We start from the raw sequence: 115,343 nt of genomic DNA on the forward strand, positions 1-115,343 counted from the left end.
AACGAGGTCTCGGTCAACACCGCGTTCGGCATCGAGCGCCTCGTGCGCTACGCGTTCGCCGCGGCATCCGCCCGCCCGCGCAAGAAGCTCACCCTCGTGCACAAGACCAACGTGCTCGTGTTCGCGGGCTCCCTCTGGAAGCGCACGGTCGATGCGGTCGCGGCCGAGTTCCCCGACGTGAGCGTCGACTACCTGCACGTCGACGCGGCGACCATCTTCCTCGTGACGGATCCTGCTAGATTCGATGTCATCGTCACGGACAACCTCTTCGGCGACATCCTCACCGATCTGGCCGGCGCGATCAGCGGCGGCATCGGTCTCGCAGCCTCGGGCAACATCAACCCCGACGGACGATTCCCCAGCATGTTCGAGCCGGTTCACGGTTCCGCACCCGACATCGCCGGGAAGGGCATCGCCGATCCGACCGCGGCGATCGGCTCGGTCGCGCTCCTGCTCCGCCACCTGGGCGAAGCGGATGCCGCGTCCGTGATCGAGCGGGCGATCGCCGCCGACATCGCCGACCGCGGCGACGTGGCCCGATCGACCTCCGACGTCGGCGACGCGATCGCCGCACGCATCGGCTCTCACGACTGATTCATCGCATCGAAGGACACATCATGACGATCAACCTCCCGCTCCAGGCACCCTCACCCGCCGGACTCATCTGGCAGACCGTCCGCAACGAGCAGGCGAAGTCCGACGAGGAGCGGGAGGCGGTCCTCGCCGACCCCGGCTTCGGCAACCACTTCACCGACCACATGGTCGACGTGTGCTGGTCGGAGAAGGGCGGCTGGCACCGCCCGCGCGTCACGCCCTACGGCCCGATCTCGCTCGATCCGGCCGCGGCCGTGCTGCACTACGCGCAGGAGATCTTCGAGGGCATGAAGGCCTATCGGCACGCCGACGGGTCGATCCACACGTTCCGCCCCTACGAGAACGCCGCCCGCATGCAGCGTTCCGCCCGGCGCCTGGCGCTGCCCGAGCTGCCGAGCGAGATCTTCATCGAGTCGCTGAAGAAGCTCATCGCGGTCGACGCGCAGTGGGTTCCCGGTGCGCCCGAGACGAGCCTGTACCTGCGTCCGTTCATGTTCGCGAAGGAGGCGTTCCTCGGCGTGCGCCCCGCGAAGAAGGTCGCGTACTACGTCATCGCGAGCCCGGCCGCCGCGTACTTCCCGGGCGGCGTCGCCCCCGTGAACATCTGGCTGTCGACGAACTACGCCCGCGCGGGCAAGGGCGGCACCGGCGCGGCCAAGACCGGCGGCAACTACGCGTCCAGCCTGCTGCCCCAGGCCGAGGCCTACGAGAAGGGCTGCCAGCAGGTCGCCTTCCTCGACGACGCGGGCAACCTCGAGGAGCTCGGCGGCATGAACGTCGTCATCGTCAAGCGCGACGGCACGCTCGTCACGCCCGAGTCCGACTCGATCCTCGAGGGCATCACACGCGACTCGATCCTGCAGCTCGCGGCCGACCGCGGCCATGCGGTCGAGCGCCGTCACGTGCCGATCAGCGAGTGGCGCGCCGGCGTCGAGTCCGGCGAGATCGTGGGTGCGTTCGCCTGCGGCACCGCGGCGGTGGTCGTGCCGATCGGGCGCCTGCTCGCCGACGACTTCGAGATCGTGCACGCGCACGCCGAGGCATCCGACCTCGCGCTCTCGCTGCGCGAGGAGCTCACCGACATCCAGTACGGTCGTCGCGAAGACCGCCACGGTTGGATGCTCCGCCTCGACGCATGAGCGAGGCCGACCTCCCGACGGCGGATGCCGCGGTCGCGGCCGCGCGCATCCGCTCGTTCGTGCGAGCCGACACCGAGGCCGTCGTGGCCCTGTGGCGCGAGTCCGGACTCGTCGTGCCGTGGAACGACCCGTACGTCGACATCGAGCGCAAGCTCACCGTGCAGCCCGAGCTCTTCCTCGTGGCCGATGTCGACGGCCGGCCGGCGGGCACCGCGATGGTCGGCTTCGACGGGCACCGCGGCTGGGTCAACTACCTCGCGGTGGAGGCGGGCCTTCGCGGCGGCGGCCTCGGGGCGCGCCTCATGTCCGAGGCCGAGCGGCTCCTCGCCGAGCGCGGGTGCCCGAAGCTGAACCTCCAGGTGCGCTCGTCGAACACGGCCGTGATCGAGTTCTACCGGCGGCTCGGCTACGGGGTCGACGAAGTGACGAGCCTCGGCAAGCGGTTGATCCCCGACACCCCACCGGCCGGGTAGGGCGCACAGCGCCCCTGTCGTGAGCCGGATACGCTGAAGCCATGAAGATCGCGCGCTTCTCACACGGTGAGTCCATCTCGTTCGGCGTCCTCGACGAGGAGGAGGGCGAGCTGGTCGTGCTGAAGGCCGACCCGATGTTCGCGGGCTACGAGCCCACCGGCCAGCGCGTGGCCCTGGCCGACGCGACCCTGCTCGCCCCGGTCATCCCGCGGTCCAAGGTGGTCGCCGTCGGCAAGAACTACCGCGAGCACGCCGCCGAGATGGGCGGCGAGGCGCCCGCCGAGCCGCTGCTCTTCCTCAAGCCGAACACCTCGGTCATCGGCACGGCCGACATCATCGTGCTGCCGCCGCAGAGCGAGCAGGTGGAGCACGAGGGAGAGGTCGCCGTCGTCATCGGCCGCGTCGCGAAGAACGTCTCCGAGGCCGATGCCGCGGGCGTCATCTTCGGCTACACCATCGCCAACGACGTGACGGCCCGCGACCTGCAGCGTCGCGACGGCCAGTGGTCGCGCGCGAAGGGCTTCGACACGTTCTGCCCGCTCGGGCCGGTCATCGACACCGACCTCGACCTCGAGCACGGCACGATCGAGACCCGGGTGAACGGCGAGGTGCGCCAGCAGGGCGCGCTCGCCGACATGGTGCACTCGATCCCGGCGATCATCGCCTACGCCTCGAGCGTGTTCACGCTCCTGCCCGGCGACGTGATCCTCACGGGCACGCCGGCGGGCGTCGGCCCGCTCGTCGACGGCGACGTCGTCGAGGTCGAGGTCTCGGGTCTCGGCACGCTGACGAACACCGCCCGGCGCATGTAGCGTCGGCGGGTGCGCCCGCCCCGCTCAGGACCGGATCGTCGTCGTCGCACCGGTACGTCGCAGCGCGTTCGCGGCGAGGTCGACGTCCTCGTCGTCGTTCCACACGTGGAACGCCACGCGCGCTCGACCGGCGCGCCCGGACGCCGTGACGCCGGCCGCGGTGAGCGCGGCGAGGTCGCACCCGTCGGCATCCGTCCAGGTCACGATCGCGCTGTCGGATGCCGCGAGCCCGAGCCGCGCCCGGAACGCGTTCGCGAGGCCGACGTCGTGCCCGCGCACGGCCTCCATGTCGAGCGAGGCCGCGAGGCCGAGGGCGGCCTCGGCACCCGCCCACGCGTGCCAGGCGGGGGAGACGTCGAAGCGCGTGGCATCCGGCGCGACGTGCAGGTCGGGCCCGTAGCACGAGGCCCAGGGGTCGGCGCCGGAGTACCAGCCGGCCGTGATCGGCGTCAGCTCGGCGACCGCGCGGTCGGAGAAGGCGGCGAAGGCGGCGCCCCGGGGGGACCCGAGCCACTTGTAGGCGTGGCAGACGACGAGGTCGGCATCCACGTCGGTGGTCGGCATCCAGCCGGTCGCCTGCGTGGTGTCGAGGAGGGTGAGCGCGCCGGCGTCGCGGGCGGCGACGGCGAGCGCCGCGGCATCCGCGATCTCACCGGTCGCGGACTGTACGAGCGAGGCGGAGACGAGCCAGGTCGCCGGGCCGACCTCGTCGGCGAGCGCGTCGAGCGGCACATGCCGCACGCGCAGGTCGCCGCGGGCCATGAACGGCGCGACGATCGAGGAGAAGTCGCCGTCGACGCAGAGCACCTCGGCGCCGACGGGGGCGGATGCCGCGGCGAGCGCCACGAAGACCGAGGCCTGCGACCCGGTCGCGACCTGGGACGGTCGGGCGCCGAGCAGCGTCGCCGCGTGGCCGCGCGCCCGTTCGAGCGAGGCCGAGTAGTCGGCGGCGGTGGCCCGGCCGGTGGCCCACGCGTCGAGGTCGCGACGCACCGCGACCCGCGTGACGTCGGCCGGGAGTCCGAGCGTGCAGGCGGCGAGGTAGCCTCGGCCGGTCGAGTAGCGGGATCGTTCGGGGTGCATGCCTCCAGCCTCGACCGCATTGGGCTATTGCACAACGGCAACTGTGCAATCGAATGCATGCGCAACAGTTATGATTCGGGAATGTCCGACGCCTCGATCGAAGCCCTCGCCGACGCCCTCGACCTTCAGACCGTGCGCGTCGTCGGGCGCATCCGCGAGCACGGCTCCCTGACCGCCGCCGCGGCCTCGCTCGGCTACAGCCAGCCGGCCGTGAGCCAGCAGTTGCGCCGCTTCGAGCAGCGCACGGGCATCGCGCTCGTCGAACGGGCCGGCCGCGGCATCCGCCTGACCGAATCGGGCCGCGTGCTCGCGCGCCACGCGAACGCCGTGGCGACCACGCTCGAGGCGGCGGCGGGGGAGCTCGCCGAGATCCGCGGGCTCCGTGCGGGGCGCGTCCGCCTCGCGGCGTTCCCGTCGGCATCGGCCACGCTCGTGCCCCGGCTCATCGCGGGCCTCGCGGCGCGGCATCCGGGCGTCACCGTCACCTACGTCGAGGCCGAGCCGCCCGAAGCGGTCGCGGCCGTGCGCGGCGACCGGGCCGACCTCGCGATCACGTTCAGCTACCCGGGCGATCGCGACGACCCGCACACCGAGAGCGCGCGGGGGCTCGACGTGCGCTCGATCGGCGCCGAGCGCATCCGTCTGGTGCTGCCGCAGGAGCACCCCGCCGCGGCATCCGACGTCGTCGACCTCGCGGACCTCGCCGACGAGGCGTGGATCGCCGGATGCCCCCGCTGCCGCGGACACCTGCTCGAACTGACGACGAAGGCCGGGTTCCGGCCCCGCATCGGCTTCGAGACCGACAACTTCGTCGCCGTCGAGTCGATGGTCGCGCAGGGACTCGGCGTCGCGCTGCTGCCCGACCTCGCCCTGGCGGCGTCGCCGCGGCATCCCGGCGTCGTCACGAGGCCGACGACGGGCGCCGACGTGCGATCGCTGCACCTGGTGACCGCGCGCGGCGGGACCCGGGTGCCGGCCGTCGCCGCGGCGGTCGCGGTGCTCGAGGAGCTCGCGCCGCGGTAGGTTCCGGCCCCTCGGTACGATTGAGGGGATGTCTGAGACAACCCACCCCACGACCACGGCCACCGGCAGCGACGTGCGCGTCCGCTTCTGCCCGTCGCCCACCGGCACGCCGCACGTCGGCCTCGTCCGCACGGCCCTCTTCAACTGGGCGTACGCCCGCCACACCGGCGGCACGTTCGTGTTCCGCATCGAGGACACCGACGCCGCCCGCGACAGTGAGGAGAGCTTCGAGCAGATCATCGACGCCCTCACCTGGCTCGGCCTCGACTGGGACGAGGGCGTCGGCAAGGGCGGCCCGAGCGAGCCCTACCGGCAATCGCAGCGCAGCGACATCTACCAGGACGTCATCGCCCGGCTCAAGGCCGCGGGCCACCTCTACGAGTCGTTCTCGACCGCGGAAGAGATCGATGCGCGCAACCTCGCGAACGGCCGCCCCAAGCAGCTCGGGTACGACAACTACGACCGCGACCTCACCGACGACCAGAAGGCCGCCTTCCGCGCCGAGGGCCGCGAGCCCGCCCTGCGCCTGCGCGTGCCCGAGGCCGACCTCGGCTTCGACGACCTCGTGCGCGGCCGCATCGACTTCCCGGTCGGATCGACCATCGACTTCGTGCTCGTGCGACCCAACGGTGCGCCGCTCTACACGCTCGTGAACCCGGTCGACGACGCCCTCATGGGCATCACGCACGTGCTCCGTGGAGAAGACATCCTGAGCTCGACGCCCCGCCAGATCGCGCTCTACCATGCGCTCATCGACATCGGCGTGACCACCTTCGTGCCCCGCTTCGGCCACCTGCCCTACGTCATGGGCGAGGGCAACAAGAAGCTCAGCAAGCGCGACCCCGAGTCGAACCTGTTCCACCACCGCGACCGGGGCTTCATCCCCGAGGGGCTCGTCAACTACCTCGCGCTCCTCGGCTGGGGCTTCTCCGCCGACCGCGACGTGTTCAGCCGCGAGGAGTTCATCGCCGCGTTCGATGTCGCGAACGTCAACCCGAACCCGGCCCGCTTCGACCAGAAGAAGGCCGAGTCGATCAACGGCGACCACATCCGGCTCCTCGAGCCCGCCGACTTCGCCGCGCGCACCGTTCCCTACCTCGAGGCCGCGGGCGTGCTCTCCGGGCCGCTCGAGCCCGCCCAAGAGGCGATCCTCGCCGAGGCCGCACCGCTCGTGCAGGAGCGCATCGGCCTGCTCGGCGAGGCGCCGGGCATGCTCGGCTTCCTCTTCACCGATGCCGCGGGGCTGACCTACGACGACGACGCGCTCAAGGGGCTGCCCGCCGACGCCGCCGCCGTGCTCGCCGCGTCCCGCGAGGCGCTCGACCGGCTGCCGGCCGGGGAGTGGACGCACGACCAGATCGAGCAGGCCCTGCGCGCCGCCCTCATCGACGGCCTCGGCCTGAAGCCGCGGGTCGCCTTCGGCCCCCTCCGCACGGCGATCTCGGGTCGACGGGTGTCGCCGCCGCTGTTCGAGTCCATGCAGATCCTCGGCAAGATCGACTCGCTCGAGCGCATCGACCAGCTCGCGGCCCGCGTCGGCTGAGTCGCGGCGAGCGGATGTCGCGGCTCCGCGCCGCGGCATCCGCCGCGATCGAGCGAGTCGATCGGGGCATCGGAGCGGTCTCGGTTTGGACGTGCTCGATCCATAGGCTAGAGTCGTATGTCGGCGCGGAACTCCGGTTTCAAGCCATTGGGGTATGGTGTAATTGGCAACACGGCGGTTTCTGGTTCCGTTGTTCTTGGTTCGAGTCCAGGTACCCCAGCAAGCGAAGTGAGATGAAGAGGCCCGGTTTTCCGGGCCTTTTCTCGTATCCGGGGCCGTCGTCCCGCCCGGTGCCCCGGGCGGACGATCATCGTCTCGGCGGTCGTGGCGGGCTCCGTCGAGCCGACCCTGAGAACTCCTCACGGCGCGCCGTGGCCGCGGTACTGGACATGATCGCCCGCCTGCGGTGAGATTGGGAGCGACCAGCATCGTCCGCCCTACAGGACGACCGGTACGGCCGTGGGGGTGGGCCTGGAATGGAACGCAACAAGCGCAACCGCGATTTCGCAGAGACGCGAACGCCCATCGGGGTGCTCGGCGGTTTCGCGGGACTCGTCATCGCGAGCGCGATGGCCGCCGCCCTCATCGTCGTCGGCGTCACGCCGGCTCTCGCGACCGTCGGCATGGCGGCATCCGGCACGATCGACATGTTCGAGCGGCTGCCGGGCTACCTCAAGATCGGCGAGCTCTCGCAGAAGAGCAACATCTACGCGACGCAGTCCGACGGCACGACCGTGCTCCTGGCCTCCTTCTACGACCAGAACCGGGTCGAGGTCGGGTGGGACGAGGTCAGCACGTTCGTGAAGGACGCGGCGGTCGCAGGAGAGGACCCGCGCTTCTACGACCACGGTGGCGTCGATCTCCAGGGCACCCTCCGCGCGGCCCTCACGACGGCCGCGGGCCGTGACACCCAGGGCGGCTCCTCGATCGCGCAGCAGTACGTGAAGAACGTCCGCGTGCAGCAGTGCGAACGCGATGCCGACAAGGTCGCGCTCGAGGACATGACCGATGACGAGATCGCCGCGCTGACCGGTGACGAGCGGTTCGCGCTCGTCGAGGACGCGCGCCTCGACTGCTACGACAGCGCGACCGAGACGAGCATCGACCGCAAGCTGAAGGAGATGCGCCTCGCGATCGGCGTCGAGAAGCGGTACTCGAAGAACGACATCCTGCTCGGCTACCTCAACATCGCCGGCTTCGGCGGCACCGTGTACGGCATCGAGGCGGCCGCGAACTACTACTTCAGCACCACCGCGGCGAAGCTGACGCTGCCGCAGGCCGCGTCGCTCGTGGCCATCGTGAACAATCCCGTGAAGTTCCAGCTCGACAAGCCGAGCAGCAAGACGAACGGCGTCGAGAACGGATACGCCGCGAACCGGGAGCGGCGCGACTACCTGCTTCGGCACATGCTGAAGGAGAAGAAGATCACGCCCGAGCAGTACCAGGCCGCGGTCGAGACGCCCGTCGAACCGGCCATCACCGAGCCGAGCACCGGATGCCAGACGGCCGGCGGTTCGGCGTACTTCTGCGACTACGTCAAGCACATCCTCCAGAACGACCCGACGTTCGGCGAGGACGACGACGAGCGCATGCTGAACTTCCGCCGCGGCGGATATCAGGTGTACACCACGCTCGACCTCGACCTCCAGTACTGGGCCGAGCGCGCACTCACCGAGAACGTGCCCTCGACGTACCCCGGATGGGATGTCGGCGGCGTGATCTCGACCGTGCAGGTCGGAACCGGTCGCGTACTGGCGATGGCACAGAACAAGGTCTACAGCCAGGATCCCGAAGTCGCCAGCAACCCGAACTACTCGGGCATCAACTACAACACCGACTACGACTACGGCGGGTCGAGCGGGTTCCAGCCCGGCTCCTCGTACAAGGTCTTCACGCTCGCCGAATGGCTCGCCGAGGGGCATGCCCTGACTGAACGGGTCAACTCGAGCCGGAAGAGCAACTGGGGCGCGTTCAACGACAGCTGCCTCGGCACCCAGTACGCGGATGCCGGGTGGAATCCGCGCAACGACGCGAACGAGCCCGGCGGCCGCTACAGCGCGCTCGAGTCGACCATCGGCTCGATCAACACCGGATTCCTCGGCATGGCCAAGCTGATCGACCAGTGCGGCATCGCGAACAAGGCGCGGGCGTTCGGGGTGCACCGGGCCGACGGGAATCCGCTCGTGCAGTACCCGTCGGCGGTGCTCGGCATCAACGAGGTCGCGCCCCTCAGCATGGCGGTGGCCTTCGCCGGCATCGCGAACGACGGCGTGGCCTGCACCCCGGTCGCGATCGATCGCATCGTCGGCCCCGACGGCGAGGAGATCCCCCCGCCGAAGTCCACGTGCGAGGCGGCCGTGACCCCCGAGGTCGCGGGTGCGATGCACTACGCGATGTCCCGCGTGATGACCTCCGGAACCGGCCAGGTCTCGAACGGGAACACGGTGCCCTCCGTCCCGCTCATCGGCAAGACCGGAACCACCGACGGCGCGAAGGACACCTGGATGGTCGGGGCCTCGACCGAGGTGGCCACCGCCGCCGCCGTCGTGAGCGTCAACGGCGACGCGAACCAGCGCGGCATCCAATTCGCGTCGGGCGAGGCGGCGACCGCGCGGCACCGCATGTGGCCCATGGTGATGTCCGCCGCGTCGCTGAAGTACGGCGGTGGCGAGTTCTCGATGGCCGGCCCGGGTCCGGTCGCGCCGTTCACCTCGCCGACGCCGTTCAACGACGTGCCGATCGAGCCGGTCGCTCCACCGCCACCGCCCGCCCCCGCGCCGGCCCCGGCTCCCGCACCGGCGCCCCAGGGCGATGGCGGCGACGACGGGCAGGGCGATCGCACCCTCGAGCCGCGCGACGACGACGACCGCGGCGGCGGGCCGAACCAGCCCGACTGAGCCCGGTCAGAAGTCGAGGGTGTCGCCCGGTTCGAGCGCGAGGTACTCGCCGCCGCCCTGCTCGACCGCCCAGCTCAGCCGCGCGTTCGAGAGGGCCTTGCCCGCCTGCGAGAGCAGCATCTCGTGGGTCGGGAACGCGCGTCGGGGTGCGACGGCGAGGACGTAGTCGATCGCCTCGGAGATCTTCATCCACGGTGCGCTCGCGGGAGCCGCGAGCACGTCGACGGCGACCCCGTCGGGCACCGTGAACGCGTCGCCGGCGTAGTAGAGCGCGTCGTTCACGAGGACGCCGAGGTTGTCGATGATCGGAATGGACTCGTGGATCTGCGCGTGCAGTCCGCCGAAGAACCGGAGCCGGTAGGGGCCGACCTCGATCTCGTCGCCGGCGTTCACCACCTCGACGTCGAAGCCGGTGGCCGCGGCCGCGACGCCGGCGGGCCCGAAGATGCGCACATCGGGGCTGGCCTCGACGATGCGGGTGAACTGCTCGGGCGTCCAGTGGTCGTCGTGCGCATGGGTGATGACGATCGCGACCGCACCCACGGCATCGGTGATGGGCGTCGTGAACTTGCCCGGATCGATGAAGAGCCGGTCTCCGGAGTGGTCGATGACGAGGGCGGCATGTTCGAGCTTCGTGAGACGCATGCTCCGAGCAAACACCGCGACCCGGTGCGAATGCAAGCCGTCGCGGATGCCAGAATCACTGCATGACCGCAGCCCCCAGGCGCCTCCTCGTCGCCGTGAATCCCTCGGCCTCGTTCGGACGCCACCGCGACGTCGGCGCGGGCGTCACGAGCCGCCTGATCGCCGAGGGGCACCAGGTGGCGATGCTGCAGGAGCCGAACTTCGAGCTCCTGCGTCGGGAGACCGAGCATGCGTTCGCCAGGGGGGTCGACGGGCTCGTCGTGGTCGGCGGCGACGGCATGGTGTCGCTCGCGGTCAACATCGTCGCCGGCACCGGGGTGCCGTTCGGCGTGGTGGCCGCTGGCACGGGCAACGACCTGGCCCGCGGCCTCGGGCTCCCGCACGACGATCCCGCTGCGGGGCTCGAGGCGCTCGTCGAGGCGGTCACCCGCGAGCCGCGCACGATCGACGCGGGCATCATCCGCAGGGAGGCTTCCGAGCCGGTCTGGTTCGCGGGCATCGTCTCCGCGGGGTTCGACGCACTCGTGAACGAGCGCGCGAATCGGATGACCCGCCCGAAGGGCCCGAGCCGGTACACGATCGCGCTCGTGCGCGAGCTCGCGACGTTCAGCCCGAGGCACTACACGATGACCATCGACGGCGTGCGGCGAGAGCAGGGCGCGATGCTCGTCTCGGTCGCGAACAACTCCTCGCTCGGGGGAGGGATGACCCTCGTCCCGCACGCCGACCTCTCGGACGGACTCCTCGACGTGTTCATCGTGCATCCGCTCTCGCGGGCGAGGCTCGTGGCGGTCTTCCCGAAGGTCTTCAAGGGGGAGCACACGACGCACCCCCGGGTCGAGTTCGTCCAGGCGAGGCGGGTGACGCTCGAGGCCGACGACGTCGTGGCCTATGCCGACGGCGAGCGGGTGGGCTCGCTGCCCATCGACGTCGAGGTGGTCCCGGGCGCGTTGAAGGTCTTCATCTGAGCCGTCGGGCGGATGCCGCGGAGCCCGCATCGCGGGCGTGTTCGGAGTCCGATCGCGGCTCGATTTGGAGAGCACGCCGAACGTGTGTCATACTCTTCAAGTTGTCAGTTCGGCCCCATCGTTTAGCGGCCTAGGACACCGCCCTCTCACGGCGGCAGCGCGGGTTCAAATCCCGCTGGGGTCACGTTTGTGACATCGCCTGACAACACACCGGAATGCCCCCGCCTCGGCGGGGGCATTCTGCGTTTCCGGACGTGTTCGGCGCGCGCGCCGGACTGCTCGGATCCGCGGCGAGCGGGTGGGCTCGCTGCCCATCGAGGACTGCACCGACCGGGCCATGCCGATTCCGGGGCGAGGCCCGCAGACGAGGAATGCCCCCGCCGAGGCGAGGGCATTCCGTCGTGCGGAGGGGCTAGACGCCGTGCGCCGCCGAGACCGGTTCCGGAGCCGAGGCCGCGGTCGCGGCATCCGGACGTCCCGAGGGGTTCGGGTAGGCGACCGGGAGTCCGTCGTGCACCTCGTGCGGGCCGACCTTGTGGTACGACATGCGGTCGATGGCCGCGAGCGCGAGCGCCGAGAGGATGAACACGCTGTGGATGATCACCTGCCACATGACGCCGTCGGTCGTCAGGTTGCCCGTGTAGCCGTCTCCGCCCACGTTGCCGATCTCGATGAACGACTTCAGCAGGTGGATCGACGAGATGCCGATGATCGCCATCGCGAGCTTGACCTTGAGCACGTTCGCGTTGACGTGGCTGAGCCATTCGGGCTGGTCGGGATGGCCGTTGAGGTTGATCTTCGACACGAAGGTCTCGTATCCGCCGATGATCACCATGATGAGCAGGTTCGCGATCATGACGACGTCGATGAGCCCGAGCACGATGAGCATGACGTCGGCCTCGTTCAGGTGGCCGAACTCGGCGATCAGGTGCCAGAGCTCCTTCATGAACAGGACGACGTACACGCCCTGGGCCACGATGAGGCCGAGGTAGAGCGGCGCCTGCAGCCACCGGCTCGTGAAGATCAGGCCGCCGACCGCGCGCGACCATGGCGCCGTGCGGTGGGGTGGGGTGGGTGATGCGGGCGTCGTCCTGGCGCTCACGGGTCTCCTTCTCGCGTAGGGGGGTTCGAGTCTATGGACGGCACCCGATAGACTCCCGAAAGCGAAGGGGAGTATCCCGCAGGGCGTTCATGCGTTCTGGGCCACGATCGTCAGTACGAGCGCCGAAGACGCCGCTCCGGGCGTGGCGGCGCACCGCAGGTGCGACCGGGAGAGACTTTCGGGTCCCGCTGTACCCAATTCTCCCGAAAGGCCGCACGTGCTGCAGCTCCCCGCCTGGTTCGAAATCGGATCCCTCGTGGTCCTCACCCTGATCCTCGTCGCCGACCTCCTCCTCGTCCTGAAGCGGCCGCACGTGCCGTCGTTCCGGGAGTCGACCCTCTGGGTCGTCTTCTACGTGGTGCTCGCCCTCATCTTCGCGCTGCTGATGTTCCTGCTCGGCGACGCCGAGCACGCGGGCCAGTTCATCGCGGGCTGGTTGACCGAGTACAGCCTCTCGATCGACAACCTGTTCGTCTTCGTGATCATCATGGCGAGGTTCGCCGTGCCGAAGAAGCTCCAGCAGGAGGTGCTCATGGTGGGCATCATCCTCGCGCTGATCTTCCGCGGCGTGTTCATCCTGCTCGGCGCGCAGCTCATTGAGAACTTCAGCTGGATCTTCTACATCTTCGGCGCCTGGCTCGTGTACACCGCCTACCAGCAGGCCTTCGTCGAGCACGACGACGACAAGGAGAACTTCATCGTGCGCATCCTGCGCAAGCGCGTGAAGATCTCCGACGACTACGACGGCATCAAGATCCGCACGACCATCGGCGAGCACCGCGTGTTCACGCCGATCCTGTTCGTCTTCATCGCGATCGGCACGACCGACCTGCTCTTCGCCCTCGACTCGATCCCCGCGATCTTCGGCATCACCCAGAGCGCGTTCATCGTGTTCACCGCGAACGTGTTCGCGCTCATGGGCCTGCGCCAGCTCTACTTCCTGCTCGGCGGCCTGCTCGAGCGCCTCGAGTACCTCAAGTACGGCATCGCGTTCATCCTCGCCTTCATCGGCGTGAAGCTCGTGCTGCACGCGATGCACGTGAACGAGCTCCCGTTCATCAACGGCGGCGAGCCCATCGAATGGGCTCCCGAGATCTCGACCTGGATGTCGCTCGGCGTCATCGTCGCGGCCATGGCGGTCGCCACGGTCGCCAGCGTGATCAAGGCGAACGTCGACGCCAAGCAGCGCGGTCACAAGCTCATGGAGGAAGTGCCCCACTTCACCGACGACGACGCCCGCTGACGACATCGTCCGACCCGGGCGCCGCGACTTGCTAGTTTGGGGTGGCGGCGCCGGGGTTGCGGCGCCCGGGAATCTCCCGGTGGTGAACGGCGACGAGGAGCACCGTGTCCCCTGATGGCGAAGACGTCGTCGCGCTCGAGCAGGCCTCGGCCGTGATCGCTCACAGCGCGCGAACGGATGTCGGGCGCGTGCGCAGCGTGAACGAGGACGCGTTCCTCGCGGAGGCTCCGGTATACCTCGTGGCCGACGGCATGGGCGGTCATGCGCGCGGCGACGCGGCGAGCCGCACGGTCGTCGAGACGTTCCGGCGGCACCTCGCCGTGGGCGAGCCCTCGACGCCCGAGCAGGTCCTCGACGCGATCCACTCGTCCAACGAGGCCGTCCGCGCATTGAGCGAGGAGGGCGACGAGGGCACCGCGGTGGCCGGCACGACGCTCACGGGCGTGGTACTCGTCGACGCGGGCGACGGTGCCGGATTCCACTGGCTCGCGTTCAACGTCGGCGACTCCCGCATCTACACCTGGGACGGCCGGACGCTCCGTCAGTTGAGTGTCGACCACTCCGCCGTGCAGGAGCTCGTCGACGCCGGACTCCTGAGCGCCGAGGAGGCCGAGCGGCACCCCGACCGCAATGTCATCACGCGGGCGATCGGAGCCGACGACGTGGCCGAACCCGACCTCTGGCTGATCCCCGCGACCGGCCGCCAGGTGTTCGTGCTCTGCTCCGACGGCCTCAGCAAGGAGGTCGCCGACGCGGACATCGCGCGCATCCTGACCGGTGACACCGGGCATGCCGCAGGGCTCGCCGGCGAGCTCGTCGACCTCGCGATCGAACACGGGGGTCGCGACAACGTGACCGTCGTCGTGGTCGAGTCGGCCCTCGCGGTCGCCGACGACGAGTCCACGAGGGACCGGGCCGGCGAGTCGTCGGTGAACGAGGACACCACGCCCCGACGAGAGGAGGCCGCCGATGGCGACCTACACGGCTGATACCGATGGCGTGGCGCTCGCGGCGGTGCGCGGCGCCGCCGTCCTGCTGGTGCCCGTCGAAGCTGCCGACGCCCTGCACGATCTCTGGGCGCAGTTGGCCGACCCCGATCCCACGCGGGCCGTGCTCGACCGGCTCACCGCGGGCGGACTCTCCGCGACGCCCTCGTTCGCCCTCGCCGTGCACGCCGAGAGCGGCGACGAGGTCAGGCTCGTCATCCGCGGTCCGTTCACCGCGAGGGTCGACTTCGAGGTCGTCGACGGAGCGGGCGTGTCCACCTGGGTCGAACGCGTCGTCACCGGTCGCACGATGGTCCTGAGGGCCACGGATGCCGTGACCGGCGACCTGCCGTCGCTCCCGATCGTCGAGGGCGTGGTCCCCGCGGCATCCGTCACCTCTATCGGGGCCGAGGTCCGTGCCGCGGTGCGGCCGACGCCGACGGAATCGGCGTCCGCTCGCGTGGCCCCGCTGCCGGCGGCGCCGAGCGAACCCGTGACGCCGACGACGTCGGTGCCCGTGTCGGTGCCCGTTCCCCTGGAGTCCCTCCCGCCGGCGATGGAGCTGCTGCCGCCGGCCGTTCCGGCGCCCACCGGCATCCCGACCGCGCAGGAACCGGTCGATGACGCCACGGTGGTCTCGTCCGGCTTCGGCGCCCGACCTGATTCCGAGCCCGGCTCGGAGGCCGGTCAGGAGGCCGCGTCGGCAGGGACCGAGCAGACCCTGATCCCGCCGGCCGAGAACACGGCCGGCGATCACGACGGCATGACGATCGTCGGCTCCGACCTGCAGCGCCTGCGAGCAGCGCGCGCCGCCACGCCGTCGGCGCCCGCGGCCGGGTCGACCGCGGAAGCGGAGGCCAAGGCGCTCGGCATCCGGATGCCCGACGGAACGCTCGAGCCCATCTCCCACGAGGTCCTGCTCGGGCGTGCGCCCAGCACGAGCCGGATCAGCGGCGGACGGCTCCCTCGGGTCGTCGCCATCGGTGCGGGCGACCAGGACATCTCGCGCAACCACGTTCGCATCGCGGTCGAGGGCGACACCGTCGTGGTCACGGACCTGCACTCCCGAAACGGCACCCACGTCGCCCAGCCCGGCAAGGCCCCGGTACGACTGCGGGCGGGGGAGCCGACGCCCGTGCTCACCGGCACCGTCGTCGACCTCGGCGGCGGCTGGACCCTCCAGGTGGTCGCGATCTGATGCGGCGCGCCACCTCCACGCCTCCGGAACTGCCCGGCTACACCCCCCTCAACCTGCTCGGCTCCGGCGGATTCGCCGACGTGTTCCTGTACGAGCAGCGCCTGCCCAGGCGCAAGGTCGCCGTGAAGGTGCTGCTCACCGAGCAGCTCGGCCGCGACACGCGGGCGCAGTTCGTCGCCGAGGCGAACCTGATGGCCCAGCTGTCGGCGCATCCGTTCATCGTGACGATCTTCCACGCGGATGTCTCGGCCGACGGCCGCCCCTACTTCGTCATGGAGTACTGCTCCGGGCCGAGCCTGTCCGAGCAGTACAAGCGCCAGCCGTTCGCGGTCGCCGATGCGCTCCGCACCGGCATCCGCATCTCGGGGGCCGTCGCCACCGCGCATGCCGCCGGCATCCTGCACCGCGACATCAAGCCGGCGAACGTGCTCACCAACGACTACGGGTGGCCGGCGCTCACCGACTTCGGCATCTCGTCCAACCTCGACGGCGAGCTGCCCGTGCACACGATGACGATCCGACCGGGCGAGGCCGCCACGGGCGGCACCGGGTCGGCCGCCGTCGGCATGAGCGTGCCGTGGTCGCCGGCGGAGATGTTCGGCGACGACCCGCGCCCCGACCCCCGGAGCGACGTGTTCTCGCTCGCCGCCACCGTGCACACGCTGCTCGCCGGCCGGTCGCCGTTCGAGGTCCCCGGGCGGTCCAACGGCACGCTCGACCTCATCGGCCGCATCGAACGCGGGTCGATCACGCCCATGCAGCGCGATGACGTGCCGCGCAGCCTGACGTCCGTGCTGGCGAAGGGCATGGCCGTGCGCCGGGAGGACCGGTATCCGAGCGCGGTCGAGTTCGCCCGCGCCCTGCAGCGCGTCGAGCTCGAGCTCGGCTATGCGGCCACCACGATCGAGGTCCCGAACCTCGTCGTGGCCGAGTCGGACCCATCCGAAGACGAGGCGGATGCCACGCGCGCACGCGGCGTACGCACGATCGACGCCCAGGGCGGTGCCGACGCGGCGCAGCAGGCCGACGCGACCGTCGCGCGGGCGCCGCAGCAGGTCGTCGCGCAGCCGGCCGCGCGTACGGAGGCCGAGGCGTCCCCCGTGAACGGCGTCGTCGAGGATCGCACGGTCGTGCGCGCGCCGGCATCGACCGCGTCGACCGCACCGACGGTGCCGGTCGCACCCTCCGAGATCGATGACGGCACGGTCGTCCGACCGGCCGGTACGGCGCCCGCCGTCCATCGCGATCGCTCGGGTGACGCGACCGGCCCGGGCGCGGCATCCGCTCCCGCGGGCAGCGCGCCTGCCCGTCGGTCGAAGACCGGCCTCGTCGTCGCCATCGTGGCGGCCGTGATCGTGGTCGGTTCCATCGCGACGGCGATCGCGATGTCCGGCTCGCTGCCGGGGCCGGTGGCGGATCCGCCCGCGACCACGAGCGGTGAGGACGCCGTCGCCGAGGTGACCGTTCCGATGCCGACCGTCGCACCCGGGGTGCCCTCGGCCGACGGCACGAGCGTCGCGTTCGACGTGTCCGTCGAAGGCCCCGAGGCGGGCGACCTCTTCCGCTGGGAGCGTTCCGACGGCAGCGGATCCGTGCAGGTCGCCGAGGCGTCGCCGATCATCGTCGAGGGGGTCGCACCCGGTTCGACGGTCTGCATCGACGTGCAGACGCAGCGCGGGAGCAAGACCTCCGAACCGGCGAAGGGTTGCACGCCGTGAGGGCGCTCAAGGTCGAGTACTGCGGTGAGTGGTACACGGTCGACACCGGTCGGTCGTTCACGATCGGCCGCGACGCCGACCTCACGATCGACGAGAACCCGTACCTGCACCGCGTGTTCCTCACGCTCTCGTTCGAGTACGGGCTCTGGTGGCTGCAGAACGTCGGCCAGCTGCTGGCCGCGACCGTCTCGGACGCCACGGGCAGCGTGCAGGCCTGGGTCGCACCGGGGGCCAAGCTGCCGCTCGTCTTCCAGCAGGTGCAGGTGATCTTCAGCGCGGGCGCCACGACGTACGAGTTCGCGATCCACGCCGAGGAGGACTTCTACAACACCTCGCTCACGGCCACCACGACCGACGGCGGGACGACCATCATGCCGGTCGCGCTCACGTCGACGCAGCGGCTGCTCGTGGTCTCGCTCGCCGAGCGCGTGCTCCTGCAGCCGTCGGCGGGTCGCGCGACCGTGCCGACGTCGGCGGAGGCCGCCGCCCGGCTCGGGTGGAGCATGACGACCTTCAACCGCAAGCTCGACAACGTGTGCGAGAAGCTCGACCGGCTGGGCGTCGACGGACTCCGGGGCGGGCGCGGCAAGCTCGCGACCAATCGGCGCATGCGGCTGGTGGAGTACGCGGTGGCCACCCGGCTCGTCAGCGTCGACGACCTGCCGCTCCTCGATCGACCCAGCGCGCCCGAAGACCCGGCGGCGTGAGGTCGTCGCTGCGGCGGAACCGACGTCGAGAGCTCGCATCGATCGCCGCGCTCGCGCTCCTCATCGGGGTCCCGACCGGCATCGCCGTCCTGCACCACGGCTTCCCCGTGACCGATGTCGACCTCGATGCGCGCAACGTGTGGGTCACGAACGGCGAGGAGCTCCTCGCCGGGCGGCTCAGCAAGCCCATCGCCGAGCTCGACGGTGCGGTGAGCACGGCGTCACGGCACGTCGACGTCCTCCAGCACGGCGACGACGTCTTCCTCCACGACGGCGACGCGGGCGCGATCGAGCGTATCGATCCGTCGTACACCACCCTCGTCGAGCGCACCGAGGTGCCGCCGGGATCGACGGTCGCGTACGGGGGAGACGTACTCGCCGTCATGTCGCCGGCCGGTGACGTGTGGGCCATCGATGCTGCCGCTCCGCTCGCCCTCGACGCGACCGACGCGACCGCGCTCGTCGAGGCGGGGAGCGGCGCGATGCTCGCGGTCACGCCTGCGGGCACCGTGTTCGTGAGCTCCCCTCGAGAGCGCACGCTCCTCCGGTTCGATCGATCGGGCGGCGAGCCGGACCGAACGGGCCTGCCCGAGCTCGGCGCCCATCAGTTGGCCGCCGTCGGCGAGCATCCGGTGATCCTCGATCTCGAAGGCGATCGGGTGATCACCGACCAGGCGACCATCGACCTGCCGGCGGGGGCCGTCGCTCTCCAGCAGACCGGACCCGACGACGACTCGGTGCTCGTGGCCACCGGTACGGAGCTCCTCGATGCCCCGCTCGACGGGGGCGACGTACGACGGATCGACGTCGGCATCACCGCCGACCTCACGGATTCCGCGGACGTGTCGGCCCCGGTCCGGCTCGACGGGTGCGCCCACGGCGCCTGGGCGGGAGCGGGCCGGTACGCCGTCGCCTGCGGGGAGGGCGGCACCGCACGCTCCATCGAGCTGGACCGGCCGACCCACGACACCGAACTCGTGTTCCGCGTGAATCGGAGCGTGATCGCGTTGAACGACGTCCTCGGCGGCAACGCATGGCTCGTCGACAGCGACCTGCGGCTGATCGAGGACTGGGCCGAGGTGACGCCGCCCGACGAGGAGCAGGCGGAGGACGGCGACGAGGTCTCCTCGACGCAGTCGTTCGAGGACACGATCGCCCAGCGGACCGACCGCAACCGACCACCGACCGCGCGCGACGATGTCTTCGGGATTCGACCGGGGACGACCACGATCATCCCGGTGCTCGACAACGACACCGACCCCGACGGCGACGTGCTCACCATCGCCACGATCGGCGAGGTGGCCGAGTCGCAGGGCGTCGTGGACGTGATCGACGGCGGGCGGGCCCTGCAGTTCACCCCGTCGGCGTCGATGTCGGGCTCCCTCAGCTTCCGGTACGCCGCCACCGACGGCCACCCGGGTGGGATCTCGGAGGCCCAGGTCGACCTCGCGATCGCTCCGTTCGAGGAGAACGCCGCGCCCGAGGCGCGGAGTGCCGTGGCGACCAGCGTCGAGCAGGGGCAACGCGTGTCGATCAACGTGCTGCGGGACTGGCGCGATCCCGACGGCGACGCGATCTTCCTCGTCTCCGCGACGCCGCGGAGCGGCGACGCCGTGAGCTTCGCGCCCGACGGCGAGGTGAGCTTCGAACACCGATCGAGCGAGCTCGGCACGAAGGAGGTCGCGTTCGTCGTCTCCGATGGCACCGACCAGGCGACCGGGACCCTCATCGTCGAGGTGGAGCCGGCGGGCTCGCTGCACCCGGTCGGAACACCCGACTTCGCCGAGACGACCGTGGGCACGGCGGTGGCCGTCGAGCCGCTCGCGAACGACACGAGCCCGTCGGGAGCGCCACTCGCCCTGCTCGGGCTGCAGGAGTTCCCGGACGGCGTCGAGGTCAAGCCGAACCTCGAGCGGGGAACGATCTCCGTCACCGCCGCCGAGCCCGGCAGTTACACGGTGCTCTACCAACTCGGCGCTGGAGCCTCCTCGAGCGTCGGGCTCCTCCGCGTCGACGTCCACGAGCGCTCTGAGGAGCCCCGGTCGCCGATCGCGGTCGCCGACATCGCCTACCTCCGCGCCGGGGTGCCGATCTCGGTCCCGGTGCTCGCCAACGACGTCTCCCCGAACGGCGACGTGCTCGGCGTGCAGGCTGTCGACGCGAACGGCGCGGATGCTTCGCTCGCGATCGAGGTGCTGACGAACGCGGTGGTGCGGATCACGCCCTCGTCGGCCCTGACCGAGCAGGTGCAGCTCCGTGTGACGATCGGCGACGGCCGGTCGACCGCCACCTCGGGCCTGACCGTGGTGCCGATCCCGCCACTGGTGAAGCATCAGCCGCCGGTCGCGGTCGACGACGACGTCCGCGTGCGCGCCGGCGACATCGTGTCGGTGCCGGTGCTCGACAACGACCACCATCCCGATCAGGCGCCGCTCGACGTGGCGCCCGAACTGGTCGACGATGACGCAGCGGCCGGTGGCCTCGCGTTCGTGAGCGGCGATCGGGTCCGCTTCCAGGCGCCCGACGAACCGGGTGTGTTCTCGGTCGACTACCGCGTCGTCGATGCCCATGGCGAGACCGCCGTCGCATCGGTGCGGTTCACCGTCGTCGGCCGAGGGGGCGAGAACTCGGCGCCGAGCGCCGCCCCGCTCACGACCCGGACGTTCGCCGGGTCGACGGTGAAGGTCGAGGTGCCGACGCACGGCCTCGATCCCGACGGCGACTCCGTCGCCGTGCGCGGCGTCACGTCGACGCCACGCCTCGGTCGGATCACGGCGACCGACACCGGGAGCATCGAGTACCAGGCGTATCCCGGGATGTCGGGCACCGATGCCTTCGAGTACGAGGTCGAGGACACCGGGGGCGAACGGGCGACCGGGACGATCCGCGTCGGCGTGATCCCGAGGCCGGCGACCGACGCGCCGCCGAACGCCGTCGACGACCTGATCGAGATCAGGCCGGGCAGCGTCGCCTCGGTTCCCGTCTGGCGCAACGACTCCGACCCGAACGGCTATCGGCTCGCGGTCGACGAGGAGCTCGTCGAGGTCGACGAGGGCATCGAGGCCTCGGTCGAGCAGAACCGGGTCATCGTGGAGGCACCTCGAACGGAGGGGACCTTCACGATCCGCTATCGCATCGGCAACGGGCACGGCGGAGTGGACACGGCCTTCGTGCAGGTGCTCGTCTCGGAGGATGCGCGGCCCGTCCACCCGAGTTCGGTCGACCAGTTCGTCGCAAACGAAGATCTCGAGGATGACACGGCTGTGGTCGACGTGCTCGAAGGGGCCGAGAATCCCGGCGGCCGGATCTCCGACCTCGTGGTGTCGCTCGAGGGGCCGGGATCCGCGCACGGCGAGATCCTTCCTGACGGAGAGGTCCGTGTCCGGGCCGGTGACGAACGGCGGACCCTCGCCTACCGGCTGACCAACTCGGTCGACGGGCTCGCGACGACCTCGTTCATCATCGTGCCGCCGCGGCCCGACGGCGGCGAGGCATCGGAGGCAACCGCTGCACCGCCCTACCTCGTCGACCTGCCGCCGCAGCGGACTCCGGTCGACACGCCGATCGAGTGGTCGGTCGCCGACCTCGTGGTGGTGCCGTCCGGCCGTCCGCCGCTCGTGCTGTCGGCGTCGGCGACCAACGGCGACGGCTCCGACGTGGAGCTCGACGGCGCGACCCTGCGGTTCGCACCAGCCAAGGGGTATCGCGGGCCGGCATCCGTCAGCTTCGCCGTCACCGACGGCACCTCGGAATCCGATCCCGACGGCGCCCTCGCGCTCCTGACCATCCCGGTGACCGTCGCCGACGCCGACCTCGCCGACGTGGCGCCCACCTTCACCGCGCAGTCCGTGACGGTCGAGGCCGGCGAGGACCCGCTCGTCATCGACCTGCGTGATTCGGCGGCCCACCCGAATCCGACGCTCGTCGAGGAGATCTCCTTCGGGGGCCTCACCGGGGCGACGACGGACGTGAACGCGGTCCTGACCGGTTCCCAGCTCATGCTCACGGTGCCGCGCGGCGTGCAACCGGGTGCGACGGCGACGATCGGGTTCGAGGTGCGGCTGCGCGACTTCGTCGTGCCAGGCGGGATCGAGGTCGTGGTCGTCTCCTCCACCCGGCCGTTGGCGCGGGCGGTCGCCGACCCCGACGAGACGGCCGGCGCGGTGCACCGCCCCGCGCAGACGATCGTGCTCGACGTGCTCGCCAACGACTTCGATCCGTTCGCGGCACAGGGGGAGCGGCTTCGTGTGGTCGGCGCCGTGCTCGACCAGTCGGAGGTCGCCGCCGTCGCGGCGATCTCCTTCACCGACGACACGGTGACGATCCGCACGGGCCCGGCGGCGACCGGCACGTTGAGCGCGGTCTACACGGTCCAGGATGCGACGGGCGACCGCACACGTCGCGTGCAGGGTCGCATCGCGCTCTCGATCGTCGACGTCCCCGATGCGCCGCGCGCCCCGACCGTGGTCGAGGGCGATGCGCAGGCGAGCGTCACCATCTCGTCGACGGCGTCGAACAACGCGCCGATCATCGACTACTCGGTGACGTGGTCCGGCGGACAGCTGACCGTGCCCCGGGAGGGGACGTACACGGTCTCGGGGCTGCGGAACGGGACCGACTATGCCTTCCGCGTGACCGCTCGCAACGCCGTCGGCTCGTCCGCCGCATCGCCGGAGAGCGTGTCGGTGCGGCCGTTCGGGGTGCCTGGAGCGCCGGCGAGTGCACGGCTCAGCGCGACCATGAACGGCACGGGCGACATGACCCTCAGTTGGTCCCCGCCCGCCAGCGACGGTGGCCGCGGCGTCGGCGAGTACCGGTGGCGACAGGTGGGCACCGCCGGCTCGCAGGCCACGAACGCCACCGCGGTGAACATCCGCGGCACGGTCGGCGCCCCGGTGGCGTTCGAGGTGCAGGCCTGCAACGCCCGCGGTTGCGGCGAGTGGGCGACGTCGAACTCGGCGACGCCGACGGCGCCACCGCCCTGGACGCCGACGCACCACTCGACGACGATCACCCAGTCGACTTGCCCGGAGCCGGCATCGGCGTACCCTTCGGGGCCGTGGAACGCCGACAGCGGATGCGCCTTCCAGCCGCAGGGCGCGCTGCCGGCCGGCACCGTGATCGACGCGCACTGCTACTCCCAGCGCAACGGCGAGCACTGGCTCTACTTCACCTCGGAGGTCGGCGTCTACGACGGCTGGTTCGTCTTCGCCGACCACACGAGCAGGCCGGGGCGCTCGCTCCCCGACTGCTGAGCCCGCCCATGGGAACCGCTCCCCATTCGGGGGACACGGTGGGCCGTGTTAGGTTATGCCGGAGCGCCGCCCATGGGTCGGCCGGGCGCTCATCCACCGCAGCATGAGGAGTCGAACCGTGAGCACGTTCACCTCATGGCTCCGTGCACGCAAGACGCTCGCCTCCGGCCTGGCCATCGCCGTGCTCGCGGGTGTTCCCGTCACGATCGCGGTGCTCCACGAGGGGTTCCCCGTGACCGATCCAGACCTGCGGGCGCGTGAGGTCTGGGTCACGAACGCCGAAGAGCTGCTCACGGGTCGCCTGAACCGGCAGATCGAGGAGCTCGACGCGGCGGTCTCCACCGCGTCCAACGAAGCCGACGTCTTCCAGAACGGCGACGACGCCTTCATCTATGACCGCTCCGTCGGATCGATCGAGCGCATCGACCCCTCGTTCACGACGCTGTCGCAGCGCATCGACGTGCCGCCCGCCTCCCGGGTCGCCTACGGTGGCGACGTCATCGCCGTGCTCTCGCCCGAGGGTGAACTGTGGAGCATCCCCGCCGGCGCCGAACTCTCCTTCGACTGGCGCGGCACCGAGCCGCTCGTGGATCTCGGCAAGGGCGCTCGCTTCGCCGTGACCGACGAGGGCACCATTCTGACCACCCAGCCCAATGGTCGGCTGCAGCGCTTCGTGCGGGGGGCCGCCGGCGAGCCAGCGACCGTCGACCTCCCCAAGCTCGGCACCCACCAACTGGCCGCCGTCGGCGAGCGGGCGGTCGTCTTCGACGAGGAGTCGAACGAACTGATCGTCGAAGGGCGTGCGACGAAGCTGCCCGCGCCCGGCATCCGCCTGCAGCAGTCGAGTGCCGAGCACGACGCCGCCTACGTGGCGACCGCCGCCGGCCTGGTGGAGGTCGGCCTCGATGACGGCGCAGTGCGCGAGCTCGATCTCGACGAGCCCGCCGCCGACTCAGGTGCTGCGGATGTCGCGGCGCCGGTCTGGCTCGACGGCTGCGTCCATGGCGCCTGGGCATCGAACGGCCGCTACCTCGTCTCGTGCGACGACGAGAAGCCGCGCACGATCGCGATCGATCAGCCGACCGCCGGGTCGCGGCTCGAGTTCCGCGTCAATCGCGACGTGATCGCCCTCAACAACCTCACCAACGGCAACGCCTGGCTCGTCGACTCCGACCTCCGGCTCGTCGACAACTGGGAGGAGGTCACGCCGCCCGAGGAGAGCGACGAGCTCGAGGGCGACGAGAAGAGCGCCCAGCAGACCTTCGAGGACACGATCGCCGAGCGGACCGACCAGAACCGGCCGCCCGTCGCGCGCGAGGACGACTACGGCGCACGCCCGTCCCGCACCACGATCCTCGACGTGCTCGAGAACGACACCGACCCCGACGGCGACGTGCTGACGGTCTCCTCGACGACGGGCATCCCCGAATCGATGGGACGCATCGAGGCGATCGACGGCGGCCGCGCGCTGCAGTTCTCGCCGGCAGAGTCGGCCGCGGGCACCGTCTCGTTCCGCTACTCGGTCGACGACGGCCGTGGCGGCGTCGCCGAGACATCCGTCAACGTGCGCATCGTGCCCGAGAGCGAGAACACGGCACCGACCTCGCTGCGGTCGGGCGCCATCAGCGTCGAGCAGGGCCAGCAGGTCTCCTACAACGTGCTCACCGACTGGCGCGACCCCGACGGCGACGACCTCTACCTGGTGAACGCCTCCCCGATCGGAGGCGACAACGTTCGCTTCAGCCCCGACGGCTACCTGACCTTCCAGCACAAGTCGGCGGAGCTCGGGCAAAAAGAGGTGCAGTTCACGATCTCCGATGGGCAGACCGCGGCGACGGGCACCCTCACCGTCGAGGTCAAGCCCACGGGCGACCTGAACCCGATCGGCACGCCAGACTTCGCGCGCGTCTTCGCCGGCGAGTCCACGCTCATCGAGCCGCTCACCAACGACATCTCGCCGTCCGGCGCCCCGCTGACGCTCCTCGGCATCGAGGAGGTGCCCGAAGACGCCACCGTGACCCCGAACCTCGAGCGGGGCTCGATCACGTTCGAGAGCGACGCGCCCGGCGACTACGTGTTCGTCTACAACCTCGGTGCAGAGGCCACGGTGAGCGTCGGCCTGATCCGCGTGCAGGTCGTGGAGCAGCCCGAGGACGCCCTCGCTCCCATCGCGGTGAAGGACACCGCCTACCTCCGACCCGGCGAACCGCTCTCGATCCCGGTGCTGGCGAACGACGTGTCGCCGTCGGGCCGGGTGCTCGCGGTGCAGTCGGTCGACGACACCGCCACCGAGGGGCTCGTCTCCGTCGAGATCCTGACCAACACGGTCACGCGCGTGACCGCGTCGGCGGCGCTCGACCGGCAGCTGCAGTTCAGCTACACCGTGTCCGACGGCATCAACACCGCGACCACGACCGTCACGGTCGTGCCGGTGCCACCGTTGGTGAAGAACCAGCCGCCGGTCGCGGTCGACGACCGCGCCATCGTGCGCGCCGGCGACATCGTCACGGTGCCGGTCACGAAGAACGACTTCCACCCCGATGCGGCGACGTTCCACGTGCTGCCGGAGCTCAAGTCGGTCGGCGACCTCAGGGGCCTGGCCTTCGTCGATGAGGACACCGTGCGATACCAGGCACCCGAGGAGCCCGGGGTGTACAGCGTGTCGTACACGATCGGCGACGAGGCCGCCCAGACCGCGAAGGCCAAGCTCTCCTTCACCGTGGTCGCCCGCGACGCCGAGACGAACCGACCGCCGCTGCCCACGCCGATCACCTCGCGTACCTTCGCCGGCTCGGCGGTCAAGATCGACATCCCGCTCGACGGCCTCGATCCCGAGGGCGACTCGGTCACGCTCACCGGCATCACCGTCGCGCCGTCGCTCGGGCGCCTCATCGACCGTACGAGCACCTCCCTCACCTACGAGGCGCTGCCGGGGTCGGCCGGCACCGACACGTTCGAGTACGAGGTCCGCGACACCTCCGGCGCAACGGCCACCGGCACCATCCGCATCGGCGTGATCCCGCGTCCGCCCGTGCAGCTGCCGCCCACGGCCGTCGACGACGCGATCGAGATGAAGCCCGGTCGCACGGCCTCGGTCGAGGTGCTCCTGAACGACTCCGACCCGAGCGGGTACAGCCTGCACGTGGCGAAGCTCGCCGATGTCGACGAGGGCATCACGGCCGAGATCCGCGACCGCCGGCGGGTCGTCGTCGAGGCGCCCGACGAGGAGGGCGCGTACACGATCCGGTACGAGATCTCCAACGGCCACGGGGGAGCGGATGCCGCCTTCCTCCAGATCGCCGTCACCGAAGACGCCGTCATCCTGCCGCCGACCGCCGAAGACCAGGTCATCGAGCCCGAACAGGTGCTCGACGGCGAGAAGGTCACCGTCACGCCGCTCGCCGATGCGACGAACCCGGGCGGGCTCGTCGAAGACCTGGTCGTGACCGTCGAGGGACCGAACGCGTCCAAGGCCGAGATCGACGGCGACGGTCGCATCACGGTCGAACCCGGTCGGCAGCGCTACGCGGTCGCCTACCGCTTGACCAACGAGCTCGACGACCTCTCCGCGATGGCGTTCGTCATCGTCCCGCCGGTGCCGGCCGGCGACGGCACGGTCGAGGAGACCCTCGAGACGCCGCCGCCCACCGAGAAGCAGAAGACCCCCGAGGAGCTCGCGGCCGAGGAGAAGGCGAAGTACCCTGCGCCGTACCTGAAGGACCTCGACCCGATCGTGGTGCCGATGAACGGCGAGATCGCGTGGAGCGTCGACGACCTCGTCGAGGTGCCGTCGGGCAACCCCGCGCTCATCCTCACGGCGAACGCGACGGCCACCGACGAGAACCCCTATGTCGACGGCACCAACCTGCAGTACGTCCCCAAGACCGACTACCGCGGCCAGGCCTCGCTCACCTTCGAGGTCACCGACGGCAAGAGCGCCGACGATCCCATCGGGCGCTCGGCGATCCTCACCCTGCCGATCACCGTCGGCGATCCCGAGTTCGACGATGCGCCGCCGACGTTCACCCCGCGCACCGAATCGATCGAGGCCGGCGAGAAGCCGATCGAGATCGACCTCCGGCAGTCCAGCGACCAGCCGAACCCCGACAACATCGAGCGCATCACCTACACGAACCTCGACGGCACGAGCGCCGACATCGAGGCCGAGATCGTCGACGGTGCGACGCTGCGCATGTTCGCACCGCTCGGCGTGCAGCCCGGAGCCTCGACCAGGCTCACCTTCGACGTTAACTTCAACGAGTTCACCGTGCCCGGCTACGTCGACGTCAAGGTCGTCTCCTCGACCAGGGCCTTGCCTGATGCGAACGACGACCTCGACACCGAGATGGACCGCAGCGACTCGAAGGCGATCGACGTGCTCGCCAACGACTTCAACCCATTCGAGCAGGACGGTGTGCCGCTCAGGATCGTCGCGGCCGACATCAACCAGGCGGATGTCGGATCGAACGCGTCGGTCTCGTTCACGGCGAAGGAGATCACGGTGAGCACCGGAGCCGCCTTCACCGGCACGCTCTCGGTCATCTACACGATCGAGGACGGCACGAAGGACGAGGCGCGTCGTACGACCGGCAACGCCACGGTCATCGTGCGCGCCGCACCGGATGCCCCGAACCAACCCGGCGCGTCCGCGAGCGACGCCGCTGCGACGGTCACGTGGACGGCACCGGCAACCAACAACTCGCCGATCACGCACTACGAGGTGAGCTGGTCGCCGGGCAGCGGTTCGCAGATCGTCGGCCCCGATGCCAACTCCGCGGCGATCGGCGGGCTCACGAACGGCACGACCTACACGTTCTCGGTGCGTGCCGAGAATCAGCACAAGGGCTGGGGCGCCTGGTCCACCCCGAGCGCCGGCGTCACGCCGTACGGCACGCCGTCCGCGCCGCGCGACGTGAGTGCCCGAGCAACGGGCGACGGCTACGCTCCAGCGACGGTCGACGTGAGTTGGAACCCGCCCGCCGACACCGGTGGCGGCGGGGTGACCTACACCGTGTCGCTCGGTGGCTCGACGAAGACCGTCACGGGCACGTCGACGTCGTTCGGCGGAGTCGGCGCGGGATCGCACCAGGTGCGCGTGACCGCGACGAACAACGGGAGCCAGAAGACCGGGCCGGCGGCGGGAACGAGCGTCGGCGTCGACACGAGGCCGCCGCCGCCCAGGACGGTCTCGCTCAGCAAGGGCACCCGCGTTGGCTACTACAGCGGCACGTACGGGTACTGCGGCGGCAACTGCTGGTTCTACAACGTGTCGGTATCCAACTTCCCGGCGGGGTCCACAGTGACGGTCACCCCGTACTGCAACGGTGGCGCACTGAGCGGCCGCTATCGGATCAACGTGAACGGCAGTGGCAGCGGCAGCTACACCGGCGGTTGGAGTGGCGGCAACCCGCAGAGCTTCTGCGGTCACGCCAATGCATACGTCACCGTCGATGGCGTTCAGAGCAACAATTGGTGACCCCGGTCCCGCGACAGAGCATTCAGCACACGTACAAGGAGCACCCATGGCAGTGACCCAAGAACAAGCGACCTGGTTCCAGGACGCCTTCTCGAAGCTCGTCGACAACATCGACCAGGCGATCCTCGGCAAGCGGCCGACGATCGAGCTCGTGGTGACCGCGTTGCTGTCCGACGGTCACGTGCTGCTCGAGGACTTCCCGGGCACGGGCAAGACGGTGCTCGCCAAGGCGCTCGCCAACACGCTCGACGGCACGCACTCGCGCATCCAGTTCACCCCCGACCTGCTGCCGTCTGATGTCACGGGCGTGACGATCTTCGACCAGGGCAAGGGCCACTTCGAATTCCACCGCGGGCCGATCTTCGCCTCGATCGTCCTCGCCGACGAGATCAACCGCGCGAGCCCGAAGACGCAGTCCTCGCTCCTCGAGGTCATGGAGGAGGGCCGGGTCACGGTCGACGGCGTCAGCTACGAGGTCGGCAGCCCGTTCATGGTCATCGCGACGCAGAACCCGGTCGAGCAGGCGGGCACCTATTCGCTCCCCGAGGCGCAACTCGATCGCTTCCTCATCAAGACCTCGCTCGGATACCCCGACCACCAGACCGCCGTCACGCTGTTGCTGGATTCGGCGAACCGTGCGCGCGCCTCGAAGGTCTCGCCGATCATCGCGTCGAGTTCGGTCACGACGATGGCGCAGCTCGCCTCCGAGGTGTACGTCGACGCGGCCGTGCTGAGCTACCTCAACGAGATCGTCACCGGCACGCGCGACCACAAGGACTCCGCGCTCGGCGTCAGCATGCGTGGCGCGCTCGCGCTCGCCCGCGCGACGAAGACGTGGGCGATCGGCCACGGCCGCACCTACGTCACGCCCGACGACGTGCGGGAGCTCGCGGTGCCCGTGCTCGCGCACCGCATCATCGTCGACCCCGAGGCCGAGTTCGCCGGCGCCACGGCCGGGGACATCGTCTCCTCGGTCCTGGTCGACGTCGCACCGCCCGCCTACCGCGCCGCATGAGCGTGGAGCCGCGCGCGCCCCGACCCCCGTCGCAGGCGCGCATCGCCGCGCGGGCCGTCGGGCGTTCGCTCGCGGCATCCGCTCGCTCGGCGTCGACCGCTGCGGCCTCGGCCGGCCGGAGATCCGCCGAGTGGGCCTCGCCCGTCACGGGCGTGGTCTCGCTCACCGGATGGTTCGTGCTGCTCGCCGCGCTCGTCGCGTTCATCGGGGCCGCGCTGCTCGGCTGGATCGAGCTCGTGTTCCTCGGCGCGACCCTGCTCGCCGCGCTCCTCGTGAGCGTCCCGTTCGCCTTCGGGCGCATGCACTACCGAGTGCAGGTCGCGCTGCAGCCGACCCGCGTCGTCGCGGGGGAGCGCGCGTTCGGGCGCCTCTCGGTGACGAATGTCGGACACACGTCCTCGATCCCGTCGCGCATGGAACTGCCGGTCGGTGCCGGGGTCGCGGAGTTCATCGTGCCCGCCCTGCCCGCCGCGGGCGAGCACGAGGAGCTCTTCGCCGTGCCCACGTCGCGCCGTGCCGTGATCGTCGCGGGCCCGGCGGTCTCCGTGCGCGGCGATCAGCTTGGGCTCCTGCGCCGCATCGTGCGGTGGAGCGATCCCGTCGAGTTGTTCGTGCACCCCGTGACGGCCAGGCTGAAGCCGTCCGCCGCCGGGCTCGTGCGCGACCTCGAGGGCGAGATCACGAAGACGATCACCGACAACGACATCTCCTTCCACGCGCTCAGGGCCTACCAGCCCGGCGACCCGCTGCGGAACGTGCACTGGCGCACGTCGGCGCGCACGGGCACGCTCATGGTCCGCCAGTTCGAGGAGACCCGCCGGTCCCAGCTCGCGCTGCTGCAGTGCACGGAGCGCGCACACTACGCCTCCGACCACGAGTTCGAGCTCGGCGTGTCCGTGCTCGCCTCGCTGGCGGTGCAGGTCATCCGCGACGCCACGCGTGCCGACATCCTGACCGAGCAGCTGACGCTGCGCACGGCCACCCCGATCGCGCTGCTCGACGACACCAGTCGCATCGAGGCGGCATCCGGTGCGTACGAGTCGATCAGGGCCTTCGTCCGCGACCGGACGAAGCGCCTGGGTGCTCCGAGCGTCGCGATCATCGTCGCCGGGTCGGCGGTGCCCCTGGCGGAGTTCCGGGCCGCCGAGACGGTCTTCGGGCCCGACACGCAGACCCTCGCCTTCCGCGTGGAGGCGGGCGCGTCCTCGCGCATCTCGAAGGTCGCCGGCACGACCGTCGTGACGGTCGGCGCCCTGTCCGACCTCGCAGGCCTCGTCAGGAGGGTCCGCCCGTGACGCGCATCCCACGCACCGCGGTGAGCGACCTCATCGTGCTGGCCGTGCTCTCGTTGCTCGCGATCGCCGGCTACGAGACGAGCTTCGGCGACCTGGACTTCCTGCTGGCCGCGGCCGCGGGCCTGGTCATCGGCACGCTCGTCGCCGTGGTCGGCACGATGCTGCGACTCGGGGTCCTGACGACCGTGCTGCTCGGCCTCGCCGCCTACTTCGTGCTCGGCACGCCGTTCACGATGCCGGGGTCCGCGCTGTTCGTGGTGCTGCCGAGCCTGACGTCGCTCGCCGGGCTCGCGCTCGGGGCGGTGTACGGATGGGCCGACATCGTCACGATCGGCACGCCCGTCGAGGCGCCGTACTACGTCGCCGTCGTCCCGTACTTCGCGGCCTGGGCCGTCTCCCTCGCCGGGTCGATGCTCGTCCTGCGCTGGCTTCCGCGTCGCCGCACGGTGCTGCGGAGCGCCGTGATCCTCATCGGACCGGTGCTGCTGTTCATCTCGGGCATCCTGCTCGGCACCGACGAGGCGTTCTTCGCGGGGGTCCGCGGCGTCGCGTTCGCCGTCATCGCGCTCGTCTGGCTCGCCTGGCGTCGAACTGCGGATGTCGAGACCGACGAGACCGGCGCGCGCCGGCTCCGGTCGCAGAAGCTGCGCGGCTCGGCGATCGTCGTCGCCGGCGCCGTCGCGATCGGCGCCGTCGCCGGCATCGCGGTCGCGCCGGTCGCACCCGACCGGTTCGTACTGCGCGACCAGATCGTGCCGCCGTTCGATCCGCTCGAGTTCCCGAGCCCGCTCGCCGGGTTCCGCAACTACACGAAGGACCTCGCCGAGGAGCCCCTCTTCACGGTGACAGGGCTGCAACCGGGCGACACGATCCGGCTCGCGTCGATGAACTCCTACACGGGCCGGCTCTGGAACGTCGCCGGACCCGGCGACTCCGACGATGACGGCGGCTACGCGATCACCGGGCCGACCCTGCCGCAGCCGCCGCTCGCGACCCTCGAAAGCGCCCGCTCCATCGAGATCGACATCGAGTCCTACGACGACGTCTGGCTCCCGACGATCGGCTACGGGTCCGACCTGCAGCTCGAGGACGCCGACTCGGCTGCGCGCACTGGCGACCTCCGGTACAACGCCGCGGCCGGCACGGCGGTGCTGACGAGCGGCGTGGGGGAGGGTGCGAGCTATCGGCTCGACGCCCGCGTGCAGGCCGAGCCCAGCGACGAGGCCCTCGCGGACGTCCCGATCGCCATGGTCGAGCTGCCGCCGGTCGAGAACGTGCCCGACGTCGTCACCGCGAAGGGCGAGGAGTACGCGGGCGATGCCGCGACGCCCATCGAGCAGCTCCGCAACATCGAGCGCGGACTCAAGACGAACGGGTTCCTGAGCCATGGGCTCGCCTCCGACGCGGTCGCCTCGCGCGCGGGTCATGGCGCCGACCGGCTGATCGAGCTGTTCACCCGCTCCTCGATGGTCGGCGACGAGGAGCAGTACGCCGCGGCGATGGCGCTGATGGCCCGCCAGATGGGTTATCCGGCGCGGGTCGTCATGGGGTTCGCTCCCGAGATCGGCGAGGACCAGGATTCCGTCGAGGTGCTCGGCGACGACGTGACCGCGTGGGTCGAGGTGCCGTTCGAGGGCGTCGGATGGGTCTCGTTCCGGCCCACCCCCGACGAGGTCGACGTGCCGCAGGAGCAGACGCCGAAGCCGAAGTCCGAGCCGCAGCCGCAGGTGCGCCAGCCGCCGCGGGCCGAGGCCGTCGAGGACGACCTCCTGTCCACCGTCGAGATCGACGACACCGACGACGAGGACAAGGACCGCGACTTCCGGATCCCGGGCTGGGTCTGGGTCGCGACGGCCTCGCTCGGCATCCCGCTCGCGATCGTGTTCCTGCCGATGCTCTTCGTCGGGCTGGCGAAGAGCCGTCGGCGGCGCAAGCGGCGCTCGAGGCCGAACGAGGTCGCCGCCGCGGCAGCATGGGACGAGCTCGTCGACCGGTACGCAGAGCTCGGCTTCGAGCCGCCGGACCGGTCCTCCAGATTGCAGACCGCGCGTGCGCTCGAACGCCAGGCATCCGAGCAGGGCGTCGCGCCGAACGACGGCGACGGCGGCCTGGCGCTGACCGCGCTCGCTGCGAGCGTCGACCGGGATGTGTTCGACGGGGAGCAGGTCGCCTCCGAGACGGTGCTCACGCGCTGGAACGAGGCGGATGCCGCGGCAGCCGCCGTCGCGGCCGCGGTCGGCCGGACACGGCGCTTCATCGCCAGGTACCGCCTGCGCCGTCATCGGTAGAATGCCGTCGTGGCCGCACCGGAGTTCATCGTGCCCCCGCCGGGGCTGATCCCGAACGCGCCCGACGAGACGCCGTCGCAGACCACCGACGGCGTCGCAGGTGCGACCGACCGCACGGTGCAGGCGGCTCCCGTGCGACCGTTCCCGTCGTTCACGCCGTTGCCGACCGCGCCGCCGGCCGCAGTCGCCGTGCCGCCGGCCTTCCAACCGCCGGCCCCGACGCCGACGGCGACGGTCTTCCACCTCGTCGGCGCCGACGGCGTCGAGGTCGAGCTCGCCGAACGCAGCGTCCTCGGACGACGCCCCGCCGCCGACGAGCAGCATGCCGGCGCCCGGCCGATCGCGCTCGACGACCCCACCCGGACGGTGTCCAAGACGCACGCGTTCGTCGAGGTCCGAGACGGGCGCGTCGTGGTCACCGACCTGCATTCGACGAACGGCGTCGCCGTCCAGGCCGGTGGCGGAGAGCTCACGGTCCTCGACGCCGGAGCGCCCGCCGAGGTCGAACCGGGGTCCGTCCTGCGGCTCGGCGACCTCGCCCTGACCCTGCGCAGGTCGACCGGATTGACGGTGTAGCCTGTCATGGTGCGCGCAGCCCGTCTTCTCCTTCGCTGCCGCGGCGGGGCCTCGTTCTAGGCCGATCCCGTCGCGGAGTCTGCTGTCGGCTGCCCCTATTTCCTGAGGAAGCGAACGCATGAACGCAGTACCCACGAGCGGCGTCACGACGCCGGAAGCACGACCGCGCACCTTGGCCGAGAAGGTCTGGGACGCCCACCTGGTGAAGAAGGGCGAGGACGGCACGCCCGACCTCATCTACATCGACCTGCACCTCGTGCACGAGGTCACGAGCCCGCAGGCCTTCGACGGCCTGCGCGTCGCCGGCCGACCCGTGCGGCGGCCCGACCTGACGATCGCCACCGAAGACCACAACACGCCGACGCTCGCGATCGACAAGCCGATCGCCGACCTGACGAGCCGCACGCAGATCGAGACGCTGCGTCGCAACGCGGCGGAGTTCGGCATCCGCCTGCACTCGCTCGGCGACAAGGAGCAGGGCATCGTGCACGTCGTTGGGCCGCAGCTCGGCCTCACGCAGCCCGGCATCACGGTCGTCTGCGGCGACTCGCACACGTCGACGCATGGCGCGTTCGGTGCGATGGCGTTCGGCATCGGCACGAGCGAGGTCGAGCACGTGCTCGCCACGCAGACCCTGCCGCTGAAGCCGTTCAAGACGATGGCCATCAACGTCGACGGCGCGCTCCGCCCCGGGGTCACGGCGAAGGACATCATCCTCGCCGTGATCGCGAAGATCGGCACCGGCGGCGGACAGGGCTACGTGCTCGAGTACCGCGGCAGCGCCATCCGCGCACTGTCGATGGACGGCCGCATGACGATCTGCAACATGTCGATCGAGGCGGGCGCCCGGGCCGGCATGGTCGCGCCCGACCAGACGACCTTCGACTACCTCGAGGGCCGCACGCACGCACCGCAGGGCGAGGACTGGACCACCGCCGTCGAGTACTGGAAGACGCTCGCCACCGATGAGGGAGCGACGTTCGACGCCGAGGTCTTCGTCGACGCCGACGAGCTGGAGCCGTTCGTCACGTGGGGCACGAACCCCGGACAGGGCGTCTCGCTCTCGCAGGCCGTCCCCGACCCGGCTGCGATCGAGGACCAGCACGAGCGCGCCGCGGCCGAGCGGGCGCTCGAGTACATGGACCTCGAGCCCGGCACGCCGTTGAAGGACATCCGCGTCGACGCGGTGTTCATGGGGTCGTGCACGAACAGCCGCATCGAGGACCTGCGCGCATTCGCGTCGATCATCCGCGGCAAGCAGAAGGCCGACGGCGTCCGCGTCATGGTCGTCCCGGGCTCGGCTCGTGTGCGACTCGAAGCCGAGGCCGAGGGGCTCGACAAGGTGTTCGAGGCCTTCGGCGCCGAGTGGCGCTTCGCGGGCTGCTCGATGTGCCTCGGCATGAACCCCGACCAGCTCGCCCCAGGCGAGCGCTGCGCGTCGACGTCGAACCGCAACTTCGAGGGCCGGCAGGGCAAGGGCGGTCGCACGCACCTCGTCTCCCCGCTCGTGGCCGCGGCGACCGCGATCCGCGGAACGCTGTCCAGCCCCTGGGACATCGGGGCCGACGGCGAGACGACGGATGCCGCGACCGACCGCACGAGCACCGAAGGCGAAGGGCGCTGACATGGAGAAGTTCACCACCGTGACGGGTGTCGCGGTTCCGATGCGACGCTCGAACGTCGACACGGACCAGATCATCCCGGCCGTGTTCCTGAAGCGGGTCACCAAGACCGGATTCGACGACGCGCTGTTCTACGCCTGGCGCCAGGACCCCGAGTTCATCCTGAACCAGGAGGCCTACCAGGGGGCGCGGGTGCTCATCGCCGGGCCCGACTTCGGCACCGGATCCAGCCGCGAGCATGCGGTATGGGCGCTCCGCGACTTCGGGTTCGACGTGGTCATCAGCTCGCGGTTCGGCGACATCTTCCGCGGCAACTCGGGCAAGCAGGGGCTGCTGGCGGCGCAGGTCGCGTACGAGGACATCGAGCGACTCTGGGAGGTCGTCGAGGGCGAACCGGGAATAGCCGTGACCGTCGATCTCGTTGAGCGTACGGTCAGCGTCGGTTCGCTGACCGTGCCCTTCGATGTCGACGACTACACTCGTTGGAGGCTTCTCGAAGGGCTCGACGACATCGGTCTCACCCTGCGCGACGAATCGGCCATCGCCGAATTCGAGACGCACCGAGAGGCCTGGCGGCCGAAGACGCTCCCGATCCGGGAGCCGGCGGAATCAGGAACTCTGTGAACACACTCGGGCAGGATGCCAAGAACCACGCCACTGCGGTCGGACTCAACGTCGACCGAATCACGATCAACGGCGGCAAGCCGCTCGTGGGGCGCATCGAACTGAAGGGCGCGAAGAACCTCGTCACCAAGGCGATGGTCGCCGCGATCCTCGGAGACACGCCCAGCGTGCTGAAGGACGTGCCGAACATCAGCGACGTCCGCATCGTGCGGGGCCTCCTCGAGGTCCACGGGGTCACCGTCACCGACGGCCCCGTCGAGGGCGAGCTCATCCTCGACCCGTCGGCCGTCGAGACGGCCCACATGGCCGACATCGACGCGCACGCCGGTTCGAGCCGCATCCCGATCCTGTTCTGCGGGCCGCTGCTGCACCGCCTGGGCGAGGCGTTCATCCCCGACCTCGGCGGATGCCGCATCGGCGACCGCCCGATCGACTACCACCTCGAGGTGCTCCGCAACTTCGGCGCGATCGTCGAGAAGCTCCCGAGCGGCATCCGCATGTCGGCGCCCGACGGACTCCACGGCGCGAAGGTGGCCCTGCCGTACCCGAGCGTCGGCGCGACCGAGCAGGTGCTGCTCACGGCTGTGCTCGCCGACGGCATCACCGAGCTCTCGGGCGCGGCGATCGAGCCCGAGATCATGGATCTCATCAACATCCTGCAGAAGATGGGCGCGATCATCACGGTCGACACCGACCGGGTCATCCGCATCGAGGGCGTCGACAAGCTCGACGGCTACACGCACCGTGCGCTGTTCGACCGCAACGAGGCCGCGAGCTGGGCTGCGGCCGCGCTCGCGACCGAGGGCGACATCTTCGTCGGCGGCGCCCGTCAGGCCGAGATGCTCACGTTCCTCAACGTGTTCCGCAAGGTCGGCGGCGACTTCGACATCGCCGAGGACGGCATCCGGTTCTTCCACCCCGGCGGCGACCTCAAGCCCGTGATCATCGAGACCGACGTGCACCCGGGCTTCATGACCGACTGGCAGCAGCCGCTCGTGGTGGCCCTCAGCAAGGCCAAGGGCGTCTCGATCGTGCACGAGACCGTGTACGAGCAGCGCTTCGGGTTCGTCGACGCGCTCGTCGAGATGGGCGCCTCGATCGAGGTGCACAAGGAGTGCCTCGGCTCGGCAGCCTGCCGATTCGGCCAGCGCAACTTCAAGCACTCCGCGGTCATCTCGGGGCCCTCGCGGCTCACGGGCGCCGACATCGAGGTCCCCGACCTCCGCGGCGGCTTCAGCCACCTCATCGCGGCCCTCACGGCCGACGGTCGCTCGACCGTCTCGAACGTCGGCATCATCGCTCGCGGGTACGAGAACTTCATCACGAAGCTCGAGCTCCTCGGGGCGGATTTCGAACTCGACGCATAATGGGGGAGTGCTCCACGACGACGCGTCTCCCGACCGACCTGTGAAGGCCCGTTCGGAGACCCGCCGCCCCTCCTTCTTCTGGCTCCTCGCGGTCCTGGTCCTGCCGATCATGAACCTGGCGGTGAAATTCCGCTTCCACCACCCCGAGCGCATGCCGCAGACGGGCGCGTTCGTGCTCGCCCCGAACCACTACAGCGAGATCGACCCGGTGGTGATGGGCGTCGTCAGCTGGAAGCTCGGGCGTGCTCCGAGGTTCATGGCGAAGGCCTCGCTGTTCAAGAACCCGGTGCTCGGCTGGCTCCTGCGAACCTCCGGGCAGATCCCGGTGGAGCGCGCGGGCAGCAAGAGCCACGCGGCGCTCCGAGCGGCCGAGGAACTCGTGGAGAAGGGGCGCATGGTCGTCGTGTACCCCGAGGGTTCGCTCACCCGCGACCCCGATCTCTGGCCGATGCGCGGCAAGACCGGTGCGGTGCGCATCGCGCTCGAACGCGGCATCCCGATCGTGCCTGCGGCCCATTGGGGCACGCAGGAGCTGATGGGCCGCTACGGCAAGAAGCTCAGCCTCTTCCCCCGCAAGACGATCGACGTGATCATCGGGGAACCGCTCGACCTCTCGGCGTATCGCGACCGTCCGCTCGACCAGGCGAGCCTGCTGAAGGCCACCGCCGAACTGATGGACGCGATCGCGGCGCTGCTCGCCGAGCTCCGCGGCGAACCCGCACCGGCCGAGCGCTGGGATCCGACCAAGCACGGACAGAACGAGACGGGGCGCCTCGATGGCTAGGGCGAGTACGAAGCCGCACGGCACCCGGGTCGCCGTGATCGGCGCCGGCAGCTGGGGGACGACCTTCGCGAAGATCCTCGCCGACGGCGGCGCCGACGTGATGCTGTGGGCGCGCCGTCCTGAGCTCGCGAAGGAGATCCAGGAGGGCAAGCGCAACAGCGACTACCTGCCCGGCATCAACCTTCCCCTCGGGCTGCGGGCGACCAGTCGCCTCGACCTCGCCCTGGCGGGGGCCCAGCACGTCTTCCTCTCGGTGCCGAGCCAGTCGCTGCGCGAGAACCTCGTCGCGGCGGGGCCGCACCTGCACGCCCAGGCGACGATCGTCTCGCTCATGAAGGGCGTGGAGAAGTCCACGGGCCTGCGCATGAGCGAGGTCATCGCCGAGGTGCTGCGGGTCGAGCAGGAGCAGATCGCCGTCATCTCGGGCCCGAACCTCGCGCTCGAGATCGCGAAGGAGCAGCCCACCGCGGCGGTGGTCTCCTCGTCGAGCCTCGAGACGGCCCAGGCCGTGGCCCTGATCTCCCGCAACCGCTACTTCCGCTCGTTCGTCAACACCGACGTCATCGGCACCGAGTTCGGCGGCGTGCTGAAGAACCTCATCGCCGTCGCGATCGGCATCGTCGACGGCGTCGGCTACGGCGAGAACACCAAGGCGTCGATCATCACGCGCGGACTCGTCGAGATGACCGACTTCGCCGTCGCGTACGGCGCCCACCCCGAGACGCTCTCGGGCCTCGCCGGGCTCGGCGACCTCATCGCGACGAGCCAGTCGCCGCTCTCGCGCAACAACACCGCCGGACGACTGCTCGGCCAGGGATACCACCTCGCCGACGTGGTGAACCAGATGAACCAGACCACCGAGGGACTCGCCTCGGTCGGGCCGATCCTCGAGCTCGCCCGCGCCAAGGGCGTCGAGATGCCCATCGTCGAGCAGGTGCGCCAGGTGCTCGCCGGAACGCTCGAGCCGAGGGACATCGCGCCCCACCTCACGACCGACGACGAGCCGCAGGGCGAAAGGACTTTGGATGGACAAGCTCAGGGTGGTTCTGCTCTTCGGAGGGCGTTCAAGCGAACACTCGATCAGCTGCGCAACGGCGGGCGGAGTGCTGGGGGCGATCGACCGTGACCGCTTCGAGGTGATCCCGGTCGGGATCACCCGCGACGGCGCGTTCGTGCTCGAGAGCGACGATCCCTCCCGGTTCGGGCTCGATCCCGAGCACCTGCCCGAGGTCGTCGACAACGGTTCGCGCGTGCACTGGCCCGAGAGCACGGCGTCCCGTGAGCTCCGGGTGACGACGGTGTCCGCTGAAACAGGCGTCGCGGGCGAGCGCTCGCTCGGCGAGGTCGACGTCGTCTTCCCGATCCTGCACGGCAGGTTCGGCGAGGACGGCACGGTGCAGGGGCTGCTCGAGCTCGTGGGACTGCCCTACGTGGGCAACGGCGTGCTCGCCTCGGCGGTCGGCATGGACAAGCACTTCACGAAGACGGCCCTCGAAGCGGCCGGCATCCCGGTCGCGCCGTGGGTGACGCTCACGCGCGCCGCGCTCGACGGCGACGCCGAGCTCTGGCAGCGCCGCGTGCGCGGGCTGGGGCTCCCGGTGTTCGTCAAGCCGGCACGTGCGGGCTCCTCGGTCGGCGTCACGAAGGTGTCCGATTGGGCCGAGCTCGACGCCGCCCTCGAGGTGGCGTTCGCCGAGGACCGCACGGTGCTCGTCGAGCAGGCGATCCCCGGTCGCGAGATCGAGATCGCGGTGCTCGAGGGCCGTGACGGCGTCCGCGTCAGCGTCGCTGGCGAGGTCGTCGTGTCGGGCCGAGAGTTCTACGACTTCGAGGCGAAGTACCTCGACGCGCCGGGCGTCGACCTGGTGTGCCCTGCAGAGCTCGGCGACGGCGAGACGTTCGAGCTCGAGCGCATCGCGCGTCGCGCATTCGAGGCGATCGGGGCCGAGGGCCTCGCGCGCGTCGATGTGTTCCTCGGCGACGAGGGCTTCGTCGTGAACGAGATCAACACCATGCCCGGCTTCACGCCGATCTCGATGTTCCCGACGTGCTGGCTCAACACCGGGCTCAGCTACCCCGAGCTCATCGGCGAGCTCATCGACGTCGGAACGGCTCGCGGCGCGCGCTGACGCGCCCCGGTCGGGTCACTCCGCCGGCGTCGCATCCTCGACCGAGGTGCAGCCGCCGTCGGCGGGGATGACCCCGACCGCCCGCGAGAGGTCGGAGATCGCGGACGTTCCCGAGACCACGTCGTTGTCGACGAGCACCTCGACGGCGGGCGTGCGCCCATACGTGGTGAAGAGGTACTTCGGCGCCTGGGACTCGTCGATGACCCAGTCGATGCCGTCGACGCTCACGCACCGGTCGGTCGTGGGCCCGAGCGGCGGGACGCCGCAGCGCAGCAGCACGGTGGCAGGGTCGCCCCACGCGCCGGTTCCCTGCGCATCCGTCTCGCGTGCGGGCTGGTCGGCGACCGTGTCGGGCAGCAGGACCACCAGGTCGGCGCAGGCCGTGTCGCTCGCTTCGGGAGCCGCCTGCATGTTCACGATGGGACTGCACCCGGCGAGGGCGATGACGGCGCCGACCGCCGCGAGGGTGGCCCCCGCGAGCCGGACGCGCAGCGGGCGTGACGGAAGGGCGGGGTGCTGAGACATCCGCTTCAGAGTACCCCGTCGACCTCAGCAGTTCGGACGGCAGGAGCGCTGCGACAGGGCGTCGGTGAGCACCGTCTTCAGGTCCTGCGGGCGCTCGGCGGAGTACGCGGCGCCGCCGGTCGCCTCGGCGATGAGGCGCATCGACTCGAGGTCGGTGTCGGGGCCGATTCCCACGAGCACGACGGGCACGGGCTGGTCGCTCTCGGCGATGGCGGTGAGCTGTTCGAGCAGCGCCTCGCGGCTGATGCCGTTCTCGTCCTCGTTCTTGCCGTCGGTGAGCAGCAGGACCGAGTTCACGTTCTCGGGGTCGTACTCCTCGCGCACGGCCTGCACGGCCGCGAGCGTCGTGTCGTAGAGCCCGGTGGCACCGCCGAGTCGTGCCGGCAGTGAGCCGATGACGTCGAGCACCTGCTGGCGGTGGAGTTCGTCGGCGAGCGGTTCGATGGGGGAGAGGGGCTCCCAGTCCTGGTCGCCGATGCGCGTGGTCGAGAAGGCCCAGAGTCCCACGTCGACGGCTTCGGAGAGCTGCGAGACGGTGCTGCTCGCCGCCTCGGTGAGCAGGTCGATGCGTCGCAGGCCGGTCACGGTGGGCTCTTCCATCGAACCCGACACGTCGATCACCGAGAGGATGCGCGAGCGCAGGCTCAGCACGCCCCAGTCGCGCAGGATCGCGACCTGAGCGGATGCCGCGGCCGATCCGACCTCCGTCGCGTCGGAGACCACGCCGTCCTGTTCGAGCTCGCCGCCGCCGGCGCCGTCGCGGAACCCTTCGGCCGCGAACCGGTCGGATGCGTCCCAGAGCTCGATCTTCAGCGCGTTCAACTGCGCGGCGCGCTGCACGAAGTGCTCCTCCTTCTTCGACAGGGGCTGCTCGTCGCCGTCGGCGGGGCGGTTCTTCGCGAGCTCGGACTCGTCGAGCATGCGGAGGAACGGGAACTGCAGCGCGAGTGTGCCGTCCTCGGGGTAGAGGGCGAGGAGCGGCGTCGCCGCGTCGTCGTGGTTGTGCATGGCGACCTGCTGTTCGCTCGCGATGGCCACCGTTCCGGGCGGGCTCACGGCCAGCGACGCGAATGCCGCGTCCACGCGGGCGGGTGCGCCGTCGCTCAGGCGGATCATCGCGTTGCGGAAGTCTCGCGCCTGTCCGATCGGGACGGCCCGTTCCATGGCCTGCAGGCCGTTCAGGCTCGCCGAGGAGGCCTCGGGATCGGCGAGGAGGGCGGGCAGGTCTCCGGTGAGCACGTCGTCCCAGTTGAGCGCTCGGCCGGCGAACGCGTCGGCGCCGCTGACCGGCGCCGCGAAGACGACGGGGCTCGACGCGATCGAGCGCTCCATGGCGACGTCGGGCACGTCCCGGCCGAGCGAGCGGGCACTGGCGGCGGTGCGTACGAGCCAGACGGGGGAGTCGGGGATCCAGGCGTCGATGTCGGATCCGTTGCCCGAGGCGAGCAGGGCCGAGGTGTCGGCGGAGTCCTGCGCGACCACCTGGGTCCGGGCGCAGGAGTCCGCGCGCGCGTCGTACTCGGCGGCGAGCTGCGTGACGGGACGGGCGATCGCCGTGTCGGCGACCACGGTCAGCTCGACGGGCTCGGTGCAGGCCGGCGCGGCGGCGAGCCAGGCGCTCAACGACCCGCCCGCCCACGCGGAACCGGCGATGCCGACGAGCGCGACGCTCGTGGCCGCGGCGGCGATGATCACCACCACTCGGCGGGTTCTGCGGCGCGTGCGCGCGCGTTCGGCTCGTTCGCTTCGTCGATTCACTTGGGCTCCATTGCTGCACGGTGAGCAACATCTGAGCCACCGCGTTTCGGGTATCGCGGCCTTGTGGGGCGAGTTCACTGTACGGCAGGCGGGGCCGTTATGTAAGTATTCGTTACCTCCTCGAAATGTGCCTCGGACGGGTGACACCGGGCGATGGGCCCCGAGGGCCTGTCCTAGGCTTGCCGCGTGCCCGATTCGCCGCAGCCCAGCGCGCCCCGTCCCGTCGCCGCCACGATCGGCGAGATCGGCGAGATCGCCGCGCTCCGACGCATCCTGCCTCGCCTCGACTCGGGCACCGCCGCGCTCCTCGGCCCTGGTGACGACGCGGCGCTCGTCGCGGCATCCGACGGCCGGTTCGTCGTGACCACCGACCTGCTCGTGCACGGCCCCGATTTCCGGCTCGCCTGGTCGACGCCGTTCGAGCTCGGCTGGAAGGCCGCGGCCACGAACCTCACCGACGTGGCCGCGATGGGGGCGCGACCGACCGCGCTGGTCGTGGCGATCGCCGCACCGCCCTCGTCGCCCGCGACCCTGCTCGAGGGCATCGCCGACGGCCTCCGCGAGGCGCTCGCCGCCCTCGCGCCGGGTGCCGGCGTCGTCGGAGGCGACCTGTCGGCATCCGACGTGCTCACGATCGCGGTCACGGCCTTCGGCGACCTCGAGGGTCGGGCGCCCGTGCTGCGCTCGGGTGCGCGCGTCGGCGACGTCATCGCGCACGCCGGGGCTCGCGGCGATGCGGCCAGGGGACTCGCCCTGCTCTTCGATGAGGCGACGGATGCCGCGGGCGAACCCGACGCGGCGCTGGCCGCCGCGCTCCGGGAGCGCCACCCCGACCTCATCCGCGCGCAACTGGCACCGGCTCCGCCCGTGTGGGCCGGCGTGGTCGCCGCGACCGCGGGGGCGACGTCCATGCTCGACGTGTCCGACGGGCTGGCGCGCGACGCGCGACGCGTTGCGGAGGCGAGCGCGGTGGCCTTCGACTTCTCGTCGCAGGCGCTCGGCGGCGAGGCCGAGACCGTGCGTCTCGCGCTCGCGGGCGGCGAGGACCACGGAATGCTGGCGACGTTCCCCGACGGGGCCCGCATCCCGGTGCCGTTCGAGCCCATCGGACGCGTCGTCGACGGCGCCGGACGCATCCTGCTCGACGGCCGCGACGTCGGGGCCGACGGGTGGGACCCCTACTCCGGCTGGGACGGCCGTTCGGGCTGAACGGGCTCGGCGATCGCCCACCAGAGGGTCGTCTCGCCGTAGTCGCGCCGACGCTCGAGGCCGATGCCGGTCGGCCAGGTCGGCTCCGGCGTACGAGAACTGCGCTCGACGACCACGAGCGCGTGGGCGTTCAGCAGCGGCGCGAGCAGCTCCAGGTCGCGTGCGAGGGCGGGTTCGTCGAGGTCGTACGGCGGGTCGATGAAGGCGAGGTCGACGCCGGCGGGCGCGGTCTCGAGATAGGCGGCCACGGCGCGCGGCACGACGCGGATGCGCGCGGCCGCGCGGCCGAGCGCTCGCGTGACGGCGTCGGCATTGCGGCGGCAGACGTCGGCGGCGGGCTTCGCGCGCTCGACGAGCACGATCTCGACGGCGCCGCGACTCGCGGACTCGAGGCCGAGCGCGCCCGATCCGGCGTAGAGGTCGAGCACCACGGCGCCCTCGATCGCGTCGCGGGCCTCCAATGCGGAGAAGATCGCCTCCCGCACGCGGTCGCTCGTCGGGCGCGTGCCGGATCGCGGTACGGCGAGGGTCAGTGAGCCGGCGGCCCCGGCGATGATGCGCGTCATGCTGGTGGCAGCCTACCGGCCCCGAGGCCTCCGGGCCGTGCGGTGGGGCGTCGGTCGCTGCCATGATGGAGAGGTGGATGACCAAGCCGTGGAAGCCCCTACCGCTCCCGTGACCGCCAGACGCCGTGCCATCGTCGACCAGGCGGTCCTCGACCGCATGTGGGACTTCGCCGACCCGCAGGGGAGCGCCGAGCGGTTCCGCGCGGCCTCCGCCGAGGAGTCGGCACCGCCCGCCGTCCGGGCCGTGATGGCCACCCAGCTCGCCCGCGCGCTCGGGCTCCTGGGCGCGGGCGAGGAGGCCGAACGCGTGCTCGACGAGGTGAAGCGCGAGAGCGGCGACGCCGATGCCGAGCTCCGCGCCAGGGTCGCGATCGAGCGCGGCAGGCTCCTCGCCGCCGGCGTCGAACCGACCGCAGCGGTGCCCGGGCTCACGCTCGGCGTGCGAGAGGCCGCGCGTGCCGGCTCCGCGTTCCTCGTGCTCGACGCGCTGCACCTGCTCGCGTTGAGCGACGCCGGCCACGAGGAGGAATGGGCCGCCGAGGGGCTCGACGTGCTCGAGGGTCAGCGTGATCCGCGGGTGCTCCGCTGGGGCATCTCCCTGCACCACAACCTCGGTTGGACCAAGCACGACCAGGGTCGGGCCGAGGCCGCCCTGACGCAGTTCGAGCGGGCCGTCGAGGTCGCCGATCGCCACGGCTCGGCCGAGCAGCGGCAGGTGACCCGGTGGGCGGTCGCGCGATGCCTGCGCACACTGGGCCGGGTCGACGAGGCGCTCGCGCTCCAGCGCGAGCTCGCGGAGCTCCGCCCCGACGACCCGTACGTGCGCGCCGAGCTCGAGGCGTTGACGGCGGTCGCGCCTACGATCGAGGCATGACGGCCGACGAGACCCACGATCCCGGTGTCGGTCGTTTCTCGCTCGACTCGCGCCTCACGGGCGCCCTGGGCGGCCGAACGGCGCAGGCCCTCGAGCGCGCCTTCGGGTACCGCACGGTGGGCGACCTGCTCGGCCACTACCCGCGCCGCTACGCCCTGCGCGGCGAGCTGACCGCGCTCGCGAGCCTGCCGCTCGACGAGAACGTCACCATCGTGGCCGAGGTGATCGAGGTGCGCGAGCGCACGATGCGGTCCCGTCGAGGGTCCATCCTCGAGGTCAAGATCTCCGACGGCACCGGCATCCTCACGCTCACCTTCTTCAACCAGGCGTGGCGTGCCCGGGAGCTCGTGCCGGGCGCTCGCGGCATCTTCGCGGGCAAGGTCGGCGACTACCGAGGCGCCCGTCAGCTCGCGCACCCCGACTACGAGCTCTTCGACGACGCGACGCCGACGTCGCCGACGGATGCCTCGGTCAAGCGGTGGGCCGAGGCGCCCATCCCGATCTACCCGGCCACGAGCACGCTCGCGAGCTGGCAGCTCGCGAAGGCGATCGCCCTGCTGCTCGACGGACTCGACCCGGTGCCCGACCCCGTTCCCGAGTCCGTGCGCTCCGCGAAGGGGCTGCTCGAGCATCGCGAGGCCCTCGAACGCGTGCACCGCCCCGAGGCGGAGTCCGATTGGAAGGCCGCCCGGCGCACCCTCCGGTTCACCGAGGCCCTCGTGCTGCAGACGACCCTGCTGCTGCGGCGCGCGGAGCTGCGCACGCACACGGCCACGGCGCGGCATCCCTCGCCCGGCGGGCTCCTCGAACGGTTCGACGCGAGCCTCCCGTTCACGCTGACCGGAGACCAGGTCGAGGTCGGCGACCGCATCGCGTCCGACCTCGGCGAACCGGTGCCGATGAACCGGCTGGTGCAGGGCGAGGTCGGCTCGGGCAAGACCGTCGTCGCGCTCCGGGCGATGCTCGCGGTCGCCGACTCGGGCGGCCAGTCGGCCCTGCTCGCGCCCACCGAGGTGCTCGCGGCCCAGCACCTGCGCTCGATCGTGCGGATGCTCGGGCCCGACCTCTCCTCGCAGCTGGTCCCGACCCTGCTCACCGGCCAGCTCCCCGCCGCCGAGCGCCGCAAGGCGCTCCTGCGCGCCGCCGCCGGACAGTCGCGCATCGTCGTCGGCACGCACGCGCTCATCGGCGACACGGTCTCGTTCGCCGATCTCGGCCTCGTGGTCGTCGACGAGCAGCACCGCTTCGGCGTCGAGCAGCGCGAGGCGCTCCGCCTCAAGGGCACGCAGCCGCCCCACGTGCTGGTGCTCACCGCGACGCCCATCCCGCGCACCGTCGCCATGACCGTGTTCGGCGACCTCGAGGTCTCCACCATCCGCGAGCTGCCCGCGGGCCGGGCGGGCATCGAGTCGCACGTCGTACCCCTGGTCGAGCGACCGGCCTGGCGCACGCGAGTCTGGGAGCGGCTCGCCGAGGAGGTCGCCGCGGGCCGTCAGGGCTTCGTCGTCTGCCCGGCCATCGAACCGCGCGTCACCGAGGAGGCCGATCCCCCCGAGGGTGCCGACCCGGCGGAAGCGCAGGGGTCGCCGGCCGCGCCGCCAGCGTCCGTCGCGGCCATCGTCGCCGAGCTGGCCGTCAACCCGCACTTCTCCGACATCCGGGTCGCCCCGCTGCACGGGCGCATGAGCTCCGACGAGAAGGATGCGACCATGCGCGCCTTCGCCGCGGGCGAGATCGACGTGCTCGTCGCGACCACCGTGATCGAGGTCGGCGTCGACGTGCCGAACGCGAGCGTCATGGTCGTGGCCGACGCCGACCGGTTCGGCGTCTCGCAGCTGCACCAGCTTCGCGGCCGCGTCGGGCGGGGCGGGCTCCCCGGCCTCTGCCTGCTCGTCACCGCGGCCGAGCCCGGATCCCTCGCCCGGCAGCGCGTGGAGGCGGTCGCGGCGACCCTCGACGGCTTCGAGCTCGCCCGGGTCGACCTCGAGCTCCGGCAGGAGGGCGACGTGCTCGGGGCGACCCAGTCCGGCGGGCGCTCCTCGCTGAAGCTCCTGCGCGTGGCCCGCGACGGCGACGTCATCGCCGACGCCCGTGAGGCGGCCGCGGCGGTGCTCGCCGACGATCCGCGACTCGCCGGGCATCCCGCGCTCGCGGCCGACGTCCGTCGCCGCCTCGACGACGACGCCACCGGATTCCTGAGCAAGGGCTGAGAGTCGAACGCACCCCTTCCGGCGCGGCATCCGGGCAGTACGCTGGTGCGTATGCAGCGGATCGCCGTCGTTCCCGGTTCATTCGACCCCGTCACCAAGGGGCACCTCGACGTGATCGAGCGCGCAGCCGGACTCTACGACGAACTCCATGTCGTGGTCGTGCACAACCCCGACAAGAACGCCCTCCTGCCGATCGCGCAGCGCGTCTCGCTCATCGAGCGGGCCATCGCCGACGCGGGCATCCGGGGCCGCGTGGTCGTGGCCTCCTGGAGCATGGGGCTCCTCGTCGACTACTGCAGCGACGTCGGGGCGAGCGTGCTCGTCAAGGGCGTCCGGTCCCAGGTCGACGTCGCCTACGAGACCCCGATGGCGATCGTCAACCGCGACCTCGCGGGCGTCGAGACGGTGTTCCTGCTTCCCGATCCCCAGCACGCCCACGTGTCCAGCTCGCTCGTGCGGCAGGTCTCGGCCCTCGGCGGCGACGTCTCGCCGTACGTGCCGTCCGTGGTCGCCGACTACCTCGCGGCGGCGATGACGCCATGAGCGAGCCGGCCGTGACGACCGTCTCGTCCGCCGCGCCGAGCGCCGCGGACGCGACATCCGTCATGCACATCGACGAGGTGGGGGTCCTCGCCGCCCGCATCGTCGCCAACGTCGAGACGGTCATCGCCGGCAAGCGCGAGGCCGTCACCGCCGCGCTCACGGTCGTGCTGGCCGAGGGGCACCTGCTCATCGAAGACGTGCCCGGCGTCGGCAAGACGATGCTCGCCAAGGCGCTCGCCCGTTCGCTCGGCAGCAGCATCAGCCGCATCCAGTTCACACCCGACCTCCTGCCGAGCGACGTGACCGGCGTCTCGGTGTTCGACCAGGCGAGCCGACGGTTCGAGTTCAAGCGCGGGCCCGTGTTCGCGAACCTCGTGATCGGCGACGAGATCAACCGGGCGAGCCCGAAGACCCAGGCCGCCCTGCTCGAGTGCATGGAGGAGCGGCAGGTCACGGCCGACGGCACGACCCACCACCTCGAACTGCCGTTCACGGTCATCGCGACGCAGAACCCGGTCGAGATGGAGGGCACGTACCCGCTGCCCGAGGCGCAGCGCGACCGATTCATGGCCCGGGTCTCCATGGGGTACCCGGCATCCGCCGATGAACTCGCGATGCTGTCCACGCGCGAGACCTCGAGCCCGCTCGACCGGCTCGAGCAGGTCGTCGCGGTCGACGAACTCCGCGGCATGATCACCGCCGTGCAGCACGTGTTCACGTCGCAGCCGGTCAAGGAGTACGCGGTCGAGCTGGCCCGCGCGACCCGCGACGACCGGCAGCTGCGGCTCGGCGCGAGCCCGCGCGCGACCCTGCAGCTGATCCGGGCGGCGAAGGCGCACGCGGCGATGCACGGCCGGGACTTCGTGCTGCCCGACGACGTCGACGCGCTCGCGGTGCCCGTGCTGGCGCATCGTCTGGTGCCGACGAGCCGGGCGGTCGGCTCCCACGACCGCGACAGCGGGCCCCTCATCGACGCGATCGTGCGACGCATCGTCGCCGACACGCCAGTACCCGTCGGGAGCGCGCGAAGGAACTGAGATGCCCCGCACCCGACCCGCATCCTGGCCGCGCCTCACCCGCCGCGGCGTCTCGCTCGTGGTCGTCGGCGTGGTGCTCGCCGGCATCTCGCTCTGGTTCGACCTGCGCGACATCCTGGTCCTCGCGTTCGTCGGCATCGCGATGCCCGTCGTCGCGGCGGTCTTCGTCGCGCTGCGGCGGCCCAGGCTCGCGGTGCAGCGCGAGTTCGCACCCGCGGTGGTGCCGGCCGGCGAGGCGACGCAGGTGTCGCTCGTCGTGCAGAATCGCGGCACGCGCACGTTCGACGGCGCCCACTGGCGCGATCGGGCGCCCGACGGCGCGGTCGGCCCGGCCGAGGCGCTCCTGCCGGCCCTGGGCCCGCACGAGACCGTCCTGCCGTCGGGCGACGATCGCGTGCGCGTCGAGTACCGTCTGCGGATGCCGCGGCGCGGCGTGTTCGCCGTCGGCCCGCTGAGCATCGGCGTCCACGATCCGTTCGCGCTCGCCGGCATCGAACGCGATGCCGGTTCCGCCCACGAGATCGTGGTGACCCCGCGCGTCACGCCGCTGGCCGAGGCGCTCGCGACCGCCGCGAGCATCGACGGCGTCGTGCACAGCTTGCAGCGACGCAACCATCCCAACTCCGACGAGCTCATCGCCCGCGAGTACCGGTACGGCGATCCGCTGCGGCGGGTGAACTGGCCGGCGACGGCGCGCCGCGGCGAGCTGATGGTGCGCGAGGAGGAGCAGCGGGGCGATCCCGAGGCGCGGGTGCTCCTCGACGTGCCGTCGAACGGCCGGGGCGGGCTCGCGGTGCACCACCACGATCGGTCCTCCGACGTCGACGAGCGCTTCGAGCTCGCGATCGAGGTCGCCGCCTCGATCGGCGTGCACCTGCTCGAGCACGGGTTCCGGCTCCGCTGTACGAGCATCGCCGACCACGAGCGGGGACTCGGGGCGACGGCGCCGCCCGACGGGTCGTATCGGATGCCGGGCGGCGAGCACCTCCTCCTCGAGGACCTCGCACGGGTCGAGGTCGGGGGGCGGCGACGACGGGCCGACGACGAGCGGGCGCCGTCCGATGCGAGGCCCCGGGGCCGTGACGCGCGCGAGCCCGGATTCGCCGTGCTCGCCGACCCGAGCCAGGCCGACGCGGGCGCGCTCGTCGCGCTCAGGCCCGGGTTCGAGCCGGCCATCGCCTTCGTGACGGCCACCGTGTCCTCGGCGGTGCGGCAGATGCTCGAGAATGCCGACTGGAACGTCGTGACGGTGCGCCGCACCACCGAGATCGGCGGGGCGTGGGCGGCCGTCGCCGCATCGACGGCGGTGCGCGATGCATCCTGACCAGGCGGTGCTCACCCCGGTCCAGCGACTGGCGCTGACGACGGCGTCGTTCGTGCTGATGGCCACAGCGATCATGGCGCTGGGGCCGCTCATCGCCGGCAGCGGATGGTGGTGGCTGTGCGCGTTCGTGTCGGCGGGCGTGCTCTTCGCGGGTGCGGGGCTCCGTGCGGTGCGCGTGCCGGGCGGGCTCGTCCCGGTGCTCGAGGCCGTCGTGCTCCTGATGCTGCTGACCCTGTTGTTCGGCGGCTCCACAGGCCTGCTCTTCCTCGTGCCGCTGCCCGACACGTTCGCCCTCTTCGGCGAGCTCTTCAGCGGCGCGCAGCGCACGATCGCGCAGCAGTCGGTCCCCGCGGTGACCGTGCCGGCGCTCTCGTTCGCCCTCGCGCTCGGCGTCGGCGTGCTCTCGATCCTGCTCGACGTGCTGGTCCAGGTCGCACGGCGGCCGGCGTTCGCGGCGGTCCCGGTCATCGTGCCGCTGCTCATCCCGGGGTTCATCGTGGAGTCGGGCGTGGGGCTCCTGGTCCTCGTCCTCGTGGCGGCGTCGTACCTGTTGCTCCTCCGCGTCGACGTTCGGGTGAATCGGGCGGCGCGGTTCGAGCACGCGCGCGACGACGGCGTGACCACCGTGACCGCGCCACGGCGGGTCCCGGTCGCCTCCACGCTGGGCGCCTCGCTCGGCGTCGCGGGCGTGGGCATCGTCGTCGCCTCGATGCTCGCCGTGTCGACGCCGAGCATCTCGACGAGCCTGCTGCTCGGCACGGGGTCCCAGAGCACGCTCTTCGCACGCGGCGTGAGCCCGTTCATCGATCTCGGGCGCGACCTCCGCCGGCCCGAGGCTCGACCGGCGTTCCGCTACCTCGCGCGCGACGGCGACCGGCCGTACTTCACCCTGCTCACCCTCGACCGGTTCGAGGGCGATGTCTGGTCGGTCGCCGACCGCCCGGTCGACGGCGACAACACGGTCGATGCGATGGGTGCACCCGTCGGGCTCAGCCCCGACGTCGAGACCTCGGAGCATCCGATCGACGTGCTCGTGAACGAGGTGCGCACGACGTGGCTGCCGGTGCCGTATCCGTCGACGAGCGTCGAGGGTCTTCGGGGCTCATGGTTCTGGGACGAGGACTCCCTCACGGTTCGCAGCGCCGACACGAACACGGCCGGACAACGCTACGAGGTCACGCGTCTCGCGGTCGAGCCGACGGTCGTGCAGCTCCGCGAGGCGGGGCCGGCGACGTCGGTCGACGCCCGGTACCTCGAGCTGCCCGAGGAGATGCCCGAGATCATCGGGGCGACGGCCGTGAACCTCGCCTCGGGTGCGGCGACGCCGTACGACGCGGCCGTCGCCATTCAGGCGTACCTGCGCTCGCCCGACTTCCGATACTCGACGGAGGCGCCGGTCGAGGGCGGGTACGACGGCGGCGGATTCGACGTGATCGGCGCGTTCCTCGAGCAGAAGCAGGGCTACTGCGTGCACTTCGCGTCGACGATGGCGGTGCTGGCCCGCGAGGCCGGCATCCCGGCGCGCATCTCGATCGGCTACACGTCGGGAACGCCGACGACCGACCGCGTCGACGGGGTGCAGCGGGTCGAGGTCGACACGCACGACCTGCACGCGTGGCCCGAGCTCTACTTCGAGGGCGTCGGCTGGGTGCCGTTCGAGCCGACCCCCGGCCGCGGTTCCGTGCCGGAGTACTCGCGGCCGGGTGCCGGCCAGTCGCCGACCTCGGTCCTGCCGACGGGTCCAGCCTCCAGCACCGCGCCCTCCGGGCGCCCCGAACTCGACCCCGACCGGGGCCTTGCAGGGCAGACGAGCGATCCGTTTGCGAACAGCGGGGCGCTGCGGGTGATCCCGATCCTGTTCGGCATCGTGGCGCTGCTCGCGATTCCCTCCCTCGTCCGAGCCCTGCAGCGCGGTGCACGCCGCCGTCGCATCCGGCAGGGGCGTGAGGCCGCGGATGCCGCGTGGCGGGAGTTCGTCGCCACGGCGACCGATATCGGCATCGGCGTCGAGTCCGGCACCCCTCGTGCCATCGCCTCGTTGGTCGCGGCGCGACCCGCGTTCCACGAGCCCGTGGTGCGTGCGGCGCTGCTGCGCCTGCGCGACGCGGTCGAGCGGGCGAGGTTCGGTCCCGACGACGGGCGCGAGCCCGCGCCCGAGTCTCGCCGGCGCCTCCTCGGCGACCTCGATGCGGTGAGGTCCGCGCTGCTGCGCGACGCGGCCGGCCGCGATCGCGCGGCCGCGGCGCTCCTGCCGCGCTCCCTCGTCGAGCGTGTCGTGCGCGTACCCGGCGTTCGTGCAGGCGGCGGAGCGTAGACTCGCTCTTCGTGGCCATTCAGTATTCCCCGCTCCGCATGAACGTGCGCGACATCGTGAACCGCCCGGGCGAGATGCGCGAGCATCGAATCCAGGTGCCCGCGCGTGAAGCGCTCGGCGAGGGACTCGTCGCCGTGCGCGAGGGTTCCGAGGTCGATCTCGACGTGCGCCTGGAGTCCGTTCACGAGGGCATCCTGGTGAGTGCGAGCATCGATACGGTGGCCGAAGGGGAGTGCGGTCGGTGTCTCATCGACATCGCCCTGCCTGTCGAAGTCGAGTTCCAAGAGCTTTTCGCGTATCATTCTGGAGAAGCTTTCGAGTTCGAGGTTCAAGACGACCACGTGGATCTTGAACCGCTCATCCGAGATGCGGTGGTGCTATCACTGCCGTTCCAGCCGGTCTGCCGGCCGGACTGCCCGGGTCTCGACCCAGAGACCGGGCTGCGACTGGCTGATCATCCGGAACTCGACTCCCCGAATGTGCACGACCCACGATGGGCCGCGCTCACAGGGTTCCAAGCTTCCGAAGACCAGGGCACGGATGTCGCATCCGACGCCGACCCGAAGAGAGATTGAGAGAGTGTCATGGCTGTTCCCAAGCGGAAGAAGTCGCGAGCAAACACCCACGCGCGTCGTTCGCAGTGGAAGGCTGAGGCCCCCACGCTGGTGAAGACCGTCGAGAACGGCAAGGTCACGTACAGCCTTCCGCACCGCGCGAAGGTCGTCGAGGACTCGGCGGGCACCCCGCTGTTCCTCGAGTACAAGGGCCGCAAGGTCGCCGACGTCTAGTCGACGCCCGACGCAGCAGAGACCGGTCGTGACGCGCACGGAGCGCAGAGGGCTCGAGAGACCGAACCTCGAAGAGTTGCAGCAGAAGCTGCAGGTCGAGGTCGATCCCGAACTTCTGCTCCTTGCGCTCACGCACCGGTCTTTCGCGTACGAGAACGGCGGCATCCCGACCAATGAGCGCCTCGAGTTCCTCGGGGACTCGATCCTCGGTCAGGCCGTCACGGTGCGCCTCTTCCGCGACAACCCCGACCTCGACGAGGGCGAGCTCGCCAAGCGGCGCGCCAGCCTCGTCTCGAGTGCCGCGTTGGCGGAGGTGGCCAGGTCGATCGGCCTGGGGCCGTACATCCGGCTCGGTCGCGGCGAGACGCTCACGGGCGGCGCCGAGAAGCCGTCGATCCTCGCCGACACGGTCGAGGCGATCATCGGCGCGGTCTATCTCGACGGTGGTGGCGACGCCGCGACGCCGTTCGTGCTGAGCCTCATCTCGCCGCTCATGCTCGACCCCGACCGGTTCGGGGCGTCGATGGACCCCAAGACGAGCCTCCAGGAGATCGCGGCCAAGCGGGGCGTCGCCGCACCCGTGTACACCGTGGTCGAGAGCGGGCCCGACCACCACAAGCACTTCGTGGCGACGGTCGTCGTCGGCACGCTGGTCCGGGCGTCCGGCGAGGGCTCGAGCAAGAAGCAGGCCGAGATGGCTGCGGCGCTCGAGGCGTGGACGAAGCTCAGCGCGAGCTGACGTGCCCGAACTTCCCGAGGTCGAGGTCGTCCGAGCCGGACTCGCTCCCGCGGTGACGGGTGCCCGCATCGTCGCCGTCGACGTGCTCGACGCCCGCGCGCTGACGCGGCACGATCCCGCGCTCGGCGACTTCGAGCGGCTCGTCACGGGGGCGACGATCCGGGCCGCCGTGCGCCGGGGCAAGTTCCTGTGGCTGCCCCTCGGTGATGTCGGCGGCGAGACCCGCGCCGACGACCGCCCGCGGGCCGTCGTCGGGCACCTCGGCATGAGCGGGCAGCTGCTGCTGCGCACGCCCGACCACCCCGGCGACGACCGCCACGCCCGCATCCGGATGCACCTCGAGCATCCCGCGCACGGCGAGCTCCGGGTCGACTTCGTCGACCAGCGCACGTTCGGCTCGCTCGCGGTCGATCGCCTGGTGCCGACCGCCGACGGCGCCATCGCGGGATTCAGCGGCGACGTCACGGGGGAGTGGGCCCGGAGCATCCCCACGCAGGTGGCGCACATCGCCCGTGATCCGCTCGATCCCGCCTTCGACGACGACCTCCTCCTCGAACGGATGTCGCGGCGCGCGTCGGGCGTGAAGCGCGTGCTGCTCGACCAGGGCCTCGTGAGCGGGGTCGGCAACATCTACGCCGACGAGTCGCTGTGGGCGGTGCGCATGCACGGCGAGCAGCCGGCCTCCTCGCTCAGCCGTCGTCGCGCGCGCGAGCTGCTGCAGGCGGTGCGAGACGTGCTCGGCAAGGCCCTCGTCGAGGGCGGCACGAGCTTCGACGAGCAGTACGTGAACGTGAACGGCGAGTCGGGCTACTTCGCCCACTCGCTCAATGCGTACGGCCGCGCGGGCCTGCCCTGCCCGCGATGCGGAACTCCCATGGTCCGCGAGGCGTTCATGAACCGGTCGTCGCACCGCTGTCCGCGCTGTCAGCGCCTGCGGCGGGCTCCGGGTCCAGCTGCCACAGCGCGCTGAGTCCGCGCACGGTGAAGCCGAGCGCCACGTTGATGGCGAGCATGTGCTCGTTCTCGTCGGCGTTCCAGGTGAAGACGTCGGTGCGGTCGGGTGCCGTCCGGGCGAGCAGCACGAGGTTCGCGACCTTCATGCGCATGCCGAGGCGATGTCCGCGGTGCTCCTTCAGCACGATCGTGTCCCATTGGAACGCCGACGCGGAGTCCGCCGGGAGCTGGAGCTCGGTGAACCCCGCGACGCGCCCGTCGTCGTCGACGGCCGCCGTGACGAGGCTCCTGCGGCCGCCGGCGAGCGACTGCTCCTCGGCGGCGCGCACCCGCGCGGCATCCCACCGCTCCTCGTCGTAGGTGGCCGTGCCGGCCGGCGGATCGGTCGACATCGCGGCGTGGGCGACGGCGAGCTCGTCGAGGAGCTCCTCGGGGGCGCGATCGATCCACGACCGCAGGGCATAGGACGTCGCGGATGCCTCGAGCCCCACGGCGGTCTCGGCGAACTCCTCGGTGCGCCCGGCGACCGTCAGCCCGCTGACGCGTTCGAGCTGCGCGAGCCGGAACCCGTGGTGCAGGGCGAACGCGGCGCCGGGGTCGGACGCGGGGATGGATCCGCTGCCGTCACGGGCCTCGAGCCGGTCGCCCGGCGCCTCGAGCGCGCGGGCCGGGACATCCGACATGGCGGTGAGGATGCCGCGGCCGAGCTCGTCCGCGACGCGGTGGGCGGCGGCGAGCAGGGCGGACCCCGTACCTCGGCGTCGCGCGTCGGGCAGCACGCCGAGCACGAGGTCGATCGTCGCGGCGTCGTCGGCCAGCTCCCAGGTGCACTCGACGCGTCCGACGCAGCGTCCGGCGTCCCACGCCGTGAACGCGCGTCGGCCCTGGTAGGCGTCGTCGCGGTAGAGCGGCAGCAGTTCGTAGCCGTCCCACGCGAACCGGCGATGCCCCCACACCGATTCCTCGACGAGGGCCGCGACCTCGACCATGGCCTCGAACTCCGTCGACTCGGGGGTGCCGAGCGCGTGGGGGATCGGCACCCGCCTGATCTCGATCGCCATGTCTCCTCCTCGTCGGCCCGCGGCGTCGGAGCGTCGACGCCGACTGCGCAGCCGATCAGGCTACTCCCTGTCGGCGAGCGCGTACAGACCCGATCCCGTTCGCACCGGCGAGGGCGAGCGGATGGCGCGCCGACCTCGGCTACGCTCGACGGCAGCGCGCTCGCGAGTCGGAAGGGTGGGACGTGTACCTGAAGAGCCTGACGCTGAAGGGATTCAAGTCCTTCGCGCAGCCGACGACCTTCGCCTTCGAACAGGGCGTGACCTGCATCGTCGGACCGAACGGCTCCGGCAAGTCCAACGTCGTCGACGCCCTGGCCTGGGTCATGGGCGAGCAGGGGGCGAAGACCCTCCGCGGCGGCAAGATGGAGGACGTCATCTTCGCCGGCACCTCCACGCGCGGCCCGCTCGGCCGCGCCGAGGTGAGCCTGACCATCGACAACGCCGACGGCGCGCTGCCGATCGAGTACTCCGAGGTGTCGATCTCGCGCACCCTGTTCCGCAACGGGTCGAGCGAGTACGCCATCAACGGCGAGACCTGCCGCCTCCTCGACGTGCAGGAACTGCTCAGCGACTCCGGACTCGGCCGGGAGATGCACGTCATCGTCGGACAGGGGCAGCTCGACGCCGTGCTGCGGGCGACGCCCGAAGACCGTCGCGGGTTCATCGAGGAGGCCGCCGGCATCCTGAAGCATCGTCGACGCAAGGAGAAGACCCTCCGCAAGCTCGACGCGATGCAGGCCAACCTCACCCGGCTCTCCGACCTCGCCGGCGAGATCCGGCGCCAGCTGAAGCCGCTCGGACGGCAGGCCGAGGTGGCCCGCGAGGCCGCGACCATCGCGGCCGTCGTGCGCGACGCCAAGGCGCGCCTGCTCGCCGACGACGTGATCGCGCTCCGTCGCGCGCTCGAGGACCACGGTCGCTCCGAACAGCAGCGCCACTCCGAGCGACTCGTGCTGCAGGACCAGCTCGAGCAGCGGCAGGCGAGGGTGACCGCCCTCGAGCAGTCCCACCTCGGCGACGACGTCGACACGGCGCGCGCCGCGAACTTCGCCCTCGAGCAGGCGCGCACCGCGCTGCGCTCGCTCGACTCGCTCGCGAACCAGCGCATCGCGCTGCTGTCCGCGGCCGACGAGACCACGGATGCCGCACCCACCGTCACCCGGTCGATGATCGAGGACGCCGTGGTCGAGCTCGACGAGATCCGAGAGGGCATCGACGTCGCGGCATCCGCCCTCGAGGACGCGCAGGACGCCACGCGCCGCTCCCGGCTCGACCTCGACGCGGTCGACTGCGAGATCGCGCACCGCAGCGCCGAGGTGCAGGCGTACGACCTCGAGGTGTCCAAGCTGTCGGGCCGCGCCGATTCCGAGGCCTCCAAGCTCGCCGCCGTGCGCGGCGAGGTGCTTCGGCACGCGAACGCGCTCGACGCCTCGTCGCAGCGTCGCGAAGCGGCCGCGGCCGCGCTCGTCGAGGCCCAGGGCGAGGCCGAGGTCGAACAGACCGCCGAGACCGACCTCGACGAGGCGTACGAGCTCGCGCAGGCCGCCGTCTTCGAAGCCGAGGCCGAGATCGAGCGACTGCGCGACGAACTCCACGAGCACGAGCGCGAACAGGGCGCGCTGGCCGCACGCAGCCAGGCGCTCTCGCTCGCCCTCGACCAGAAGGACGGTTCGGCAGCCCTCGTCGCCGCGAAGGTGGCGGGCGTGCACGGCCTGCTCGCCGAGTCGCTCCAGGTGCAGCCCGGGTTCGAGGCGGCGGTCTCGGCCGCGCTCGGCTCCCTGAGCGATGCCGTGCTCGTCGACGACCTCCGTGCCGCGCACGATGCGCTCGTGCATGCAGAGCGGGGCGACATGGGGCGCGTCGCGCTCGTGCTCGCGACCCCGGCGGGCGCCGTCCGCGCCGCGACCGAGGCGCTGCCCGCGGGATTCGTCGCCGCATCCGACGTCGTCACCGCCCCGGCCGGGGTGCACGGCATCCTCGCCGAGGTCCTCATCGCCGACGACCTCGATACCGTGCGATCGGCCGAGGCGGCCCTCGCCGCACGCACCGTGCCCGCGACCGTCATCACGCGCGACGGCACGCTCGTCGGCCGGTACGTGGTGCGCGGCGGCACCGGGCGCAAGCAGAGCCGCATCGAGCTGCTCGCCGAACGCGACCGCGCCGCGGCCCGCCTCGACGAGGTGCGCGGCGAGATCGAGCGGCGGCGCGCCGAGCTCGGCGAGCAGCGCGAGCTGCACGCGCGGGCCAAGGAGGCCGCGAAGGCCGCGCTCGCCGCCCTGCGCGAGTTCGACGCGCAGCTCGCCCAGCGCACCGAACGACTCAACCGCGCACGTGTGCAGGCGGAGGCCGCCGAGGCGGACTCCGAGCGCCTGCGCCAGGCCGCCGCGAACGCCCAGGAACGCGTGGCCGATGCCGAGGCGGCATCCGCCGAGGCGAAGCGGGCGCTCGAGGCGGCGCGCGACGTGCCGCGACCCGTACTCGACGCGAGCGCCCGCGACGCGGCATCCGCCCAGCTCGACCGCGCGCGCGAGGCCGAGGTCGAGGCGAAGCTCCGGCTCGAGACGGCGCGCGAGCGGGTCCGTGCCGAGGACGCCCGCATCCGTGCGATGCAGGCGCAGCACGACGCCGAACGGCAGGCCGCCGCGGAGGCCGCGCGGCGTGCGGTCGTGCGCCGTTCCCAGCTCGCCGCCGCCGCCGCCGTCGCGGCATCGCTGCCCGCGGCGCTCGCCTCGGTCGACGCCTCCGTCGCCGAGGCCGGGGTCGCCCTCGCGCGGGCCGAGGCCGAGCGGTCCGCACGCAATGAGGAGCTGCAGGCGCTGCGACGCGACGAGGGCACGGTGCGCGAACGACTCCACGCCGTGACCGAGGACGTGCACGGCCTCGAGCTGCGCATCTACGAGAAGAAGCTGCAGGTCGGCAGCATGCTCGAGCGCGCCGAGTCCGAGCTCGGCCTCGACGAGGCCGTCCTGGTCGCCGAGTACGGCCCCGAGGTGCCGATCCCGGTCGATGACGCGGTCGCAGCCGACGGCGACGGCGACGAGGCGGATGCCGCGACGAGGCCGTATCGGCGCGAGGAGCAGCAGCGCCGCCTTGCCGGAGCCGAGCGCAAGCTCGCCCAGCTCGGGCGGGTCAACCCGCTCGCGCTCGAGGAGTTCGCCGCGCTCGAGCAGCGGCACAAGTTCCTGACCGAGCAGTTGACCGACCTCGCGAACACGCGGAAGGACCTCCTCACGATCATCGAGGAGATCGACGGCAAGATGTCGACCATCTTCCGCGACGCCTTCGACGACACTCAGGCCGCCTTCGCGCAGGTGTTCCCGGTGCTCTTCCCGGGCGGCGCGGGCAGCATCTCGTTGACGAACCCCGACGACATGCTCACGACGGGCATCGAGGTCGCCGTGCGGCCCGCGGGCAAGAAGATCGAACGGCTGTCACTGCTCTCGGGCGGCGAGCGCTCGCTCGCCGCGGTCGCCCTGCTGCTCGCGATCTTCAAGGCGCGCCCCAGCCCGTTCTACATCATGGACGAGGTCGAGGCCGCGCTCGACGACGCGAACCTCGGGCGGCTGCTCACGACCCTCGAGGACCTGCGCGAGAACAGCCAGCTCATCGTCATCACCCACCAGAAGCGCACCATGGAGATCGCCGACGCGCTCTACGGGGTCTCGATGCGCCAGGACGGCGTCTCGGCGGTCGTCGGCCAGCGCGTGCGCGAGGAACCGGCCGCGAAGGCGAGCTAGACGAGCGGATGTCGCGACGCGGCATCCGCCCGTCATCGGCCGGCCGCGTCGTTCAGGTGAACCGGCGGTCGTCGGGCTCCACGATGCGGAACCAGCGGTAGCCGTAGGCGTCGAGGTGCACGTCGACGCGCCCGCGTTCGTCGAGCGGCGTCGTCGCGACGTCGAACAGGTCGGACAGCCCGCTGTCGGGCGCGACCGGGCCGAGCTCGAGGGAGACGAGCGCCGGCCTGGGCGCGAAGTTGTGCACGGCGACGAACCGGCCGACGTCGGCCGTGATGCGATGGGCGAGGATCGCGTCGTCCTCCGTCGCGAGGAGGTCGAGGGCGCCCCAGCCGATCTCGGGCGAGCTCCGATACCGCACCGCGAGGTCCTTGACGAAGGAGAGCAGCGAATCGGGGTCGTGCATCTGCGCCTCGACGTTGACGTGCTCGGGCGCGTAGCCGTCGCCCGGAGGCGTCGCGACGAGCCTCGACGGCGTCGTCCGCGAGAAGCCGCCGTTCGCACCGCTCGTCCACTGCATGGGCGTGCGCACGGCCTGGCGGCCCTCCTGCTCGGCGTTCTCGCCCATGCCGATCTCCTCGCCGTAGAACAGCACGGGCGTGCCGGGCAGCGAGAAGAGCAGGCTGTAGACCATGCGGATGCGGCGAGGGTCGCCGTCGAGCATCGGCGGTAGGCGCCGCACGATGCCCCGGTCGTAGACGCGCATCCACTCCTCGGGCGCGAACGACGCGAAGACCTCCTCGCGTTCCGGCTCCGAGAGCTTGTCGAGGGTGAGCTCGTCGTGGTTGCGCACGAAGTTCGCCCACTGCGCCTCGGGTTCGAGCACCGGTCGCTTCGAGAGCGCCTCGGCGAGCGGCCCGGCGTCCTCGCGCGCGAGCGAGAGATAGAGCGCCTGCATGCCGAGGAAGTCGAACTGCATGGTCAGCTCGGGGGGATCTCCGGCGCGGCCGAAGAACTCCACCTGCCCGTCGTACGGGAGGTTGACCTCCCCGAGGAGCACCGCCTCGCTCGACCGGCGCTGCAGGAAGCGGCGGATGTCGCGGAGGAACTCGTGCGGGTCCCCGATGTCGACCCCTTCGGGCGGTTCGATGAGGAACGGCACCGCGTCGACCCGGAAGCCCGAGATGCCGAGCTGCAGCCAGTACCCGATCGTCTTCGCGATCTCATCGCGCACCGCGGGATTGGCGATGTTCAGGTCGGGCTGATGGCGGTAGAAGCTGTGCAGGTAGTACTGGCCGGTGCGCTCGTCGAACTGCCAGATCGAGTCCTCCTCGCCCGGGAACACGGCGTTCGGCGTCTTCGGCGGGTCGTCCCGCCACACGTACCAGTCGCGGTACGGCGAGGTGCGGCTCCGACGGGCGGACTTGAACCACGGATGCTTCTCCGAGGTGTGGTTCATCACGAAGTCGATGATGACCCGCATGCCGCGGTCCCGTGCGGTGCGCGTGAACTCCGCGACGTCGCCGAGCGAGCCGAGCCTCGGATCGACGCCGAAGAAGTCGGTGATGTCGTACCCGTCGTCGCGGTCGGGCGTGGGTTGGAACGGCATCAGCCAGATGCACGTGACGCCGAGTTCGGCGAGGTGGTCGAGGCGATGCGCGAGGCCCTCGAAGTCGCCGGAGCCGTCGTCGTTCCAGTCCATGTAGGTCTCGACGTCGAGGCAGTAGACGACCGCCGTCTTCCACCACAGGTCGCTGCGGTCGGTGATCCTCATCGTGCGGCCGCCTTCAGCTGGGGGAGCACGCGCTCGCCGAACGTGTCGATGAACGCGTCCTGCTCCGTGCCGACGTGGTGCAGGAAGATGCGCTCGACGCCGAGCTCGGCGATGCCGGCGAGGTGCTCGAGGTGCCGACCCGGGTCGGCCGAGGCGAGCAGCGTGCCGGCCACCTTCTCCGGCGTGGCGTCGGCGGTGAGCGCGTCGAAGTCCGCCGGGCGGTCGAGCTCCCATGCGAGGTGCGCGGGCACGAGGCTCTGCCGCCACTGGTCGTGCGCGATCGCGATCGCCTCGTCGTCGGTGGGCGCCCAGCTCAGGTGCACCTGCACCGAGATGGGTCCGACGCCGCCCGCCTGCCGGTACGCCGCCATGAACGCGCTGAGCTCGTCGAGGGGCTGGTCGACGGTGATGACGCCGTCGGCCCACGCCGCGACCTCGCGAGCGGTCTCGGTGCTCACCGCTGCCGCGAAGAGCGGGGGAGGGATCTCCGGCAGGCTCCAGATGCGGGCGCGATCGACGTGGACCAGGCCGTCATGGGTCACCTCGGACCCGGCCAGCAGTCGGCGGATGACGTCGACCGTCTCGGCCAGCCGCGCATCGCGCTCGTCCTTCGCGGGCCACGGGTCGCCGGTGACATGCTCGTTGATCGCCTCCCCGCTGCCGAGCGCGGCCCAGAACCGGTCGGGGTACATCTCGGCGAGCGTCGCCAGCTTCTGCGCGGCGATCGCCGGGTGGTAGCGCTGCCCGGGCGCGGTCACCACGCCGAGCGGGAACCGGGTGGCCTCGAGCGCGGCGCCGAGCCAGCTCCAGGCATAGCCCGAGTGCCCTTGCCGCACGCTCCACGGCTCGAAGTGGTCGCTGCACATCGCGGCGTCGAACCCGGCGTCCTCGGCGCGCTTCACCGCCCGGAGCAGGCGGCTGGGCGGTAGTTGCTCGTGCGAGGCGTGGAATCCCACGATCGTCATTCGCACTCCTTCCATCGGTTCGAGGCTCCCCCGGGGAGCCTCGGGCGGGCAAGGCCTTGCAGGCGCGCCGCCCGGCGTGTACTGGGCGCTCTAGGCTGGAGGCATGGCAGAACGCGCATCCTGGTCGCTCGGCGCGGCCCTCCGCGGCGTCTTCGGAGCGAAGACCATCGACGAGGACACCTGGGACGACCTCGAGGCCGCGCTCATCCGCGCGGACTTCGGTCCGGCGATCACCGAGGAGATCGTCGATCAGATCAAGGCGCAGGTCGAGCGGTACCGCACGACCGACCCGAAGGACGTGCAGCGGATGCTGCGCGAGATCGTCGAGGAGCGGCTCGTCAAGTACGACCCGACCCTGAAGCTCACCGAGCGCCCCGCGGTCGTGCTCGTGGTGGGCGTCAACGGCGTCGGCAAGACCACGACCATCGGCAAGTTCGCCCGCTTCCTCCGCACCTACGACCGCAGCGTGGTCGTCGGCGCGGCCGACACGTTCCGCGCGGCGGCCGTCGAGCAGCTCGCCACGTGGGCGGGGCGCGCCGGCGTCGAGATCGTGCGACCCGAGCGCGAGGGCCAGGACCCGGCATCCGTCGCCTTCCAGACCGTCGACCGCGCCAAGCGCGAGGGCATCGAGATCGTCATCATCGACACGGCGGGCCGCCTGCACACCAAGGGCGGGCTCATGGACGAGCTCGGCAAGATCCGCCGCGTCGTCGAGAAGCAGGCGCCGGTCAGCGAGGTGCTGCTCGTGCTCGACGCGACGACGGGCCAGAACGGGCTCGCGCAGGCCGAGGCGTTCATCGAGCACGGCGGTGTCACGGGGCTCGTGCTCACCAAGCTCGACGGCAGCGCGAAGGGCGGCTTCGTGCTCGCCGTGCAGGAGAAGACCGGCCTGCCCATCAAGCTCATCGGGCAGGGCGAGGGCATCAACGACCTCACGGGCTTCACGCCCCACGTCTTCGCACAGAAACTCGTCGGCTGAGGCCGACCACCCCACAGGAAGGGCGAGTCATGGCCACCGAGCACGACTACTTCGGGATCGTCGGCGACTACTGGTCGGAGGAGATCGAGTACGCCGACCAGCGCGTCGAGGTCGTCCTCGAGACCGAGGACGACGAGGTGCCGCTCACGGCCCTCGACGGTGCAGCCGCCCTCGTCAGCGAGCTCGAGCTCGTCGACGACGAACTCCGCAACGCGTTCGTGAGCCAGCTCGACTCGGGCAGCTCGCCGGTCGTCAAGTTCCTCAACGTGCTGCTCGATCCCGAGCTCGAGCAGGTCGAGGAGATCGAGGAGGCCATCGGCCGCGACTCGGGCGACCGGCAGATCGACGCGCTCCGCTCGATGACGCTCGTCCGCGTCGACCTCCGGCCCGAGCTGTACGGCGAGGGCGAGGGGTTCGCGGAGTTCGAGTACGCACTCGCGCCAGAAGAGACCGACGAGCGCCTCATCGCCTCGATCGACGTGGGCCGCGAAGTCGTCGACGTGCGCTTCGAGGGCTGACTCCGCCCGATCGCGTCGCGTGCCGGGGCGCACGGAGGGGCATCCGCGGTCGCTTAGAATCGAACCACCATGGCTACCTTCGGAAACCTGTCTGACCGCCTCGCCGAGACCTTCAAGAATCTCCGCACCAAGGGCAAGCTCTCTGCGGCCGATGTCGACGGCACCGTGCGCGAGATCCGCCGCGCACTGCTCGACGCCGACGTCGCCCTCGACGTGGTCAAGCAGTTCACCTCACATGTGCGCGAACGCGCCCTCGGCGACGAGGTCAACAAGGCGCTGAACCCGGCCCAGCAGGTCGTGCAGATCGTCAACGAGGAGCTCGTGGCGATCCTCGGCGGCCAGCAGCGTCGCCTGCAGTTCGCGAAGAACCCGCCGACGGTCATCATGCTCGCGGGCCTCCAGGGCGCCGGCAAGACGACCCTCGCGGGCAAGCTCGCGAAGTGGCTCGTCAAGGAGGGCCACACGCCCATGCTCGTCGCGAGCGACCTCCAGCGCCCGAACGCCGTCAACCAGCTCCAGGTCGTCGGCGGCCAGGCGGGCGTCCCGGTGTTCGCGCCCGAGCCCGGCAACGGCGTCGGCGACCCCGTGAAGGTCGCCAAGGACGGCGTTGCCCAGGCGACGCGCGCCCAGCACGACGTCGTCATCATCGACACCGCCGGCCGTCTCGGCGTCGACGCCGAGATGATGAAGCAGGCCGCGAACATCCGCAAGGCGACGAACCCCGACGAGGTGCTCTTCGTCATCGACGCGATGATCGGCCAAGACGCGGTCACCACGGCGAAGGCCTTCCAGGACGGCGTCGACTTCACGGGCGTCGTGCTCTCCAAGCTCGACGGCGACGCGCGCGGCGGTGCCGCGCTCAGCGTGGCATCCGTCACCGGGCGTCCCATCATCTTCGCCTCCACGGGCGAGGGCCTCGACGACTTCGAGCCCTTCCACCCCGACCGCATGGCGAGCCGCATCCTCGACCTCGGCGACATCCTGACCCTCATCGAGCAGGCCCAGGAGGCCTTCGACGAGGAAGAGGCGATGAAGGTCGCCGAGAAGCTCGCCAACGAGCAGTTCACCCTCGAGGACTTCCTCGCGCAGATGCAGCAGCTCCGCGGCGCGGGCTCGATCAAGAAGATGCTGGGCATGCTCCCGGGCGCCGGCGGCATGAAGCAGCAGCTCGAGAACTTCGACGAGCGCGAGATCGTGCGCACCGAGGCGATCATCCAGTCGATGACCCCTGCCGAGCGCCAGAACACGAAGCTGCTGAACGGCTCGCGGCGCCTGCGCATCGCGCGGGGCGCCGGCATGACCGTCACCGACGTGAACCAGCTCGTGCAGCGCTTCGAGCAGGCCGCGAAGATGATGAAGACCGTGGCCAGGGGCGGCATGCCGCAGATTCCCGGCATGGGTCCGATGCCCGGCGGCGGCGCTCACGGCGGCGGCAAGCGCCAGGCGGCCAAGGGCAAGAAGAAGGCCTCCGGCTCCCGGTCGGGCAACCCCGCCAAGCGGGCGGCCGAGAACCAGGCGATCACCGACGGCCGTCCCGTCGGCGGTGCGTCGGCGCCCTCGGGCGCGGGCTTCGGACTCGGGTCCAAGGGCGGCGCGCCGACCCCGTCGGCCGAAGACCTCGCCAAGGTGCAGAAGCTCCTCGGTCGTTGAGCCGTCGGCGCTGAGAGATCGGCGCTGAGGGGGTCGCAGAGGCGCGAGCGCCGACGCGTCGGACGCGTCGACCGCGTCGACCGCGTTCGAACGTCCGGTGCGTCAGTCCCGGCGCGCGTCGGCCGCGCCGAGGTGGTCGCGCAGCCCCGCACCCTCGACCAGGTCGATGCGGCGCTGGGACTGGTCGATCCGACGACGGATGCGGCGCAGCGGAAGCTCGTGCCGCGCCGCGGCGAAGACCACGTTGCCGAGCCCCGCATCGGCGAAGACGCTCGGCGCGGCCAGTGCGAGCACCTCGGGGAACACGTCGAGGAGCGTCGCCCCGGCCTCCCGCGAGGTTCCGAGCCCGGTCGAGGCGATCGTGTTCACGACGAGCACGCCGTCGCTCGAGAGCAGGGCTCCTGCGGTCTCGAAGAAGCCGACCGTGGAGAGGTGCTCGGGGGTTCGGCTGCCCGAGAACAGGTCGGCGATGACGAGGTCGTACTCGATGCTGTGCCGCACGGCGCGCTCGACCGCGATCCGGGCGTCGTCGTATTCGAACGTCACCGCGATCGAGGGATCCAGCGGGAGGGCGTCGAGCACGAACTCCACGAGTTCGCGGTGCAGGTCCACCACGTGGTGCACGGAGGCCGGGCGCGTCGTGCCGAGGTACCTCGCGAGGGTCAGCGCGCCGGCTCCGAGGTGCAGCACGCGTACCGGAAGCTCGGGCTCGCGGCATCCGTCGGCGATCGCGGCGATGCACCGCACGTACTCGAGCTGCAGGTCGGTCGCATCGGCGGGGTTGACGTGGGACTGGGTCACGCCGTCGACCACGAGCGAGACGCCGCCGTTGGCACCTCGGCCGGCGAGCAGTTCGGCGTGGAGATCACCGGTGTCGAGCTCGAGCGGTCGGGCGTCGTCCATGCCCTCACTCTATGCGCGCCGCCATTTACTTACAGCGCTGTAAGCAATGGCGCCCGGGAACGCGCTACAGTGATCCGGGCGGCAACGGATGTCGCGACGACACTGGGAGCAGCATCATGACGATCGGTTCGGCCGACTACCGCGATTCAGGGCTCGCCTTCGGCGACGACTTCCTCTTCGGCTCGGCCACCGCGTCGTACCAGATCGAGGGCGCCGCCACCGAAGACGGTCGCGGCCCGTCCATCTGGGACACGTTCAGCCACACGCCCGGCAAGGTCTGGAACGGCGACACCGGCGATCGCGCCTGCGACCACTACCACCGGCTCGACGAGGACCTCGACCTCATGGTACGACTCGGCCTCGAGGCCTACCGGTTCTCGATCGCCTGGCCGCGCATCCAGCCGACCGGGCGGGGCGAGGCCAACGAGGCCGGCCTGGCGTTCTACGAGCGCCTCGTCGACGGGCTCATCGCGCGCGGCATCCGCCCCATCGCGACCCTGTACCACTGGGACCTCCCGCAGGCGCTCGAAGACGAGGGCGGGTGGACGAACCGCGCGACCGCCGAGGCGTTCGCCGACTACGCGCGACTCGTCGGGCAGCGCCTCGGCGACCGCGTCGCCGTCTGGACCACGCTCAACGAGCCATGGTGCGCCGCCTACCTCGGCTACGGCTCGGGCGCCCACGCGCCCGGCCTCATGGACGGAGCCAAGGCGCTCGCGGCCGTGCACCACCTGAACCTCGCGCACGGGCTGGCCGTCGCCGCGCTCCGCGAGGTCGTCACCAACGATCCCGGCTACTCGATCACGCTCAACCTGCACGTGATCCGCCCCTCGGGGCCGTCCGGCGCCGAGGCGGCCCGACGCATCGACGGGCTCGCCAACCGGCTCTTCCTCGGGCCGCTGCTCGACGGCGAGTACCCGGCCGACGTCATCGCCGACACCGCGGACGTCACGGACTGGACCTTCGTGAAGCCCGGGGACACCGAGCTCATCCGCCAGCCGCTCAGCCTGCTGGGCGTGAACTACTACTCGACCGTGACGGTGCGCATGTGGGACGGCGAGTCGCCGCGCGTCAACGCCGACGGCCACAAGGACATGGGCGGCACCGCGTGGCCCGGCTCCGAGATGGTCGAGTTCCTCGAGCAGCCCGGGCCGTACACCGAGATGGGCTGGAACATCGACCCGTCGGGCCTGGAGGACCTCCTCGTCGCCCTGCACGAGTCGTATCCCGAACTCCCGCTCATGGTCACCGAGAACGGCGCCGCGTTCGCCGACGAGGTCGTCGACGGTCCCGACGGCCCGGCCGTGCACGACGTCGACCGCACCGACTACCTCCGGAGGCACTTCACGGCGGCGCATCGCGCCATCGAGCGCGGCGTCGACCTGCGCGGCTACCAGGTCTGGTCGCTCATGGACAACTTCGAGTGGGGCTACGGCTACTCGAAGCGGTTCGGCATCGTGCGGGTCGACTACGACACGTTCGAGCGGCTGCCGAAGGACAGCGCCCTCTGGTATGCCGAGCTGATCCGCACCCGTGCGATCCCCGACGTGGCGGCGTCCGGAGCCTGACGCTCAGTCCGCGGTCGCCGCGGGCTCTGCGGGGGTCGTCGCGATCGCCGACTCGGATGCCGCGGAGGTGCCCGTGCCGCCGCGGAGTTCGCGTGCGAGGTGGGCGACGACGGCCGTGAGGTCGCCGTCGTTCGCCTCGGCGACGTCGAGCTGACGCTGCGAGCTTCCGCCGCCGTCGAGGATGGCGCCGACGTGTGCGAGCTCGTGCGCGCAGCCCAGGCGCTCGGCGATCGGGGCGAGGGTCACGAGCAGGTCGCGGAGGTCGTCGGAGACGAGGCGCTCGCTGCCCGCGGCATCCGTGATCACCTCGGCGGCGAGGCCGTACCTGGCCGCACGCCACTTGTTCTCCCGCGTGAACCAGGGCTGCAGCACGGTCAGCGCCTCGCCGTCGTCGAGGCGCGTGCTCATCCACTCGACGAGGCACTGCACGAGGGCTCCGATGGCGGCGAGGTCCTGTGCGGTCGAGACGCCGTCGCAGACGCGCACCTCGATGGTGCCCCACTTCGGCGACGGGCGGATGTCCCAGCGCACCTCGGAGTAGTCCTCGATGACCCCCGTGCGCACGAGGTCGTCGACGTAGTGCTCGTAGGCGGCCCAATCGGGCTGGTGGTAGGGCAGTCCGGCGGTGGGCAGCTGCTGGAACATGAGGGCGCGGTTCGAGGCGTAGCCGGTGTCGACGCCGGCCCAGAACGGGCTCGACGCGGAGAGCGCCTGCAGGTGGGGCAGGTAGGTGAGCAGGCCGTCGAGGATCGGGAGCGCCTTGTCGCGGTCCTCGATGCCGACGTGCACGTGCACGCCCCAGATCATCATGTTGCGCCCCCACCACCGGGTGCGCTCGACGAGCTTGTGATAGCGGGGCTTGTCGGTCAGGTGCTGGTCGTACCACTGGCTGAACGGATGCGAGCCGCTGCAGATGAGCTCGTACTCGCCGAGTTCGTCGACCACCGCACGGACCTCGTCGAGCTGCCCCTGGAGGTCGGCGACCGCGTCGGCCACACGGACGTGCACGCCGCTGACGAGTTCGACGGTGTTGGTCAGCATCTCGGCGGTGATCGACGGATGCTGCCCGCCCTCGCTGCGCTCGTGCAGCAGGTCGAGCACGCGGTCGCCGATCGAGGCGAGCTCGCCGGTGCCGCGATCGACGATCGCGATCTCCCATTCGAGGCCGACCGTGGACCTGGCGGAGTGGGCGAACTCGATCGACATGCCAGCCCCTTTCGCGCGGTGCGTGCGCCACCGTCGGCCCATCATGACATGGGCGACCGCGTTTCAGCGCAGGCTGAACCCTTCGGCCAGGTCGTCGTCGGGGTCGAGTTCGAACTCGCACGAGCCCACCCGGTAGGCCTGTCCGGAGACCTCGGGCACGACGCCGTCGGCGGTGCGCTCGGCCACGCGCGCGTGGAACCGCGTGCCGATGATCGAGTCGTGGGTGAGCACCTCGTCGTCGGCCAGCTCGCCGGTGTGCGCGAGCAGCGCGACCCTGGCCGCGGTGCCCGAACCGCACGGGCTGCGGTCGACCTCGCCGTCGGCGAAGACGGTGACGTTGCGCTGCCACGGGCCTACGGCGGTGCGGCCGAGGTCGTCGACGAGGATCGTGCCGTACACGCCCGACAGCCGGTCGTCGGTGAGCCGGGCGGCCGGATGGTCGTTCAGCGCCCACTTGATCTCGCGGCCGAGGCGGATGAGCTCGGTGGTGTCGGTCGGCGCCACGGCGAGGCCGAGCGAGGCCGCGGGCAGCGTCGCGTAGACGGCGCCGCCGAACACGAGGTCGACGACGACGTCGCCTCGACTCGTCGAGAGCGGGATGCCGGTCGCGAGCACACGGGACGGGACGTTCCGGAACACGACTCCGGTCGTGCGTCCTCCGCTGCGCTGCACGCGCGCCTGCACCCGGCCGCTCGGCACGTCGATGGTGACGATCGCCTCGCCGTCCTCGGGCGCCGCGACCCGGCCGGAGTGCACCGCCCAGGCGCCGAGCGCCATGGTGCCGTGCCCGCAGGCGGTCGAGAACCCGTCCTTGTGCCAGAAGAGCACGCCGAAGTCGGCACCGTCGTCGTCGGGCGGGGTGATGAATCCGCCGTACATGTCGTCGTGGCCACGGGGCTCGAGGCAGAGGAAGCGCCGCACGGCGTCGGCCCTGCCGGTCATCGCCTCGACCCGTCGGGCGGCGACGGTGCGGCCCTCGGTCGGTGCGTCGAGCACGATGCGGAACGGCTCGCCCGCGGTGTGCCAGTCTTCGGTCTTCCAGTGCATCATGCGTTCCGATCGTTCGTGAGGGCGAGTTGCGCCACGGCGAGGTCTTGCCACCCCATGCCGCAGGTCTTGACCACGACGGGCCGGGCGGATGCCTCGGGGCCGGTGTCGTCGCCGTTCGGGTCGTCGAACAGGGTCGACATGGGCACGAGCGCGTCGGGGGAGAGGTGCCCTTCGCCGATGGCGAGGACGACGTCGCCCGCCTCCGCGAGCGCGACGCGCCGCGACTCGACGATCACGCGGGCCCGGCCGAGGAGCGCCCCGGGCAGTTCGCGGGCGTCGGGTTCATGCGAGCCGACGGCGACGACCACGGCTCGGCCTCGCACGAGCGCGTGGTCGAACAGCGGCTCCCGTGCGGTGGTGGCGCAGACGACGAGGTCGGCGTCCGCGACGTCGGCCGGAGTGCCGACGGCGACGTCGAGGCCGCCGGTCGCGACGGCGGCCACGGCTCGTGCGGCCCGCTCGCGATCGCGACCCACGAAGCGCACCCGCGTGATCGGGCGGATGGCGCGCATGGCCTCGACGTGGCGCACGCCCTGGGGGCCGGTGCCGAACACGACGAGGGAGCCGGCATTCGCCGGTGCCACGACGTCGACGACGGCCGCGGACATGGCGGGCGTGCGGATGCTCGTGAGCTCCGTGCCGTCGAGCAGTGCCACGGGGGCGAGGGTGTCGGCGTCGAGCACCACGTAGATCGCCTGGATGCGCTCGAGTCCCCTGGCGGGGTTCGCCGGGGCGACGGTCGCGAGCTTCTGCCCGGCGTAGGCGCCGACATCCGAGGGCATGAGCAGGAGTTGGCCGTGCCGGACGTCGACGATCGTGCGCGCGGGATCGCCGTCGGGGTCGAAGCCGCTCCGCAGCACCTCCTGGAGGGCGTCGACGGCGGAGCGCATCGTGATGCGGTCGGCGAGGGCGGGGCCGTCGAGGAGGTGGAGCGAGTCGAAGATGCCGGGCATGACGACATCCTACGAGTGATGCGTAATATGTCACGCATCACCGTTCGCAAAAGAGATGAACGACGCTGGCCGCACCCGCCGGCCTCGCGAGCGCAGGGTGCCGCCGCGTGCACGCCGCACGATTGTCGTTCTGCGGCGTTATCTGCAAGAATGGTCAGTCGAGTTCTGTTGCGCCCGACCCTCTATCCGGCGCACAGATCCACTCAGAGCTTCCGCCGAGTGTGCACCCCACGCTCACGGCTGTCAGTTCGCCCAACTCATAACATTTCAGGAGAATTGTGGCTGTCAAGATTCGTCTCAAGCGTCTCGGCAAGATCCGGGCGCCGTACTACCGCATCGTCGTGGCCGACTCGCGCACCAAGCGCGACGGTCGCGTGATCGAGGAGATCGGCAAGTACCACCCCACCGAGACCCCCTCGTTCATCCAGGTCGACTCCGAGCGTGCCCAGTACTGGCTCTCCGTCGGCGCCCAGCCGACCGAGCAGGTCGCGGCCATCCTCAAGCTGACCGGCGACTGGGGCAAGTTCAAGGGCGACAAGAACGCGGTCTCGACCGTGCAGGTCGCCGAGCCCAAGGCCGCCTTCGTCGTCGACGAGAAGAAGAAGCCGGTGCTCAAGCCCAAGGCCGAGAAGCCCGCGCCGAAGGTCGAAGAGGCCGAGGCTCCCGAGGCGTCGACGGACGAGGCGTAGGTCTTGCTCCAGTCCGCGCTCGAACACCTCGTCAAGGGGATCGTCGATCACCCTGACGACGTGAAGGTCGTCTCCGCGTCGAGCGCACGCGGCGAGGTCCTCGAGGTTCATGTGAACCCCGAGGACCTCGGTCGCGTGATCGGCCGTGCCGGCCGCACCGCGAAGGCGCTCCGTACACTCGTCACCGCACTCGCCGACGGCCGCCGCGTTCGCGTCGACGTCGTCGACACCGACGACTGACGTGTCCGACGCTCCCAGAACCCAGCTCCGGGTCGGTCGCCTCACGAAGGCGCACGGACTCAAGGGCGCCATCAAGCTCGAGCTCTACACCGACGACCCCGAGCGCCGCTTCGTGCCGGGCGCCGAGTTCTCGCTGCAGGTGCCGGCCTCGTCGCCGTGGCACGGCAAGCACCTCGTGCTCCGCGAGCTGCGCTGGTACAACGCGATCCCCGTCGGGTTCTTCGACGGCGTCGACGACCGCACGGCCGCCGAGGGCCTGCTGAAGGCGATCCTCTGGGTCGAGAACGTCGACCAGGAGGAGGACGAGCCCGATGCCTGGTACGACCACCAGCTCGTCGGCCTCGACGTCGTCCGCGACGGTGCGAAGGTCGGCGAGGTCGTGCGCGTCGACCACTTCCCGGCGCAGGACCTCCTGATCGTGCGCACCCCCGACCGCGAGGTCATGGTGCCGTTCGTCCAGGCGATCGTGCCCGAGGTCGACCTCGCCGCCGGCACCGTGCGGGTCACCCCGCCGCCCGGGCTGTTCGAGGACGTCGCCGACGAGGTCGAGGCCGACGACGCGGATGCCGCGTCCGAGCGGTCCTCCGACGCGAAGACCGACTAGGCCGCCGATGCGCATCGACATCGTCACGATCTTCCCCGAGTTCTTCTCGGTGCTCGACATCTCGCTGCTCGGCAAGGCCAGGCAGGCGGGCATCATCGAGGTCGCGGCGCATGACCTGCGCACCTTCACGCACGACCGTCATCGCACCGTCGACGACACCCCGTACGGCGGGGGCGCCGGCATGGTCATGAAGCCGGAGCCGTGGGGCGAGGCGATCGACTCGATCGTCGGCCCCGCGACATCCGAGGCCCTGCTCGTGGTGCCCTCGCCCGCGGGCGAGCCCTTCACGCAGGCCGTGGCCCGTGAACTCGCCGCCGAGCAGCACATCGTGTTCGCGTGCGGGCGGTACGAGGGCATCGACCAGCGGGTGACCGATCACTACGCCACGCGAATGCGCGTGCGCCTCATCAGCCTTGGCGACTACGTCCTGAACGGCGGCGAGGTCGCCGTGATGGCCATGATCGAGGCTGCGGGCCGCCTGGTGCCGGGCGTCGTCGGAAACCCCGAGAGTCTCGTCGAGGAGTCCCACGAAGACGGCCTCCTCGAGTACCCGAGCTACACGAAGCCGGCCGTCTGGCGAGAGCTCGAGGTGCCGCCCGTGCTGCTGTCGGGCAACCACGGTGCGGTCGCCTCGTGGCGCCGCGAGCAGCAGGTCGAACGCACGCGTCGCGTGCGTCCCGAACTGCTCGACGACTGAGCGGTCTCCTCCGAACCGGGCTGCGGGCGTGAGGTCTTCTTCACGTTCCCGAAACAGCCGGGTGCCGATGCGGAAACACGCCGTGCATAACGTCGAAACCGGCGGCTGAGACCCGCCGGGAAGAGCGGGTTGCACCATGGCAGGGCCGAGCGGCGTTGACCTTCCGTCCGAAGTCGTCGACGGCGCACCCGTGCGACTGGTCGCCGTGACGCACGGCGTCCCGTCCGCCGCCAATCGAGCGGCCGTGACGAGGCTCGTCGACCAGGTGGTCGAGTCCGCCTCCGGACGCGAGGTGACCATCAGCTTCGTCGATGCGAGCACCGCGGATGTCGCGGCCGCCGTCGCCGACGCCGCGGACGCCTCCAGCGTGATCGTGCCCCTCACCCTGTCGGCCGGATACCACGTGCGCACGGGCCTGTCCTTCGGCCTCGAGCGCATCGGCGCGGCCGACCGACTCGCCGCTGAGCTCGGCCCCGACGACCGCATCGTCGGCATCCTCGCCGATCGCCTCGTCGAGGCCGGCCTCGACCAGGGCGACCAGGTCCTGCTCGCGGCCGCGGGGTCGAACGACCCGCGAGCCGTGCGCGAGTGCTTCGAGACGGCGCGCCGTCTCGGCCATCACCTCGGTCGCGCCGTCACGGTCGGGTTCATCGCCGCGGCCATCCCGCGACTCCCCGATGCGATCGAGATGATCCGCGAGGTGCATCCCGGCACCCGGATCGTGGTGGCAGCGTACCTGCTCGCCCCGGGGGCGTTCTACGACGCCGTCCTCGCGGCCGGCGCCGACGCCGTCGCGGCACCGCTCATCGACGCGGAGCGACCGGTGCCCCAAGGGCTCGTCGACGTGGTGCTCGACCGGTACGAGTCCGTCGTCTCGGACCGCCTCAGGTTCGCCTGAGCGGCCGGTCGCCGGGCGCGACCGGTCGCCGGCGCGGACTCGCGCGACCGGACCCGTCCGCGCTGCGCGAGGTCACGGCCGGGTCCGGTGCGGGCGGCCATCGCCGCGGTGACCCGCGCGCGTCGCCGCCGGCGCTCAGACGGTGAGCGTCGGCTCGCCGTTCGGGTCCGCGACGCGGGCCAGGACCTCGGCGATGCGTCCGCGGCATCCGCCGCACCCGGTGCCGGCGCGCGTGTCGCGCCCGACGCACTCGACGGTCGTGTTCCCGCAGGCGGCGGACTCCTCGATGCGGCCGACGGTGACGGCGTTGCACCAGCAGACGGTCGTCGTGGGGGCGAAGGCGTCCGCGTCGGCGGCCGGGTCGTAGTCGGGACCGTCGAAGCGCAGCAGCAGTGAACGGTCGGCTGGCAGCTCGCCGCCGCGCTCGAACAGGAGCGTGAGCTCGGCGGCGGTGCGGGGCATCCCGACGCTCACGAACCCGGTCAGCACGCCCTCCTCGGTCACCATCTTCACGTAGCGCAGGTGCTCGGGGTCGGCCCACTGCGAGACCCGTCGCCGAGGGTGCAGCGCGTCGTCGTCGAACGGGTCGCCCGAGATGTCGCCGACGGCGACGACGTCGATGTGCTCCGCCTTCAGCATCACGAGGGGCTCGCGCTCGACGGGGGCCGCGACGACGGTCGGACGCTCGACGGCCTCGTCGAGGAGGGCGCCGGCGAGCCAGGCGGCCTGGCGCCAGCCGGGTGCGATGAGGCCGGACGGGGCTCCGGGCAGCGTGCGCTGGCCCGCGAGCTCCTCAGTGCGCTCGACGACCTGCGCGCAGTCGCCGATCGCGAAGATCGCCGGGTCGGTCCAGGACTGCAGGGTGGGGTGCACGACGATTCCGGCCGCGGTGCGGAGACCCGCGAGCACGGCGAGCTCGGTCCGCGGACTGACTCCGCACGAGAGCACGAGGAGATCGCCCCTGATCTGCTTGCCGTCGGCGGTGACCAGCATGTCGAAGCGTCGATCGCCGTCGTCGGCGGTGCGGAAGGCGACCGCCTCGGCGCGGCTGTGCGCGATGACCTGGATGCCCGTGCGGCGCAGCGCCGAGCGCAGCACCTGGCCGCCGCCGCGATCGAGGTTGCGCGGCATCGGGTGCGGCCCGTGATGCACGACGCAGACCTGGGCGCCGGCGTGGGCGGCCGCGAGCGCCAGTTCGAGCCCGAGGACGCCGGCGCCGAGCACGACGATGCGCTTGCGCCCCTGCACGGCCTCGAGCACGCGTTCGGCGTCGGCGAGGTCGCGGAGCGCGGTGATGCCCGTCGGCAGTGCGTCGTCGCGGGCGATGAGCTGCGCGCCGTACTTCTCGAGCGAGGCGAGGTCGCGCCGGTTCCGCTCGATGCCGTCGAGGGTCGGGACGTTCGCGCGTGATCCGGTGGCGAGCACGAGACGGTCGTAGGCGAGCGACTCACCCGTGCTGAGGGTCACGGTGCGGCCGTCGCGGTCGATCGCGGTCACGTCGACGCCGAACAGCACGCGGGCGCCCGCCTCCTCGGCCGTCTCCCGGTCGCCGACGAGCATGGCGTCGAGGTCGGTGTTGCCGACCGCGTACTCGGCGACCAGGACGCGGTTGTAGGCCTCGACCGGCTCGCCGGCGAGCACGGTGAGGGCGACGGCGCCGCTGCGGACCCCGGGGAGCAGTTCCTCGACGAAGCGGGCGCCGACCGGTCCGTAGCCGACGAGGACGACCTGCAGGGGGCTCATGCGTGGACTCCGGTCTCCGCGACACGTCGCGGCCGGGCGGCGGGGACGCGTCGGATGCCGACGACGTTCGTCTTGAACTCGGGCATCGCCGAGATCGGGTCCACGGCGTCGGAGGTGAGCAGGTTCGCCGCCTGGTCGTCGCCGTAGTGGAACGGCAGGAACACCGCATCGGGTCGGATGTCGGGGGTCAGCCTGGCCCGGCAGCGCACGACGCCGCGGTGGTTGGACACCTCGACCTCGTCGTCGTCGTCGATGCCGAGGCGGAGGCCCGTCGCGGGATGCAACGAGGCGATCGCCTCCGGCCGGGCCGCGAGGAGCTCGGGGACCCGGCGGGTCTGCGCACCGCTCTGGTAGTGCTCGAGCAGGCGTCCGGTGATGAGGGTGATCTCGTCGCCCGACGGGGTCGGCCGCGCGGAGTCCCGAACCGTGACCGGCACCAGCCTGGCGAGCCCGTCGGGGTGGGCGAATCGGTCGGCGAACAGTCGCGGCGTCCCGGTGCCGCCGCGCGGGAACGGCCAGTACACGGCATCCCCGCGGTCGAGCATGGCGTAGTCGATGCCCGAGTAGTCGGCGATGCCGCCTTCGGAGGCGAGGCGCAGCTCCTCGAACACGGTCTCGGGGTCGGTGTCGAAGGCCGCGGTGCACTCGAGTCGCGCGGCGAGCTCGTGCAGGATCCAGAGTTCGTCCCGAACCCCGTCGGGTGCGGTGAGCGCGCGACGCCGGCGGATCACCCGGCCCTCGAGCGAGGTCATCGTGCCCTCCTCCTCGGCCCACTGCGTGATCGGCAGGACCACGTCGGCGAGTGCGGCCGTCTCGGAGAGGAAGAAGTCGCAGACGACGAGCAGGTCGAGGCGCCCGAGTCCGGCGCGCACGTCGAGCACGTTCGGCGAGCTGACCACCAGGTTCGATCCGTGCACCATGAGGGCGCGCACGCCACCCGGCCTGCCGAGCAGCTTCAGCAGTTCGATCGCCGGCACGCCGGGCCCCGGGATGTCCTCGGGGTCGACGCCCCAGACCCGCGCGACGTGGGCGCGCGCCTCGGGGTCGACGATCTTGCGGTAGCCGGGCAGCTGATCGCACTTCTGCCCGTGCTCGCGGCCGCCCTGGCCGTTGCCCTGGCCGGTCAGGGTGCCGTATCCGCTGCCGACGCGCCCGGGCAGGCCGAGGAGCAGCGCGAGGTTGATCGCGGCCGTCGCGGTGTCGGTGCCGTCGACGTGCTGCTCGACGCCGCGACCGGTGAGGATGTACGTGCCCCGGCCCGACGCGAGTCGGCGGGCGAGCCGCTTCAGGGTGAGCGCGGCGACGCCGGTGACCGACTGCACGCGCTCGGGCCACCATGCGGCGACGCTGCGGCGCACCCGCTCGAAGCCGACCGTGCGGGTGGCGACGTAGTCGAGGTCGACGAGCCGCTCGGCGATGACGACGTGGATGAGGCCGAGGAGCAGCGGCAGGTCGGTGCCGGGCACCGGTTGGACGTGCAGCCCCTTGCCGTCGTCCGTCAGGCGTGCGGTCGCGGTGCGACGGGGATCGACGACGACGAGGCCGCCGGCGGCCTGGGCGCCCGCGAGATGCCCGATGAACGGCGGCATGGTCTCGGCGACGTTCGTGCCGAGCAGCAGGATCGTCTCCGCACCGTCGAGGTCCTCGAGCGGGAACGGAAGGCCGCGGTCGACGCCGAACGCCCGGTTGCCGGCCGCCGCTGCGGAGGACATGCAGTAGCGACCGTTGTAGTCGATGCGGCTGGTGCCGAGCGCGAGCCGCGCGAACTTGCCGAGGAGGTAGGCCTTCTCGTTGGTGAGGCCGCCGCCGCCGAAGACCCCGACCGCGTCGGCGCCGTGCTCGGAGCGGATGCCGCGGAGCGACGTGGCGATGAGGTCCAGCGCCTCGTCCCACGACGCCTCGTGGAGCGCGCCGTCGGCGCCCCGCACGAGCGGGGCGCCGACGCGGGAGGGTGCCCGGAGGAGTTCCGCCGACGTCCAGCCCTTCTTGCAGAGGCCGCCCCGGTTCGTCGGGAAGTCGCGGCCGGCGACGCTCACCGGGGTGGTCGCGGCATCCGTCGGGGTGAGGGTCATCGCGCACTGCAGTGCGCAGTACGGGCAGTGGGTGTCGGCGGAACGGGGCAAGCTGGTCTCGATTCAGATCTTGTGGGCGCTGAGCTTGCCCGACCGCACGTACACGGTCCAGGTGAGGACGAGCAGCAGCACGTAGGCGGTGATGAATCCGATGAACGCGGCGGCGTACGTGCCGGTCGACTGGAACGAGAGGTTCAGCGCCTGCGGGATGAGGAAGCCGCCGTAGGCGCCGATGGCCGAGATGAGGCCGAGTGCGGCCGCGGACTTGCGCTGCGTCGACACGTCGCCGGTGCCGCCGCCGCGAACGGCGAACACGATCGGCACCATGCGGTAGGTGGAGCCGTTGCCGATGCCGGCCGAGGCGAAGAGCAGGAGGAACAGGCCGAGGAAGAGCCAGAAGTTGCCGAGCGGGAGGGTCAGGAGCACGGCGACCGTGATGAGGGCCATCGCGGCGAACGCGAGCATCGTGATGCGCGCACCGCCGAACCGGTCGGAGAGCCGACCGCCGTAGGGACGGGCCAGCGAGCCGACGAGCGCACCCAGGAACGCGAGCGAGACGGATGCGCCGCCGACGGCGATCCCAGAGAACTCGGGGAACTGGTCGGCGATGAGCTTCGGGAAGACGCTGGCGAAGCCGATGAACGAGCCGAACGTGCCGATGTAGAGGAGCGAGAGCAGCCAGAGGTGGGGCTCCTTGAGCGCCGCGGCCGAGCCCGAGAAGTCCGCCTTGGCGTTGGAGAGGTTGTTCATGTAGCGCGCGGCGCCGATCATGGCGATGAGGATGAACGGGATCCAGATCCAGCCGGCCACCGGGAGGTTGAGCGTCGCGCCGGCGCCGATCGTGATGACGATCGGGACGACGAACTGGGCGACGGCCGCGCCGAGGTTGCCGCCGGCCGCGTTCAGGCCGAGCGCCCAGCCCTTCTCGCGCTGCGGGTAGAAGAAGGTGATGTTCGACATCGAGCTGGCGAAGTTGCCGCCGCCGAAGCCCGCGAGCGCCGCGGCGCCGAGCAGCACCGGGAAGGGCGTCTCGGGATTGGAGACGCAGACGACCATCGCGATGGTCGGCGCGAGGAGCAGCCCGGCCGAGATGATGGTCCAGTTGCGACCGCCGAACTTCGGCACGAGGAACGAGTACGGGATGCGGAGGGTCGCCCCCACGAGGCTCGGGATGGAGATCAGCCAGAAGATCTCGCCCGTCGTGAGGTCGAAGCCCGCCTTCGGCAGCGTGACCGCGACGATGCTCCAGAGCTGCCACACCACGAATCCGAGGAACTCCGCGAAGATCGACCAGTTGAGGTTGCGGCGCGCGATCGCGCGTCCCTGCGCCTCCCACTGGCCGGTGTCCTCGGCGTCCCATCCGTCGATCCAGCGCCCTGGGCGCATCGTGAGCGCGGCCGGGGCCGTCGTCGTGGGCGTTTCGGATGTCGCGGGGGGAGCGGTGCTCACGGTCTGGGTCATCGGTGCCTCCGGGGTTCGATCACGAGTGGATCCTTCGACTCGAAGCTATTGACGTCGTGTTTCTGCGGATCGGTCCGGTCGTAAACCCTGCGTCTCCACCTGCTCACCGGTGACGGCGGCGGCTGTGAGGCGGTGCTCACACGTCGATGCGGTACCCCCGCTTCACGACGGTGGCGATGAGTCCGGGCACGGCGAGCGTCTGGCGCAGCCGGCTGAGCGCGACCTCGAGCGCGTGCTCGTCGTTCGTCCCGGGAAGGCCTGCCGCGAGGCGGTCGCGGGCCACCACAGAGCCGCGCGCCTGCACGAGCGCGCGGAGGATCATGAGGGCCACGGGGGCGAGCGAGACCCGGCGGTCGGCCACGTCGACGATCGATCCGCGCAACGCGAGCGGACCGTGCCTCGTCTCCAGGCGCACCACGCGGTTCGTCTCGAGGTGCTCGCAGACGAGGCGGATGAGCGCACCCATGCGGTATCGCTCCGGCTGGATCGGCTCGATGCCCGCCGCGATGAGCGGCACCGCCGTGACCGGGCCGACGGCCGCCGCGACGACCGGGCCGCACATCGCGTCGACGAGGTCGTCGTAGCGCCCCATCGCCTCGGCCGCGCCGAAGAGCGCGTGCACGGCGGGTGCGCTCGTGAAGGTGATGGCGTCCAGGCCGCCGGTGCACGCGGACTCGATGAGCCGTTCGACGCGGTCGTCGGACTCGTCGATCTCGATCCATCGGTACGGGGCCACCGTGAGCACCCGGTCGTGGGCGACGCTCAGGCGTTCGAGCTGCGACGGCTCGAGGAATCCGTGCAGCTGCACCGCGACGGTGAGCCCGGGCGGGTAGTTCGCGAGCACCTCGTCGATGAGCGATTCGGTGGTCTCCTGCGCGCTCATCCCGACGTCGTTGAGGCCGGCCGCACGGATGCCGCCGCGGGCCTTCGGCCCGCGCACGAGGATCGCCGTCTCGGCGAGCGCGTCCAGGAGGTCCTCGCCGAGTCCGGCCGCGTCGGCGACCTCGAACCACCGGCGGACGCCGTAGGCCGTCGTCGCGAGCAGCACGTCGGGGCGGGCGTCGATGATGGCCCGCGTGTCGGCGATGACCGGATCATCGGAGAGCGCGTTGGTCATGCGCAGGGTCGGGGCGTGGATCACGGTCGCTCCCCGGCGGGCGAGCGCGTCGATGAGGTCGGCCGAGCGTCGGTCGCTCGTGACGCCGATGCGGAAGCCGGCGAGCTGGTCGGCCCGGAACCCCGGGGCGCATTCGAGGAGGTCGCTCACCCGGTCACCGTCGCGAGACCCGCAGCGCGGTCCATGAGCTCGGCGGCGCTCGCGTCGCCGTCGTGCGCGAGGCGGACGACCTCGCCGATGACGACCACCGCGGGCGAGGCGACGCGGGCGCGCCCGGCGGTCGTCACGATGTCGGCGAGCTCGCCGATGGTGGTGCGCTGTTCGGCCGAGTACCCGCGCTCGATGATCGCGACCGGCATCCGCTCGGTCATTCCGGCCCGTGCGAGCCCCGCCGTGAGGGACGGGAGCGTGTTCACGCCCATGAGCACGACGATCGTGCCGCCGAGCCCGGCGAGGTGCTCGAGCTCGTCCGCGCTGAGCGGGGCATGACCGGAGACGACGGTGAAGAGGTGGCTGATGCCCCGATGCGTGAGCGGGATGCCCGCGGCTCCGGGGACGGAGATGGCGCTGGTCACTCCCGGCACGACCTCCACCGGGACCCCGGCACGGTGGCACGCGAGCACCTCCTCGCCGCCGCGGCCGAGGACGTACGGATCCCCGCCTTTCAGCCGCACGACTCGATTGCCGGCGAGCGCGTACTCGACGAGCAGTGCCTCGATCTCGGCCTGCGGGATCGCGTGGTGACCGGGTTGCTTGCCGACGTCGACGAGGAGGGCGCCGGGTGCGAGCTCGGCGAGCCGTTCGTGCGGTGCGAGCCGGTCGTAGAGCACGACGTCGGCGTATCGGAGTGCGCGCACGGCCGCGACGGTCAGCAGGTCCTCACGTCCCGGGCCGCCGCCGACGAGCGTGACGCTGCCGGTCATGCGTCCACTCCCCGGACGGGGATGGTCATTCCGGCGACGAGCACGGCCTCGCCGCGGTCGCGCTCCTCGTCGGTCGCGGGGCGCATCTGCCCGCGCTGGTCGGGAACGCGGGCGACCGAGGGATCCGGTACGTCGGGCGCGTTCACGAAGGAGCGGAAGCGCCGGAGGCGTTCGGGGTCGGCGAGGGTGGCCGCCCATTCGTCCTCGTACGAGTCGACGTGGCGGTCGACGGCGGCCTCGAGCTCGGCGGCGAGGCCGAGCGAGTCGTTCACGACCACGTCGCGCACGTGGTCGAGGCCGCCCTCGATGTCCTCGATCCATCGTGCCGTGCGCTGCAGGCGGTCGGCCGTGCGCACGTAGTACATGATGTAGCGGTCGATGTACTTCAGCAGCGTCTCGTCGTCGAGGTCGCTCGCGAGCAGTTGCGCGTGCGCCGGCTGGAATCCGCCGTTGCCGCCGACGTACATGTTCCAGCCCTGGTCCGTCGCGATGACGCCGACGTCCTTGCCGCGGGCCTCCGCGCATTCGCGCGCGCATCCCGAGACGCCGAACTTGAGCTTGTGGGGCGAGCGGAGGCCGCGGTAGCGGAGTTCGAGCTGCACGGCCATGGCGACCGAGTCCTGCACGCCGAATCGGCACCAGGTCGAGCCGACGCAGCTCTTCACGTTGCGGAGCGCCTTCCCGTACGCCTGCCCCGACTCGAAGCCGGCGTCGACCAGCCGCTTCCAGATGTCGGGCAGCTGGTCGAGGCGGGCGCCGAACAGGTCGATGCGCTGGCCGCCCGTGATCTTCGTGTAGAGGCCGTAGTCGGTGGCCACCTGGGCGATGACCGCGAGCTTGTCCGGCGTGATCTCGCCGGCGGGGATGCGGGGGACCACCGAGTAGGTGCCGTCCTTCTGCATGTTCGCCATGGCGCGGTCGTTGGTGTCCTGGAGGCCGCCGCGCCCGCCGTCGAGGATGTACGAGCCGTGCTGCGTCGCGAGGATGGACCCGACGACGGGCTTGCACACGTCGCAGCCGCGACCGGTGCCGAGCCGCGCGACGATCTCGTCGAACGAGGTGAGCTCGAGCACGCGGATCGACTCGAAGAGCTCCTGACGCGAGAGTTCGAAGTGCTCGCAGAGCGCGCGCGAGGGCGTGATGCCGGCCTTGGTCAGCTCGGTCTCCATGAGCTTCTTCACGAGCGGCACGCACGACCCGCACTGCGTTCCGGCACGGGTGCACGCCTTCAGCGCGCCGAGTTCGGAGCACCCCTCGGTGTGCTCGTCGCCGTTCACGGCATCTCGGATGGTGCCGGCCGCCACGTTGTTGCAGGCGCACACCAGGGCGGATGCCGGGAGCTCATCGCCCGCGGGCGCCTCCATGCCCGACGCCGAGAGGTACGCAGCGGGCTCGGACGAGAGCTGCATGCCGAGCATCGGACGGAGCGAGGCGTAGGGCGAGGCGTCGCCGACGAAGATGCCGCCGAGCAGCGTCTTCGCGTCGTCGGTCATCACGAGCTTCTGGTACAGCCCGCGGGCCGGGTCGGCGTAGACGATCTCGAGCGCCTGTTCGGTGCGCGCGAGCGCGTCGCCGAAGCTGGCCACGTCGACGCCCGAGAGCTTGAGCTTGGTCGCGTCGTCGACACTCGTGAACTCGGCCGCGCCGCCGAGGATGCGGTCGGCCACGACCTCGGCCATGGCGTTCGCCGGCGCCACGAGCCCGGTGCAGCGGCCCTCGAAGCTGGCCACCTCGCCGATCGCCCAGATGTTCGACTCGGATGTCGCGCAGCTCGTGTCGATCGCGACGCCGCCGCGCGGGCCGAGCCCGAGGCCGAGGTCACGGGCGAGCTCGTCGCGCGGGCTGATGCCGATCGCGAAGATCACGAGGTCGGCCTCGATGACCCGCTCGTTCGTGAGCTCGACGGCGGTGACCCGATCGTCCTCGACGCGGATGGCCGAGGGCCGCGCCCCGAGGTGGAGCCCGATGCCCTGGCCCGAGATGATGCGACCGAGGGCCCGACCGGCGCCCTCGTCGAGCTGGGCCGACATGAGCCATCCGCCCGAGTGCACGACTGCGACGTGCGCGCCGAGCTTCGCGAGCCCTCCGGCGGCCTCGAGCCCCAGGAGTCCGCCGCCGGCGACCACGACGCGCGCGGGGCGGCCGTGCACGTCGGCGAGCTGCCGCGCCTCCGAGACGAGGTTGTCGACGTCCTCGATGGTGCGGTAGACGCGGCTGCTCGCCGCGCCGGGGATGTCGGGCACCGGCGCGCTCGATCCGGTGGCGAGCACGAGCTCGTCCCAGTGGAGCTCGGTGCCGGCGGAGGTCGTGGCCGTGCGGCCCACGGGGTCGATCGACGTGACGCGCTCGCCCGTGACGAGGCGCACCCGCCCCTCGTCCCACATGGACGTCGGCTGCAGCGTCAGGTCGGCGCCACCGTCGGCGAGGCGCGTGCTGAGCGCGACGCGGTCGTAGGGCCGGTGCGGCTCGTCGCCGACGACGGTGACGTGCACCGTGCGCTCGGCGTCTCGTGCATGCAGGCTGTCGGCGAGTCGGTGGGCCGCTGGGCCGCCGCCGACGATGACGACGTTGCGGACTTCATCGCGGGCGCGGTTGGTCTCGGTCATGGGTCCTCCGTGGCTCGATTGATGCGAGCGTACGACCGGGCCGTTTCGGCCCTGTTACACGGGGGTAACTCCTCCGCTCGTGGAGCGCACGTCCGGGTGCGGCGGTTGTGAGGGGGGTTTCACGTCGGTGAAACACGAACTGCACGGCGCAGGAAACACCCCGTTCGTAGCGTCGGAGCAGGCAGAGAAGAGGAGCGCGCCATGACCATGACGATCGATTCGGGAACCCTCTGGATGCACGCGTGCGAGGTCGGCGACCTCGAGCCGGGGTGGGGCGAGGTCGCGCTGCTCGGCGACCGGCAGGTGGCGCTCGTGCGCCTCGAGGGCGACGAGGTCTACGCGGTCGACCACCGGGACCCGCACACGGGCGCCCCGGTGATGGCACGCGGCATCACCGGTTCGCGCGGCGATCGGCCCACCATCGCCTCCCCGTTGCACAAGGAGGTCTACGACCTCGCGACGGGCGAGTGCTTCACCGATCCGTCGCTCGCGCTGCCCACGTACCGTGCGCGCGTGGTCGACGGAGTCGTCGAGGTCGAGGTCGCGGTCCCGGCCTGATCGAGCGGATGCCGCGGCTCAGCCGCGTCGCGTGAGCACGATCGGGTCGCCGTCGGTGATCGCGATGGTGTGCTCGGAGTGCGCTCCGCGCGAGCCGTCGGCGCTGCGCAGCGTCCAACCGTCGGGGTCGGTGAAGATGCGATCGGTGGTCTCGAGGAGCCACGGCTCGATCGCGACGACGAGCCCGGGCTTCAGCGGGAGTCCGCGTCCGGGACGGCCGTTGTTCGGGATGTGCGGGTCGCCGTGCATCGTGCGACCCACGCCGTGGCCGCCGAAGTCGGTGTTGATGCCGTAGCCCTCGGCCTTCGCGACATCCGCGATGGCCCGGGAGATGTCGCCGATGCGGTTGCCGGGGCGGGCGGCCGCGATGCCGGCGTCGAGCGCTCGCCGCGTGGTGTCGATGAGTCGGAGGTCAGCCGCGCGCGGAGTGCCGACCACGATCGAGATGGCCGAGTCGGAGACCCATCCGTCGACCGAGGCCGCGAAGTCCAGGCTCAGCAGGTCGCCGTCGCGCAGGCGGTAGTCGTGGGGGAGGCCGTGCAGCACGGCGTCGTTGACCGACGTGCAGATGACCTTGCCGAACGGGCTCGCGCCGAACGACGGGTGGTAGTCGATGTAGCAGCTCTCGGCGCCCGCCTCGCGGATCATCTCGTGCGCGAGCGCATCGAGCTCGAGCAGGTTCACGCCGACGGCCGCGGCCTTCGACGTCGCCTCGATCACGCTGGCGACGAATCGCCCGGCTGCCCGCATCTCGTCGATCTCGGCGGGGGTCCTCAGTTCGATCACGCTCATCCTCTCCGCCTCCCATTCTGGCGGCTCAGCCCTGAGTGAACACCCGGCGCGCGCACGGCGTCGCCGCGTTACGCTGTCGACATGCTCTTCCGGCGCATCTTCTTCCGATGGATCCAGGCCGCCACGATCGTCCTGCCGATCTGGTTGGCGGTCGGCTGGGCCGTGTTCGGCGGCGGCGGATGGGGCACGCTGGGGCTCATCATCACCGTGCCGGTGACCTTCATCTCCCTCGCGATCATCGCGCTGCTCACGTCCATGCGGCCGAGCGTCCGCGAGCAGCGCGCGGTGTCCTGGACGGACGTCCTCGTGCTCGGCGCCTGGCACGCTGCGATCATCGGGTTCGGGTTCTCCGGGCCGTCGATGGCGGCGTTCGCGTTCCTCGCGATCGCACTCGCGCTCGTCGCCTTCTGGTACGCCATCGTCCAACTCGTGCGCGACGGCGCGAAGCGCATGCAGGAGACGATGTCCGAGTACGAGCGTGCCGCGCAGGCCGGCGCTCCCATCGGTCGACCGGCTGCCGCACCGGGAGCGCCGTCGCCCCAATCGCCTTTCGACATCGGCGAGGTCATCGTCGTCGAGGAGCACCGCGACCGCCCCTGAGCGCGCATCCGCGTCGGGGGAGGGAGTACCCAGCACCGCGGCATCCGCTCACCGCTTTGGCGCAACGGCCCGGGCATGGCACAATAGAGGATTGTGCCGCCGCGGGACTCTGCCTCCGGGGAGCATGCACAGCGCGAGTGATCGTGCGGGCGGCACCAGACACTTCCATTCACAGATCCGCGTTCGACCGGTTGCGGGCGCAGAGAGCGAACCATCATGCACATCCTCGACCACGTCGACGCTGCGAGCCTGCGAACGGACGTCCCCGACTTCCGCGCGGGCGACACCGTCAAGGTGCACGTCAACATCATCGAAGGCACGCGCTCGCGTGTCCAGGTGTTCCAGGGCGTCGTCATCGGCCGTTCGGGCGAAGGCGTCCGCGAGACCTTCACGGTCCGCAAGGTCAGCTTCCAGGTCGGCGTCGAGCGCAAGTTCCCGGTGCACTCCCCGGTGATCGACCACATCGAGGTCGTCACCCGCGGTGACGTGCGTCGCGCGAAGCTCTACTACCTGCGCAAGCTCCGCGGCAAGAAGGCCAAGATCAAGGAGAAGCGCGACGCCTGATCCGGCTTCGCGGCCCGCGCGTCGCATCGGCAGCGGACTTCGACCTGAGCTCCTCACCCCTACACTTGGGGTGAGGAGCTCAGGCGGTTAAATGACAGAAGACATCAGCACGACTCGCACCGAACGCGGGAGTGCATCGGCGAACCGTCGACAGCGGGGACTGCTCCTCTTCCTGAGGGATCTGCTCGTCATCTTCGTGGTGGCGGTGCTCGTCTCGTTCCTCATCAAGACCTTCCTCATCCGGTCGTTCTTCATCCCTTCAGAGTCGATGGAGATGACGCTCGTCAAGGACGACCGCATCATCGTCAACCAGCTCGTGCCCGAGGTCACGCCGCTCGAGCGCGGCGACGTCGTGGTGTTCAAGGACCCGGGCGGATGGCTCCCCGCGCGCGTCGAGGTGCAGCAGCCGCCGCTCGTGGCCGCCGTCGACTGGTTCCTCGCCTTCGTGGGGCTGTCGGCACCCGACTCCAACGATCACCTCGTCAAGCGGGTCATCGGGCTCCCGGGCGACCACGTCGAATGCTGCAACGCGCTCGGCCAGATGAGCGTCAACGGCGTGCCGCTCGACGAGCCGTACGTCGTCCTCCCGGCCGGCGAGTCCAAGGTGTCCCGCGACGACTTCGACCAGGTCGTGCCCGAGGGCTCGCTCTGGGTCATGGGCGACAACCGCTACAACTCCAAGGACTCCCGGTACAACGCGGACACGCCGCTCAAGGGCTTCGTCCCCATCGAGAACGTCGTGGGTCGCGCCTTCGTGGTGAGCTGGCCGGTCTCGCACTGGGCCTGGCTCGGCAACTACCCCGACACCTTCGCGGGCGTCGACGAGGCGGCCGAGGGCGGCGACTGAGATGGCTCCGTCCGCCATCCCCAACCTTCGCGTCGAACGGGAGTTCCTCGACGCCGGTGCGCCCGTCGTGCTCGCGTGCGACGAGGTCGGACGCGGTGCGCTCGCAGGGCCCGTCGCCGTCGGCATCGTCGTGATCGATGCATCCGTCCGTCGCATGCCGGCGGGCCTTCGCGATTCGAAGCTCATGACCGAGCCGAGACGCGAGGCCATGGCCCCGCGGGCCGCCGGTTGGGTGCGCGGATGGGCCGTCGGCGAGGCCAGCGCATCCGAGATCGACGAGCTGGGCATCATGGCGTGCCTGGGGCTCGCCGGTGCGCGCGCGTTCGCGGCCCTGACCGAGGTCGAGGACGCGGCGGGCACCGGGCTCCAACTCGTCGATGCCCCGCTCGTGCTCGACGGCAATCACGACTGGCTCAGCCGGGCGATCCAGCACCAGGTCCGGGTCACCACCCGCATCAAGGCCGACCGCGACTGCGCGTCCGTCGCCGCGGCATCCGTGCTCGCGAAGGTGCACCGCGATCGCGGCATGCATCGCGCCCATGCCGAGATCCCGCTGTACGCCTGGAACGAGAACAAGGGCTACTCGAGTCGGGCGCACTTCGATGCGATCGCCGAGCACGGCCCGAGCACGCTGCACCGTCGCACGTGGCTGAAAGAGCCGGTCGCCCCGGCGCCCGCGCTCTTCGACCTCGGCGTAGGATGAATCCGATGGATGACGACGAGTTCGAAGACTACGACCGCGAGGTCGAGCTTGCCCTGTACCGCGAGTACCGAGACATCGTCTCGCAGTTCAAGTACGTGGTCGAGACCGAGCGTCGCTTCTACCTCGCGAACGAGGTCGAGCTCGTTCGCCGCGACACCGAGCACGACTTCTACTTCGAGTTGACGATGAAGGATGTCTGGGTCTGGGACGTCTATCGCGCCGATCGATTCGTGAAGTCGGTGCGCGTGCTCACGTTCAAGGACGTGAACGTCGAAGAGCTCGCCACGCGCGAGTTCGAGCTGCCGAAAGAGCTCGCTCTCGACGAGTAGGCGAGCGCGCGCCTCGGCGCCACCCGTCCTCACCAGCCCCGCCTGACCGGCGGTCGCCCCGGGTTCGCGGTCCGTGCCGGATCCGCCCGCTCCGCACCGCCACGCTGGTCGCGGAGGTGGTGCTGGTGGCCCACAATGCAGAACTCGGCCGACGAGGCGAACAGCTCGCGGTCGAACATCTCGAGGCCCGCGGACTGCGGGTGATCGAGCGCAACTGGCGGTGCCGTCTCGGCGAGATCGACATCGTCGCACGAGACGGCGACGCGACGGTCTTCATCGAGGTCAAGACCCGCACGTCGCACGACTTCGGGCACCCGTTCGAGGCGATCACCCCGATCAAGCTCGCGCGCCTCCGCCGGCTCGCGGTCGCGTGGTGCGAGGCGACCGAGAGCGCGACGTCGCGCATCCGCATCGATGCCGTCGCCGTGCTCGCCCCCGCCGAGGCCCCGGCGCTCATCGAGCATCTCGAGGGCATCAGCTGATGGCCGTCGCGAGAACGCATGCCGTCGCCCTCCTCGGGCTCACCGGGTCGATCGTCGAGGTCGAGGCCGACCTCTCCGCGCAGCTGCCCGGCTTCTCGATCATCGGCCTCCCCGACGCCGCGCTCGCGGAGGCCCGCGAGCGCGTCCGCGCCGCGGCCGTGAACGCGGGATGCCCGCTGCCCCAGCGCAAGCTCACGGTCAACCTCTCGCCGGCGGCCCTGCCGAAGCACGGCTCCGGCTTCGACCTGGCCGTGGCCGTGGCGTGCCTGGCCGCCGCGGGGGAGCTGTCCGTGGCCTCGGTGTCGCGTGTCGTGCACCTCGGCGAGCTCGGCCTCGACGGACGGCTGCGGCCGATCGACGGAATCCTGCCCGCGGTGCTGGCGGCCTCGCGAGCCGGCTTCGACACGGTCATGGTGCCGCACGCCAACGCCGATGAAGCATCGCTCGTCCCCGGCATGCAGGTCATCGGCGTCACCTCGCTGCTCGAGGCCGCGATCCGGCACGGAGGGCGCTACCAGGCCCGAGACGTCGACCCCGTGCCGCTCGTCATGGGCGAACCGGCAGGCTCCCCGGCGGCATCCGGCGACCTCGCGGATGTCGCGGGCAACGTGGACGCGGTCGATGCCCTGCTCGTCGCGGCGTCCGGTGGGCACCACCTCTCGATGATCGGCCCGCCCGGTGCGGGCAAGACGATGCTCGCGTCGAGGCTGCCGGGCATCCTGCCCGATCTCGACGCGGATGCCGCACTCGAGGTGTCGTGCCTTCGCTCGCTCGCCGGTCGAGCCGTGAACGCCGGCCTGTCGTTCCGACCGCCGTTCGAGGCCCCGCACCACACGGCGACCGCCGCCGCCATGATCGGCGGCGGCAGCCGGTTGATCCGGCCGGGCGCAGCAGCGCGCGCCTCTCACGGCGTGCTCTTCCTCGACGAGGCGCCGGAGTTCCCGGCCGCAGTCCTCGACGTGCTCCGGCAGCCGCTCGAGTCCGGCACGATCGAGATCCACCGGGCGAATGCGGTGGCCTCCTTCCCTGCCAGGTTCCAGCTGGTCATCGCCGCGAATCCCTGCCCGTGCGGCGGCGAGGGCACCAGCGAGTGCACGTGCCCTCCGGCGGCACGGCGACGTTACCTCGCCCGCATCTCCGGGCCGCTCCTGGACCGCATCGACCTTCAGCTGCGCGTTCCGAGGCTCACCGCCGCGAGCCTGAAGGTGGCGCGCGAACGACCCGGCATGTCCACGGCCGAGGCGCGCGAACGGGTCGCGTCCGCGCGTGCCGCGGCCTCCGAGCGGCTCCGCGGCACCCCCTGGCGGACGAACGCCGAGGTACCCGGCCCGTGGCTACGCGGAGCAGGCGGGCTGCACCCGGGCGGTCGCATCACCGCCGCGCTCGACCGATCCCTCGAGCGCGGCGGTATCACGATGCGCGGATACGACCGGGTGCTGAAGGTCGCGTGGACCCTCGCCGACCTTGCGGGCGCCGGTGCGCCGAGCGCCGCGCACGTCGGACGCGCGCTGTTCTTCCGACAGGGGATCAGCCGATGAACGGCCTGATCCGGCAGTCGGCGGTCCGGTGGGCGCGCGAGTTCGCACTCGTGCGGGGGAGTGCGCATCCGCTCGAGCCCGGGCGTCCGGGAGCGTCCGGGGCGACGAGCGGCACCGAAGTCGAGCGCGACATCGATGCGTTCGCGCGAGCGGTGCTCGGCACGCTCGCGGAACCGGGCGACGGCGTGCTCGGCAGGTTGATCGCCTCCCTCGGTGCGGCGCGCACGGCCGGGCTGCTCATTGCGGGAGCCCCTGTCGAGCAACTCGTCTCCGACACCGCGGACGCGGGCGAGGAGATCACGACGAAGGCGGCGGCCGACGGCATCGCGCGATGGGCGCCGCGCATCGACGAGCAGGCTTTCGTGCGAGGTCTCGCGCAGGCGCATCGCGTCGGAGCGATGTTCCTGGTCCCGAGCGACCGCGATTGGCCGACCGGCGTCGACGATCTCGGCGTGCATGCTCCCATCGGCCTGTGGGTTCGAGGGCGACCGCGCACCCTCGCGAGCGGCGGAAGGGCGGTCGCCCTCGTCGGTGCCCGGGCCGCGACGGGGTACGGCGAGCACATGACGATGGAGATCTCGGCGGGGCTGGTCGAGCGCGGATGCACCATCGTGTCCGGCGGTGCGTACGGCATCGACGGCATGGCCCATCGCGCCGCACTCGCGAGTGACGGCACGACGGTGGCCTTTCTCGCCGGCGGCGTCGATCGGTTCTATCCGATGGGCCATGACGCGCTGCTGCAACGCATCGTCGAGACCGGCGCCGTCGTGTCCGAACTGCCGTGCGGGGCATCGCCGACGAAGTGGCGGTTCCTGCAGCGAAATCGACTGATCGCGGCGGCCAGCGATGCCACGGTGGTCCTCGAGGCCGGCATGCGCAGCGGCTCGCTGAACACCGCGGGGCATGCCGCGGCGCTCGGCCGGCCGCTCGGAGCCCTCCCCGGGCCGGCGACGAGTCCCGCCTCGGCCGGCTGCCATCGGCTCATGCGCGAGTACGACGCCGTCTGCGTCGTCGACGCGTCGCAGGTGCTCGAACTGGCCGGCGGCGCAGTGCGACTCGGTGACGGCGAGACCGACGGCGGCCTGGTTGTCGGCTCCACGGCCGACGAGGATCACGACACGGTCCGAGTGCTCGATGCGCTGAGCACTCGTTCGCCGCGGCACGTCGGCGACCTCGCCCAGCGCAGCGGTCTGCCGGCGGCCGACGTGATGGCCGTGCTCGGGCCTCTCGAGCTCGACGGCATCGTCGCCTGGCGGGGGAGCGGGTGGATTCGCCGCCGTCGGTCGTAGGCTTTCGACGGGAGGTCGACACATGGCAGTTCGGCTCGGCAGCTATCCGGGGGCACGGCAGGTCATCGCACACGTCAGCGACACCCACCTGCTCGCGGGCGGGCGCCGGCTCGGCGGTGTGGCCGACACCGTGGGTGCGCTCGCGCAGACCGCGAGCCAGCTGTCGCGCCTGGGCGCAGGGTTGGACGCCATCGTGGTCACCGGAGACGTGGCCGACCTCGGCGAGCCCGACGCGTACGGCCGGGTCCGGGCCGTCCTCGAGCCGCTCGCCGCCGCCGCCGGAGCCGAGCTCGTGTGGGTGATGGGGAACCACGACGAGCGCGCCGCGTTCCGGACGGAGCTCCTCGCTCGGCGGTCTGCTGACGGGTCGGCCTCCGACGCCGCCGAAAGCGATGCGCCGGTGAACCACGTCGTCGACCTCGACGGCCTCCGCATCGTCGCACTGGACTCGACGGTGCCCGGCTACCACCACGGCGAGCTCGCGCCCGCGACGCTCGACTGGCTCGACCGGGTCCTCGACGATCCGTCGCCCCGCGGGACCGTGCTCGCCCTGCATCATGCGCCGATCCCCACGCCGGTCGCCCTCATGGACGTGCTCGAACTGCGAGGTCAGGACCGACTCGCGGCGATCGTGCGCGATCGGGGCGTCCGCCTCATCTTGGGCGGTCACCTCCACTACGCGACGAACGGCTCGTTCGCGGGAATCCCGGTCGCCGTCGCAGGAGCGACCGCCTACACGATCGACGTCTCGGCGCCATCTCGATCGCTGGTGGGTGTAGACGGGGGGCGCTCGTTCACGCTCGTCCACCTCTTCGACGACACCGTGACGACCTCCGTGGTCCCGATCGGGGCGAACCGAGTCGTCTCCGAGCTCGGCGCCGACTTCCTCGCCGAGCTCGAGGGCCTCGACCCCGACGAGCGGCTCGAGCGCTTCTCACGGAAACCCCAGGGGTGAAGCAGACGCGGCGTTCGCTGGTCGACTGGCGTGCCGTCACGAGTGCGCGCGTTCCGGGCGGCAGGCTGGACTCGTGAACCTCGATGCGGTGCTCGCCGACTATCTGACGCACGTGAGGGCCGAGCGCGGCTACTCCGAGCACACGGTCGCCGCGTACCGGGCCGACCTCACGGACCTCATCGGATTCGGCGAGGGACGCGGCGTGGTCGCACCCGCCGGTATCGACCTCGAGCTGCTTCGAGACTGGCTCTGGGTCGCCACCGAGCGAGGGCTCGCGCGTTCGAGCATCGCGCGGCGGGCGGCATCCGCCCGTGGCTTCACGGCGTGGCTCGCCCGCACGGGTGCGCTCCCGGCCGATCCGGGGGCGAGGTTGAAGGCGCCCCGCGCGCAGCGCACCCTGCCCAGGGTCGTCGCCCAGCCGGCCATCGACGAGGCCATAGGGCGCCTCGAGGCGAGGACCGCGGGTGAGGATCCGCGGGCGATCCGCGATGTCGCGATCGTCGAGTTGCTCTACGCCTCCGCGCTTCGCGTGTCCGAGCTCGTCGGACTCGACCTGGACGACCTCGACCGGCGTCGCAGGACGGTGCGCGTCCTCGGAAAGGGGGCGAAGGAACGCGTCGTGCCCTATGGCGCACCGGCCGCGCGCGCGATCGATCGATACGTCGAGCTGGCGCGCCCGGCGCTGCTGGCGATGGCGGAGTCCGAAGCCGGCGCCGCGGGATCGACGTCGGCCGTACCCGAGCGCACCCGCCGGAGCTCAGCGGGGCCGGCTGTCGCCGTGTTCGTGGGAGTTCGCGGTGGCCGGATGGGCGTGCGCAGCGTGTACCGACTGGTGGCATCGCTGCTCGAGGAGATGCCCGGCACCGGCCCGAGCGGTCCGCACGCGCTCCGGCACACGGCGGCGACCCATCTCCTGGACGGCGGGGCGGACCTCCGAGCGGTGCAGGAGTTCCTCGGGCATGCCAGTCTCGGCACGACGCAGATCTACACGCACGTCTCCGCGGAACGCCTCAAGCAGACCTACCGCTCGGCGCACCCACGGGCGTGAGTTCGCGTCGCGGACATCGGCGACCTTCGCGCGCCGACTCACGCGAGTGGGAGCAGCACCGCCCACGGAACGCCTCCGAGGAAGAGCATCGGCGACACGTACTCGCCGTCGACCCGAACTCCCAGGTGCACGCAGCCGTCGCAGTGGCCGCCCGTGCCGACGATGCCGAGCTGCTCGCCCATGCCGACGCGGTCGCCGATGGCGACCGTGGCCGAGACGGGTTCCATCGAACTGACGACGCCGTCGCCGTGATCGAGCGAGACGACCGGGCGACCGGCGACCATGCCGGCGAAGGAGACCACCCCGCTCGAAGGCGCGACGATCGTCTCGCCGGGGTCGGCCCGGAGGTCGACCCCACGATGACCGGACGCGTACGGCGTGGCGGGAGCGCGGAACGGCGCGATGACCCGGATCGGCAGTGGCGTGGGCCACGCCCACGAGTCCCGCACGACGAGGGCATCGTCGGCGCCGGCGATCGCGATTCCCGGCGGCGGAGCGTCGAGCGCTCCTGAGGGGCGGCGATCGCCGGATCCTGCGCCTGCAGCCGTTGCATCCAGACCTGGCCGAGCGGTGGAGTCGGCCGCGTTCACGCCCTGTGCCGACGCGGCGACCGCCGAAGAGGGGCCGCCACCCGGTGCGAACGTCGCGGCCAGTGCGACGAGCGCGAGCGCCACGCCGCCGTGCCGCCGCCTCGTTCTGAGGTGCGCGAGCACGGGCGGACGGAGAGGGCGGGGGGCTGCGGCGGTCATGGGACGATGCTGCTCGGTTCGCGGCAGCCGGAACCGCCGTGACGCCCGGACTGCGACCTCGCGAGCGCCCGCCACGGTTGGGGAGGGCAGGTGCCGATGGTAGAGTGGTGGGAGCACCCCGCCCGTCGGGGTGACTACGCGTGCCATTCGGCCAACGACTCCACTCAGTCTCGAACCAGTTCTCGCGAACTGCATCGTGCGGAGCCGTGCCGGGCACCAGGGTTCCGACCGCCGGTCGGAGCGTCAACTGAGAACAAAGGAGTACGGCTCATGGCCGTCGTCACCATTCGCCAGCTGCTCGACAGCGGCGTGCACTTCGGGCACCAGACCCGCCGTTGGAACCCGAAGATGAAGCGGTTCATCTTCACCGAGCGTTCCGGCATCTACATCATCGACCTGCAGCAGTCGCTCGCCTTCATCGACAAGGCCTACGACTTCGTCCGCGAGACGGTCGCCCACGGCGGCACCATCCTCTTCGTCGGCACCAAGAAGCAGGCTCAGGAGTCCATCGCCGAGCAGGCGACGCGCGTCGGCCAGCCCTACGTCAACCAGCGTTGGCTCGGTGGCCTTCTCACCAACTTCCAGACGGTCTCCAAGCGCCTCGCGCGCATGAAGGAGCTCGAGGAGCTCGACTTCGAAGGCACCACGAGTGGCTTCACCAAGAAGGAACTCCTCATCAAGAAGCGCGAGCTCGACAAGCTGCACAAGTCGCTCGGCGGCATCCGCAACCTGTCGAAGACGCCGTCGGCGCTCTGGGTGGTCGACACCAAGAAGGAGCACCTCGCGATCGACGAGGCCAAGAAGCTCGGCATCCCCGTCATCGGCATCCTCGACACGAACTGCGACCCCGACGAGGTCCAGTACCCGATTCCGGGCAACGACGACGCCATCCGTTCGGTCGCACTGCTCACCCGCATCATCGCGGATGCCGCAGCCGAGGGCCTCATCGAGCGCCACCAGAAGCCCGAAGAGGCCGGCAACGTCTCCGCCGTCGAGCCCCTCGCCGAGTGGGAGAAGGAACTCCTCCAGGCCGGTTCCGAGACCACCCCGGAGCAGGCTTCGGCTGAGACCGAGAAGGTCGCCGAGACCGTCGCCGAGGCTGAGGTCGAGGCTGCCGAGGTCGTCGAAGAGGCTGCGACCGAGGTCGCCGCGACCGAGTCGGCTGCCGACGAGGCCGCTGCCGAGGCTGCAGCAGAATAATTCCGCCGACCAACTCAGACTCAAAGGAGAATGCCGGAAATGGCAATCAGCATCGCCGACATCAAGGCCCTGCGCGAGCAGCTCGGCACGGGCATGGTCGACACCAAGAAGGCGCTCGAGGAGGCCGACGGCGACCTCGAGAAGGCCACTGAGATCCTCCGCCTCAAGGGTGCGAAGGGCAACGCGAAGCGTGCCGACCGCTCCACGAGCGAGGGCCTCGTCGCGGCCAAGGAGTCGCCCGCGGGCTACACCCTGATCCAGCTCGCATGCGAGACGGACTTCGTCGCGAAGAACGAGAAGTTCGTCACGCTCGCCGAGAAGGTCCTCGACGCGGTCGCCGCTGCCGGTGCAGCCGACGTCGACGCCGCGCTCGCGGCGCCGCTCGACGGCAAGACCGTCGGCGAGGTCATCGACGAGCAGGCCGCCATCCTCGGCGAGAAGGTCGCGCTCACGCGCGCCGTCACGCTGTCGGGCGAGAAGTTCGCGGTCTACCTGCACAAGACCTCGAAGGACCTCCCGCCCCAGATCGGCGTCGTCGTGTCCTACTCGGGCGATGACGAGGAGACCGCTCGCGCGATCGCCCAGCACATCGCGATGTTCGACCCCACGTACCTGACGCGCGACGAGGTTCCGGCCGACGTCGTCGAGAAGGAGCGCGAGATCGTCACCGAGATCAGCCGCAACGAGGGCAAGCCCGAGGCGGCCCTGCCGAAGATCATCGAGGGTCGTCTGACCTCGTTCTTCAAGCAGGTCGCCCTGCTCGAGCAGGACTACGCGCGCGACAGCAAGCAGCAGGTCCAGAAGGTGCTGGCCGACTCCGGTCTCACCGTGACGGCGTTCGCCCGCTTCAAGGCGACGGCGTAAGTCGAAGTGAGGGAGTCCGGATCGCCAGGCGATCCGGACTCCTTTGCTGTGTCCGGTTCGCACCGGACCTTCCGCGACCCGAGAGAGGGTCGCGGAGACACGACGCGTGCGGCACTGCGCCATCGCGTCGGAACCACTAGCTTTGACTCTCAAGGGGAAGGAACGGTCGGGGATGACGGAACGTAGACGCAGGGTCATGCTCAAGCTCTCGGGCGAGGCGTTCGGCGGAGGATCTCTGGGTGTGAACCCGGATGTCGTGAGCGCGCTGGCACGCGAGATCGCCGATGCAGCGCGCACGGTCGAGATCGCGATCGTGGTCGGCGGCGGCAACTTCTTCCGAGGGGCCGAGCTCTCCCAGCGCGGCATGGACCGCGGTCGTGCCGACTACATGGGCATGCTCGGTACCGTGATGAACTCGCTCGCGCTTCAGGACTTCCTCGAGCAGGCCGGCGCGGAGACCCGCGTCCAGTCGGCGATCTCGATGACCCAGGTCGCCGAGCCATACATTCCCCGTCGGGCCGAGCGGCACCTCGAAAAGGGTCGCGTCGTCATCTTCGGGGCCGGCGCAGGACTGCCGTACTTCTCCACCGACACGGTCGCCGCGCAGCGCGCACTCGAGATCGACGCCGAGGTCGTCCTCGTCGCGAAGAACGGCGTCGACGGCGTGTACTCCGACGACCCTCGCACGAACCCCGATGCGCACAAGATCGACCGGATCACGTACCAGGAGGCCCTCCAGCGCGGTCTCAAGGTCGTCGACTCCACGGCCTTCAGCCTGTGCATGGACAACGGCATGCCCATGCAGGTGTTCGGCATGGAGCCCGGCGGCAACGTCACCGCGGCGATCCTCGGCGCCGATCTCGGCACGATCGTCAGCAACAGCGAGTCGTCGCCGACTCGATAGACTGTCCCGAGCAGCGAACCGAAGGAGCCCCCGTGATCGCGGATGTATTGTCCGATGCCACCACACGCATGCAGAAGGCCGTCGAGGTCGCGAAGGACGACTTCGCGTCCGTCCGCACCGGCCGTGCGAACCCCCAGCTCTTCCAGAAGATCCTGGTGAACTACTACGGCACGCCCACGCCGCTCGCCCAGCTCGCATCGCTGGCGAACCCCGAGGCCCGCACGCTCGTCGTCACGCCCTACGACAAGAGCGCACTGCGCGACATCGAGCAGGCCATCCGGGACACGCCGAACCTCGGCGCGAACCCGTCGAACGACGGCAACATCGTGCGCGTCACGCTCCCCGAGCTGACCGAGGAGCGTCGTCGTGAATACGTCAAGCTCGTGAAGTCGAAGGCCGAAGACGCTCGCGTGTCCGTCCGCAACATCCGCCGCAAGGCGAAGGACGACCTCGACGCGCTGAAGGGCGAGGTCGGCGACGACGAGGTCGCTCGTGGCGAGAAGGAACTCGAGCAGATCACGAAGTCGAACGTCGACGCCATCGACGATGCGTTCAAGCGCAAGGAAGCCGAACTCCTCGAGGTCTGAGGGAACACCATGTCGGGCGTCCCTGAACACGACGATGCGGACGCCGAGGGGCGGGACCGCACCTCACGCCATGAGTTCCGGTCCCAGGTCAATGCCAGGAAGGCCGACCTCGAACGTCAGTTCGAGGCGTCGAAAGCGCAGTTCGACCAGGCGCAGGAGAAGATCAAGGCCCGCACCGGTCGCAACCTGATCCTCGCGATCCTCATCGGACTGGTCTTCGGCGGCGCTCTCCTCCTGAGCCTGCTCGTCCTCAAAGAGCTGTTCATGGTGTTCGCGGTCGTCATCGCCGGATTCGCCAGCTACGAACTCGCGCAGGCGCTTCGCAAGGGCGAGTACGACGTGCCGCGGATCCCCACCGTCGTCGCGGCCGTGCTGGCCGTGCCGTTCGCCTACTACGGCGGCGCGGGCGCGCAGTTCCTGGCCGTGCTCGGCGGCATCCTGCTGGTGACGCTCTGGCGGCTCGCCCAGCAGGCCTCGGCGCATTCGCGCACGCCCGGACGTGCGCTCGTGCGCGACCTCGCGGCCGGAGCATTCATCCAGGGGTACGTCACCTTCCTCGCGACGTTCGCCGTGGTGCTGACCGCGGCCGACGGAGGCCAGTGGTGGACCCTCGCGTTCGTGATCGTGGCGATCTCGGCCGACACGGGCGCGTATGCGTTCGGACTGATGTTCGGCAAGCACCCGATGGCCCCGGTCATCAGTCCGAAGAAGACCTGGGAGGGCTTCGCCGGCGGTGCGGGCGTGAGCATCGTGGCCGGCGTGCTCCTGTCGCTGCTGATGCTCGGCAACACGTGGTGGTTCGGCCTGATCTTCGGCGCCGCCATCTTCCTCTCGGCGACGCTCGGCGATCTCGCGGAGTCGCTCGTCAAGCGCGACCTCGGCATCAAGGACATGAGTTCGTGGCTGCCCGGACACGGCGGGTTCCTCGATCGACTCGACTCGATCCTCCCGTCGGCGGCCGTTGCGTTCGTGGCGTTCCGCATCTTCGGATGAAGCTCGGCGATAATGGGGCGGTGGACTCCACCTTCCCTCGAACGCGAAAGCCGCAGCGCGGCTACAACACGGCTCAGGTCGACGAGTTCCTGCATGTGGCACGGCGCGCCTATGACGGCACGCCGTTGCCCGAGGACCCGCCGCTGAACTCCGAGCGCATCCGACTCACGGCCTTCGGCATGCAGAAGGGGGGCTATGTGACGGCGGATGTCGACGCGGCCCTCGAGCGGCTCGAGGACGCGTTCGCGGCGGAGGAGCGCCAGGTCGCCGCGCGGTTGCACGGTGACGAGGTCTGGCTCGCGGAGGCGCGCGCAACGGCTCAGGTCGTCTCCAATCGCCTCGCGCGTTCGGAAGGCCATCGGTTCGATCGGGTGAGTCCGATCGCGCTCGGGTACCGGGTCCGCGATGTCGACAAGTTCGCCGACAAGCTCACGAGGTACTTCCGCGACGGCTGGCCGATCTCGGTCGACGACGTGCGCAGCATCGTCTTCACGACGCAGCGCGGCGGGTACCGCGAGTCGCAGGTCGACCTCGTGCTCGACGCGGTCATCGACGTCATGCAGGCCGTCCGCTGAGCGGGCGGAGGTCCGACGGGCGCCGTGCTGCGAGCGGCGCCGGCCTCGGATACACTCGACGAATCGTGGGCAGGCATACCGGGACCGAACATGGCGTGGAGACGTCCGTCGTACCTCGATCCGCAAGCACCAGGGGGCCGGTGAAGCAGGGCCTGACCGTCGTCTTCGCGTTCTGCGCGGCCCTGAGCTTTGTCGCGGTGAACCTCGTGGATCCGAGTGCGCTGGCGACCGCCACGCCCGATCGCGTCGACGCTGATCGGTTCGGCGGAGCAGAGATCCAGGCGCTCGAGGTCGGCGGGGACTTCACGATCGACGCGACGAAGGAGAACTACGCCGTCGAAGCCAAGCCGGCGTACGTGGAGCCGGCCTCGACGAGCGCGAGCGACGGCTGGGCGCCGCCCGCCGTGACGCCCGATCCCGGGTCGGCGCAGGCGTACGCCGCGACCGCGGTCGCGGCCCGTGGCTGGCCGACGACCGAATTCGACTGCCTCGTCGCCCTCTGGAACAAGGAATCAGGCTGGCGCGTGAACGCGTACAACGCGGGGAGCGGTGCCTACGGCATTCCGCAGGCCCTGCCCGGCTCGAAGATGGCGTCGGCCGGTGCCGACTGGGAGACGAACGCCGGGACGCAGATCGAATGGGGCCTCGGGTACGTGCAGGGCCGCTACGGCACCCCCTGCGGCGCGTGGGCGCACTCGGAATCGTCCGGCTGGTACTGATCGCTCGGTCGTGCATCGCGCACGAACCGACGCCGCCTTCGGCTGGGGCCGCCACCGAAGGCCGTGTCCGGACCTACACTTGACGTATGCCGCGCTCGAACCGTTCCCATGGGCGCGCGGCGAAGGCGCGTGAACCGCATCCCGAACTCGACGTCGAGCGTCTGAGTGCGGGGTGGCGACGCACCGAGGTCCGCGCAGGCCGCGAGTGGAACGTCCAACCGGTGTCCGAGGCTCAGGCGGTCAAGACGTACGTCTGCCCGGGGTGCGGACTCGACGTGATGCCGGGCGTCGCACATGTCGTCGTCTGGCGCGCTGACGGCGTGCTCGGCGACGCGGCCGATCTCGCCTCCCGGCGACACTGGCACCTGCACTGCTGGAGGATGGGAGCCCGATGAACAGCACCGAGCCGATCGAGATCCGTGCGGCGGTCGAACTGCCCGCGCATCGCGAGGAGATCCGCCTGCACACTGCCGACGGGCTGACGCTCGTGGGGGAGTTGGCCACGCCGCTCGACCGCGCCCCGGTCGCAACGCTCGTGACGCTGCATCCGCTTCCGACCGCGGGCGGCTTCATGGACTCGCACATCCTGCGCAAGGCCGCCGCACGTCTCCCGGCCCTCGCGGACCTCGCCGTGCTTCGATTCAACACGAGGGGCACGACCTCGCCCCGCGGAACAAGCGACGGCGCGTTCGGCGAGGGCATCGCCGAACGAGAGGATGTCGCCGCTGCGATGGCGTTCGTCGCGCAGCGCGGCCTTCCGAATCCGTGGCTCGTCGGGTGGTCGTTCGGCACGGAACTCGCCCTGAAGTACGGGCTGGAGCACGAGATCGCCGGTGCTGTGCTGCTCTCGCCGCCGCTGCACCGCACGACCGACGACGAACTGCGCCGGTGGAACGGCTCGTCGGTTCCCCTGGTCGCGCTGATCCCCGAACTCGACGACTACCTCAGGCCGGATGCCGCGGCCGAGCGGTTCGCGGTGCTTCCGCGCATCCGCCGCATCGACGTCGACGGTGGCCGTCACCTCTGGGTGGGGGAGTCGCAGACGCGGCGCGTGCTCGACGAGATCGTCGCGGCCGTGAATCCTGCGGCATCCCCGCTGCCGACGGTCTGGCCGGCACCCGACGGCGAAGGCGCTGTCTCCAGCTGAAGACCGACGCCCGGTAGGCGCTGCCGGACGCTGCGTCTGCGCGACACATGACGCAACGCTCGCCTCAGAGGGTGTTCTGCCGGGGGATCACGACCTGCTTGATGATGAGCAGGAGGGACGCCGCGACCGGGATGGCGACGAGCGCGCCGAGGATCCCGAGGAGCGTGCCGCCGGCCAACGCCGCGATGACCACGAGCGCGCCCGGCACCTTCACCGCGCGGTTCATGATGCGCGGACTGAGCACGTATGCCTCGACCTGCATGTAGACGAGGTAGTAGATCGCCGCCACCAGCGCGGTGAGCGGCGAACCGAGCCCGGGGATCAGGCAGACGAGGACGATCACGACGGATGCGGTGAGTGTGCCGACCAGGGGCACGAGCGAGAACATGAACGCGACGAAGGCGAGCACGGCAGGGAAGGGCGCCTGGATGATCGACAGGAAGATGAAGCTCGCGACGCCGTTGCAGGCGGCCAGGCCCGCCTGACCGAATACGTAGCGGCCGACCGACTGGGTGATCTGCTCGGTGAGGTCGGCGAAGCGGGAGCGTCGCGATGCCGGAACGAGCTGGTAGGCGGTGTGCTTCATCGCGTTCAGCGACGCCGAGAAGTACAGGGTGAGGATGAACACGATCACCATGGCGAAGATGCCCGCCCCGATCGCGACGGCGACCTGGAACACGCCGCCGGCGAGTTCGGAGAGCTTCTCGGGGTTCGTGAAGAAGTCCGTGATCGCGGAGGTCGCCTGCTGCGTGAGGTCGTTGATCGGCACTTGCGGGAACTGCTGGGAGAGCTCCTCGATCCAGTCGGTGGACTGGACCCGGTCGGCGATCGCCGGGATCTCCTCGACGAGTTGGCCGACCTGATCGACGACGATCGGCACGACCGCGAGCACGAGCGCCGCGACGATGAGTCCGACTCCCGTCATGACGATGAGGATCGCCGCCCAACGGGGAAGCCCCCGGCGCTCGAGCCAGCCGATGGCGGGCTCGAGGCCGAGGGCCAGGAACAGTGCCGCACCGACGTAGGTGAGCACGGTCGAGAGGCTGGCGATCGACGTGAGGATGAGGATGCCCACGCCGACGCCGAGCGTGCCGGCGAGGCCGATGCGGAACGCGTTCTGGATCTTCACCGGCCTCGCCGTCCGGCTCAGGCGCGGCTCGCCGCAGCGACCTGCTCTGCCTGGGTGAGCACGCCGCGGAGGCTCTCGAAGTAGCCTGCGACCGCGTCGCGCTCGATCTTGATCTGCGACAGGCGGTCCTCGGCGTCGGCGACGAGTGCACGGGTGCGCTCCTCGGCGTCGGCGATGAGCTTGCGCGCCTGATCGTGCGCCTCGGCGATGCGCTCGCGCGCCTCGTCGTCGGCCTTGTCGCGGACCACGGCGATCTCGCTGCGCACCTGGGTCTCGAGACGCTCGGCCTCGGCGCGGCTGTCGGCCGTGCGGGCGATCGCCTCGGCGAGCTCGGCGTTGGCGTCGTCGAGGAACTTCTGGGTCTCGGCCACGGCCGCCTGGTGGGTCGCGAGCAGTTCCTGCTCGGCCTCGTCGCGCTTGGTGGACAGCTCGGCCTCGAGGTCGAGGTGCGCCTTCTCGATCTCACGACGCATGCGGTTGACCTCGTGGGTGGTCTTCTTGCGCATGGACGTCAACTGGTTGTCGAGATCGATGCGCGACTGCTCGGACTCGGCGTCGAAGTCGGCGCGGGCCTGCTCCTGCTCGAGCGCGAGGTCGGCGCGCATCTGGTCGAGGTCGGCGGCGTGCTTGGCACGCAGGCGCTCGAGTTCGTGCTGCAGCTTCAGGCGGGCGGCCTCGGCCTCGCGCGTGAGGTCGACGTCGGCCTGCTCCTTCTGCTGCGCGAGCTCGGACCTGCTCGCGGCGAGCTCGCGGTCGAGGTCGGTGCGGGCCTGGTCGAGCTCGTGGACGAGGGCGGCACGCCGCTCGGTGATCTCGGCGTCGATGGCCGCGCGCGCCTCTTCGACCTCGCGCGCGAGGTCGAGACGAGACTGCTCGGTCTCGGCGGCGAGGTCGATGCGGGCCTGCTCGGTCTCCTTCGCGAGCTCGGCGCGAGCGCGATCGAGCTCGATCGCGACCTCGGCGCGCGTCTGCTCGGTCTCCTGGGCGAGGCCGGCCGCGGTCGCACGGGCCTCGGTCGCCTCGGTGTTCGCGGAGAGGAGGAGGTCGGAGGCCTTTCGCTCGGCTGCGGCGAGGGCGGCGGATGCGTCGCGCTTCGCGCTCGTGCGGAGCTCGGCGGCCTCGGTGTTCACCGCGCCGCGGATCGCGGCGGCGTCGCGTGCGGCGTCCTGGCGGAGCTGCTCGCTCGCCTCGTGGGCACGGGAGACCATGTCGTCGGCCTCGGAGCGCGCGTTCTCGAGCACGCGGGCGGCCTGCGCCTTCGCCTCGCTGAGCGTGCGGTCGGCGAGCTCGTGCGCGTCGGAGCGGAGGAGGTGCACCTCGTCTTCGGCGGCACGACGGAGCTTCTCGGCGTCGATGTCGGCCTGCGCGATGAGGCGGGTGGACTGCTCCTCGGCCACGCGGAGCGTGTTCTCGAGCTTCGTGCCGAGTCCGGAGAAGGTCGGGCTGCCGACCTCTTCGAGTTCGGCGCTCAGCTCCTCGATGCGGGCGAGGAGCCGCTTGTGCTCCTTCGTCTGCTCGGCGAGCTGGTTGTTCGCGGTGATGATGTCTCGACGCAGGCCATTGATGCTCTTGTCGACTTCGTCTTTGTCGTATCCACGGAAAACCTGCGTGAACTCGGTCTCTTCGACGGCCAATTCTTCCTCCGGGCTCTGTCCCGCCTCGTGGGGGCGCGTGCGGGAATCCAATGATTCTACGGGGGATGGCGGGGCCATCGGGAACGGCTGTGGAAGAGGCGGCGGATTCCCACTTCGGACCGGCGGCGGGGCGACTCCCAGACTGGAGTCGGTAGGCTTGGTTGTCTTTGTTCAACGCCGCATCGAGCGGCACCGGAGGTAACGTGCGATTCGTCTTCGCCATTCTGGCTTTCGCCGCCGCCGCCGTGATGGTCGGGTTCGGCATCGCGCAGCGCACGGTGTTCCTCGAACCCGATCGGGTGTCGCTGACGTCCACGATCGAGTCCGACGTGCCGTTCATCGTGGTCGAGCCCAGCGCGCTCGAGGCGTATTCCGGCAAGCAGACGCTCACCGTCTCGGGCTCGGAGCTGGTCTTCCTCGCCTACGGCCGGTCGAGCGACGTCGTCGCCTGGATCGGCGACGACGAGTACGAGTCCCTCGGATACGACGCCGAGAGCGGCGAGCTGGTCGCGACCGACTCCGCCGACCGCGTCGAGCAGGCCGCGGAGGCCGAGGGCGGCGAGGAGCCCGCCGAGGAGACGACCTCGCCCACCGCCAGGCCGGCGCCGTCCGCAACGCCGACGCCGACCCCCGAGGCGACCGCCGACGCCGACGCCGCCGAGGAGGTCGAGGTCGACCCGGCGGCCAACCCAGCCGGCTCCGACCTCTGGCTCGACGAGATCTCGGGTGAACGCTCGGTCACCACGACCATCGACGTGCCCGAGGACATCGCCGTGCTCATCGCATCCGACGGCACGAATCCCGCACCGTCGACGGTCTCGCTCGCGTGGCCGCTCGACAACTCCACCCCTTGGGCCGGTCCGTTGCTCGTCGGCGGCGGCGTCCTGTTCCTCGTCGGCATCGTGCTCGTGATCTCCGGCTTCCTGCACCATCGCCGCTCGCGCGGACCTCGCCGCAACCAGGGACCGCGCGGCAAGCTCCCGAGCGGGCCCAAGCCGCCGGCGCTCCGCCGGAGCCAGATGGGCGGCCGCCGGGCGATCGGGCGGACGAAGCGGATCGCACTCCTTCCCGTGCTCGTCATCCCGGTGCTCGCCTTCACGGCGTGCTCGTCCGACTACTGGCCGAGCTTCGAGCAGCCTCCCGCCACCACGGCCCCGGCCACGACCGAACCCCCGGTCGATCCTGCCGATCCGGCCGCGACCGAGGCGCCGTCCGACGGCGAGGCCCCGGCCGAGGAGCTCGTGCCGGCCGTGACGGTCCCGCAGATGGAACGCATCATGACCAAGGTCGCGACCACGGCCGCCGACGCGGATGCCGCGCTCGACGCCGGTGCGGTCGCCGATCGATTCACGGGCCCGGCGCTCGAGGCGCGCAAGGCCAACTACGCGATCCGCACGAGCCTGCCCGACCAGGCCGGACCGGTGCCGATCCCCTCGACGGCGCCCACGCTGATCCTCCCGCAGCAGGTCGCCGGTTGGCCTGCATCCGGTCGCACCGTGCTCGTGGTCGGCGACTCGTCCGAAGACGAGACGGTCGCGCCGACGGCCATGTTCCTCCAGCAGATGTCGCCGCGCGAGAACTACAAGGTCGTCTACGCGATGGCCCTCGCACCCGACGCCGACGTGCCCGAGGTCGCACCGGCCAGCCTCGGCGCTCCGCTCATCTCGCCCGAGTTCAAGGGCCTGGTCATGCAGCCCGACCAGGTCGGCGCGGCCTACGCCGACGTGCTCATCAAGGGTGCCGACTCCGAGTACGCGGAGATGTTCGAATCCGAGAACGACCTCTTGCAGCAGCAGCTGGGCGTCGAGGGGCAGCAGAAGATCCGCGACGATCTCAAGACCACGTCGCCGACCGCCGACATCGCCTTCTCGAACGAGGTCGGCGACGGCCCGACCATCGCGCTCGCGACGAACGACTCCGGCGCGCTGGTGACCGCGGACATCCTGCAGACCGAGAAGGTGACGCCGAACGACGGCGGCACCATCGGCTTCCAGGAAGGCGCGCCCGGCGCGGCCCTGTCGGGCTTCACCGGCAAGAGCGCCAAGGGCGTCCAGCGCGAGATCGGCATCCAGATGGTGTTCTACGTGCCGGCCGTGGGTTCAGAAGAGAAGATCCGACTCCTCGGCTGGTCCGAGAGTCTCATCGGAGCATCGGAGGTACCGTGACCGACCCCACCCCGCACGCCGCGCTTCGCGGCGCAGTGGACCTGTCCTCGCTCGTGCAGCGACCGCCGCAGAACGGCCAGGCGACGCCGCCCCCGGGTGCCGGCGGTGATCAGGTCGTCTTCCAGACCGACGACTCGGGCTTCGGCGCCGCCCTCGAGCTCTCGCGCACCGTTCCGGTCGTCGTCGCCGTGTGGGCGTCGTGGAGCGAGCCGTCCACCGGCCTCGTCGAGACCCTCGAGCGACTCGTGCGCGCCCGCGGCGGGCGCCTCGTGCTCGCCGCCGCCGACGCCGACCGCAGTCCCCAGCTCGTCCAGGCCTTCCAGGTGCAGTCGGTGCCCACCGTCGTCGCCGTGGTGGCGGGTCAGCCCGTGCCGCTCTTCGCCGGCGTCCAACCCGACGACGTGATCGACCAGGTCTTCGACCAGCTGCTCGAACTCGCGTCCCAGCACGGCGTCACGGGTCAGGTGCCCGTCTCCGACGAGACCGGCGCGGACGCCGAGCCGCAGGCACCCGTCGAGCCGCCCCTGCCGCCGTTGCACCAGGAGGCGTACGACGCGATCGAGCGCGGCGACTTCGCGGCCGCGGCATCCGCGTACAAGACGGCGATCGCGCAGGACCCGCGCGACCAGATGGCGCTTGCGGGTCTCGCGCAGGCGAACCTGCTCGGCCGCCTGAACGGCAAGACGCTCGAGTCGATCCGCAACACGGCCGCTGCGAACCCCGACGACCTGGACGCGCAGCTCGCGGTCGCGGATCTCGACCTCTCGGGCGGACACGTCGACGATGCCTTCGACCGGCTCCTGACGATGTTCCCGAAGCTCGACGCCGACCAGAAGAAGCTCGTGCGCGAGCGCCTGGTCGAGTTGTTCGAGGTCGTCGGCACCGAGGACCCGCGGGTCGCGGTCGCGCGTCGTCGTCTCACGAACCTGCTGTTCTGACCTGCTGCCCTCCGAGTCGCCCGCGTCTCGGAACGACGAAGGCCCCGCCGGTTCGGCGGGGCCTTCGTCGTTCACCGGTCGTCTTCACTCGAGCGTGAACCAGACCGCGCCGAGCGGCGGGAGGGTGAATTCCGCGGAGGCCGGGCGGCCCGACCACGGGGTGTCGGTGGCGACGACCGCACCCAGGTTGCCGACGCCGGATCCGCCCCATTGCGCGGCATCCGAGTTCAGCACCTCGCGCCAGCGCCCGGCGACCGGGAGCCCGAGCCGGAAGCGCTCGTGCGGCCGGCCGGCGAAGTTCACGATGCAGAGCAACGGTCGGCGGTCGCGGTCGTAACGCATGAAGGCGACGACGTTCTGCTGCGCCGCGCCGCCCTCGATCCACTCGAACCCGGCCGAGTCGTCGTCGAGCTGCCACAGGGCGGCGTGTTCGCGGTAGGTGCGGTTCAGCGCACCCACGAACTCCGCGAGCTCCTTGTGGCTCGGCTGCTCGAGGATCCACCAGTCGAGGCCGCGCTCCTCGCTCCACTCGGAGAGCTGGCCGAACTCCTGGCCCATGAACAGCAACTGCTTGCCGGGATGCGCCCACATGAAGGACAGGTACGCGCGCACGTTGGCGAGCTGCTGCCAGTGGTCGCCCGGCATCTTGCGGATGAGCGACCCCTTGCCGTGCACGACCTCGTCGTGGCTGATGGGCAGCACGAAGTGCTCGCTGAACGCGTAGAGGAACGAGAACGTGAGGTCGTGGTGGTGGTGCGAGCGGTACATCGGATCCTTCGCGATGTACTGGAGCGTGTCGTGCATCCACCCCATGTTCCACTTGTAGCCGAAGCCCAGGCCGCCGCTCGAGGTGGGCGCCGTGACACCGGGGAACGAGGTCGACTCCTCGGCGATCATGACGATGCCGGGGTTGCGCTTGTACGCGGTCGCCGTGGCCTCCTGCAGGAACCCGATGGCCTCGAGGTTCTCTCGCCCGCCGTGGATGTTCGGCTCCCACTCGCCGTCTTCACGCGAGTAGTCGAGGTAGAGCATGGAGGCGACGGCGTCGACGCGCAGTCCGTCGACGTGCATCTCCTCGAGCCAGAACAGGGCATTGGCGACGAGGAAGTTGCGCACCCGCGGGTTGCCGAAGTCGAAGACGTAGGTGCCCCAGTCCTTCTGCTCGCCGCGTCGCGGGTCGGGGTGCTCGTAGAGCGCCTCGCCGTCGAACCGGGCGAGGGCCCATTCGTCCTTCGGGAAGTGCCCGGGCACCCAGTCCATGATCACGCCGTAGCCCGCGCGGTGCAGGCGGTCGATCAGGTACTTCAGATCGTCGGGGGAGCCGAACCGGCTCGTCACCGCGAAGTAGCCCGTCACCTGGTAGCCCCAGGATCCGCCGAACGGATGCTCCGCGAGGGGCATGAACTCCACGTGCGTGTAGCCGAGCCAGCCGAGGTACTCGATGAGCTCGTCGGCGACCTCGCGGTAGCCGCGCCCGGGGCGCCATGAGCCCAGGTGCATCTCGTAGATGCTCATCGGCCGCTCGTGCGCATTGGTCGCGGCGCGCTCTGCGAGCCAGTCGCCGTCCTGCCACTCGTGCGTGGTGGAGGAGACCACGGAGCCGGTCGAGGGGGCGACCTCGGCCGCGCGGGCCATCGGGTCGGCCTTCATCCGCCAGGTTCCGTCTGGGCCCAGGATCTCGAACTTGTAGACCGTGCCGGGCTCGATGTCGGGCACGAAGAGCTCCCAGACGCCGGATGCGCCCATGCTGCGCATGGCGTGCGAGGTGCCGTCCCACCGGTTGAAGCCGCCGACGACGCGCACGGCTCGGGCGCGCGGTGCCCAGACGGTGAAGGACGTGCCGTCGACGGCGCCCGTGACACCCCAGTGCGATCGGTGGTTCGCGCCGAGCACGTGCCAGAGCTCCTCGTGCCGGCCCTCGCCGATCAGGTGCAGGTCGAGTTCGCCGATGCTCGGCGAGAAGCGGTAGGGGTCCTGGCTCGTCCAGGACTCCTCCCCGTAGGTCGCGCGGATGCGGTAGTCGCGGAGGCCCGCGTGCGACAGGCCGGCCCAGACGCCGTGGCCGACGTGCGCGAGTGCGAGCGTCGAGTCGTCGTCGAAGACGGCCGCGACGCCGTCGGCGAGCGAGCGTCGGGCGCGGATGACCGTGAGCCCCTCGGCATCCGCCGCCGGGGCGGGCACGGGATGCTGGCCGAGCACCGAATGCGGGTCGGCGTGCCGTCCTTCGGCGACAGCCTGCAGCACGTCGTCGGCGACCTGGGGCCCGGTCGGCGGCATCCGGTCAGTCATCGGAACCACGGACGACGTGGAGGACGTGGGCGGGGCGGGTGAAGGCGTCGAGGCGGACGTAGTTGTCCTCGCCCCACTGCCAGCGCTGCCCGGTCACGAGGTCTTCGACGGTGAATCGGGATCCGGGCGGGAGCCCGATGGCGGCGAGGTCGAGGTGCACGGTGGTCTCCCTGACGGAATGCGGGTCGACGTTCGCGACGACGATGATCGTGTCGTCGAGACCGTCGGGGGTGAACTGGCCCTCGAGGTGCTTCGAGTACGCCATCACGGCGTCGTCGTCGCTGGCGTGGAACCGGATGTTGCGCAGCTGCCCGAGCGCGGGGTGGGCCTTGCGGATGCCGTTCAGGATGCCGAGGTAGAGCGCGAGCGAGCGGCCCTCGGCCTCGGCGGCGGCGAAGTCGCGCGGCTTGTACTCGTACTTCTCATTGTCGATGGCCTCTTCGGCGCCGGGGCGCGCGACCGACTCGAACAGCTCGAAGCCCGTGTAGACGCCCCAGCTGGGGGCGGCGGTCGCGGCGATCGTGGCCCGCACGGTGAAGGCCGCCGGCCCGCCGAACTGCAGGTACTCGGTGAGGATGTCGGGCGTGTTCACGAAGAGGTTCGGCCGCATGAAGTCGGCGGTCTCCTGCGAAACGCTCGTCAGGAACTCCTCGAGTTCCTCCTTGGTGTTGCGCCACGTGAAGTAGGAGTACGACTGCTGGAACCCGACCATCGCGAGCGCCTGCATCATCGACGGCCGGGTGAACGCCTCGGCGAGGAAGACGACGTCGGGATCGGTGGCGTTGACCTCGCCGATGAGCCGCTCCCAGAACGCGAGCGGCTTGGTGTGCGGGTTGTCGACGCGGAAGATGCGCACGCCCTGCTTCATCCAGTGCCGCACGATGCGCTCGACCTCGACGAGGAGCCCGTCGGGATCGAGGTCGAAGTTGATCGGGTAGATGTCCTGGTACTTCTTGGGCGGGTTCTCGGCGAAGCGGATGCTGCCGTCGGGCAGCGTCGTGAACCATTCGGGGTGCTCGCCGACCCACGGGTGGTCGGGGGACGCCTGGAGCGCGAGGTCGAGCGCCACCTCGATGCCGAGCGCGTTCGCCCGCCGCACGAAGGCGCGGAAGTCGGCGAGCGTGCCGAGGTCGGGGTGCACGGCGTCGTGCCCGCCCGGCGTGCCGTCGGCGAGAGGCCCGCCGATGGCCCACGGGGAGCCCGGGTCGCCGGGCGCCGGATCGAGCGTGTTGTTCGGGCCCTTGCGGTTGGTGACGCCGATGGGATGGATCGGCGGCAGGTAGAGCACGTCGAATCCCATGGCGGCGACGCCGTCGAGCCGCTTGATCGCGGTGCGGAAGGTGCCTGACCTCCACGTGCCGTTCCGCAGGCGCCGCGCGCCCTCGGACCGGGGGAAGAACTCGTACCAGGAGCCGACGCCCGCGCGACGGCGCTCGACGGTGATCACGTGCTCGTCGGACTCGCTCGAGAGTCGGGCGAGCGGCCGGACCTCGAACTCGGCGAGCGCGGAGTCGTCGATGAGCGCGCGTCGGTCGGCGACGGATGCCTCGGCATCGCGGAGGCTCGCCGCGACGGCGGCCAGACGACGGCGCACCGCCGGAGGCCGGGACTTCTCGGTCGACGCACGATCGAGCAGCCGCGCCCCGATCTCGAACATGACGTCGACGTCGACGCCGGCGTCGACCTTCAGCGCGGCATCGTGCCGCCACGTACCGATCTCGTCGTCGAATCCCGTGACGCGCCACCGCCAGTCGCCGACCTCGTCGAGGAGGAGCTTCGCCTCCCACCGGTCGGTACCGGGCGCCGTGAGCGCCATGCGCGCGCGGTGCTCGAGACCGGACGGCGCCGTGGCGACGAGCATCGCGCCGACCTGGTCGTGGCCCTCGCGGAACACGTTCGCGCGGAACGGCACGACCTCGCCCTCGAAGGCCTTGGGCCGCCAGCGCGGATCGGGCACGGCGGGGGAGAGCCGGGTGACGGGGATGCGACCGGCGCGAACGGTACGGGAGCTCACGCAATCGACCGTAGCGCGGAATGCTCCCGCGGGTGTGCCTGTTCGTTCACACATTCGACACGCGTGGGCCGTAGGTTGGGTGGGGTGAAGCCCATCCGCAAGTTCACCGTCCGTGCCGTCGTCCCTGCACCGCTCGCCGCCCTCGAAGAACTGGCCGCCAACCTGCGCTGGTCGTGGCACGAGCCGACGCGTCGACTGTTCGAGGCCATCGATCCCGCATTGTGGCGGGCGTCGAACCGCGATCCGATCACCCTGCTCGGCGAGGTCGCTCCCGACCGGCTCGATGCGCTCGCCGCCGACGAGGGGTTCGTGCACTGGGCCGAACAGGAGCGTGCGGGCCTGCGCGAGTATCTGGAGCAGCCCCGCTGGTTCCAGTCGCTCGGGGCCGAGGTTCCCCGCACGATCGCGTACTTCTCGCCAGAGTTCGGCATCACCGCGGCGCTGCCGCAGTACTCGGGCGGACTCGGCATCCTCGCCGGCGATCACCTGAAGGCGGCCTCCGACCTCGGCCTGCCGCTCATCGGCGTCGGCCTGTTCTACAAGGCCGGCTACTTCTCGCAGTCGATCACCGACGACGGCTGGCAGCAGGAGCGCTACCCGGTGCTCGATCCCGACGGGTTGCCGCTGTCGATGCTGCGCCACCCCGACGGGGCGCCCGTGCAGGTCACCCTCGCCCTCCCCGACGACGCGGAGCTGCACGCGCGCGTGTGGACGGCCGCCGTGGGCCGCATCCCGCTGCTCATGCTCGACACCGACATCCCCGCCAACTCCGATGCGCTTCGCTCGGTGACCGACCGGCTCTACGGCGGCGGCGGCGAGCACCGCCTGCTGCAGGAACTGCTCCTCGGCGTCGGCGGTGCCCGAGCGGTCAAGCTCTACACCGAGCTGGCCGGGCGCCCGCTCCCCGACGTGTTCCACATGAACGAGGGGCACGCCGGCTTCCTCGGACTCGAGCGCATCTCCACGTGCATCGGCGAGGGACTCACCTTCGCCGAAGCGCTGCAGGTCGTGCGCGCCGGCACCGTGTTCACCACGCACACCCCGGTGCCGGCGGGCATCGACCGGTTCGATCGGGGGCTCGTCGAACGGTACCTGACGACCTCGCTCCTGCCCGGCGTCGACCTCGCCGATGCGCTCGCCCTCGGCGTCGAGCCCGGTGCCGATCCCGCCACGAGCGCGTTCAACATGGCGGTCATGGGCCTGCGCCTCGCCCAGCACGCGAACGGCGTGTCGAAGCTGCACGGAGAGGTCAGCCGGCGCATGTTCGGCGACCTGTGGCCGGGCTTCGACCACGACGAGGTGCCGATCACGTCGATCACCAACGGCGTGCACGCCCCCACGTGGACCGACCCCGCGCTGCTCGCGCTCGCCGAGTCGAACCTCGGCACGGGCGACACCGAGCACGCCGACTGGCGCAGCGACGCGGTCTCCGACGCCGAGTTCTGGAACGTCAAGCGTCGTATGCGGCTCCAACTGGTCGAAGACGCACGTCGCCGCCTGGCGGCCGCGTGGAGCGAGCAGCACGCGGGCGCGCAGCCGCCGAAGTGGGTGGGGCAGGTGCTCGATCCCGACACGCTCACGGTGGGCTTCGCCCGCCGCGTGCCGACGTACAAGCGGCTCACCCTCATGCTGCAGGACCCCGAGCGGCTGAAGGCGATCCTCACGAACCCCGACCGGCCCGTGCAGTTCGTCATCGCGGGCAAGTCGCATCCGGCCGACGACGAGGGCAAGCGCCTCATTCAGAAGCTCGTGCAGTTCGCGTCGCAGCCCGAGCTGCGCGAGCGCATCGTGTTCCTGCCCGACTACGACATGGGCATGGCCGAGCTGCTCTACCCCGGGTGCGACGTCTGGCTGAACAATCCGCTCCGGCCGCTCGAGGCCTGCGGCACGTCGGGCATGAAGGCGGCCATGAACGGCGCCCTCAACCTCTCGATCCTCGACGGATGGTGGGCCGAGTACGCCGGTGACGACTTCGGCTGGGTCATCCCGTCGGCGGATGCGGCCGGCGACGCCGGCGAGCGGGATGCGCTCGAGGCGGCCTCCTTGTACGAGCTGCTCGAGCACCGCGTCGCGACCCGCTACTACGAGCACGACGGCGACGGGGTGCCCGTCGAGTGGGTGCGCCGCGTGCGCAGCACGCTCACCACGCTGGCCCCCGAGCTCGGCGCCGACCGCATGGTGAAGCAGTACGTCGAGGAGCTCTACCGGCCCGCCGCCGAGCAGGCCGAACGCGTCGCCGCCGACAACGACCGCGGGGCGCGCGAGCTCGCCGCATATCGCGACCGCGTGCGCGAGGCCTGGCCGCGGGTGCACGTCGTGCACGTCGAGTCCGGTGGCGTCGAGGCGCCGCACGTGGGCGACGCGCTGCGCCTGCGCGCGCACGTCGACCTCGGCGGCCTCGCGCCGGACGAGGTCGTGGTCGAGGCGGTGCACGGTCGGAGCCGATCCGACGAGCGCATCGAGCACGCGCAGCGCACCGCACTGGTGCCCGAGGCCTCCAGCACCGACGCCGGCGGCGCGGCCGACGGCCCGCAGCTGTTCACCGGGTCGATCGTGCTCGATCGCGCCGGGGCGTTCGGCTACACGGTGCGCGTCGTGCCGCGGCATCCGCTGCTCGTCTCGCCGGCCGAACTGGGGCTCGTCGCGCTCGCCGGCTGACCGCCGTTCGGCGGCGCGTGGTCAGCGTGCGCGGGCGATCGGCGCGGTGCGGCCGGCCGTGATCGCGAGCAGGTCGTCGGGTGCGAGCTCGAGGTCGAGCCCGCGCCGGCCGCCCGACACGAACACCGTCTCGCAGAGGATGGCCGATTCGTCGAGCACGGTCGGCAGCGCGGTGCGTTGCCCGATCGGGCTGATGCCGCCCACCACGTAGCCGGTCTTGCGCTCCGCCACGGCGGGGTCGGCCATCTCCGCGCGCTTGCCGCCGAGGGCGGTGGCGAACGCCTTCAGGTCCAATTGCATCGCGACCGGCACGATC

94 protein-coding genes, 2 tRNA genes and 1 pseudogene (2 of these 97 only partly in view) are annotated in these 115,343 nt (G+C 71.0%); 71 read left to right on the top strand and 26 right to left on the bottom strand.

From position 1 onward, the window contains the following. The 4 genes in view from ACR3IO_RS11965 to ACR3IO_RS11980 are tightly spaced (at most 41 nt apart) and all read left to right on the top strand, a layout consistent with a single transcriptional unit that may run on beyond the window. On the top strand, positions 1-594 hold the 3' portion of the coding sequence (locus tag ACR3IO_RS11965; RefSeq protein WP_434071432.1) for a 3-isopropylmalate dehydrogenase. 468 nt of this gene lie to the left of the window's left edge; 594 of the gene's 1,062 nt are visible here — the last part of the coding sequence; the start codon falls outside the window, past its left edge; its stop codon occupies positions 592-594. Between the two features lie 23 nt (positions 595-617). Continuing rightward, positions 618-1,733, top strand: a complete 1,116-nt coding sequence (locus ACR3IO_RS11970; RefSeq protein WP_434071433.1) for a branched-chain amino acid aminotransferase — start codon at positions 618-620, stop codon at positions 1,731-1,733. Then, positions 1,730-2,206 carry a GNAT family acetyltransferase gene (locus ACR3IO_RS11975; protein ID WP_434071434.1) on the top strand — a complete coding sequence of 159 codons (477 nt, stop codon included), beginning with the start codon at positions 1,730-1,732 and terminating at the stop codon, positions 2,204-2,206. Before ACR3IO_RS11970 ends, ACR3IO_RS11975 begins: the two co-directional genes overlap by 4 nt. A 41-nt stretch (positions 2,207-2,247) precedes the next feature. After that, complete coding sequence (locus tag ACR3IO_RS11980) at positions 2,248-3,018, top strand: fumarylacetoacetate hydrolase family protein (protein WP_434071435.1); 771 nt, start codon at positions 2,248-2,250, stop codon at positions 3,016-3,018. A 24-nt stretch (positions 3,019-3,042) separates the two neighbouring features. On the opposite strand, the gene ACR3IO_RS11985 is transcribed toward ACR3IO_RS11980, so the two are convergent. Further along, positions 3,043-4,101, bottom strand: coding sequence for an aminotransferase class V-fold PLP-dependent enzyme (locus ACR3IO_RS11985; RefSeq protein ID WP_434071436.1), 1,059 nt, complete (start codon positions 4,099-4,101; stop codon positions 3,043-3,045). 81 nt (positions 4,102-4,182) lie between these two features. Here ACR3IO_RS11985 and ACR3IO_RS11990 point away from each other — a divergent pair, with 81 nt between their 5' ends. From ACR3IO_RS11990 to ACR3IO_RS12005, 4 genes are all read left to right on the top strand, one after another. Beyond that, a complete protein-coding gene (locus tag ACR3IO_RS11990) occupies positions 4,183-5,124 on the top strand; it encodes a LysR family transcriptional regulator (protein ID WP_434071437.1) in 942 nt (313 codons plus the stop codon). A 28-nt stretch (positions 5,125-5,152) separates the two neighbouring features. Further along, positions 5,153-6,667, top strand: a complete 1,515-nt coding sequence (gene gltX, locus ACR3IO_RS11995) for a glutamate--tRNA ligase (RefSeq protein WP_434071438.1) — start codon at positions 5,153-5,155, stop codon at positions 6,665-6,667. Positions 6,668-6,815: 148 nt separating this feature from the next. Further along, positions 6,816-6,887: transfer RNA gene (locus ACR3IO_RS12000), tRNA-Gln, on the top strand. A gap of 256 nt (positions 6,888-7,143) precedes the next feature. Further along, positions 7,144-9,564 carry a transglycosylase domain-containing protein gene (locus ACR3IO_RS12005; RefSeq protein ID WP_434071439.1) on the top strand — a complete coding sequence of 807 codons (2,421 nt, stop codon included), beginning with the start codon at positions 7,144-7,146 and terminating at the stop codon, positions 9,562-9,564. 6 nt (positions 9,565-9,570) lie between these two features. Here the strand turns inward: ACR3IO_RS12005 and ACR3IO_RS12010 are convergent, their stop codons facing one another. Then, entirely contained in the window at positions 9,571-10,209 is a 639-nt protein-coding gene (locus ACR3IO_RS12010) for an MBL fold metallo-hydrolase (RefSeq protein ID WP_434071440.1), read from the bottom strand. A gap of 62 nt (positions 10,210-10,271) precedes the next feature. Here ACR3IO_RS12010 and ACR3IO_RS12015 point away from each other — a divergent pair, with 62 nt between their 5' ends. Further along, positions 10,272-11,177 carry a diacylglycerol/lipid kinase family protein gene (locus tag ACR3IO_RS12015; RefSeq protein WP_434071441.1) on the top strand — a complete coding sequence of 302 codons (906 nt, stop codon included), beginning with the start codon at positions 10,272-10,274 and terminating at the stop codon, positions 11,175-11,177. Positions 11,178-11,288: 111 nt separating this feature from the next. Then, a tRNA-Glu gene (locus ACR3IO_RS12020) sits at positions 11,289-11,361 on the top strand. Between the two features lie 228 nt (positions 11,362-11,589). Here the strand turns inward: ACR3IO_RS12020 and ACR3IO_RS12025 are convergent. Continuing rightward, positions 11,590-12,279, bottom strand: coding sequence for a TIGR00645 family protein (locus ACR3IO_RS12025; RefSeq protein ID WP_434071442.1), 690 nt, complete (start codon positions 12,277-12,279; stop codon positions 11,590-11,592). Between the two features lie 220 nt (positions 12,280-12,499). On the opposite strand from ACR3IO_RS12025, the gene ACR3IO_RS12030 reads away from it, so the two are divergent. The 17 genes from ACR3IO_RS12030 to ACR3IO_RS12110 all read left to right on the top strand — a co-directional run bounded on the left by ACR3IO_RS12030 (position 12,500) and on the right by ACR3IO_RS12110 (position 40,562). Beyond that, positions 12,500-13,522 carry a TerC/Alx family metal homeostasis membrane protein gene (locus tag ACR3IO_RS12030; protein WP_434071567.1) on the top strand — a complete coding sequence of 341 codons (1,023 nt, stop codon included), beginning with the start codon at positions 12,500-12,502 and terminating at the stop codon, positions 13,520-13,522. A 104-nt stretch (positions 13,523-13,626) separates the two neighbouring features. Next, the gene (locus ACR3IO_RS12035; protein WP_434071443.1) at positions 13,627-14,511 is read left to right on the top strand and encodes a PP2C family protein-serine/threonine phosphatase; all 885 of its coding nucleotides are present in this window, start codon (positions 13,627-13,629) and stop codon (positions 14,509-14,511) included. Then, on the top strand, positions 14,492-15,706 hold the full coding sequence (locus ACR3IO_RS12040; RefSeq protein ID WP_434071444.1) for an FHA domain-containing protein: 1,215 nt from the start codon (positions 14,492-14,494) through the stop codon (positions 15,704-15,706). The genes ACR3IO_RS12035 and ACR3IO_RS12040 overlap by 20 nt, the downstream gene beginning before the upstream one ends. Next, complete coding sequence (locus tag ACR3IO_RS12045; protein ID WP_434071445.1) at positions 15,706-17,424, top strand: serine/threonine-protein kinase; 1,719 nt, start codon at positions 15,706-15,708, stop codon at positions 17,422-17,424. The genes ACR3IO_RS12040 and ACR3IO_RS12045 overlap by 1 nt, the downstream gene beginning before the upstream one ends. Then, a complete protein-coding gene (locus ACR3IO_RS12050) occupies positions 17,421-18,131 on the top strand; it encodes a hypothetical protein (protein ID WP_434071446.1) in 711 nt (236 codons plus the stop codon). The genes ACR3IO_RS12045 and ACR3IO_RS12050 overlap by 4 nt, the downstream gene beginning before the upstream one ends. Next, positions 18,128-23,386: an Ig-like domain-containing protein gene (locus ACR3IO_RS12055; protein WP_434071447.1), complete on the top strand. Its 5,259-nt coding sequence runs from the start codon at positions 18,128-18,130 to the stop codon at positions 23,384-23,386. Before ACR3IO_RS12050 ends, ACR3IO_RS12055 begins: the two co-directional genes overlap by 4 nt. A gap of 118 nt (positions 23,387-23,504) precedes the next feature. Beyond that, positions 23,505-28,862 carry an Ig-like domain-containing protein gene (locus ACR3IO_RS12060; RefSeq protein WP_434071448.1) on the top strand — a complete coding sequence of 1,786 codons (5,358 nt, stop codon included), beginning with the start codon at positions 23,505-23,507 and terminating at the stop codon, positions 28,860-28,862. Positions 28,863-28,908: 46 nt separating this feature from the next. Continuing rightward, positions 28,909-29,877, top strand: coding sequence for an AAA family ATPase (locus ACR3IO_RS12065; protein WP_434071449.1), 969 nt, complete (start codon positions 28,909-28,911; stop codon positions 29,875-29,877). Further along, positions 29,874-31,172, top strand: coding sequence for a DUF58 domain-containing protein (locus ACR3IO_RS12070; protein WP_434071450.1), 1,299 nt, complete (start codon positions 29,874-29,876; stop codon positions 31,170-31,172). Before ACR3IO_RS12065 ends, ACR3IO_RS12070 begins: the two co-directional genes overlap by 4 nt. Beyond that, positions 31,169-33,460, top strand: a complete 2,292-nt coding sequence (locus tag ACR3IO_RS12075; RefSeq protein WP_434071451.1) for a transglutaminase domain-containing protein — start codon at positions 31,169-31,171, stop codon at positions 33,458-33,460. Before ACR3IO_RS12070 ends, ACR3IO_RS12075 begins: the two co-directional genes overlap by 4 nt. Positions 33,461-33,469: 9 nt before the next feature. After that, positions 33,470-34,036, top strand: coding sequence for an FHA domain-containing protein (locus tag ACR3IO_RS12080; RefSeq protein WP_434071452.1), 567 nt, complete (start codon positions 33,470-33,472; stop codon positions 34,034-34,036). Between the two features lie 118 nt (positions 34,037-34,154). Beyond that, complete coding sequence (leuC, locus tag ACR3IO_RS12085; RefSeq protein ID WP_434071453.1) at positions 34,155-35,660, top strand: 3-isopropylmalate dehydratase large subunit; 1,506 nt, start codon at positions 34,155-34,157, stop codon at positions 35,658-35,660. A gap of 1 nt (position 35,661) precedes the next feature. Next, the gene (gene leuD / locus ACR3IO_RS12090; protein WP_434071454.1) at positions 35,662-36,282 is read left to right on the top strand and encodes a 3-isopropylmalate dehydratase small subunit; all 621 of its coding nucleotides are present in this window, start codon (positions 35,662-35,664) and stop codon (positions 36,280-36,282) included. Further along, the gene (gene murA, locus ACR3IO_RS12095) at positions 36,279-37,649 is read left to right on the top strand and encodes a UDP-N-acetylglucosamine 1-carboxyvinyltransferase (protein WP_434071455.1); all 1,371 of its coding nucleotides are present in this window, start codon (positions 36,279-36,281) and stop codon (positions 37,647-37,649) included. Before leuD ends, murA begins: the two co-directional genes overlap by 4 nt. A gap of 7 nt (positions 37,650-37,656) precedes the next feature. Beyond that, a complete protein-coding gene (locus tag ACR3IO_RS12100; protein ID WP_434071456.1) occupies positions 37,657-38,433 on the top strand; it encodes a lysophospholipid acyltransferase family protein in 777 nt (258 codons plus the stop codon). Next, the gene (locus ACR3IO_RS12105) at positions 38,426-39,559 is read left to right on the top strand and encodes an NAD(P)H-dependent glycerol-3-phosphate dehydrogenase (RefSeq protein ID WP_434071457.1); all 1,134 of its coding nucleotides are present in this window, start codon (positions 38,426-38,428) and stop codon (positions 39,557-39,559) included. Before ACR3IO_RS12100 ends, ACR3IO_RS12105 begins: the two co-directional genes overlap by 8 nt. Further along, complete coding sequence (locus ACR3IO_RS12110; RefSeq protein WP_434071458.1) at positions 39,459-40,562, top strand: D-alanine--D-alanine ligase family protein; 1,104 nt, start codon at positions 39,459-39,461, stop codon at positions 40,560-40,562. The genes ACR3IO_RS12105 and ACR3IO_RS12110 overlap by 101 nt, the downstream gene beginning before the upstream one ends. 15 nt (positions 40,563-40,577) lie before the next feature. On the opposite strand, the gene ACR3IO_RS12115 is transcribed toward ACR3IO_RS12110, so the two are convergent. Continuing rightward, on the bottom strand, positions 40,578-41,087 hold the full coding sequence (locus ACR3IO_RS12115; protein WP_434071459.1) for a DUF3515 family protein: 510 nt from the start codon (positions 41,085-41,087) through the stop codon (positions 40,578-40,580). 24 nt (positions 41,088-41,111) lie between these two features. Then, positions 41,112-42,788, bottom strand: coding sequence for a substrate-binding domain-containing protein (locus tag ACR3IO_RS12120; protein ID WP_434071460.1), 1,677 nt, complete (start codon positions 42,786-42,788; stop codon positions 41,112-41,114). A gap of 243 nt (positions 42,789-43,031) precedes the next feature. Between ACR3IO_RS12120 and thiL the strand changes: the two genes are divergently transcribed. Next, positions 43,032-44,054, top strand: coding sequence for a thiamine-phosphate kinase (thiL, locus tag ACR3IO_RS12125; protein WP_434071461.1), 1,023 nt, complete (start codon positions 43,032-43,034; stop codon positions 44,052-44,054). On the opposite strand, the gene ACR3IO_RS12130 is transcribed toward thiL, so the two are convergent. Next, complete coding sequence (locus ACR3IO_RS12130) at positions 44,024-44,620, bottom strand: RsmD family RNA methyltransferase (protein ID WP_434071462.1); 597 nt, start codon at positions 44,618-44,620, stop codon at positions 44,024-44,026. The two genes, thiL and ACR3IO_RS12130, sit on opposite strands and share 31 nt — an antisense overlap. Before the next feature lie 109 nt (positions 44,621-44,729). Between ACR3IO_RS12130 and ACR3IO_RS12135 the strand changes: the two genes are divergently transcribed. From ACR3IO_RS12135 to mutM, 10 genes are read left to right on the top strand one after another with little or no spacing between them, the layout of a single operon-like run. Next, positions 44,730-45,494: a tetratricopeptide repeat protein gene (locus tag ACR3IO_RS12135; RefSeq protein WP_434071463.1), complete on the top strand. Its 765-nt coding sequence runs from the start codon at positions 44,730-44,732 to the stop codon at positions 45,492-45,494. Beyond that, a complete protein-coding gene (locus ACR3IO_RS12140; RefSeq protein WP_434071464.1) occupies positions 45,491-47,704 on the top strand; it encodes an ATP-dependent DNA helicase RecG in 2,214 nt (737 codons plus the stop codon). Before ACR3IO_RS12135 ends, ACR3IO_RS12140 begins: the two co-directional genes overlap by 4 nt. Positions 47,705-47,755: 51 nt before the next feature. Beyond that, a complete protein-coding gene (gene coaD / locus ACR3IO_RS12145) occupies positions 47,756-48,247 on the top strand; it encodes a pantetheine-phosphate adenylyltransferase (protein WP_434071465.1) in 492 nt (163 codons plus the stop codon). Continuing rightward, positions 48,244-49,284: an AAA family ATPase gene (locus tag ACR3IO_RS12150; protein WP_434071466.1), complete on the top strand. Its 1,041-nt coding sequence runs from the start codon at positions 48,244-48,246 to the stop codon at positions 49,282-49,284. The genes coaD and ACR3IO_RS12150 overlap by 4 nt, the downstream gene beginning before the upstream one ends. Position 49,285: 1 nt before the next feature. Next, a complete protein-coding gene (locus ACR3IO_RS12155; RefSeq protein WP_434071467.1) occupies positions 49,286-50,608 on the top strand; it encodes a DUF58 domain-containing protein in 1,323 nt (440 codons plus the stop codon). Beyond that, complete coding sequence (locus ACR3IO_RS12160; RefSeq protein WP_434071468.1) at positions 50,598-52,922, top strand: transglutaminase TgpA family protein; 2,325 nt, start codon at positions 50,598-50,600, stop codon at positions 52,920-52,922. The genes ACR3IO_RS12155 and ACR3IO_RS12160 overlap by 11 nt, the downstream gene beginning before the upstream one ends. Positions 52,923-52,960: 38 nt before the next feature. Continuing rightward, a complete protein-coding gene (locus ACR3IO_RS12165) occupies positions 52,961-53,497 on the top strand; it encodes a YceD family protein (RefSeq protein ID WP_434071568.1) in 537 nt (178 codons plus the stop codon). Between the two features lie 9 nt (positions 53,498-53,506). Then, positions 53,507-53,710, top strand: coding sequence for a 50S ribosomal protein L32 (gene rpmF / locus ACR3IO_RS12170; protein ID WP_055857210.1), 204 nt, complete (start codon positions 53,507-53,509; stop codon positions 53,708-53,710). A 28-nt stretch (positions 53,711-53,738) separates the two neighbouring features. After that, complete coding sequence (rnc, locus tag ACR3IO_RS12175; protein ID WP_434071469.1) at positions 53,739-54,449, top strand: ribonuclease III; 711 nt, start codon at positions 53,739-53,741, stop codon at positions 54,447-54,449. A 1-nt stretch (position 54,450) separates the two neighbouring features. After that, positions 54,451-55,419: a bifunctional DNA-formamidopyrimidine glycosylase/DNA-(apurinic or apyrimidinic site) lyase gene (gene mutM, locus ACR3IO_RS12180; RefSeq protein WP_434071470.1), complete on the top strand. Its 969-nt coding sequence runs from the start codon at positions 54,451-54,453 to the stop codon at positions 55,417-55,419. Here mutM and ACR3IO_RS12185 read toward each other — a convergent pair. Beyond that, positions 55,340-56,464: a GNAT family N-acetyltransferase gene (locus ACR3IO_RS12185; protein ID WP_434071471.1), complete on the bottom strand. Its 1,125-nt coding sequence runs from the start codon at positions 56,462-56,464 to the stop codon at positions 55,340-55,342. The two genes, mutM and ACR3IO_RS12185, sit on opposite strands and share 80 nt — an antisense overlap. Positions 56,465-56,646: 182 nt before the next feature. Here ACR3IO_RS12185 and smc point away from each other — a divergent pair, with 182 nt between their 5' ends. Beyond that, positions 56,647-60,201, top strand: coding sequence for a chromosome segregation protein SMC (gene smc / locus ACR3IO_RS12190; protein ID WP_434071472.1), 3,555 nt, complete (start codon positions 56,647-56,649; stop codon positions 60,199-60,201). A gap of 52 nt (positions 60,202-60,253) precedes the next feature. Here smc and ACR3IO_RS12195 read toward each other — a convergent pair whose 3' ends face one another. Together ACR3IO_RS12195 and ACR3IO_RS12200 are read right to left on the bottom strand one after the other, a co-directional pair. Continuing rightward, complete coding sequence (locus ACR3IO_RS12195; RefSeq protein WP_434071473.1) at positions 60,254-61,915, bottom strand: alpha-amylase family protein; 1,662 nt, start codon at positions 61,913-61,915, stop codon at positions 60,254-60,256. Further along, entirely contained in the window at positions 61,912-62,880 is a 969-nt protein-coding gene (locus ACR3IO_RS12200; protein ID WP_434071474.1) for a TIGR03885 family FMN-dependent LLM class oxidoreductase, read from the bottom strand. Before ACR3IO_RS12200 ends, ACR3IO_RS12195 begins: the two co-directional genes overlap by 4 nt. 103 nt (positions 62,881-62,983) lie before the next feature. Between ACR3IO_RS12200 and ftsY the strand changes: the two genes are divergently transcribed. The 3 genes from ftsY (at position 62,984) to ffh (ending at position 66,027) form a co-directional block, all read left to right on the top strand. Further along, a complete protein-coding gene (ftsY, locus tag ACR3IO_RS12205; protein WP_434071475.1) occupies positions 62,984-63,859 on the top strand; it encodes a signal recognition particle-docking protein FtsY in 876 nt (291 codons plus the stop codon). Positions 63,860-63,888: 29 nt separating this feature from the next. Beyond that, complete coding sequence (locus ACR3IO_RS12210; protein ID WP_434071476.1) at positions 63,889-64,377, top strand: hypothetical protein; 489 nt, start codon at positions 63,889-63,891, stop codon at positions 64,375-64,377. Positions 64,378-64,446: 69 nt separating this feature from the next. Next, positions 64,447-66,027 (top strand): signal recognition particle protein, encoded by a 1,581-nt coding sequence (gene ffh, locus ACR3IO_RS12215; RefSeq protein ID WP_434071477.1) that lies wholly within the window; start codon positions 64,447-64,449, stop codon positions 66,025-66,027. A 102-nt stretch (positions 66,028-66,129) separates the two neighbouring features. On the opposite strand, the gene ACR3IO_RS12220 is transcribed toward ffh, so the two are convergent. Beyond that, positions 66,130-66,930, bottom strand: coding sequence for a spermidine synthase (locus ACR3IO_RS12220; protein WP_434071478.1), 801 nt, complete (start codon positions 66,928-66,930; stop codon positions 66,130-66,132). Between the two features lie 116 nt (positions 66,931-67,046). Between ACR3IO_RS12220 and ACR3IO_RS12225 the strand changes: the two genes are divergently transcribed. Continuing rightward, complete coding sequence (locus tag ACR3IO_RS12225) at positions 67,047-68,498, top strand: GH1 family beta-glucosidase (RefSeq protein ID WP_434071479.1); 1,452 nt, start codon at positions 67,047-67,049, stop codon at positions 68,496-68,498. A gap of 3 nt (positions 68,499-68,501) precedes the next feature. Here the strand turns inward: ACR3IO_RS12225 and ACR3IO_RS12230 are convergent, their stop codons facing one another. The 3 genes from ACR3IO_RS12230 to ACR3IO_RS12240 form a co-directional block, all read right to left on the bottom strand. Continuing rightward, positions 68,502-69,704 (bottom strand): glutamate--cysteine ligase, encoded by a 1,203-nt coding sequence (locus tag ACR3IO_RS12230; protein WP_434071480.1) that lies wholly within the window; start codon positions 69,702-69,704, stop codon positions 68,502-68,504. 63 nt (positions 69,705-69,767) lie between these two features. Further along, positions 69,768-70,754 (bottom strand): proline racemase family protein, encoded by a 987-nt coding sequence (locus ACR3IO_RS12235; protein WP_434071481.1) that lies wholly within the window; start codon positions 70,752-70,754, stop codon positions 69,768-69,770. Beyond that, positions 70,751-71,707, bottom strand: a complete 957-nt coding sequence (locus ACR3IO_RS12240) for an ornithine cyclodeaminase family protein (protein WP_434071482.1) — start codon at positions 71,705-71,707, stop codon at positions 70,751-70,753. The genes ACR3IO_RS12235 and ACR3IO_RS12240 overlap by 4 nt, the downstream gene beginning before the upstream one ends. A gap of 278 nt (positions 71,708-71,985) precedes the next feature. On the opposite strand from ACR3IO_RS12240, the gene rpsP reads away from it, so the two are divergent. From rpsP to ACR3IO_RS12265, 5 genes are all read left to right on the top strand, one after another. Further along, a complete protein-coding gene (rpsP, locus tag ACR3IO_RS12245; protein ID WP_434071483.1) occupies positions 71,986-72,396 on the top strand; it encodes a 30S ribosomal protein S16 in 411 nt (136 codons plus the stop codon). Positions 72,397-72,399: 3 nt separating this feature from the next. Continuing rightward, on the top strand, positions 72,400-72,636 hold the full coding sequence (locus ACR3IO_RS12250) for an RNA-binding protein (RefSeq protein ID WP_056651189.1): 237 nt from the start codon (positions 72,400-72,402) through the stop codon (positions 72,634-72,636). Between the two features lies 1 nt (position 72,637). Continuing rightward, complete coding sequence (gene rimM / locus ACR3IO_RS12255) at positions 72,638-73,240, top strand: ribosome maturation factor RimM (RefSeq protein WP_434071484.1); 603 nt, start codon at positions 72,638-72,640, stop codon at positions 73,238-73,240. Between the two features lie 7 nt (positions 73,241-73,247). Continuing rightward, on the top strand, positions 73,248-73,937 hold the full coding sequence (gene trmD / locus ACR3IO_RS12260) for a tRNA (guanosine(37)-N1)-methyltransferase TrmD (protein WP_434071485.1): 690 nt from the start codon (positions 73,248-73,250) through the stop codon (positions 73,935-73,937). Positions 73,938-74,073: 136 nt separating this feature from the next. After that, on the top strand, positions 74,074-74,835 hold the full coding sequence (locus ACR3IO_RS12265; protein ID WP_434071486.1) for a sirohydrochlorin chelatase: 762 nt from the start codon (positions 74,074-74,076) through the stop codon (positions 74,833-74,835). A gap of 135 nt (positions 74,836-74,970) precedes the next feature. Here the strand turns inward: ACR3IO_RS12265 and ACR3IO_RS12270 are convergent, their stop codons facing one another. From ACR3IO_RS12270 to nirB, 6 genes are all read right to left on the bottom strand, one after another. Next, positions 74,971-76,578: an NAD(P)/FAD-dependent oxidoreductase gene (locus ACR3IO_RS12270; RefSeq protein WP_434071487.1), complete on the bottom strand. Its 1,608-nt coding sequence runs from the start codon at positions 76,576-76,578 to the stop codon at positions 74,971-74,973. Next, on the bottom strand, positions 76,575-78,701 hold the full coding sequence (locus tag ACR3IO_RS12275) for a molybdopterin oxidoreductase family protein (RefSeq protein ID WP_434071488.1): 2,127 nt from the start codon (positions 78,699-78,701) through the stop codon (positions 76,575-76,577). Before ACR3IO_RS12275 ends, ACR3IO_RS12270 begins: the two co-directional genes overlap by 4 nt. Before the next feature lie 12 nt (positions 78,702-78,713). Next, on the bottom strand, positions 78,714-80,111 hold the full coding sequence (locus tag ACR3IO_RS12280; protein ID WP_434071489.1) for an MFS transporter: 1,398 nt from the start codon (positions 80,109-80,111) through the stop codon (positions 78,714-78,716). A gap of 136 nt (positions 80,112-80,247) precedes the next feature. Further along, positions 80,248-81,378 carry a uroporphyrinogen-III synthase gene (locus ACR3IO_RS12285; protein ID WP_434071490.1) on the bottom strand — a complete coding sequence of 377 codons (1,131 nt, stop codon included), beginning with the start codon at positions 81,376-81,378 and terminating at the stop codon, positions 80,248-80,250. Next, positions 81,375-82,151, bottom strand: a complete 777-nt coding sequence (cobA, locus tag ACR3IO_RS12290; protein ID WP_434071491.1) for a uroporphyrinogen-III C-methyltransferase — start codon at positions 82,149-82,151, stop codon at positions 81,375-81,377. Before cobA ends, ACR3IO_RS12285 begins: the two co-directional genes overlap by 4 nt. Then, positions 82,148-84,757: a nitrite reductase large subunit NirB gene (nirB, locus tag ACR3IO_RS12295; RefSeq protein ID WP_434071492.1), complete on the bottom strand. Its 2,610-nt coding sequence runs from the start codon at positions 84,755-84,757 to the stop codon at positions 82,148-82,150. The genes cobA and nirB overlap by 4 nt, the downstream gene beginning before the upstream one ends. Before the next feature lie 201 nt (positions 84,758-84,958). Between nirB and nirD the strand changes: the two genes are divergently transcribed. After that, positions 84,959-85,315 carry a nitrite reductase small subunit NirD gene (nirD, locus tag ACR3IO_RS12300; protein WP_434071493.1) on the top strand — a complete coding sequence of 119 codons (357 nt, stop codon included), beginning with the start codon at positions 84,959-84,961 and terminating at the stop codon, positions 85,313-85,315. Between the two features lie 18 nt (positions 85,316-85,333). On the opposite strand, the gene map is transcribed toward nirD, so the two are convergent. Then, positions 85,334-86,101, bottom strand: coding sequence for a type I methionyl aminopeptidase (gene map / locus ACR3IO_RS12305; RefSeq protein WP_434071569.1), 768 nt, complete (start codon positions 86,099-86,101; stop codon positions 85,334-85,336). Between the two features lie 87 nt (positions 86,102-86,188). Between map and ACR3IO_RS12310 the strand changes: the two genes are divergently transcribed. From ACR3IO_RS12310 to ACR3IO_RS12355, 10 genes are all read left to right on the top strand, one after another. Then, on the top strand, positions 86,189-86,707 hold the full coding sequence (locus ACR3IO_RS12310; RefSeq protein ID WP_434071494.1) for a hypothetical protein: 519 nt from the start codon (positions 86,189-86,191) through the stop codon (positions 86,705-86,707). Between the two features lie 216 nt (positions 86,708-86,923). Further along, positions 86,924-87,271: a 50S ribosomal protein L19 gene (gene rplS / locus ACR3IO_RS12315; RefSeq protein WP_157427809.1), complete on the top strand. Its 348-nt coding sequence runs from the start codon at positions 86,924-86,926 to the stop codon at positions 87,269-87,271. Between the two features lie 91 nt (positions 87,272-87,362). Further along, positions 87,363-88,118, top strand: a complete 756-nt coding sequence (gene lepB / locus ACR3IO_RS12320) for a signal peptidase I (RefSeq protein WP_434071495.1) — start codon at positions 87,363-87,365, stop codon at positions 88,116-88,118. A 1-nt stretch (position 88,119) separates the two neighbouring features. Next, positions 88,120-88,821 carry a ribonuclease HII gene (locus ACR3IO_RS12325; protein ID WP_434071496.1) on the top strand — a complete coding sequence of 234 codons (702 nt, stop codon included), beginning with the start codon at positions 88,120-88,122 and terminating at the stop codon, positions 88,819-88,821. A 5-nt stretch (positions 88,822-88,826) separates the two neighbouring features. After that, entirely contained in the window at positions 88,827-89,150 is a 324-nt protein-coding gene (locus tag ACR3IO_RS12330) for a DUF2469 family protein (protein ID WP_067875570.1), read from the top strand. 125 nt (positions 89,151-89,275) lie between these two features. Continuing rightward, positions 89,276-89,632 carry a YraN family protein gene (locus tag ACR3IO_RS12335; protein ID WP_434071497.1) on the top strand — a complete coding sequence of 119 codons (357 nt, stop codon included), beginning with the start codon at positions 89,276-89,278 and terminating at the stop codon, positions 89,630-89,632. Next, complete coding sequence (locus ACR3IO_RS12340) at positions 89,632-91,170, top strand: YifB family Mg chelatase-like AAA ATPase (RefSeq protein WP_434071498.1); 1,539 nt, start codon at positions 89,632-89,634, stop codon at positions 91,168-91,170. Before ACR3IO_RS12335 ends, ACR3IO_RS12340 begins: the two co-directional genes overlap by 1 nt. Further along, complete coding sequence (gene dprA, locus ACR3IO_RS12345; RefSeq protein ID WP_434071499.1) at positions 91,167-92,459, top strand: DNA-processing protein DprA; 1,293 nt, start codon at positions 91,167-91,169, stop codon at positions 92,457-92,459. The genes ACR3IO_RS12340 and dprA overlap by 4 nt, the downstream gene beginning before the upstream one ends. A 22-nt stretch (positions 92,460-92,481) precedes the next feature. Next, a complete protein-coding gene (locus ACR3IO_RS12350) occupies positions 92,482-93,414 on the top strand; it encodes a phosphodiesterase (RefSeq protein WP_434071500.1) in 933 nt (310 codons plus the stop codon). 73 nt (positions 93,415-93,487) lie between these two features. Then, a complete protein-coding gene (locus tag ACR3IO_RS12355) occupies positions 93,488-94,462 on the top strand; it encodes a tyrosine-type recombinase/integrase (protein WP_434071501.1) in 975 nt (324 codons plus the stop codon). A gap of 38 nt (positions 94,463-94,500) precedes the next feature. Here ACR3IO_RS12355 and ACR3IO_RS12360 read toward each other — a convergent pair whose 3' ends face one another. Next, complete coding sequence (locus ACR3IO_RS12360) at positions 94,501-95,211, bottom strand: M23 family metallopeptidase (RefSeq protein ID WP_434071502.1); 711 nt, start codon at positions 95,209-95,211, stop codon at positions 94,501-94,503. Positions 95,212-95,481: 270 nt separating this feature from the next. On the opposite strand from ACR3IO_RS12360, the gene rpsB reads away from it, so the two are divergent. The 9 genes from rpsB to ACR3IO_RS12405 all read left to right on the top strand — a co-directional run bounded on the left by rpsB (position 95,482) and on the right by ACR3IO_RS12405 (position 102,200). Further along, positions 95,482-96,411 carry a 30S ribosomal protein S2 gene (gene rpsB, locus ACR3IO_RS12365; RefSeq protein ID WP_434071503.1) on the top strand — a complete coding sequence of 310 codons (930 nt, stop codon included), beginning with the start codon at positions 95,482-95,484 and terminating at the stop codon, positions 96,409-96,411. Positions 96,412-96,450: 39 nt separating this feature from the next. Next, a complete protein-coding gene (tsf, locus tag ACR3IO_RS12370) occupies positions 96,451-97,275 on the top strand; it encodes a translation elongation factor Ts (protein ID WP_434071504.1) in 825 nt (274 codons plus the stop codon). A 172-nt stretch (positions 97,276-97,447) separates the two neighbouring features. Beyond that, entirely contained in the window at positions 97,448-98,179 is a 732-nt protein-coding gene (pyrH, locus tag ACR3IO_RS12375) for a UMP kinase (RefSeq protein WP_434071505.1), read from the top strand. Between the two features lie 32 nt (positions 98,180-98,211). After that, positions 98,212-98,766, top strand: a complete 555-nt coding sequence (gene frr, locus ACR3IO_RS12380; protein ID WP_434071506.1) for a ribosome recycling factor — start codon at positions 98,212-98,214, stop codon at positions 98,764-98,766. A 9-nt stretch (positions 98,767-98,775) separates the two neighbouring features. Further along, complete coding sequence (locus tag ACR3IO_RS12385) at positions 98,776-99,759, top strand: phosphatidate cytidylyltransferase (RefSeq protein WP_434071507.1); 984 nt, start codon at positions 98,776-98,778, stop codon at positions 99,757-99,759. Between the two features lie 20 nt (positions 99,760-99,779). Continuing rightward, on the top strand, positions 99,780-100,334 hold the full coding sequence (locus ACR3IO_RS12390) for a DivIVA domain-containing protein (protein WP_434071508.1): 555 nt from the start codon (positions 99,780-99,782) through the stop codon (positions 100,332-100,334). 140 nt (positions 100,335-100,474) lie between these two features. Continuing rightward, positions 100,475-101,053, top strand: a complete 579-nt coding sequence (locus ACR3IO_RS12395; RefSeq protein WP_434071509.1) for a lytic transglycosylase domain-containing protein — start codon at positions 100,475-100,477, stop codon at positions 101,051-101,053. Positions 101,054-101,139: 86 nt separating this feature from the next. After that, entirely contained in the window at positions 101,140-101,448 is a 309-nt protein-coding gene (locus ACR3IO_RS12400; RefSeq protein WP_434071510.1) for a hypothetical protein, read from the top strand. Next, on the top strand, positions 101,445-102,200 hold the full coding sequence (locus ACR3IO_RS12405; RefSeq protein ID WP_434071511.1) for an alpha/beta hydrolase: 756 nt from the start codon (positions 101,445-101,447) through the stop codon (positions 102,198-102,200). Before ACR3IO_RS12400 ends, ACR3IO_RS12405 begins: the two co-directional genes overlap by 4 nt. A gap of 64 nt (positions 102,201-102,264) precedes the next feature. Here ACR3IO_RS12405 and ACR3IO_RS12410 read toward each other — a convergent pair whose 3' ends face one another. Next, a complete protein-coding gene (locus ACR3IO_RS12410) occupies positions 102,265-103,329 on the bottom strand; it encodes an AI-2E family transporter (RefSeq protein ID WP_434071512.1) in 1,065 nt (354 codons plus the stop codon). Positions 103,330-103,346: 17 nt separating this feature from the next. Continuing rightward, complete coding sequence (locus ACR3IO_RS12415; RefSeq protein ID WP_434071513.1) at positions 103,347-104,963, bottom strand: hypothetical protein; 1,617 nt, start codon at positions 104,961-104,963, stop codon at positions 103,347-103,349. 167 nt (positions 104,964-105,130) lie between these two features. Here ACR3IO_RS12415 and ACR3IO_RS12420 point away from each other — a divergent pair, with 167 nt between their 5' ends. Together ACR3IO_RS12420 and ACR3IO_RS12425 are read left to right on the top strand one after the other, a co-directional pair. Beyond that, positions 105,131-107,128, top strand: a complete 1,998-nt coding sequence (locus ACR3IO_RS12420; protein WP_434071514.1) for a hypothetical protein — start codon at positions 105,131-105,133, stop codon at positions 107,126-107,128. After that, the gene (locus tag ACR3IO_RS12425; RefSeq protein WP_434071515.1) at positions 107,125-108,066 is read left to right on the top strand and encodes a tetratricopeptide repeat protein; all 942 of its coding nucleotides are present in this window, start codon (positions 107,125-107,127) and stop codon (positions 108,064-108,066) included. Before ACR3IO_RS12420 ends, ACR3IO_RS12425 begins: the two co-directional genes overlap by 4 nt. Positions 108,067-108,150: 84 nt before the next feature. Here ACR3IO_RS12425 and glgB read toward each other — a convergent pair whose 3' ends face one another. Both glgB and ACR3IO_RS12435 read right to left on the bottom strand, forming a co-directional pair. Further along, positions 108,151-110,355: a 1,4-alpha-glucan branching protein GlgB gene (gene glgB, locus ACR3IO_RS12430; protein WP_434071516.1), complete on the bottom strand. Its 2,205-nt coding sequence runs from the start codon at positions 110,353-110,355 to the stop codon at positions 108,151-108,153. Beyond that, complete coding sequence (locus tag ACR3IO_RS12435; protein ID WP_434071517.1) at positions 110,348-112,423, bottom strand: alpha-1,4-glucan--maltose-1-phosphate maltosyltransferase; 2,076 nt, start codon at positions 112,421-112,423, stop codon at positions 110,348-110,350. Before ACR3IO_RS12435 ends, glgB begins: the two co-directional genes overlap by 8 nt. Positions 112,424-112,453: 30 nt before the next feature. On the opposite strand from ACR3IO_RS12435, the gene glgP reads away from it, so the two are divergent. Then, complete coding sequence (gene glgP / locus ACR3IO_RS12440) at positions 112,454-115,027, top strand: alpha-glucan family phosphorylase (protein ID WP_434071518.1); 2,574 nt, start codon at positions 112,454-112,456, stop codon at positions 115,025-115,027. Between the two features lie 21 nt (positions 115,028-115,048). Here glgP and ybaK read toward each other — a convergent pair. Then, positions 115,049-115,343, bottom strand: a pseudogene (gene ybaK / locus ACR3IO_RS12445) (Cys-tRNA(Pro) deacylase) (it continues 202 nt past the right edge of the window).

Origin of the sequence: Agromyces sp. Marseille-Q5079 (assembly GCF_051016555.1) — a bacterium.
Lineage (GTDB): Bacteria > Actinomycetota > Actinomycetes > Actinomycetales > Microbacteriaceae > Agromyces.

Coding starts and splice junctions, on each gene's coding strand:
- ACR3IO_RS11970 (WP_434071433.1), top strand. CDS start 618: ATGACGATCAACCTCCCGCTCCAGGCACCCTCACCCGCCGGACTCATC.
- ACR3IO_RS11975 (WP_434071434.1), top strand. CDS start 1,730: ATGAGCGAGGCCGACCTCCCGACGGCGGATGCCGCGGTCGCGGCCGCG.
- ACR3IO_RS11980 (WP_434071435.1), top strand. CDS start 2,248: ATGAAGATCGCGCGCTTCTCACACGGTGAGTCCATCTCGTTCGGCGTC.
- ACR3IO_RS11985 (WP_434071436.1), bottom strand. CDS start 4,101: ATGCACCCCGAACGATCCCGCTACTCGACCGGCCGAGGCTACCTCGCC.
- ACR3IO_RS11990 (WP_434071437.1), top strand. CDS start 4,183: ATGTCCGACGCCTCGATCGAAGCCCTCGCCGACGCCCTCGACCTTCAG.
- gltX (WP_434071438.1), top strand. CDS start 5,153: ATGTCTGAGACAACCCACCCCACGACCACGGCCACCGGCAGCGACGTG.
- ACR3IO_RS12005 (WP_434071439.1), top strand. CDS start 7,144: ATGGAACGCAACAAGCGCAACCGCGATTTCGCAGAGACGCGAACGCCC.
- ACR3IO_RS12010 (WP_434071440.1), bottom strand. CDS start 10,209: ATGCGTCTCACGAAGCTCGAACATGCCGCCCTCGTCATCGACCACTCC.
- ACR3IO_RS12015 (WP_434071441.1), top strand. CDS start 10,272: ATGACCGCAGCCCCCAGGCGCCTCCTCGTCGCCGTGAATCCCTCGGCC.
- ACR3IO_RS12040 (WP_434071444.1), top strand. CDS start 14,492: ATGGCGACCTACACGGCTGATACCGATGGCGTGGCGCTCGCGGCGGTG.
- ACR3IO_RS12045 (WP_434071445.1), top strand. CDS start 15,706: ATGCGGCGCGCCACCTCCACGCCTCCGGAACTGCCCGGCTACACCCCC.
- ACR3IO_RS12065 (WP_434071449.1), top strand. CDS start 28,909: ATGGCAGTGACCCAAGAACAAGCGACCTGGTTCCAGGACGCCTTCTCG.
- ACR3IO_RS12070 (WP_434071450.1), top strand. CDS start 29,874: ATGAGCGTGGAGCCGCGCGCGCCCCGACCCCCGTCGCAGGCGCGCATC.
- leuC (WP_434071453.1), top strand. CDS start 34,155: ATGAACGCAGTACCCACGAGCGGCGTCACGACGCCGGAAGCACGACCG.
- leuD (WP_434071454.1), top strand. CDS start 35,662: ATGGAGAAGTTCACCACCGTGACGGGTGTCGCGGTTCCGATGCGACGC.
- ACR3IO_RS12105 (WP_434071457.1), top strand. CDS start 38,426: ATGGCTAGGGCGAGTACGAAGCCGCACGGCACCCGGGTCGCCGTGATC.
- ACR3IO_RS12110 (WP_434071458.1), top strand. CDS start 39,459: ATGGACAAGCTCAGGGTGGTTCTGCTCTTCGGAGGGCGTTCAAGCGAA.
- ACR3IO_RS12115 (WP_434071459.1), bottom strand. CDS start 41,087: ATGTCTCAGCACCCCGCCCTTCCGTCACGCCCGCTGCGCGTCCGGCTC.
- ACR3IO_RS12130 (WP_434071462.1), bottom strand. CDS start 44,620: ATGACGCGCATCATCGCCGGGGCCGCCGGCTCACTGACCCTCGCCGTA.
- ACR3IO_RS12140 (WP_434071464.1), top strand. CDS start 45,491: ATGACGGCCGACGAGACCCACGATCCCGGTGTCGGTCGTTTCTCGCTC.
- coaD (WP_434071465.1), top strand. CDS start 47,756: ATGCAGCGGATCGCCGTCGTTCCCGGTTCATTCGACCCCGTCACCAAG.
- ACR3IO_RS12150 (WP_434071466.1), top strand. CDS start 48,244: ATGAGCGAGCCGGCCGTGACGACCGTCTCGTCCGCCGCGCCGAGCGCC.
- ACR3IO_RS12155 (WP_434071467.1), top strand. CDS start 49,286: ATGCCCCGCACCCGACCCGCATCCTGGCCGCGCCTCACCCGCCGCGGC.
- ACR3IO_RS12160 (WP_434071468.1), top strand. CDS start 50,598: ATGCATCCTGACCAGGCGGTGCTCACCCCGGTCCAGCGACTGGCGCTG.
- ACR3IO_RS12165 (WP_434071568.1), top strand. CDS start 52,961: ATGAACGTGCGCGACATCGTGAACCGCCCGGGCGAGATGCGCGAGCAT.
- rpmF (WP_055857210.1), top strand. CDS start 53,507: ATGGCTGTTCCCAAGCGGAAGAAGTCGCGAGCAAACACCCACGCGCGT.
- ACR3IO_RS12185 (WP_434071471.1), bottom strand. CDS start 56,464: ATGGCGATCGAGATCAGGCGGGTGCCGATCCCCCACGCGCTCGGCACC.
- ACR3IO_RS12195 (WP_434071473.1), bottom strand. CDS start 61,915: ATGAGGATCACCGACCGCAGCGACCTGTGGTGGAAGACGGCGGTCGTC.
- ACR3IO_RS12200 (WP_434071474.1), bottom strand. CDS start 62,880: ATGACGATCGTGGGATTCCACGCCTCGCACGAGCAACTACCGCCCAGC.
- ftsY (WP_434071475.1), top strand. CDS start 62,984: ATGGCAGAACGCGCATCCTGGTCGCTCGGCGCGGCCCTCCGCGGCGTC.
- ACR3IO_RS12210 (WP_434071476.1), top strand. CDS start 63,889: ATGGCCACCGAGCACGACTACTTCGGGATCGTCGGCGACTACTGGTCG.
- ffh (WP_434071477.1), top strand. CDS start 64,447: ATGGCTACCTTCGGAAACCTGTCTGACCGCCTCGCCGAGACCTTCAAG.
- ACR3IO_RS12220 (WP_434071478.1), bottom strand. CDS start 66,930: ATGGACGACGCCCGACCGCTCGAGCTCGACACCGGTGATCTCCACGCC.
- ACR3IO_RS12225 (WP_434071479.1), top strand. CDS start 67,047: ATGACGATCGGTTCGGCCGACTACCGCGATTCAGGGCTCGCCTTCGGC.
- ACR3IO_RS12230 (WP_434071480.1), bottom strand. CDS start 69,704: ATGTCGATCGAGTTCGCCCACTCCGCCAGGTCCACGGTCGGCCTCGAA.
- ACR3IO_RS12235 (WP_434071481.1), bottom strand. CDS start 70,754: ATGATGCACTGGAAGACCGAAGACTGGCACACCGCGGGCGAGCCGTTC.
- ACR3IO_RS12240 (WP_434071482.1), bottom strand. CDS start 71,707: ATGCCCGGCATCTTCGACTCGCTCCACCTCCTCGACGGCCCCGCCCTC.
- trmD (WP_434071485.1), top strand. CDS start 73,248: ATGCGCATCGACATCGTCACGATCTTCCCCGAGTTCTTCTCGGTGCTC.
- ACR3IO_RS12265 (WP_434071486.1), top strand. CDS start 74,074: ATGGCAGGGCCGAGCGGCGTTGACCTTCCGTCCGAAGTCGTCGACGGC.
- ACR3IO_RS12270 (WP_434071487.1), bottom strand. CDS start 76,578: ATGAGCCCCCTGCAGGTCGTCCTCGTCGGCTACGGACCGGTCGGCGCC.
- ACR3IO_RS12280 (WP_434071489.1), bottom strand. CDS start 80,111: ATGACCCAGACCGTGAGCACCGCTCCCCCCGCGACATCCGAAACGCCC.
- cobA (WP_434071491.1), bottom strand. CDS start 82,151: ATGACCGGCAGCGTCACGCTCGTCGGCGGCGGCCCGGGACGTGAGGAC.
- nirB (WP_434071492.1), bottom strand. CDS start 84,757: ATGACCGAGACCAACCGCGCCCGCGATGAAGTCCGCAACGTCGTCATC.
- nirD (WP_434071493.1), top strand. CDS start 84,959: ATGACCATGACGATCGATTCGGGAACCCTCTGGATGCACGCGTGCGAG.
- ACR3IO_RS12310 (WP_434071494.1), top strand. CDS start 86,189: ATGCTCTTCCGGCGCATCTTCTTCCGATGGATCCAGGCCGCCACGATC.
- rplS (WP_157427809.1), top strand. CDS start 86,924: ATGCACATCCTCGACCACGTCGACGCTGCGAGCCTGCGAACGGACGTC.
- lepB (WP_434071495.1), top strand. CDS start 87,363: ATGACAGAAGACATCAGCACGACTCGCACCGAACGCGGGAGTGCATCG.
- ACR3IO_RS12325 (WP_434071496.1), top strand. CDS start 88,120: ATGGCTCCGTCCGCCATCCCCAACCTTCGCGTCGAACGGGAGTTCCTC.
- ACR3IO_RS12330 (WP_067875570.1), top strand. CDS start 88,827: ATGGATGACGACGAGTTCGAAGACTACGACCGCGAGGTCGAGCTTGCC.
- ACR3IO_RS12340 (WP_434071498.1), top strand. CDS start 89,632: ATGGCCGTCGCGAGAACGCATGCCGTCGCCCTCCTCGGGCTCACCGGG.
- dprA (WP_434071499.1), top strand. CDS start 91,167: ATGAACGGCCTGATCCGGCAGTCGGCGGTCCGGTGGGCGCGCGAGTTC.
- ACR3IO_RS12350 (WP_434071500.1), top strand. CDS start 92,482: ATGGCAGTTCGGCTCGGCAGCTATCCGGGGGCACGGCAGGTCATCGCA.
- ACR3IO_RS12360 (WP_434071502.1), bottom strand. CDS start 95,211: ATGACCGCCGCAGCCCCCCGCCCTCTCCGTCCGCCCGTGCTCGCGCAC.
- rpsB (WP_434071503.1), top strand. CDS start 95,482: ATGGCCGTCGTCACCATTCGCCAGCTGCTCGACAGCGGCGTGCACTTC.
- tsf (WP_434071504.1), top strand. CDS start 96,451: ATGGCAATCAGCATCGCCGACATCAAGGCCCTGCGCGAGCAGCTCGGC.
- pyrH (WP_434071505.1), top strand. CDS start 97,448: ATGACGGAACGTAGACGCAGGGTCATGCTCAAGCTCTCGGGCGAGGCG.
- ACR3IO_RS12385 (WP_434071507.1), top strand. CDS start 98,776: ATGTCGGGCGTCCCTGAACACGACGATGCGGACGCCGAGGGGCGGGAC.
- ACR3IO_RS12400 (WP_434071510.1), top strand. CDS start 101,140: ATGCCGCGCTCGAACCGTTCCCATGGGCGCGCGGCGAAGGCGCGTGAA.
- ACR3IO_RS12405 (WP_434071511.1), top strand. CDS start 101,445: ATGAACAGCACCGAGCCGATCGAGATCCGTGCGGCGGTCGAACTGCCC.
- glgB (WP_434071516.1), bottom strand. CDS start 110,355: ATGACTGACCGGATGCCGCCGACCGGGCCCCAGGTCGCCGACGACGTG.
- ACR3IO_RS12435 (WP_434071517.1), bottom strand. CDS start 112,423: ATGTGTGAACGAACAGGCACACCCGCGGGAGCATTCCGCGCTACGGTC.